The 114,206-nt window shown below is 56.4% G+C and carries 105 protein-coding genes, 4 tRNA genes and 1 riboswitch (2 of these 110 cut by a window edge); of the genes, 68 read left to right on the forward strand and 41 right to left on the reverse strand.

The window, feature by feature from the left end; all coding sequences use genetic code 11:
- Positions 1 to 347, reverse strand: the 5' portion of a protein-coding gene (locus H8K27_RS01425) for a hypothetical protein (RefSeq protein ID WP_186861454.1). It extends 256 nt beyond the left edge of the window; only the first 347 of its 603 coding nucleotides appear in the window; it begins with the start codon at positions 345 to 347; the stop codon falls past the left edge of the window.
- 431 nt (positions 348 to 778) lie between these two features.
- Here H8K27_RS01425 and H8K27_RS01430 point away from each other — a divergent pair, with 431 nt between their 5' ends.
- The 4 genes from H8K27_RS01430 to H8K27_RS01445 all read left to right on the forward strand — a co-directional run bounded on the left by H8K27_RS01430 (position 779) and on the right by H8K27_RS01445 (position 3,330).
- A complete protein-coding gene (locus H8K27_RS01430) occupies positions 779 to 1,618 on the forward strand; it encodes a DUF4062 domain-containing protein (protein ID WP_186861455.1) in 840 nt (279 codons plus the stop codon).
- Between the two features lie 94 nt (positions 1,619 to 1,712).
- Entirely contained in the window at positions 1,713 to 1,985 is a 273-nt protein-coding gene (locus tag H8K27_RS01435) for a DUF2164 domain-containing protein (protein ID WP_186861456.1), read from the forward strand.
- Positions 1,960 to 2,931, forward strand: a complete 972-nt coding sequence (locus H8K27_RS01440; protein ID WP_186861457.1) for a hypothetical protein — start codon at positions 1,960 to 1,962, stop codon at positions 2,929 to 2,931. Before H8K27_RS01435 ends, H8K27_RS01440 begins: the two co-directional genes overlap by 26 nt.
- Positions 2,932 to 2,988: 57 nt before the next feature.
- Positions 2,989 to 3,330, forward strand: coding sequence for a zinc ribbon domain-containing protein YjdM (locus tag H8K27_RS01445; protein WP_186861458.1), 342 nt, complete (start codon positions 2,989 to 2,991; stop codon positions 3,328 to 3,330).
- Between the two features lie 113 nt (positions 3,331 to 3,443).
- Here H8K27_RS01445 and H8K27_RS01450 read toward each other — a convergent pair whose 3' ends face one another.
- From H8K27_RS01450 to H8K27_RS01475, 6 genes are all read right to left on the reverse strand, one after another.
- Positions 3,444 to 4,868 (reverse strand): tetratricopeptide repeat protein, encoded by a 1,425-nt coding sequence (locus H8K27_RS01450; RefSeq protein WP_230418810.1) that lies wholly within the window; start codon positions 4,866 to 4,868, stop codon positions 3,444 to 3,446.
- A gap of 129 nt (positions 4,869 to 4,997) precedes the next feature.
- On the reverse strand, positions 4,998 to 6,485 hold the full coding sequence (locus H8K27_RS01455) for a sulfite reductase subunit alpha (RefSeq protein ID WP_186861460.1): 1,488 nt from the start codon (positions 6,483 to 6,485) through the stop codon (positions 4,998 to 5,000).
- 61 nt (positions 6,486 to 6,546) lie between these two features.
- Positions 6,547 to 7,581 (reverse strand): FAD:protein FMN transferase, encoded by a 1,035-nt coding sequence (locus H8K27_RS01460; protein WP_186861461.1) that lies wholly within the window; start codon positions 7,579 to 7,581, stop codon positions 6,547 to 6,549.
- A gap of 15 nt (positions 7,582 to 7,596) precedes the next feature.
- Positions 7,597 to 8,421, reverse strand: a complete 825-nt coding sequence (locus H8K27_RS01465; RefSeq protein WP_186861462.1) for a DUF4198 domain-containing protein — start codon at positions 8,419 to 8,421, stop codon at positions 7,597 to 7,599.
- Between the two features lie 11 nt (positions 8,422 to 8,432).
- The gene (locus H8K27_RS01470) at positions 8,433 to 8,951 is read right to left on the reverse strand and encodes a DUF2271 domain-containing protein (protein WP_186861463.1); all 519 of its coding nucleotides are present in this window, start codon (positions 8,949 to 8,951) and stop codon (positions 8,433 to 8,435) included.
- Between the two features lie 97 nt (positions 8,952 to 9,048).
- On the reverse strand, positions 9,049 to 9,690 hold the full coding sequence (locus H8K27_RS01475) for a PepSY-associated TM helix domain-containing protein (RefSeq protein WP_186861464.1): 642 nt from the start codon (positions 9,688 to 9,690) through the stop codon (positions 9,049 to 9,051).
- Positions 9,691 to 9,993: 303 nt separating this feature from the next.
- Here H8K27_RS01475 and glmU point away from each other — a divergent pair, with 303 nt between their 5' ends.
- The 3 genes from glmU to H8K27_RS01490 all read left to right on the forward strand — a co-directional run bounded on the left by glmU (position 9,994) and on the right by H8K27_RS01490 (position 12,714).
- Positions 9,994 to 11,352, forward strand: coding sequence for a bifunctional UDP-N-acetylglucosamine diphosphorylase/glucosamine-1-phosphate N-acetyltransferase GlmU (gene glmU / locus H8K27_RS01480; RefSeq protein WP_186861465.1), 1,359 nt, complete (start codon positions 9,994 to 9,996; stop codon positions 11,350 to 11,352).
- 286 nt (positions 11,353 to 11,638) lie between these two features.
- Positions 11,639 to 12,394 (forward strand): AzlC family ABC transporter permease, encoded by a 756-nt coding sequence (locus H8K27_RS01485; RefSeq protein WP_186861466.1) that lies wholly within the window; start codon positions 11,639 to 11,641, stop codon positions 12,392 to 12,394.
- A complete protein-coding gene (locus tag H8K27_RS01490; protein WP_186861467.1) occupies positions 12,391 to 12,714 on the forward strand; it encodes an AzlD domain-containing protein in 324 nt (107 codons plus the stop codon). Before H8K27_RS01485 ends, H8K27_RS01490 begins: the two co-directional genes overlap by 4 nt.
- Positions 12,715 to 12,836: 122 nt before the next feature.
- Here the strand turns inward: H8K27_RS01490 and H8K27_RS01495 are convergent, their stop codons facing one another.
- The 3 genes from H8K27_RS01495 to H8K27_RS01505 are packed head-to-tail and all read right to left on the reverse strand — an operon-like array spanning position 12,837 to position 15,046.
- Positions 12,837 to 13,655 (reverse strand): SDR family oxidoreductase, encoded by an 819-nt coding sequence (locus tag H8K27_RS01495; protein WP_186861468.1) that lies wholly within the window; start codon positions 13,653 to 13,655, stop codon positions 12,837 to 12,839.
- The gene (locus H8K27_RS01500) at positions 13,652 to 14,407 is read right to left on the reverse strand and encodes a class II aldolase/adducin family protein (RefSeq protein WP_186861469.1); all 756 of its coding nucleotides are present in this window, start codon (positions 14,405 to 14,407) and stop codon (positions 13,652 to 13,654) included. The genes H8K27_RS01495 and H8K27_RS01500 overlap by 4 nt, the downstream gene beginning before the upstream one ends.
- Before the next feature lie 54 nt (positions 14,408 to 14,461).
- Positions 14,462 to 15,046 (reverse strand): HD domain-containing protein, encoded by a 585-nt coding sequence (locus H8K27_RS01505; protein WP_186861470.1) that lies wholly within the window; start codon positions 15,044 to 15,046, stop codon positions 14,462 to 14,464.
- A gap of 133 nt (positions 15,047 to 15,179) precedes the next feature.
- Here H8K27_RS01505 and H8K27_RS01510 point away from each other — a divergent pair, with 133 nt between their 5' ends.
- Positions 15,180 to 15,869, forward strand: a complete 690-nt coding sequence (locus H8K27_RS01510) for a Crp/Fnr family transcriptional regulator (protein ID WP_186861471.1) — start codon at positions 15,180 to 15,182, stop codon at positions 15,867 to 15,869.
- Between the two features lie 182 nt (positions 15,870 to 16,051).
- Positions 16,052 to 16,864 (forward strand): substrate-binding periplasmic protein, encoded by an 813-nt coding sequence (locus tag H8K27_RS01515; RefSeq protein ID WP_186861472.1) that lies wholly within the window; start codon positions 16,052 to 16,054, stop codon positions 16,862 to 16,864.
- A 67-nt stretch (positions 16,865 to 16,931) separates the two neighbouring features.
- Here H8K27_RS01515 and H8K27_RS01520 read toward each other — a convergent pair whose 3' ends face one another.
- Positions 16,932 to 17,396, reverse strand: coding sequence for an Lrp/AsnC family transcriptional regulator (locus tag H8K27_RS01520; protein WP_186861473.1), 465 nt, complete (start codon positions 17,394 to 17,396; stop codon positions 16,932 to 16,934).
- Between the two features lie 169 nt (positions 17,397 to 17,565).
- Here H8K27_RS01520 and glmS point away from each other — a divergent pair, with 169 nt between their 5' ends.
- From glmS to H8K27_RS01535, 3 genes are all read left to right on the forward strand, one after another.
- Entirely contained in the window at positions 17,566 to 19,383 is a 1,818-nt protein-coding gene (glmS, locus tag H8K27_RS01525; RefSeq protein WP_186861474.1) for a glutamine--fructose-6-phosphate transaminase (isomerizing), read from the forward strand.
- A gap of 621 nt (positions 19,384 to 20,004) precedes the next feature.
- A complete protein-coding gene (locus H8K27_RS01530) occupies positions 20,005 to 20,430 on the forward strand; it encodes a hypothetical protein (protein ID WP_186861475.1) in 426 nt (141 codons plus the stop codon).
- 106 nt (positions 20,431 to 20,536) lie between these two features.
- Positions 20,537 to 20,767: a hypothetical protein gene (locus H8K27_RS01535; RefSeq protein ID WP_186861476.1), complete on the forward strand. Its 231-nt coding sequence runs from the start codon at positions 20,537 to 20,539 to the stop codon at positions 20,765 to 20,767.
- A 210-nt stretch (positions 20,768 to 20,977) separates the two neighbouring features.
- Here the strand turns inward: H8K27_RS01535 and H8K27_RS01540 are convergent, their stop codons facing one another.
- Positions 20,978 to 22,366, reverse strand: coding sequence for a flavin monoamine oxidase family protein (locus H8K27_RS01540; protein ID WP_186861477.1), 1,389 nt, complete (start codon positions 22,364 to 22,366; stop codon positions 20,978 to 20,980).
- Between the two features lie 401 nt (positions 22,367 to 22,767).
- Between H8K27_RS01540 and H8K27_RS01545 the strand changes: the two genes are divergently transcribed.
- The 7 genes from H8K27_RS01545 (at position 22,768) to H8K27_RS01575 (ending at position 29,271) form a co-directional block, all read left to right on the forward strand.
- Positions 22,768 to 23,124 carry a VOC family protein gene (locus H8K27_RS01545; protein ID WP_186861478.1) on the forward strand — a complete coding sequence of 119 codons (357 nt, stop codon included), beginning with the start codon at positions 22,768 to 22,770 and terminating at the stop codon, positions 23,122 to 23,124.
- A 248-nt stretch (positions 23,125 to 23,372) separates the two neighbouring features.
- Positions 23,373 to 23,693 (forward strand): BufA1 family periplasmic bufferin-type metallophore, encoded by a 321-nt coding sequence (locus tag H8K27_RS01550; protein ID WP_186861479.1) that lies wholly within the window; start codon positions 23,373 to 23,375, stop codon positions 23,691 to 23,693.
- A gap of 28 nt (positions 23,694 to 23,721) precedes the next feature.
- Positions 23,722 to 24,630, forward strand: a complete 909-nt coding sequence (bufB, locus tag H8K27_RS01555; RefSeq protein ID WP_222610560.1) for an MNIO family bufferin maturase — start codon at positions 23,722 to 23,724, stop codon at positions 24,628 to 24,630.
- Positions 24,627 to 25,403: an HvfC/BufC N-terminal domain-containing protein gene (locus H8K27_RS01560; RefSeq protein ID WP_186861480.1), complete on the forward strand. Its 777-nt coding sequence runs from the start codon at positions 24,627 to 24,629 to the stop codon at positions 25,401 to 25,403. Before bufB ends, H8K27_RS01560 begins: the two co-directional genes overlap by 4 nt.
- Complete coding sequence (locus H8K27_RS01565; protein ID WP_186861481.1) at positions 25,396 to 25,917, forward strand: DoxX family protein; 522 nt, start codon at positions 25,396 to 25,398, stop codon at positions 25,915 to 25,917. The genes H8K27_RS01560 and H8K27_RS01565 overlap by 8 nt, the downstream gene beginning before the upstream one ends.
- A 304-nt stretch (positions 25,918 to 26,221) precedes the next feature.
- Positions 26,222 to 27,880, forward strand: a complete 1,659-nt coding sequence (locus H8K27_RS01570; RefSeq protein ID WP_186861482.1) for a DUF1800 domain-containing protein — start codon at positions 26,222 to 26,224, stop codon at positions 27,878 to 27,880.
- Positions 27,881 to 27,888: 8 nt separating this feature from the next.
- Entirely contained in the window at positions 27,889 to 29,271 is a 1,383-nt protein-coding gene (locus H8K27_RS01575; protein ID WP_186861483.1) for a DUF1501 domain-containing protein, read from the forward strand.
- Between the two features lie 97 nt (positions 29,272 to 29,368).
- On the opposite strand, the gene H8K27_RS01580 is transcribed toward H8K27_RS01575, so the two are convergent.
- Genes H8K27_RS01580 through H8K27_RS01590 form a run of 3 tightly spaced genes read right to left on the reverse strand, consistent with a single transcriptional unit; the run spans position 29,369 to position 33,150 of the window.
- Entirely contained in the window at positions 29,369 to 30,415 is a 1,047-nt protein-coding gene (locus H8K27_RS01580; RefSeq protein WP_186861484.1) for an XdhC family protein, read from the reverse strand.
- A gap of 16 nt (positions 30,416 to 30,431) precedes the next feature.
- Positions 30,432 to 32,666, reverse strand: coding sequence for a xanthine dehydrogenase family protein molybdopterin-binding subunit (locus H8K27_RS01585; protein ID WP_186861485.1), 2,235 nt, complete (start codon positions 32,664 to 32,666; stop codon positions 30,432 to 30,434).
- Positions 32,667 to 32,676: 10 nt separating this feature from the next.
- Positions 32,677 to 33,150, reverse strand: a complete 474-nt coding sequence (locus H8K27_RS01590) for a (2Fe-2S)-binding protein (protein ID WP_186861486.1) — start codon at positions 33,148 to 33,150, stop codon at positions 32,677 to 32,679.
- A 259-nt stretch (positions 33,151 to 33,409) separates the two neighbouring features.
- Between H8K27_RS01590 and H8K27_RS01595 the strand changes: the two genes are divergently transcribed.
- Positions 33,410 to 34,321: an AraC family transcriptional regulator gene (locus tag H8K27_RS01595; protein ID WP_186861487.1), complete on the forward strand. Its 912-nt coding sequence runs from the start codon at positions 33,410 to 33,412 to the stop codon at positions 34,319 to 34,321.
- A gap of 12 nt (positions 34,322 to 34,333) precedes the next feature.
- On the opposite strand, the gene H8K27_RS01600 is transcribed toward H8K27_RS01595, so the two are convergent.
- On the reverse strand, positions 34,334 to 35,704 hold the full coding sequence (locus H8K27_RS01600) for a hypothetical protein (RefSeq protein WP_230418812.1): 1,371 nt from the start codon (positions 35,702 to 35,704) through the stop codon (positions 34,334 to 34,336).
- 197 nt (positions 35,705 to 35,901) lie between these two features.
- On the opposite strand from H8K27_RS01600, the gene H8K27_RS01605 reads away from it, so the two are divergent.
- The 6 genes from H8K27_RS01605 (at position 35,902) to H8K27_RS01630 (ending at position 40,714) form a co-directional block, all read left to right on the forward strand.
- On the forward strand, positions 35,902 to 36,246 hold the full coding sequence (locus H8K27_RS01605) for an ArsR/SmtB family transcription factor (protein WP_186861488.1): 345 nt from the start codon (positions 35,902 to 35,904) through the stop codon (positions 36,244 to 36,246).
- A gap of 40 nt (positions 36,247 to 36,286) precedes the next feature.
- Positions 36,287 to 36,769 (forward strand): arsenate reductase ArsC, encoded by a 483-nt coding sequence (locus H8K27_RS01610; RefSeq protein ID WP_186861489.1) that lies wholly within the window; start codon positions 36,287 to 36,289, stop codon positions 36,767 to 36,769.
- An 83-nt stretch (positions 36,770 to 36,852) separates the two neighbouring features.
- On the forward strand, positions 36,853 to 37,353 hold the full coding sequence (locus H8K27_RS01615; protein ID WP_186861490.1) for an arsenate reductase ArsC: 501 nt from the start codon (positions 36,853 to 36,855) through the stop codon (positions 37,351 to 37,353).
- The gene (locus tag H8K27_RS01620; RefSeq protein ID WP_186861491.1) at positions 37,350 to 38,036 is read left to right on the forward strand and encodes an MIP/aquaporin family protein; all 687 of its coding nucleotides are present in this window, start codon (positions 37,350 to 37,352) and stop codon (positions 38,034 to 38,036) included. The genes H8K27_RS01615 and H8K27_RS01620 overlap by 4 nt, the downstream gene beginning before the upstream one ends.
- A gap of 120 nt (positions 38,037 to 38,156) precedes the next feature.
- Complete coding sequence (gene leuE, locus H8K27_RS01625) at positions 38,157 to 38,834, forward strand: leucine efflux protein LeuE (protein ID WP_186861492.1); 678 nt, start codon at positions 38,157 to 38,159, stop codon at positions 38,832 to 38,834.
- Positions 38,835 to 39,154: 320 nt separating this feature from the next.
- Complete coding sequence (locus H8K27_RS01630) at positions 39,155 to 40,714, forward strand: DUF5666 domain-containing protein (RefSeq protein WP_186861493.1); 1,560 nt, start codon at positions 39,155 to 39,157, stop codon at positions 40,712 to 40,714.
- Between the two features lie 102 nt (positions 40,715 to 40,816).
- Here the strand turns inward: H8K27_RS01630 and H8K27_RS01635 are convergent, their stop codons facing one another.
- From H8K27_RS01635 to H8K27_RS01650, 4 genes are all read right to left on the reverse strand, one after another.
- Positions 40,817 to 41,716: a pirin family protein gene (locus H8K27_RS01635; protein ID WP_186861494.1), complete on the reverse strand. Its 900-nt coding sequence runs from the start codon at positions 41,714 to 41,716 to the stop codon at positions 40,817 to 40,819.
- 14 nt (positions 41,717 to 41,730) lie between these two features.
- Positions 41,731 to 42,138: an OsmC family protein gene (locus tag H8K27_RS01640; RefSeq protein WP_186861495.1), complete on the reverse strand. Its 408-nt coding sequence runs from the start codon at positions 42,136 to 42,138 to the stop codon at positions 41,731 to 41,733.
- 178 nt (positions 42,139 to 42,316) lie between these two features.
- A complete protein-coding gene (locus tag H8K27_RS01645; protein WP_186861496.1) occupies positions 42,317 to 43,261 on the reverse strand; it encodes a cation diffusion facilitator family transporter in 945 nt (314 codons plus the stop codon).
- A 151-nt stretch (positions 43,262 to 43,412) separates the two neighbouring features.
- Positions 43,413 to 46,067, reverse strand: coding sequence for a lamin tail domain-containing protein (locus tag H8K27_RS01650; protein ID WP_186861497.1), 2,655 nt, complete (start codon positions 46,065 to 46,067; stop codon positions 43,413 to 43,415).
- Between the two features lie 461 nt (positions 46,068 to 46,528).
- Between H8K27_RS01650 and H8K27_RS01655 the strand changes: the two genes are divergently transcribed.
- From H8K27_RS01655 to H8K27_RS01665, 3 genes are all read left to right on the forward strand, one after another.
- Positions 46,529 to 47,809: an alkaline phosphatase family protein gene (locus tag H8K27_RS01655; RefSeq protein ID WP_186861498.1), complete on the forward strand. Its 1,281-nt coding sequence runs from the start codon at positions 46,529 to 46,531 to the stop codon at positions 47,807 to 47,809.
- A 90-nt stretch (positions 47,810 to 47,899) separates the two neighbouring features.
- Complete coding sequence (locus tag H8K27_RS01660) at positions 47,900 to 48,955, forward strand: DUF2804 domain-containing protein (RefSeq protein ID WP_186861499.1); 1,056 nt, start codon at positions 47,900 to 47,902, stop codon at positions 48,953 to 48,955.
- Positions 48,956 to 49,119: 164 nt separating this feature from the next.
- Entirely contained in the window at positions 49,120 to 50,265 is a 1,146-nt protein-coding gene (locus H8K27_RS01665; protein WP_186861500.1) for a ribosomal protein uL16 3-hydroxylase, read from the forward strand.
- Here the strand turns inward: H8K27_RS01665 and H8K27_RS01670 are convergent.
- The 4 genes from H8K27_RS01670 to H8K27_RS01685 all read right to left on the reverse strand — a co-directional run bounded on the left by H8K27_RS01670 (position 50,238) and on the right by H8K27_RS01685 (position 55,895).
- The gene (locus tag H8K27_RS01670; RefSeq protein WP_186861501.1) at positions 50,238 to 50,381 is read right to left on the reverse strand and encodes a hypothetical protein; all 144 of its coding nucleotides are present in this window, start codon (positions 50,379 to 50,381) and stop codon (positions 50,238 to 50,240) included. The genes H8K27_RS01665 and H8K27_RS01670 overlap by 28 nt on opposite strands.
- A 16-nt stretch (positions 50,382 to 50,397) precedes the next feature.
- On the reverse strand, positions 50,398 to 51,651 hold the full coding sequence (locus H8K27_RS01675; RefSeq protein WP_186861502.1) for a nitronate monooxygenase: 1,254 nt from the start codon (positions 51,649 to 51,651) through the stop codon (positions 50,398 to 50,400).
- A gap of 659 nt (positions 51,652 to 52,310) precedes the next feature.
- Positions 52,311 to 54,857, reverse strand: coding sequence for an alkaline phosphatase D family protein (locus H8K27_RS01680; RefSeq protein ID WP_230418814.1), 2,547 nt, complete (start codon positions 54,855 to 54,857; stop codon positions 52,311 to 52,313).
- A 486-nt stretch (positions 54,858 to 55,343) separates the two neighbouring features.
- On the reverse strand, positions 55,344 to 55,895 hold the full coding sequence (locus H8K27_RS01685; RefSeq protein ID WP_186861504.1) for a thymidine kinase: 552 nt from the start codon (positions 55,893 to 55,895) through the stop codon (positions 55,344 to 55,346).
- A 223-nt stretch (positions 55,896 to 56,118) separates the two neighbouring features.
- On the opposite strand from H8K27_RS01685, the gene H8K27_RS01690 reads away from it, so the two are divergent.
- Entirely contained in the window at positions 56,119 to 56,583 is a 465-nt protein-coding gene (locus tag H8K27_RS01690; protein WP_186861505.1) for an Hsp20 family protein, read from the forward strand.
- Positions 56,584 to 56,761: 178 nt separating this feature from the next.
- Here H8K27_RS01690 and H8K27_RS01695 read toward each other — a convergent pair whose 3' ends face one another.
- Together H8K27_RS01695 and H8K27_RS01700 are read right to left on the reverse strand one after the other, a co-directional pair.
- Positions 56,762 to 57,898: an alpha-hydroxy acid oxidase gene (locus H8K27_RS01695; protein WP_186861506.1), complete on the reverse strand. Its 1,137-nt coding sequence runs from the start codon at positions 57,896 to 57,898 to the stop codon at positions 56,762 to 56,764.
- Between the two features lie 225 nt (positions 57,899 to 58,123).
- Positions 58,124 to 59,032 (reverse strand): LysR family transcriptional regulator, encoded by a 909-nt coding sequence (locus tag H8K27_RS01700; RefSeq protein WP_186861507.1) that lies wholly within the window; start codon positions 59,030 to 59,032, stop codon positions 58,124 to 58,126.
- Between the two features lie 113 nt (positions 59,033 to 59,145).
- On the opposite strand from H8K27_RS01700, the gene hmgA reads away from it, so the two are divergent.
- From hmgA to H8K27_RS01715, 3 genes are all read left to right on the forward strand, one after another.
- Positions 59,146 to 60,453 (forward strand): homogentisate 1,2-dioxygenase, encoded by a 1,308-nt coding sequence (gene hmgA, locus H8K27_RS01705; RefSeq protein ID WP_186861508.1) that lies wholly within the window; start codon positions 59,146 to 59,148, stop codon positions 60,451 to 60,453.
- Entirely contained in the window at positions 60,454 to 61,785 is a 1,332-nt protein-coding gene (gene fahA, locus H8K27_RS01710; protein ID WP_186861509.1) for a fumarylacetoacetase, read from the forward strand.
- 240 nt (positions 61,786 to 62,025) lie between these two features.
- A complete protein-coding gene (locus H8K27_RS01715; RefSeq protein WP_186861510.1) occupies positions 62,026 to 62,460 on the forward strand; it encodes a YidB family protein in 435 nt (144 codons plus the stop codon).
- 107 nt (positions 62,461 to 62,567) lie between these two features.
- Here the strand turns inward: H8K27_RS01715 and H8K27_RS01720 are convergent, their stop codons facing one another.
- Positions 62,568 to 63,479, reverse strand: a complete 912-nt coding sequence (locus tag H8K27_RS01720; RefSeq protein ID WP_186861511.1) for a LysR family transcriptional regulator — start codon at positions 63,477 to 63,479, stop codon at positions 62,568 to 62,570.
- 133 nt (positions 63,480 to 63,612) lie between these two features.
- Between H8K27_RS01720 and H8K27_RS01725 the strand changes: the two genes are divergently transcribed.
- From H8K27_RS01725 to H8K27_RS01735, 3 genes are all read left to right on the forward strand, one after another.
- Positions 63,613 to 64,215: an FMN-dependent NADH-azoreductase gene (locus H8K27_RS01725; RefSeq protein ID WP_186861512.1), complete on the forward strand. Its 603-nt coding sequence runs from the start codon at positions 63,613 to 63,615 to the stop codon at positions 64,213 to 64,215.
- Positions 64,216 to 64,274: 59 nt separating this feature from the next.
- Positions 64,275 to 65,150, forward strand: a complete 876-nt coding sequence (locus tag H8K27_RS01730) for a pirin family protein (protein ID WP_186861513.1) — start codon at positions 64,275 to 64,277, stop codon at positions 65,148 to 65,150.
- Between the two features lie 141 nt (positions 65,151 to 65,291).
- A complete protein-coding gene (locus H8K27_RS01735; protein WP_186861514.1) occupies positions 65,292 to 65,690 on the forward strand; it encodes a DoxX family protein in 399 nt (132 codons plus the stop codon).
- A gap of 82 nt (positions 65,691 to 65,772) precedes the next feature.
- Here H8K27_RS01735 and ttcA read toward each other — a convergent pair whose 3' ends face one another.
- From ttcA to H8K27_RS01750, 3 genes are read right to left on the reverse strand one after another with little or no spacing between them, the layout of a single operon-like run.
- Positions 65,773 to 66,741, reverse strand: a complete 969-nt coding sequence (gene ttcA, locus H8K27_RS01740) for a tRNA 2-thiocytidine(32) synthetase TtcA (protein ID WP_186861515.1) — start codon at positions 66,739 to 66,741, stop codon at positions 65,773 to 65,775.
- A gap of 8 nt (positions 66,742 to 66,749) precedes the next feature.
- The gene (locus H8K27_RS01745) at positions 66,750 to 67,148 is read right to left on the reverse strand and encodes a dihydroneopterin aldolase (protein ID WP_186861516.1); all 399 of its coding nucleotides are present in this window, start codon (positions 67,146 to 67,148) and stop codon (positions 66,750 to 66,752) included.
- A gap of 6 nt (positions 67,149 to 67,154) precedes the next feature.
- Positions 67,155 to 67,964, reverse strand: a complete 810-nt coding sequence (locus H8K27_RS01750; RefSeq protein WP_186861517.1) for an SDR family oxidoreductase — start codon at positions 67,962 to 67,964, stop codon at positions 67,155 to 67,157.
- A 45-nt stretch (positions 67,965 to 68,009) separates the two neighbouring features.
- Between H8K27_RS01750 and H8K27_RS01755 the strand changes: the two genes are divergently transcribed.
- From H8K27_RS01755 to H8K27_RS01775, 5 genes are all read left to right on the forward strand, one after another.
- Positions 68,010 to 69,194, forward strand: a complete 1,185-nt coding sequence (locus H8K27_RS01755) for a class I SAM-dependent methyltransferase (protein ID WP_186861518.1) — start codon at positions 68,010 to 68,012, stop codon at positions 69,192 to 69,194.
- Between the two features lie 91 nt (positions 69,195 to 69,285).
- Positions 69,286 to 69,483: a DUF2905 domain-containing protein gene (locus H8K27_RS01760; RefSeq protein ID WP_176803442.1), complete on the forward strand. Its 198-nt coding sequence runs from the start codon at positions 69,286 to 69,288 to the stop codon at positions 69,481 to 69,483.
- Between the two features lie 189 nt (positions 69,484 to 69,672).
- Positions 69,673 to 71,304 carry a response regulator gene (locus H8K27_RS01765; protein WP_186861519.1) on the forward strand — a complete coding sequence of 544 codons (1,632 nt, stop codon included), beginning with the start codon at positions 69,673 to 69,675 and terminating at the stop codon, positions 71,302 to 71,304.
- Positions 71,305 to 71,367: 63 nt separating this feature from the next.
- Positions 71,368 to 72,918 carry an HDOD domain-containing protein gene (locus tag H8K27_RS01770; RefSeq protein WP_186861520.1) on the forward strand — a complete coding sequence of 517 codons (1,551 nt, stop codon included), beginning with the start codon at positions 71,368 to 71,370 and terminating at the stop codon, positions 72,916 to 72,918.
- 64 nt (positions 72,919 to 72,982) lie between these two features.
- On the forward strand, positions 72,983 to 73,624 hold the full coding sequence (locus H8K27_RS01775) for a LysE family transporter (protein ID WP_186861521.1): 642 nt from the start codon (positions 72,983 to 72,985) through the stop codon (positions 73,622 to 73,624).
- A 73-nt stretch (positions 73,625 to 73,697) separates the two neighbouring features.
- Here the strand turns inward: H8K27_RS01775 and H8K27_RS01780 are convergent, their stop codons facing one another.
- From H8K27_RS01780 to H8K27_RS01790, 3 genes are read right to left on the reverse strand one after another with little or no spacing between them, the layout of a single operon-like run.
- Positions 73,698 to 74,501 carry a hypothetical protein gene (locus tag H8K27_RS01780; RefSeq protein WP_186861522.1) on the reverse strand — a complete coding sequence of 268 codons (804 nt, stop codon included), beginning with the start codon at positions 74,499 to 74,501 and terminating at the stop codon, positions 73,698 to 73,700.
- Complete coding sequence (locus H8K27_RS01785) at positions 74,494 to 74,862, reverse strand: ArsC/Spx/MgsR family protein (RefSeq protein ID WP_186861523.1); 369 nt, start codon at positions 74,860 to 74,862, stop codon at positions 74,494 to 74,496. The genes H8K27_RS01780 and H8K27_RS01785 overlap by 8 nt, the downstream gene beginning before the upstream one ends.
- An 8-nt stretch (positions 74,863 to 74,870) precedes the next feature.
- Positions 74,871 to 75,443 carry a TMEM165/GDT1 family protein gene (locus H8K27_RS01790; protein ID WP_186861524.1) on the reverse strand — a complete coding sequence of 191 codons (573 nt, stop codon included), beginning with the start codon at positions 75,441 to 75,443 and terminating at the stop codon, positions 74,871 to 74,873.
- Between the two features lie 93 nt (positions 75,444 to 75,536).
- Positions 75,537 to 75,643, reverse strand: a riboswitch (yybP-ykoY riboswitch).
- Between the two features lie 174 nt (positions 75,644 to 75,817).
- Between H8K27_RS01790 and H8K27_RS01795 the strand changes: the two genes are divergently transcribed.
- From H8K27_RS01795 to H8K27_RS01890, 20 genes are all read left to right on the forward strand, one after another.
- Positions 75,818 to 76,564, forward strand: coding sequence for an MgtC/SapB family protein (locus H8K27_RS01795; protein WP_186861525.1), 747 nt, complete (start codon positions 75,818 to 75,820; stop codon positions 76,562 to 76,564).
- A 71-nt stretch (positions 76,565 to 76,635) separates the two neighbouring features.
- A tRNA-Tyr gene (locus H8K27_RS01800) sits at positions 76,636 to 76,721 on the forward strand.
- Between the two features lie 38 nt (positions 76,722 to 76,759).
- Positions 76,760 to 76,833, forward strand: a tRNA-Gly gene (locus tag H8K27_RS01805).
- A 33-nt stretch (positions 76,834 to 76,866) separates the two neighbouring features.
- Positions 76,867 to 76,941: transfer RNA gene (locus tag H8K27_RS01810), tRNA-Thr, on the forward strand.
- A gap of 77 nt (positions 76,942 to 77,018) precedes the next feature.
- Entirely contained in the window at positions 77,019 to 78,209 is a 1,191-nt protein-coding gene (gene tuf / locus H8K27_RS01815) for an elongation factor Tu (RefSeq protein WP_176805263.1), read from the forward strand.
- Positions 78,210 to 78,287: 78 nt separating this feature from the next.
- Positions 78,288 to 78,363: transfer RNA gene (locus H8K27_RS01820), tRNA-Trp, on the forward strand.
- 35 nt (positions 78,364 to 78,398) lie between these two features.
- Positions 78,399 to 78,782 (forward strand): preprotein translocase subunit SecE, encoded by a 384-nt coding sequence (gene secE, locus H8K27_RS01825; RefSeq protein ID WP_186861526.1) that lies wholly within the window; start codon positions 78,399 to 78,401, stop codon positions 78,780 to 78,782.
- Positions 78,782 to 79,375 (forward strand): transcription termination/antitermination protein NusG, encoded by a 594-nt coding sequence (nusG, locus tag H8K27_RS01830; RefSeq protein WP_186861527.1) that lies wholly within the window; start codon positions 78,782 to 78,784, stop codon positions 79,373 to 79,375. The genes secE and nusG overlap by 1 nt, the downstream gene beginning before the upstream one ends.
- Before the next feature lie 127 nt (positions 79,376 to 79,502).
- On the forward strand, positions 79,503 to 79,934 hold the full coding sequence (rplK, locus tag H8K27_RS01835; RefSeq protein ID WP_186861528.1) for a 50S ribosomal protein L11: 432 nt from the start codon (positions 79,503 to 79,505) through the stop codon (positions 79,932 to 79,934).
- The gene (gene rplA / locus H8K27_RS01840) at positions 79,934 to 80,626 is read left to right on the forward strand and encodes a 50S ribosomal protein L1 (RefSeq protein ID WP_176804717.1); all 693 of its coding nucleotides are present in this window, start codon (positions 79,934 to 79,936) and stop codon (positions 80,624 to 80,626) included. The genes rplK and rplA overlap by 1 nt, the downstream gene beginning before the upstream one ends.
- Positions 80,627 to 80,920: 294 nt before the next feature.
- Positions 80,921 to 81,418: a 50S ribosomal protein L10 gene (rplJ, locus tag H8K27_RS01845; protein WP_186861529.1), complete on the forward strand. Its 498-nt coding sequence runs from the start codon at positions 80,921 to 80,923 to the stop codon at positions 81,416 to 81,418.
- 63 nt (positions 81,419 to 81,481) lie between these two features.
- A complete protein-coding gene (gene rplL, locus H8K27_RS01850; RefSeq protein WP_176804715.1) occupies positions 81,482 to 81,856 on the forward strand; it encodes a 50S ribosomal protein L7/L12 in 375 nt (124 codons plus the stop codon).
- Between the two features lie 214 nt (positions 81,857 to 82,070).
- On the forward strand, positions 82,071 to 86,177 hold the full coding sequence (gene rpoB / locus H8K27_RS01855) for a DNA-directed RNA polymerase subunit beta (RefSeq protein ID WP_176804714.1): 4,107 nt from the start codon (positions 82,071 to 82,073) through the stop codon (positions 86,175 to 86,177).
- A gap of 310 nt (positions 86,178 to 86,487) precedes the next feature.
- Positions 86,488 to 90,711 (forward strand): DNA-directed RNA polymerase subunit beta', encoded by a 4,224-nt coding sequence (rpoC, locus tag H8K27_RS01860; protein ID WP_186861530.1) that lies wholly within the window; start codon positions 86,488 to 86,490, stop codon positions 90,709 to 90,711.
- A 109-nt stretch (positions 90,712 to 90,820) separates the two neighbouring features.
- Entirely contained in the window at positions 90,821 to 91,654 is an 834-nt protein-coding gene (locus H8K27_RS01865; RefSeq protein ID WP_230418816.1) for a biotin--[acetyl-CoA-carboxylase] ligase, read from the forward strand.
- Positions 91,655 to 91,667: 13 nt separating this feature from the next.
- Positions 91,668 to 92,501, forward strand: a complete 834-nt coding sequence (locus H8K27_RS01870) for a type III pantothenate kinase (RefSeq protein ID WP_186861531.1) — start codon at positions 91,668 to 91,670, stop codon at positions 92,499 to 92,501.
- Between the two features lie 19 nt (positions 92,502 to 92,520).
- Positions 92,521 to 93,201, forward strand: a complete 681-nt coding sequence (locus tag H8K27_RS01875) for an SPOR domain-containing protein (RefSeq protein ID WP_186861532.1) — start codon at positions 92,521 to 92,523, stop codon at positions 93,199 to 93,201.
- A gap of 166 nt (positions 93,202 to 93,367) precedes the next feature.
- Positions 93,368 to 94,123, forward strand: coding sequence for an IclR family transcriptional regulator (locus H8K27_RS01880; protein ID WP_186861533.1), 756 nt, complete (start codon positions 93,368 to 93,370; stop codon positions 94,121 to 94,123).
- A gap of 19 nt (positions 94,124 to 94,142) precedes the next feature.
- Positions 94,143 to 94,976 carry an N-formylglutamate deformylase gene (hutG, locus tag H8K27_RS01885; protein WP_186861534.1) on the forward strand — a complete coding sequence of 278 codons (834 nt, stop codon included), beginning with the start codon at positions 94,143 to 94,145 and terminating at the stop codon, positions 94,974 to 94,976.
- A complete protein-coding gene (locus H8K27_RS01890; RefSeq protein ID WP_186861535.1) occupies positions 94,973 to 96,355 on the forward strand; it encodes a formimidoylglutamate deiminase in 1,383 nt (460 codons plus the stop codon). Before hutG ends, H8K27_RS01890 begins: the two co-directional genes overlap by 4 nt.
- A gap of 29 nt (positions 96,356 to 96,384) precedes the next feature.
- Here H8K27_RS01890 and H8K27_RS01895 read toward each other — a convergent pair whose 3' ends face one another.
- Complete coding sequence (locus H8K27_RS01895) at positions 96,385 to 96,891, reverse strand: hypothetical protein (RefSeq protein WP_186861536.1); 507 nt, start codon at positions 96,889 to 96,891, stop codon at positions 96,385 to 96,387.
- A 10-nt stretch (positions 96,892 to 96,901) separates the two neighbouring features.
- Positions 96,902 to 97,216, reverse strand: a complete 315-nt coding sequence (locus tag H8K27_RS01900; RefSeq protein WP_186861537.1) for an NIPSNAP family protein — start codon at positions 97,214 to 97,216, stop codon at positions 96,902 to 96,904.
- Positions 97,217 to 97,246: 30 nt separating this feature from the next.
- On the opposite strand from H8K27_RS01900, the gene H8K27_RS01905 reads away from it, so the two are divergent.
- Together H8K27_RS01905 and H8K27_RS01910 are read left to right on the forward strand one after the other, a co-directional pair.
- The gene (locus H8K27_RS01905; protein WP_222610564.1) at positions 97,247 to 97,810 is read left to right on the forward strand and encodes an Lrp/AsnC family transcriptional regulator; all 564 of its coding nucleotides are present in this window, start codon (positions 97,247 to 97,249) and stop codon (positions 97,808 to 97,810) included.
- Positions 97,811 to 98,039: 229 nt separating this feature from the next.
- Positions 98,040 to 100,820: a M16 family metallopeptidase gene (locus H8K27_RS01910; protein WP_186861538.1), complete on the forward strand. Its 2,781-nt coding sequence runs from the start codon at positions 98,040 to 98,042 to the stop codon at positions 100,818 to 100,820.
- Positions 100,821 to 100,928: 108 nt separating this feature from the next.
- Here H8K27_RS01910 and H8K27_RS01915 read toward each other — a convergent pair whose 3' ends face one another.
- Complete coding sequence (locus H8K27_RS01915) at positions 100,929 to 101,993, reverse strand: 3-deoxy-7-phosphoheptulonate synthase (RefSeq protein WP_186861539.1); 1,065 nt, start codon at positions 101,991 to 101,993, stop codon at positions 100,929 to 100,931.
- A gap of 208 nt (positions 101,994 to 102,201) precedes the next feature.
- On the opposite strand from H8K27_RS01915, the gene H8K27_RS01920 reads away from it, so the two are divergent.
- From H8K27_RS01920 to H8K27_RS01930, 3 genes are all read left to right on the forward strand, one after another.
- Entirely contained in the window at positions 102,202 to 102,954 is a 753-nt protein-coding gene (locus H8K27_RS01920) for a phytanoyl-CoA dioxygenase family protein (RefSeq protein WP_186861540.1), read from the forward strand.
- Between the two features lie 97 nt (positions 102,955 to 103,051).
- Positions 103,052 to 103,570, forward strand: a complete 519-nt coding sequence (sodC, locus tag H8K27_RS01925; RefSeq protein WP_186861541.1) for a superoxide dismutase family protein — start codon at positions 103,052 to 103,054, stop codon at positions 103,568 to 103,570.
- 104 nt (positions 103,571 to 103,674) lie between these two features.
- Positions 103,675 to 104,610: an alpha/beta hydrolase gene (locus H8K27_RS01930; RefSeq protein WP_186861542.1), complete on the forward strand. Its 936-nt coding sequence runs from the start codon at positions 103,675 to 103,677 to the stop codon at positions 104,608 to 104,610.
- 92 nt (positions 104,611 to 104,702) lie between these two features.
- On the opposite strand, the gene lysA is transcribed toward H8K27_RS01930, so the two are convergent.
- Positions 104,703 to 105,947, reverse strand: coding sequence for a diaminopimelate decarboxylase (gene lysA, locus H8K27_RS01935; RefSeq protein ID WP_186861543.1), 1,245 nt, complete (start codon positions 105,945 to 105,947; stop codon positions 104,703 to 104,705).
- 153 nt (positions 105,948 to 106,100) lie between these two features.
- On the opposite strand from lysA, the gene H8K27_RS01940 reads away from it, so the two are divergent.
- Complete coding sequence (locus H8K27_RS01940) at positions 106,101 to 106,562, forward strand: Lrp/AsnC family transcriptional regulator (protein ID WP_186861544.1); 462 nt, start codon at positions 106,101 to 106,103, stop codon at positions 106,560 to 106,562.
- Between the two features lie 87 nt (positions 106,563 to 106,649).
- Complete coding sequence (locus H8K27_RS01945; RefSeq protein WP_186861545.1) at positions 106,650 to 107,171, forward strand: TlpA family protein disulfide reductase; 522 nt, start codon at positions 106,650 to 106,652, stop codon at positions 107,169 to 107,171.
- 92 nt (positions 107,172 to 107,263) lie between these two features.
- On the opposite strand, the gene H8K27_RS01950 is transcribed toward H8K27_RS01945, so the two are convergent.
- The 4 genes from H8K27_RS01950 to H8K27_RS01965 form a co-directional block, all read right to left on the reverse strand.
- Entirely contained in the window at positions 107,264 to 109,852 is a 2,589-nt protein-coding gene (locus tag H8K27_RS01950) for a cation-translocating P-type ATPase (RefSeq protein WP_186861546.1), read from the reverse strand.
- A 242-nt stretch (positions 109,853 to 110,094) separates the two neighbouring features.
- A complete protein-coding gene (locus H8K27_RS01955) occupies positions 110,095 to 111,219 on the reverse strand; it encodes a beta-ketoacyl-ACP synthase III (RefSeq protein ID WP_186861547.1) in 1,125 nt (374 codons plus the stop codon).
- Positions 111,220 to 111,575: 356 nt separating this feature from the next.
- Positions 111,576 to 112,208 (reverse strand): YitT family protein, encoded by a 633-nt coding sequence (locus H8K27_RS01960; protein WP_186861548.1) that lies wholly within the window; start codon positions 112,206 to 112,208, stop codon positions 111,576 to 111,578.
- 123 nt (positions 112,209 to 112,331) lie between these two features.
- Positions 112,332 to 114,206, reverse strand: partial view of a site-specific recombinase gene (locus H8K27_RS01965; protein ID WP_329604325.1) — the 3' portion only. It continues 165 nt past the right edge of the window; 1,875 of the gene's 2,040 nt are visible here — the last part of the coding sequence; its start codon lies beyond the right edge, outside the window; the stop codon is at positions 112,332 to 112,334.

Below are 114,206 nucleotides of genomic sequence, written 5' to 3' on the forward strand. Positions count from 1 at the left end.
GCGGGTGCGCTGCCGCCATTCAGCAGGCCGGACAAGGCATTGCTGTTCTGGCTGGAGCCGGATAAGCCCGGCAGGGCAGAATACAGATTACTCAGGAAATCGGAAGACGATTGCTGGCCCGTGGCTGACAATAAACTGGACAGGTCCAGATTGGCATTGTACTGCGCCAGGCTTTGTGTAATGGCTGACGACAGGCTGCTGTTGTTTGAGTTGCCCGTGACGGCGGTACTGGTGCTGTCAGCGGTCGTGGTATCGCCTGAGTTGCTGGTCACAGCGCTGCTGGCGGCAGGGAACAACAGACCACCCACGGTCTGATAACTGCTGGTGCTGATCGGAGAAACCGACATGATGTGCTCCTGATATCTTCCGCACTGCAACGAGTGCCGTTTGCGGATGCGTCGTGAATGTCATGATTGTCGGCGGCTGCATCCGGAATTGAAATGACAGTTTGTTTATTTTTACAAATCTATACAAATCATTGATGGAGGATTTTTATATACTCCTCCCCAGTATATTTTTACGTCCTTTATATTCAAGGATGTTGTGACGTAAATATCAGATACTCCCCTTGATGATGATTTTTTTAATCGGCTAAGCAATTTTTTCGTACAACACGAATCAGCGGCACGGTCATGTGTAATCTGCGACAGACAGTCCAACATTGCCGCCAGTGGGGGAGGTTCATGCTAGTATGAAATATCGCGGTGCGGGTGGCAGCGTTGGGTAAAAGGCAGCGTCTGACCAGTGTCGTATTTATTTCATGGGGCAAAGGTTTGCTATGGCTCAGTCAGTGTTCATCAGTTCCACGCCATTTGATCTGGCGCTGCATCGTAAAACAATCATGGATATGCTGTCGCAGCCGCAATCCGGCCTGCCGCCGCTGAGCGTGACCATGGCTCTGCCGGAAACGGCGCTGGATGAACGTCTGCGGCTGGTGCGCAATGCGATGGTGTATGTCGTCGTGCTGGGCATGGTGCGCGGCAACACCGAAACCGCCGGCACCCGCTCGCTGGTGCAGCTGGAGTTTGAGGAAGCCCAGCAGTACAGCGTACCGACCCTGATCTATCTGATGGATGAAGACGAGCATCTGGTCTTGCCCAAGCACGTTGATACCGGTGCTGCCGCACAGCAGCTGGCCGACTGGAAAGCGGCTCTGAGCCAGAAGCAGCATGTCCGCTTTTTTCATTCCGCTGCTGATCTGGCGGCGCGTCTGCAGAATGATCTGCACCTGTTGCTGAAACCGGTGCTGACCGAAACCGCTCCTGCGCCATCTGCCACACCTGCCGCTCCGGCCAGCCAGGCTGCAACATCTGCTGCACCCGCACCCGCTGCATCTGCCCCGGCGTCGGGCATGAAGGCCCGGCGCTATACCCTGACGCCGCCGCGTTTTGCCTTTTTCAAGGAAAAAGTCAGCCCATTGCTGGAGCAGAAAGAAACACCGGTCAGTGACACCGTATTGCAGGAAGCACTGGAATTTATTTTGGCAGGAAACAGTATGGCTGCCGCATCCGGGCTGAACCGCGGCAGCACGCTTGGTCTGGAAGATGCAATTGAGCTGGTGCGCAAGATGGAGCTGGTCATTATCGATACAGTTCAGCGGCATCAGGTGAAAAAATAAACATCGGTCCGGCGCAGATTGCAGTTTCTTGCGCAGTCAGACCGGACAGCATGCAGCATCGCAACAGTTCTTAAAGACGCAACAGACAGACGATATGGGTATACAAATCAGTGAACCGGCACGCAAAGAAGCCGTGACTTCGGTACAGCGCTATTTTCGTGAACATTTTCCTGAACCGCTGGGCAATCTGGAAGCCGATGCGCTGCTGGCTTTTTTCCTGCAGGAGATCGGGCCGGTGGTCTATAACCAGGCCGTTGCCGATGTGCAGGAACGTCTGCAGGCCCGGGTGATGGAAGTCGATATCGAAGTGCACGAAGCTGAATTCACCTATTGGCGGCAACATGACAGCAAACGTAAAAAAGCCTGACACCGGAAGGCGTACCGGGCTGGCGGCCTCACTGCGACTGATGTTGCTGGCGCTGCCGGTATGGATGACGTCGCCCTTGCCGGTGCAGGCGGCGGGCAATGGCGCGCAGGTACCGTCGATCGCTGATCTTTTTGACGAAGACGGCGTGCAGATGATGTATCCCTCGGCGGCAGGGTCGCAGTTCCGGCTCGGCGCACGTGATCCGGCGCAGACGGCCGGATTTGAAATCGAACGCCACACCGCGGTGCGCGCAGGGAAAGAAGGCGGTCTGCCATTCTGGAATCTGCCGTCGTTTGCGCTGAACTATGCCAGCGGCGGTGCCGGTCTCAGCAGCCGCCTGCATGTGTATGCTTCGGCAGCCAGACAGCGTTATAGCTGGAAAACGCAGCACGGTTTTCTGGCCAGCCCGGCAGATTTCACCAATCAGGAAATGACGATTTACCTGCGGGTGCATCAGATCAGCGATCCTGCCAGAGCGCAGATTTCCCTCAAAATCCGCGGCGGCAGACACAGCGACAAAACGCCGGATGCCGCTTCCTGCGTGATGCTGACCCTGTCGCCGTCCGCACATGGCAGCGTGGCGCGCTTCGGCAAGGAATTGCAGCATCCGCTGTATGACTATGTGAAGCTGCGAGCGCTGAGTCAGGCAACGCTGCGGGAAAATGTCTGGATTGGCCTCAAGCTGGTCAGCTGGAACGATCTGCACGATGCCACGCGCGTGCTGCACCGGCTGTATCTCGACACCGACCCGTTTCAGGCCGATAGCGGCGTGCCGAACAATAACTGGCAGCTCTACAGCGAATACACCGATATCGCCGGCGTCAGCACCGGCCGTTACCGGACGCTGGTGAACTGGGGCGGTAATGTCGCCACGTTCCGCATGGACGGTTTTCACGACGTCGATTTTGCCTACCCGTCGGTACGCGAGATTGTGGTGCCGCAATAAGAGACCGCGGCAGGGCGGGTATACTGCCGGGTTTATGTCTGCTGAAAGTATTGAGTCATGTCTAAGATTCCCGCCTGCCCGCAATGCGGCATGGAAAACACCTATCCTGATGGCAGCCAGTTTGTGTGCGCCGATTGCGGCCACGAATGGTCTGCGCTGGCTGCTGCCAGCAGTGAGGACAATGCAGCGCGCATTGTCCGTGATGCCAATGGCAATCTGCTGTCCGATGGTGATGCCGTGGTGCTGGTCAAAGACCTGAAGGTCAAAGGTTCCTCCACCACCCTGAAACAGGGCACCAAGATCAAGAGCATCCGTATTGTCGATGGCGACCATGAGGTTGATTGCAAAATGGATGGCGGCAGCTTCATGCTGAAAGCCTGTTATCTGAAAAAAGCCTGAATATCTGAAAAAGGCCTGAATATCTGAAAAAGGCCTGAATATCTGGGTAGCGCCGGTTTCGGAAAACTTTGCCGTGTAAGCTTGTTCCGCAACAGTTTCCGGTATCGGAATGGTCAGGTTGCCGCATGGCCGGCAGCACGGGTCTGCGGCGCTCTGCGATGAAGAAATTCCTGCAGCGCCTGTTGCACTTCCCGGATCACACCGGCCCAGTCACCATCCTGCCGTTGCCGGAAAATGCGGACCGTGGGATACCAAGGCGATTCCTGCCCGCTGGCCAGCCAGCGCCAGTCCTGCCGGTAATAAGGCAGCAACAGAAAGGCGGGTTTGCCCAGTGCGCCTGCCAGATGCAATACCGCGCTGTCGATGCTGATGACCAGATCGAGCTGGCTGATCAGGGCGGCGGTATCGGCAAAATCATGCAATTCCTGATCTGCACAGAACAGCGGTGTGGCCTGCCAGTCGCGGGCCTGCTGCGCGGCAGGGCCTTTTTGCAGACTGACCCATTGCACGCCGGATTGCTGCAACAGGCTGTGCAGGGAACTGAGTCCGGGCAATGACCGGTCCTGATCGGTTTCAAATTGCGGGTTACCCTGCCATGCGATTCCGATGCGGCATGGCTGCTGGCCGAGCCGGACATGCCAGTGGGCAGCGGCTTGCGGCGTGGCCGACAAATAGGGAACCTGCGCCGGAATCGTGGCGCGCCGGGTGCCGCAGAGATGCGGCAGACTGAAGATGGGCACCCAGACATCCCAAAGCTCGTCCGGCAGGGTTTCATCATAGCCATAGACGGCATCCGCATCCGGTAAGGTCTGCAGCAGGCGCTTCAGCGGCGGATGACACAGCAGGCCAGTCTGCGCCACGCCGAGTTGCTTCAGCTGCCGGGCGTAGCGGCAGAATTGCAGCATGTCGCCGAAACCGCATTCAAACACGATCAAAATCCGCTTGCCGTGCAGAGACTCGCCCTGCCAGCGCGCAAAGGGCAGGGTTTTGGCCAGCGCGTCCTGCGAAGTGCGTGCTTCAAGCCGTTGCCAGCCTTCCTGCCAGCGTTCCTGACGCAGCAGCAGGTAGCTCAGGTTAAAGCTGGCGGTGCGGTAATCGGGCATCAGGCTGAGCGCTGTGCGGTAGGCGTCTTCAGCTTCTGTTTCGCGCCGCAGTCCCGCCAGCAGTACACCCAGATTCGACCAGCCGGCCGCGCTGCCCGGCACCTGTTGCAGCAAATCGCGGTAGATGTTTTCTGCCGCCGCAAATGCCTTGCACCGGGTCAGCAGTGCGCCGGCATTGATGTAAATCTGTTGTTGGCTGGGATGAGCCTGTGGGTCGGCGTGTTGCAGCGCCTGATGGTAATACTGGCTGGCGGCAGAAAAATCCTGTTGCTGTTCTTTCGCATACGCCAGATTGGCCAGTACTTCGGGGCAGACCGGGTCATACGCGAGTGCCTGCTGATAGCACTGGGCCGCAGCGGCATAATCCTGCGCGGCGAGATGTTGGTTGCCGAGGGTGAATAAGGCGTCAGGCGTTGGAGCAGCAGTGGCTGGCATGATGTCGGGCGGTCTCATGGGGAGCGGGAAATTGTACCGCCGTAACGCCTGCTGTGTCTTGTCCCTGTGATGTGCAACCGCGCAGGATGCCGTGCCGGCGCACCGCTTTGCTGTTCTGCTTGATTCTGCTTAATACACATCACGCCGGTAACGGCCCGTCTGCATCAGGGTGTCGAGCAGCGTTTCGCCCAGTATCGAGAGCAATGCCGCATGGACGCCGGCAGCCATGCCGTGCAGACTGCCGCACACCAGAATGGTCGCGCCCCGTTCCGCCCAGCGTTTTACTTCCGCAGCTTGCTCCTGCAGGGCGTGCTGCACATAACGCCGCTGTGCCTGATCGCGGGAAAAACACAAATCCAGGCGACTCAGCGTACCCTGCCGCAGCCACTCTTCCACTTCCATCTGAAAAAAATAATCGTGCGCACGCTGGCGCTCACCAAAGACCAGCCAGTGATCCGCCAGCCCTGCCGCAGCGCGCGCTTTCAGGTGTGCCCGCAGTCCGGCAATGCCGGTGCCGTTGCCGATCATCAGCAACGGGCCGGGTGACAGTGGCGTATGAAACGAGGGATTGCTGCGCACCCGCAAGGCAACGGCCTGCCCCGGCTGCACCTGTTCGGTCAGCCAGCCTGAGCCTGTGCCCAGACGACCATCCGGGCGCCGCATCTGGCGTACCACCAGTTCCAGCCCGCCGTCAGACGGCAGGGAAGCGATCGAATATTCGCGGCTGGGTAAATCCTGCGCAGTGCTGGTGACGCCTGAGCCAGGCAGTTCGCCAGGGCCGATTTCTGCAATGTCTCCGGCCTGCCAGCTGCTGCCCGCTGGTGGCATCAGACACAGATGAAACACAGGCTGGCCCAGACTGCCGGGGTTGAGCAGATGTCTGTCATGCAGTATCCATGCGCCGTAGGCTGGCGTGCTCCAGTCCGCCAGCCCGCTGTAGCCGCTGATGTGGCCCAGATGATGCTGCCAGTGCCGCAGTGCGGCTTCGTCGCCGTTATCGACCTGGACCAGATCAAACAGCGCTTGCGCCTGCTGATGCGCCAGCCAGTGCCGGAGCTGGTGTCCGAAAGCGCAGTAGCGGGTGTAATGACGGTCGCCCAGCGCCAGCACTGCATAGTGCAGATGGGATAAATCCCGGTGCTGCGGCAGTATGCGGCGGCAGAACAGGCTGGCCTGATCGGGGGCATCGCCTTCACCGGTGGTGCTGACCACAAACAGGATTTTGCCGTATTGCGTCAGGGTTTCCGCGGACAGCTGATTCAGCGTGCACAGTGCTACCGCTAATCCGGCCTGCTGCAGACTGGCGGCGGTCTGGTGCGCCAGCTGCTGCGCATAGCCGGTCTGGCTGGCGTAGGCGATCAGCACAGTGTCTGCTGCAGGCTGCCCAGTTGTGATGCTGGTCGCTTGCAGCAGACGCTGCTTTTCCTGATGCCGCTGCCAGTAACTGAGGCAGAAGATCAGATATGTCGCGCCGATCAGCAGGCAGCACAGCCAGGCCGGACAGGCGCCGGGGCCGGAACCCAGCCGGGTCAGGCTGACAATGCTGGCAATGGCGCCTGCGGCGCTCAGCAGGCGCAGACGGTGGGCGGTGAGGGCGGCATGCAGTGGTGAAGTCATCAAAGTCTTGGGAATAACGGTAGTCAGGCAATCGTCTGTGGCAGGTGCATTCCGGATGCGCCTATTCGAGCATGGCGGCCAGCGCCGCGCTCATGCTTTCCCGAAACAGGTCCGCAGCGTTGTCGCTTGCGCCGGCGACGGGGCAGCGTTCGGTAAATAAGGCTGCAATCCGGTGTGCATCGGCATAGTCTCTGGCTGCCTCGATCCCCATGACGGTGAATGCGGTGGCCAGCGCATCGGCCGTCATGCAGTCGGGATGGATCACGGAGACTGCCGCCAGCGTGTTCTGTACCGGATAACCGGTGCGCGGGTCGATGGTATGGGAATAGCGCCGGCCATCCTGTTCAAAATACTGGCGGTAATCGCCGGAGGTGGCCACCGACAGGCCGTGCAGCGCCAGCAGATGACTGCGTTTGTTGCCGGATGCGGCTGATTCCGCGGGCGATTCCAGCCTTACCCACCACGGAGAAAAATCCGGTTTCATGCCTTTACCGCGCAGCTCGCCGCCGACTTCGACGAGATAACTCGGCACACCTTGCTGATCCAGATAGCGTGCCAGCAGATCGACCGCATAGCCCTTGGCGATGGCGCACAGGTCGAGCCGGATGCCGCCAGCCTGCCATGCTTCGCGGCTGGCGCGGCGCAGCGTCAGATCACGCCAGCCGTGACCGGTCATCGTGTTTCCGATGGCTGCCGCATCCGGCACGCTGTCCCTGCGCGGCGCGGGGCCGAAACCCCATAAATCCACCAGCCTGCCCGCTGCCGGGTCAAAGCTGCCGCGGCTTTGCCGGGCGATATACAGTGCATAATCCAGCACTTCAAACAATGCGTCAGGCAGACGTTGCCAGCTTCCTGCTGCTGCCCGGTTGAACCGGCACAGATCCGACTCCGGCTCCCAGGTGCTCATCTGCATCACGACCTGATCCAGTAATGCCTGCAGGCCGGCCTGCCAGGCAGCCAGCTGTTCCGGATCACTTGCATACAGCTGCACCTGCCAGGTCGTGCCCATGCTGTGACCGGCACAACGCAACAGCCGTGCCGCTGCCGGCAGTTGCGCTGGCGGCGCGGCCTGCAGCGGGATGAACACATGCGGCATCGACAGCTCCGGCGCTTATTGCGGCAGCACTTCCAGCGTCAGCGCCAGGCTGGCGATGCGGCTGCTGGCTGGCGGCGTCACGCCTTGCTCCGTTTTCACTTCTGCTTCCAGCCAGTACAGGCCGGGTTGCGCCCAGGTCACGCTGAACAGGCCTTCTGCGTTGCTGACGACGGTCTGCTCATTGAGCGTCTGACGATAGCGGATGCCGCCCTGAATGATGTGTACCGTCACATTCGCCGCTGGCCTGCCGTCGATCAGCAGATGAAAGCTGGCCGGTTCACCGGCCACGAGGTCATTCGGATGGGTGACAGGGCTGAGCTCCAGTCCTTTGCCGCTGATCTTCAGCGCCTGGCCGCCCGGTTTGCCATTCGTGACAAAGGTTTCGATCCGGCTGCTTCTCTCCGCGACCTGCAGTTCGGTGGCATGGGCCGGTATTTCCTTGCTCAGGCTGGCCGCATTGCCGCGCCAGCGTTTCAGCGTGCCATTGTCCTTGTAACTGGCTGACAGGCCTTCGTTGAGGATTTCAATTTTGTAGCTGCCGGCCTGCTTCAGCGGCAGGTCAAACACGCTGCGGAAACGGCCGGTGCCGGCATTTTCGGGCGCCACCCGGCTGCCGTCAGGGGCGGTGACCTGCAGATTGTCGAGTTTCAGCGGCATGTGATCGAATTCAAACACATTGCTGGCGGCGGCTGCATCCAGCGTGACCCATGGCGCATTGCCGGACAGGACGGTGGATGAGGGTACCAGGAAAGTACGGTGCGCTTCAGCACTGAAACTGATGCCGGCCAGCAGGCTCAGCGCGGCCAGACGGCGCAGTGCAGGGCGGGAAAAACGGTGCATATCGATTCCTTTCACTTGACGGTCACGGTGATCTGACCCAGTTCGGTGTTGCCCTGTGCCTTGGCATTGATCTCATTTTTGGCCTGCCACTGGAACGGCACTTTGACGACTTCCCGTCCGCCGCCTTCACGGGCAGCTTCCACCAGCAACTGGTAGTCGCCGGCCGGTAGTTTTGCCAGCACGCCTTTGTCGCCGCTGAAGACCAGACTGTGTTCGCCGGTGGTGCGGGTCGCACCGCTGATGCCATCGACCGGCATCTGCAATTCGCGACCGCTGCGGCGCCACCACTGGCGCAGGTCTTTCAGCCATTTGCTGCCTTCGTTATCGCGTTTTTTCAGGTCGTACCAGACCGCCAGATTGCCGGCAAAAGTCTGGTCCGGCTTTTCAATCCAGATGGCGACATAGGGTTTGTGATATTCCGCCACATTCAGGCGCGGCACTTCCACCCGGACAGTGAGATCGGCCGCCAGCGTGTTCATTGCCGCTGTGCCAAGCAGGCCGGAGATGGCAAACGGGAGCAGGTTGCGCATAATGTAAAACCTCGTGATAAATAAAAATGAACAGATAAAACCGGAAAAAAGATCCATGCCCGGCGGCAGACAGCCGCGCCGTCCAGCCGCCGCATCATCAGTGCATGAAGATCACGATCAGCAATACCGGCAGCACCACGCCGTAGCCCAACAGCGGCCAGGTGGCAGACCGGCTGGCTGCATGCATTTTCAGTAGTAGCAAGCCAGTGACGCAGAAAATCAGGCAACCGGCGGCAAACGCATCGATAAACCAGTTCCATACGCTGCCGGTATTGCGGCCTTTGTGCAGGTCGTTCAGATAAGCAATCCAGCCGCGGTCGGTCAGTTCATATTCCAGCGCGCCGCTGTCGAGTTCAATTCTGAGCCAGGCATCGCCACCAGGGCGGGGCAGCGCCAGATAGGCTTCTTCCGGCGACCATTCCGGCGCCTGTTTTGTGGTGTCGATACCGAGCTCCTGAATCAGCCAGTCGCGCACCGTGTCGGGCAGCACCGCCGCATCGTCATTGCGTGCAACGATCACCTGATCCAGCAATGCTGACGGCAGCTTGCCGGTCTTGCTGCTGATTGCCGGATGCGCCTCAATCTGGGCAGCATGGTTCAGCGTGATACCGGTTGCGGCAAACAGCATCATCGCCACCAGACACATGGCAGCGCTGATCCAGTGCCACTGGTGCAGATGGCGCAGCCAGAATGCGCGCCGCTGCTGGCTGGCATGGGAGAGCTGTTGCGGTGCATTCATAATGAATGTTTTAAATGATAATGATTCTCAATTATATACGATGGGGTCGCGGTGAAAAGAATTTTTCTGCCGGTTTTCCGTGGTAACGCCCGGTTTCCGGTTAGGATTTGCGCTGGCGCAGCATGGCTCACTGCCCTGTGCATGTTAAGATTTTAAGTATTCTTTCCTTAGGACTTACGCAAAACCGCCCCAGCGGCGTTATGGCTCCTAGCCGTACTATTCGTACTGTCTTCGTCGCCATGCCTTGCCGGAGCAACTTTGCGTAAGTCCTATCCTATTTTTATTTAAAAAAAAACGGATATTATGAATGTTGTGATTCTCGCTGCCGGCATGGGCAAACGCATGCAATCTTCGCTGCCGAAAGTATTGCACCCGCTTGCCGGAAAAGCATTGCTGCAGCATGTGATCGATACTGCGCGCAGCCTGCAGGCGCATTCGATTTGCGTGATTTACGGTCATGGCGGCGATCAGGTGTTGTCGGCAGTGGCTGCGGAAGACCTGAAATTTGCGCGTCAGGAGCCGCAGCTCGGTACAGGCCATGCGGTGGCGCAGGCGATTCCGGTTCTGGATGATGCGGTGCCGACGCTGGTGCTGTACGGCGATGTGCCGCTGACCACAACGGCCAGCCTGCAACGCCTGATGGATGCGGCAGGCCGGGACAAGCTGGCGATCCTGACGGCAGTCATGGATGACCCGACCGGGCTGGGCCGCATCGTGCGTGACAACGGCCAGATCGTCCGGATTGTGGAACAGAAAGATGCCAGCGAGGCAGAGCGGGAGATCCGCGAAATCAATACCGGCATCATGATCGTGCCGACCCCGCAGCTTAAGCAGTGGCTGGGGCAATTATCGAACAACAATGCGCAGGGCGAATATTATCTGACCGATATCGTCGCCAGTGCCGTCGCAGCCGGCGTGCCGGTGGTGTCGGCGCAGCCCGGTGCGATCTGGGAAACGCTGGGTGTGAACAGCAAAGTCCAGCTGGCGGAACTGGAGCGCATTCATCAGGGTAATATTGCACGCCAGTTGCTGGAGCAGGGTGTGACGCTGATGGACCCGGCGCGTATCGATGTGCGCGGCAAGCTGGTATGCGGACGGGATGTGACGATTGATGTCGGCTGCGTGTTTGAAGGCACTGTCACGCTGGCAGACGGCGTCAGCATCGGCGCGCACAGCGTGCTGCGCAATGCGCATATTGACGCCGGTGCCAGCATTAAGCCATTTTGCCACATTGAAGATGCCACCGTCGGCGCGCAGGCCCAGATCGGCCCATACGCAAGACTGCGCCCCGGCACCACACTGGCCGAAGACGTGCATATCGGGAATTTCGTCGAAGTCAAAAACAGCCAGATTGCCGCCCATAGCAAGGCCAATCATCTGGCGTATATTGGCGACGCCACGGTCGGCAGCCGCGTTAATATCGGTGCCGGCACCATCACCTGTAATTACGATGGCGCCAATAAATTCCGTACCGTGATTGAAGACGATGCGTTTATCGGCAGCGACACCCAGCTGGTGGCGCCGGTACGGGTCGGCAAGGGTGCGACGCTGGGCGCGGGCACCACGCTGACGAAGGACGCGCCGGAAGGCAAACTGACGGTCTCCCGTGCGCGGCAGGTCACGATCGACAACTGGCAACGCCCGGTCAAACTCAAAAAATAATGAATAATACGCGGCGGCCGTACGCCCGGTACGCCGGGCATTGTTCCGCAAATCGGCCTGTACATTCTGTTGTGCAGGCCGGTTTTTTATTTTACGGGATGTCGCTGCCTGCGGCGTTTATCCATTGCAGGTCCTCCGCACTGTTTTGCCAGACACAATTCAAAATGCAGCGTTTTCCTGTTGACGTTATGACTATTGCTGTGGGCGTCTGCGCAAACTAATTTCACCATTCCGTCAGCACGGAAAACGGATGCGCCCATGTATACTCGGCGGCAAAGGAGTCTGTATGAAATCTGGAACCGTTTTATCTTCCCGCCAGCAAAAAACCGGGATGTTGCTGCGCGGCGCGCGTGACACGCTGCCGATGCTGGTCGGCGCTGCGCCGTTCGGCATGATCTTTGGCGCGCTGGTCGCGACCAGTCCGATGCTGCCGTGGCACGGGCAACTGATGTCGCTGACGGTATATGCCGGCTCCAGCCAGTTTATTGCCGCCGGTCTGGTCGCCAGCCATACCGGTATGCTGGTGATCTGGCTCACCACGCTGATCGTGAATCTGCGCCATATGCTGTATGCCGCCACCCTGCTGCCGCATGTAGCGCACCTGTCAGCGCGCTGGCGCTGGCTGCTCGGATTTTTACTGACCGATGAAACCTTTGCGGTCGTCGCCGGTTACCATCAGCGCGCCTTGTCAGCGGATGAACAACGCTATGCGCACTGGTATTTTCTGGGTTCGGGGCTGGCGATGTACGGTAACTGGCAGATCTGGACGCTGGTGGGCCTGCTGTTCGGCACCTTATTTCCGCAATTGCAGAATATGGGTCTGGACTACGCGATGGTGGCGACTTTTCTTGCCATTGTCGTGCCGCAACTGTCGCGCATACCGCAACTGGCAGCGGCGCTGGCAGCGGGCAGTTTTGCCTATCTGTTGCAGGGCATGCCTTACAAGCTGGGCTTGATGGCGGCGGTGCTGATCGGCGTCCTGACCGGCATGGCCTTGTCGAAGCGCGGCGCGCAAGACGACCAAGAGGAGCGCGCAGCATGAATTACGCACTGATGATTGGCGGCATGGCAGTGGTGACTGTGCTGGTGAAGGCGCTCTTTTTTATTCTCGGGGACCGGATTGTGTTTCCGCGCTGGCTCAGTCTGGCGCTGAGTTTCGTGCCGGTCACGGTGCTGACGGCAATCATCACGCCGATGATCCTGGCGCCGCATGACAAGGGCCTGGAACTCAATACCCATAATCCGCAGTTACTGGCATCGCTGGTGACGATCGTGGTCTGTGTGCTGAGCCGCCGCCAGATGCTGACGATTGTGGCAGGTCTGCTGAGTTTTTTCTTTTTCCAGTGGCAGCTGGCGCACTGACAAACTGAAGTATTTAAAATATTGAAACGTATCCAAAGATTTTCCGGTGCGGCTGTATGCAACAGCCACACCGGATGCCGGATGAATGCAACCCGGTTCATCCGGCTGCCGGCTTAACTCCGTTAATGCGGCCTGACTTCTTTTTTCAGTGCCGCCATCGCCATTTTGTCGACCAGTGCCGGCGCCAGAAGTTTCAGCCAGCGCCCCAGTTTTCCTTTGCCGGTCATCACCACATCGCGCTGCCGCTGTTCCATGCCATGCAGGATCAGCCGCGCGCATTCTTCCACCGGCATGGCATCGTCTTCTTTCAGACCGCTGCTGCCCGCGGCTTCACCGGCAGCGTTGTAGCCGTGATAGCGAATGCGCGTGGCGACCACGCCGGGATAAGCAAGCGTGACGCTGACGCCGGCTTCAGCAAGCTCGGTACGCAGGCTTTCAAAAAAACCGTTCATGGCAAATTTGCTGGCGCTGTACGCCGTGCGGCCCGGAACCCCGATCAGCCCTGCCAGGGATGACACGGCGACGATGCTGCCGCGCGACTGCTTCAGATACGGCAGCGCCGCGTGGGTACACCACAGGCTGCCCCAGAAATTAATCCGCATCAGTTCTTCGTACCAGCTGAGGTTTTCCACGTCGCTGAATAAGGCCTGCGCCGATTTACCGGCATTATTGATCAGCGCATCAATCCGGCCGTAGCTGGCGACGGCAGTCTGTATCAGGTGGCGGCAATCGGCTTCGATGCCGACATCCGTTTTCACGACCAGACAGCTGGCGCCTGACTGGCGGCATGCGCTGGCAACCTGCTGCAAGGCTTCGGCGTTGCGCGCCGCCAGCACCAGCGCCACGCTGCTGCCATGTCGCTGCGCCAGCTGGCGCGCCATTTCAGCGCCGATACCGTCTGAGCTGCCGGTAAGAATGACAACCTGCTGTGACTGGCTCATGATTTGTAGCTTTCATCCATGCGATCGAGCTTGCGGATCAGCGATGGCCAGACAAACGCGCCGCCGAGGCCGCCGGTCTGTACCCGCATCGATTCCGCCACCCCTGACACGATCGCCGGATTCACATGCACCAGCTCACCGCCGGCCTGCGCCGCCAGCTGGATCTGGCAGGTGGCTTCAAAGGTGTACATCGAGAGGAATGCATCCGCAATGCTCTTGCCGACAGTCAGCAAGCCGTGGTTGCGCAGCATGAGGAAATTGGCATGCCCCATATCGGCCTGCAGACGTGGCTTTTCTTCATCGCGGAAGGCGACACCTTCGTAATCGTGATAAGCGAGCGAGGCCAGCACAAACGTTGATTGCTGGGACAGCGGCAGCACCCCGCAACGCTGGGCGCTGACGGCAACACCGGCCCGGGTGTGGGTATGCAGCACGCACTGCACGTCTTCCCGCGCTGCATGTACGGCGCTGTGAATCACAAAGCCCGCCGGATTCACGGGAAAAGGTGAATCAATCACCTTGTTGCACTGCTGATCGACTTTCACCAGCGACGATGCGGTGATCTCATCAAACATCAGACCGTAGGGATTAATCAGGAAATGGTGTTCCGGTCCCGGCAGGCGGGCGCTGATATGGGTGAAAACCAGATCGCTCCAGCCATAGGCGGCAACCAGCCGGTAGCAGGCGGCCAGATCAACCCGTAATTGCCATTCTTCGGGGCTGACCTGATCTTTGAGGGAAGGGATATGCATGATGTCTCCGTTGGTTTGAATAGATGAAATTCTTGCTGGAAATCTGGCCGGAAATCAGGCCTGATCTTTCATCGCCGCCTTGTAAATCGTATTGCGCGGCTGTGCAAACAGGCGCCGCAGCATCGGCTCGAATTCAATCATGGGGAAAGTTTCGGCATGGGCGTCGAAGGCCGGATTGTCATACAGCGCGCAGAATTCGGCAGTACGCTCAAAATGCGGATGCCCGCGGAATTGCTCGCGCATATCGCGGTTCATGCCGATGTGATGGAAAAAATAATATCCCTGAAAAATACCGTGGTTCTGCACCATCCACAGGTTTTCCTCGCTGACAAAAGGTTTCAGGATAGCGGCAGCAATATCGGGATGATTGAAGCTGCCCAGCGTGTCGCCAATATCGTGTAGCAGTGCGCAGCACACATATTCCTCGTCCCGGCCGTCGCGCAGGGCCCGTGTCGCGGTCTGCAGCGAATGGGTGTAGCGATCGACCGGAAAGCCGCCGTAATCTCCTTCCAGTAATTGCAGGTGACGGATCACCCGGTCTGGCAAGCCCTGGGCAAACTGCCGGAATTCCGTACCGATGATCTGCCAGTCCTGAGGGGTGCTGTCTTCCATACGGGTGAAATGCGCGCGCTGATGCATGCTGGTCTCCTGTGTTTTTATAAAAATTGACTGGGGTTTTGCTGAAACAGCCGGATGGCACCACCTTAACGCGCTGACCAGCGACAAACTGTCAAATATTTTACAATTGAGCAGATTCTTCACGGAGCCCCGCATGCCGCCAGCCTTCAGCCTGCCTGTCCTGTTGCACAACCCGTGGTTTGCCGCGCTGTCAGCCGGATTGCGGCGTGACATGCTGGCGGCGACCGAACGCCGGCATTTGCAGCCGGGCGAGATGCTGTTCCGGCAAGGACATGCGCCGGACGGTTTTTATGCTCTGCTGCAGGGCAAACTCAAGATGTCGACCCTGAACCAGGACGGGCGCGAGGCGATCCTGACCATGCTCGATATCGGCACCTGGTTTGGCGAAATTTCCCTGATCGATGGCCAGCCGCGCACCCACGATGCCACGGCAGTCGGCCATGCAGAGATTCTGGTCATGCCGCCAGCGGTGTTCGGGCAGCTCATGGAGCAGGCCGAATTTGCCGGTGCTGTGGCGCGGATGCTGGCAGCACGCATCCGGCTGCTGTATGGGCTGGTGGAGGACGCCAGCCTGCGTTCGGTCCGGCACCGGGTGGCGCGGCGGCTGGTGCTGCTGGCCAACAGTCATGCGCCGGTGCCGCACGATAGTCCTGCAGCGATCCCGGTCACGCAGGAGTCGCTGGCAATGATGCTGGGAATCAGTCGCCAGAGCTTGTCGAAAGAGCTGAAATTTTTTGAACAGCACGGCGTGCTGACGCTGGGTTACGGTCAGATCAGCCTGCTGTCTGTCGCATTATTGACACGTCTCAGCGAGGCAGACTGATCGTTTGCCTGACAAGACATTCCCGGTCGCACAAGGTTTTGTTAAAGATTGCAAATACATTGTTTCTTACAGGTATTTTTTGCAAATTCCAGCTATGTTGCAATTCATGGGAGATCAATGCACGATGATAATATCTGCTGTGTGTACATAAGATGTGTGTACGTAACCGATTCATAATCGATATGTGGAATGTCTGGCGTGATTGCTTGCTGAGTCTGGCCCTGACCCTGAGCGCATCGACTGCCGGGGCATATTGTTCGCGTCCGATTACTGTGCCGGTTGCACCGACAGGCTTTAGCGTGATCATCAGCGGCGATATTATTTCCGGTATTTATCCAGAACTGCTCGCTTCCTTGAGCAGCAAAGAAAAATGTGAATTTGTTGTCACGACGGTGCCGCGCGCACGGCTGGAAATGATGTTTGACAACGGTCAGGCGGATATCCTGATTCCCGCTGCACGGACACCGAGGCGCGATCAGTCCGGTATTTTCATCCCCCTGATTTATTACCGCGCCATGCTGATTACTGCCCAGCCGCAGCATAATCCGCCCAGGAATTTTAAAGAACTGCTGGAACAGACGTCGGTTCGCCTGAGTGTCGTGCGGGGATTTGATTATGGAGAAGGCTACCAGAGCCTGATCAGTGAACTGCAAAAACAGGGGCGTCTGAGAATAGAAGCAGATCCGGTATCGGTGGCGCGTGTATTGAAATCCGGTGTTGCTGATTATGCATTGATGACACCATCGATACTTGCCGGTGCGGTGCTGTCAGACCCGCGCGTGGAAGATCTGATGCTCAAGCTGGAATACATGCCTCTGGCCGATCTGCCGTGGGGTGATTCCGGTGTTTATCTGTCACGCAAATCACTGGGAGCGGAAGATATGGCAGCGTTGACCGATATGTTTGAGCGCGTGGCAAATTCCGGTCTGGTCTGGAAAAGTTTTCAGCGTTATTACAAAAAAGAAGTGCTGAAAGAAAGCATCCGGCCGCGCTGAATGCGGATACGGCATCGCTGCAGCATGAGCCGGGATACAGACGTCCGGGCACTGGCGCATTAGTAGATCAGCTCAGGCCGATCCGGGTTTCAAATTTGCTGCGCAATACCGAGAAAAAACTGCGCACATTGCGGATATTGTGCTGCGTGGCAAACAGCCGGTGTGCCAGCGCGTGATAGGCATTCATATCTGCCACCTGAATGACCAGCACAAAATCCGGCCCCGGCGAGACCCGGTAGCACTGCTGTACTGCAGTCTCTCCGGCCACGGTCTGCTCAAACTCAATCAGTTTCTCCGTTGCCTGCTGATCCAGCGTGATTTCCACAATCGCCGTCAGCCCGGCACCGACCTTGTCTGGCGCCAGAATCGCCACCTGCCGGGCGATCACACCCTCATCCATCAGACGCCGCACCCGCCGCAGGCAGGTCGGCGCGGAGGCATGCACCCGTTCCGCCAGTGCATGATTGGTCAGCGTCGCATCGAGTTGCAGTTGCTGCAAAATCCGTTTGTCCAGCTCATCGAGAAGAATCATAAAAGGATAGAGTGAAATAATATTTCAAAATAAAATTATAAATGGAATTTATAGACATAACAAAAAATAGTGTTCGTTAAATTTCAAAAATAACTTTATTTTGAAAGAAAGTGTCGCGATAACTGTTTTAGCATCATCACATTCCTGATTCACCTGATAAGAGGTCATTATGTGCGGTATCGTCGGCGCAGTTGCACAACGTAATATCACCCCAGTATTGCTGGAAGGCTTAAAACGTCTTGAATACCGCGGCTATGATTCCTGCGGCGTCGCCCTGCATGTGGACGGCAGACTGCAGCGCTCGCGCAGCACCTCCCGCGTGGCAGAGCTGCAGGCGCAGGTGGAGCAAAGCGGTCTCGCAGGTTTTACCGGCATCGCCCACACCCGCTGGGCCACGCATGGCGTGCCATCCTCCGCCAATGCGCACCCGCATTTTTCCCGCGAACGGATTGCGCTGGTGCATAACGGCATCATTGAAAACCACGAAGAACTGCGTGCCGAGCTGACGGCCGCCGGCTATGTGTTTGAAAGTCAGACCGATACCGAAGTAATCGCACATCTGGTCGATCATCTGTATCAGGGCGATCTGTTTGAATGTGTGCAGCAGGCTGTCAAACGTCTGACAGGGGCTTACGCGATTGCTGTTTTTTGCCGTGATGAGCCGCACCGCGTAATCGGTGCGCGCCAGGGCTCGCCGCTGATCGTCGGCATCGGCCAGGGAGAAAATTTCCTCGCTTCCGACGCGATGGCGCTGGCAGGCACCACCGACCAGATCATTTATCTGGAAGAAGGCGACGTGGTTGACCTGCAATTGCAGCGTTGCTGGATCGTCGATGCTGGTGGCAAAGCCGTCCAGCGCGAAGTGCGCACCGTCCATGCGCACAGCGGCGCTGCCGAGCTCGGCCCTTACCGGCACTACATGCAGAAAGAAATTTTCGAGCAGCCGCGTGCCATCAGCGACACCCTGGAAGGTGTGAGCAGCATCATGCCGGAACTATTCGGTGATCAGGCATACGGCATTTTCAAACAGATCGACTCCGTATTGATTCTTGCCTGCGGCACCAGCTACTACGCAGGCCTGACCGCCAAATACTGGCTCGAATCCATCGCCAAAATTCCGGTCAATGTGGAAATCGCCAGCGAATACCGTTACCGCGAGAGCGTACCCAATCCGGCGACCCTGGTAGTCACCATTTCCCAGAGCGGCGAAACCGCCGATACGCTGGCCGCCCTGAAACACGCGCGCAGCCGCGGTATGCAACACACACTGACAATCTGTAATGTCGCCACCAGCGCCATGGTGCGCGAATGCGTGCTGTCCTACATCACCCACGCCGGTGTCGAAGTCGGGGTGGCGTCCACCAAGGCATTCACCACCCAGCTCGCCGCTTTATTCCTGCTGACGCTGACGCTGGCGCAAAGCAAAGGCCGCCTGAGTGATGCCGATGAAGCCAACCATATCAAAGCCCTGCGCCACCTGCCGCTTGCCATCAGCGCCGTGCTGGCGCTGGAACCGCAGATCATCGCCTGGGCAGAAGAATTTGCCGACAAGGAAAACGCCTTGTTTCTCGGTCGCGGTCTGCATTACCCGATCGCACTGGAAGGCGCGCTGAAGCTCAAAGAAATTTCCTACATCCACGCAGAAGCCTATCCCGCCGGCGAACTCAAGCACGGCCCGCTGGCGCTCGTGACCAAGGAAATGCCTGTTGTGACCGTGGCACCGAACGATGCCCTGATCGAAAAACTCAAATCCAACATGCAGGAAGTGCGCGCGCGCGGCGGCGAACTCTATGTCTTTGCTGACGCCGATTCACGCATCAGCTCAAGCGAAGGCGTCCACGTCATCCGCATGCCAGAACACTACGGCCAGCTCTCCGCCATCCTGCACGTGATCCCGCTGCAACTGCTCGCCTACCACACCGCCCTGGCCCGCGGCACCGACGTCGATAAGCCCCGTAATCTGGCCAAATCGGTAACGGTGGAGTAATACCGCTAGGTGGAGGGTGACTGTCCCGACAATTAAAGTCATAAACTAAAATCTTCAAGAAAATGCCCAAACCTGGAATATCAGGCTTGGGTATTTTGTATTTGAATCCAGTCAAAATTGAGCCCTTGATTTATCGTAACCTCGCTGTAGCGTATTTTGGTGTGATGCCAATATCAACGATGACATGGTGGAGATCCATAGAAAGTTGAATTATTTAACGTGTTAGGGAGTAGCCATGCCATTCTTCAACTCAGAACTGACACCGCTACTGACTCCGCTCCCGAATGAAACCTTATTCAGTATTTCGACCCGCCACCACGCATTTTGGGGACATTCTCTCGCCAGAAAAACGAGTTTGCTGCTGTATGGAAAGGCGCAAGGGGGCTATCACCACGATCTGCCAAATTGTCTTCATGCGTTTTGTGAATGTACAGAAAATCGCTATGGAAATATTACGGAAATTTGCTTAGAACGGACGCTACTACGGTTCTACCGCCGATTTATTTCTGCCAGCGAGACAGCAAATGCGATTACAGTCATGTCTGGGACGAACGTTCGCCATCTCAAACTCAGATTAGGTATCTTACAGACCAAGTATTCCCTGCCGCTAGGAGAATGTTGATGAATAACTTTCAAAGAATGACAAATCCCTTTATAGCATTTTTAATGTTTGGAGCGGTTTTAGTTTTGATGTCAATTTCTGAAATTTATGGGCGTGCAAGCATTGAAATTGATGGGGTGGTAATAAATCAAGAAGTAGTTTGTCAGCAACCTAGTAACAATCGCTGCGTTACCAACTATCTTATCAAAAAAAACTCAGTAGAGAGCCAAATCATTTATTCGGCTGGGCCTACGGATCAATCCTTGCCCCGAAATCTGCCTGTTGGAGCCGAATTGAAAAAGGAGAAATGGAAACTCAAATTTGAACTGAACGGAAAGATTATCAATGATTTTCCAATTGATTTTTATATAGGTTTATTTGTGATCGGTATGAGCGGAATTGTGACTTGGTTTGTAAAAACAAATAATGATAATAAGAAAATATAAGGTTTTTTAGATAAATTGTAATTATGAGTGTTGATTTGCATTAAAACTGCCCCATCCACAAACCGTATTTACACCGAATTTTGAACTACGGGCAGGTTTATGACCGATGTCAGTAGCAGCGTTTGCACTGGAGCTACTGGCCTATCTTGACCAAGCCAGCAAGATCGCTACCCGGGCGTATATCTACGAGCTGGCGGGCAATGTAGCGCTGAAGATGAACGACAAGCCGCAAGCGATCTCGGCATTTCAGTCTGCATTGAAAGTGACCCCGGGCCTCGCGCCCAAAGAAAGGCAGGCACTGGAGAAAAAGCTCCTTACGCTGAAGGCCATTAAATAACCCTGAAAAACAAAAGGAGAAAATATACGAAGTTTAACGGCTCTATCGTGCTGCTTCATGCCCTGCGCCCTTTATGCTGGACGGTGCGTCAGCTGTTGCTGCAGAGCGCTCCCCGACGGAAGCTTTTTCGGTGAAGTCGGATCGTAGACAGTGCAGAAAATTCATCACCAGCAAACTGCGAGAGGATTTGCCGCGTGCCGGTTTGCACAGTCAACGCGGGATGTTCAGTTTAAGAATTTCATCCGCAGCACGTAAGCCGGACTGATATGCGCCGTGTACAGTCTGATAATATTTTTTATCGGTTGCTTCACCGGCAAAAAACACTTTACCTGCAATACTTCTGGCCAGATCATCACGCTGCCCCGGCGTCGATCCGACTGCATTGAAAGAATAAGAGCCACGGGCGTATGGGTCAGATTTCCAGCGTGTGATCACCGCATCCACCGGCATCGGAATTGGTCTGCCGAACATCGTGCTCAGTATTGATACAGCGCTCTGGATGGCTTTTTCATCACTCCAGGCTTCGATTTTACTGCCAAATTCAGCAGCATTAAAACCCATCAGTATGGGTTTGCCGGTAGAGCGTGCAAAACTGACCCACTCTGCCCACTCACCGGCATGGCCGGTACGCGGTAAATGATTCAGCCAGTCCAGATTCGCATTCCAGAAAGTTTCCGGAAACAGCAGGCAATATTTATTCAGTACACCAAAACCCAGCTGACTGATTGCCGCCTGCTTTTGCGATGGCAAAGTTGGCGTAAATCTGATATTGCTGGCTTTCAAAACGCCCAGTGGAAGAGTGACTATTGCCATACCTGCGTTGAAAACACCCTGTGAGGTTTCCACCGTCACACCGTCTTTATCACCATAATGCACAGCACTGACTTCGTGGCGCAAGCGAATATCCAGACCGGCCGCCAGCGCATTGGTAATGACTTGATAGCCATCCAGAAAAATCGCTTCATCACCCGCATACGAACTGCCGTCATCAAACCACAAACGAGATAACTGATCCGCAGAACCACTGTATTCATGCTCAAAATTTGAATTCAGCGTGAAATCGATGATGCGCTGCTCCAGCGGCGGGCGGGTGTCGTAATCGGTTTCAGCGTAGACCAGTTTGCGCAGCGACGAGTCCGGCCCGCGACGACTTTGTTCAGCGATTACTTCGCTGATTTCTTTGCGTATGCTGTCGATTTTCTTTTCATCGCGAACACTCAGCATCGTGCTGTCACCATTATACAGTTCGGCCTTTTCAGCATCAGTGGTCACGGTTCGGGCACCGATTTTACGCGCCAGTCTTGCAACCGGATTCGACAGCCCGGCACCATGTATCCAGGACGCACCGATATCGACAGCAGGGCCGCGCCAGTTTGCATAGGTATGAATTCGCCCGCCGGTACGGTCACGGGCTTCCAGCACAATCACATCCAAGCCGATATCGTGCAATTTCCGGGTAGCTGCCAGACCAGCAATACCGGCACCAATCACTAACACCTGTGCTGTATTTTTTTGCGCACTTTGGCCAGCGGCAAGACTGCCCAGGGGTAATAATGGTGACCAGCCTAAACCAGCTTTTAAGATGGTTCTGCGTTTCATGCTGCCCTCCTGTTCAGGTTGTATATTGCTGACTCAACTCTTCATTCGCTGCACGAAATTTCGACAAATATACGCTGTGTACCGACTGAAAATATTTTATATCCGTTACCTCACCGGAAAAATACATGCGGCAGCCCAGCGGCGCTGCCCGTACGACCACAACCTGCCGGCACTAAGCTGCCTGTCATCGAAAAAAATCACGTCTGTTTATGCCCTGCTACTCTCAATCTGGTTACATTCACTCCGTACAACTTCAACGGATCTCATTTCAAACGCTGGATCTTGCGCGATACGTTTTGAGAAAAAAAAGAGAAAATCTGGAGATTTGATGGAAATATATCGAAAATGTATCCAACGTAAGAAAAAAACAAAGCAACCAATCCCAACCAGTGGAGAGTCTCATGAGTCTTAACCGTCTTGTGCCTATGCAGCCTGTCAAGAGTCTATCGGTCAGTGTGGCGTTTTACGAGAAGCTTGGTTTCCGGGTTGAAAGTCGGAATGATGAGTGGGGGTGGTCGATGTTGTCCTGTGGAAATTGTCAGATCATGCTCGATCAGTCTATTAATCTGCATCCGGACATTCCCCGCATTTCCGTTCTCTATCTTTATCCTGACGATCTCGTGGATTTTCGCCGTTGTGCGCAAGAAAATGGGCTCTGCCTTCCTGAGATCGGTGACACATTTTACGGAATGGCCGAATTTCGCATAGAAGACCCGGACGGTAATCGCCTCTGGATTGGTCAAGTCAGGGAGCAATAATCCATACTGTTGCAGCATCTGCCTTCTAGCCTGCTTATCTTGCCGGCGGCATGCGCTGAATGCGATGCATCCGGTGAAACACGCGATTGATCGACAGCAGAAAATATTTTGAAAATATGCTGTAAGAAATCCTCATGCAGCGACGACTACATCATCAATAGATCGGGCATGCTCTGCGAGACAGGGGCGTGCCGGGGTTTATTGTGAGTCATTTCAGAAATTTATTTCCACTGTAAAGGATCAACATCATGAGCAATTTCACTGCAACACAAAAAAATACCGCCGCCGCTCTCGCGATCGCATTGACAGCAGCCCTGACAACGATGTCGGCACCGGCATCGGCTGCCGACAAGATGGGCGGCGATACAGAAAAATGTTTTGGCGTGGCCCTGAAGGGTAAAAACGATTGCAAGGCTGGCGCCGGCACGACCTGCGCCGGCACTTCCAAGATCGACTATCAGGGCAATGCCTGGTCGACGGTACCTGCCGGAACCTGTGTAAAAACCGTGTCCAAGACTTCACCGACCGGTTTTGGACAGATGGAAGCTTTCAAGGAAAAGAAAGCCTGATGCGCTATTGAACATCACGGAGCGCTCTATGCTGAAACAATTCTCTGCATCGTTGCCGCATGGCGGCGCTCCGGCTGGCGCGACCATGCCTTGCCTGCCGGTACGCGCAGGCATAGGCCTGAAACCGGAGCATTTTCATGCGGTGCTGGAAATGCAGCCCGATGTCGGTTTCTTTGAAATCCACGCTGAAAATTACATGGTCGATGGCGGCCCATTACATCATTATCTGACCAGAATCCGCGAACAATATCCGCTCTCTTTGCATGGTGTCGGTTTGTCGATTGGCGGAGAGTCCGCACTGGATACCCGGCATCTGGATAAACTAGCCGCGTTAATCCGGCGCTATGCACCGCAATCATTTTCCGAACACCTGGCCTGGTCCAGTCACGGTGATGTATTTCTCAACGACTTGCTGCCGGTATCTTATGACGCGACCAGCTTGCAGCGCGTCTGCGACCATATCGATCAGGTGCAGTCGCACCTGCAATGCCGGATGCTGCTCGAAAATCCGGCAAGCTATGTGGAATTTTCTTCGTCAAACATGACGGAAGCGGAATTTATCCGCGAGGTGGTGCAACGCACCGGCTGCGGCCTGTTGCTGGATGTGAACAATGTTTATATCTCCAGCGTCAATCACCAGCGCGACGCCTGCGCCATGATCCGCGCCCTGAGCCTGTTACCGGTGGGGGAAGTACATCTGGCTGGATTTGCGCAGGAGACAGATGCTACCGGAGCGCCATTACTGATTGACAGCCACGGTGCCGCCGTTGCGCAGGAAGTCTGGGGACTATATCAGTACGCGCTGGAACGGTTGGGGCCGGTTGCCACGCTGATCGAGTGGGATAACGATGTTCCGGCGCTGGAGGTCTTATGCCAGGAGGCGATGCAGGCAGATTGCCTGTTGCAGGATGTTTCCGTATGGGAGCGCATCGCATGAGCCAGCAGCAGTTTGCCGATGCCCTGCTGAATCCGGCACTGCCCGCGCCGTCTGGGCTGAGCACATGGAATGGCTCTGATCCGGCAGCGCGTTTCGCGGTGTACCGCAACAATGTGACGGTGTCGCTGATCGATGCGCTGGCGGATACCTTCCCCGTCACGCAGCAATTGGTTGGAGAAGATTTTTTCCGTGCCGCTGCCCGGCTGTTTGTGGCGGGTGAGCCGCCGCGGTCGAAAGTCCTGGCCTTTTACGGTGCGGCATTTCCGGATTTTCTGGCGAATTTTCCACCGGCGGCAACGGTGCCTTATCTGGCAGACGTGGCCCGGCTGGAAATGCTGCGCGTGCATGCCTGCCATGCGGCAGATTATCCGCAGCCAGCGCCGGAAACGTTGATACACATTCTGGACAAGCCTGATTTGTTGCCTCACTGTCGCCTGCACCTGCATCCGTCGGTGCGGATTTTCCGGTCGGAATATGCGGCGGTATCGCTCTGGGCGGCGCATCATGGCCTGGGCGACATCGCCAACATAGACCCGGATATCCCTGAGTCGGCATATATCGTGCGGCCTGCGCTGGAGGTGGAGGTCATTCCGGTATCCGTTGCCGCCGCCGGTTTTCTTGCGCATCTGCTGGCAGGAGCCAGCTTGGGCGAAGCCGCGGAACTGAGCAGCAGCGCAGGCATGCAAGCAGAACTCGCAGACATTTTTCATCTGCTCATCAGGACCGGATCGGTCACCGGGATCAGCCATCTATCAGGAGAACAGCATGAATGAACACCACCACATCAGCCATATCCGCCGCAGTCAGCCATTGATTGCCCTGATTCAGCGGCTGATCACCTTATTCGGGCATATTCCGGATTCGCTGATCGCTGCCGTCGGGCGGTTTTCGATTGCGGCCGTATTCTGGAAATCGGGGCAGACAAAAATTCAGGGGCTGGCGATTGATCTGATCAGCGGTGAATTCACCCTCGGCTGGCCGCATTTGTCAGATAGCGCGACCGAATTGTTCCGCAGCGAATACCATCTGCCTTGGATCGCGCCGGAGCTGGCCGCACCGATGGCGGCAATGGCAGAGCATGTTTTTCCTGTGCTGCTCCTGCTGGGGCTGGCAACCCGCTTTTCTGCGCTGGCATTGTTCGGCATGACCATGGTGATCGAAATTTTCGTGTATCCGGATGCGTATCCCGTGCATGGAACCTGGGCGGCCATACTGCTGTATCTGATGGCCAAAGGACCGGGAAAAATTTCTGTCGATCACTGGATTGCGCGTTGTGTGCAGCGTTAGAGCAGATACGCCGTGTCCTGATCACATACGCTGACAAACGATTGTTCTGTGTTTCCGCCATTGCGCGCATCTTCACATATGCCTTCTCGTCAAAATCAACATGACGAATCAACCTGTCGCGGGGGGACATGATTCTTAGCCGATCAGGCCTGTGCTACACTCAGCCATCGTGCAAGATGCGCAGAAGTTGCCCTGGAAAACTGATGTTATCCGGTCTTCGGCTCTTCACCGATACCCTCCCGGCGACATATCCGGGCTAGGCTTCGCACAAGTTCTCCTACATTTTACTGAACAGGTCGCCTTCATGAAGTCTGCAAAAAATACATGGGTCTGGCGCGGCGCCAGCGGCTTGCTGATGTTTTTCCTGCTGACTTCCTGCGGTGGCGGCGGAAGCGGCTCCAGTCCGCCGGGGGCAGTCAATCCGCCGCCTCCAGTGGCGCAGATCACTGCCAGCCAGGCAGCACGCTTTCTGACCCAGGCCACGTTTGGTGCGCGCCAGACCGACATCGATCAACTCGTCTCCAGCAACAGTTACGATAACTGGATCAGCAGCCAGCAGAGCATGCCGGCCACTTTGCAGCTGCCGCAAATTCCTGCCAGCGGCACATCCACGGCGCTGCGCAATGCGCGTATAGAGGCATGGTGGAATACCGCAATCAATGCTCAGGATCAGTTACGGCAACGCGTGGCGTTCGCCCTGAGTGAAATTTTCGTGGTATCCGATCGTAGCGACGCGTTGTCCGAAGAAGTACGTGCCGTCGCCTATTACCACGACTTGCTGGCTAAAGATGCTTTCGGCAGCTTTCGCACGCTGCTGGAAGATGTAACTCTCAGTCCGGCGATGGGGCTGTATCTGAACATGCTCGGCAATCAAAAGCCGGACCCTGCCAATAATATTCATGCCGATGAAAACTATGCCCGCGAAGTGATGCAGTTATTCACGATTGGGTTAGTACAACTCAATGCCGATGGCACGGTAAAAACCAGTGGCAGCAATCCGATTCCCACTTACGGCCAGCCGGAAGTCAGCGGCCTTGCACGCGTGCTGACGGGGTGGAGCTGGAACAGTACCGATTTCTTCAACGGTCCGGCCAATAACCTTGCACAGATGGTTCCTTTTGCCAGCTTTCACGACACCACTGGCAAAACCATCGTCGGCGGCGTTGCCATCACCGGCAGCGACGCACGCACGGAACTGAAATCCGCACTCGATGCGTTGGCCAATCATCCCAATGTCGGCCCTTTCGTCTGCCGCCAACTCATTCAGCGGCTCGTCACCAGCAATCCGTCCCCGGCGTATGTGGCACGTATCGCGCAAGTATTTGCCGACAACGGTCGGGGCGTGCGTGGCGACCTGAGTGCCGTGGTGCGCGCTATGCTGCTGGATGCAGAAGCACGCAGTGACAGCAATATCAGCGGTGCGGCATACGGCAAACTGCGCGAGCCGCTGTTGATGGCAACCCATTTGTGGCGGGCTTTTGGCGCCAGCGCAGCCAATGGAAAATATCAGGAATGGAACCCCGAAGACAGTCTCGGCCAGGCACCGTTCAGCGCACCTTCCGTATTCAATTTCTTCAACCCGCGCTTCGCGCCGGCAGGGCCGATTCAACAGGCAGGGCTGGTTGCACCGGAATTCCAGCGCGTCAATGCGGCTTCGGTAGCATTGATCAACAACTTCCTGGCTGGCCACATCTTCGGTCACGATCAGGGCAACACCAGTGCGCAAGCCGGCGACATCCTGTTGAACCTCGATCCGCTGCGCTCACTGGTGACCGGCAGTGACAGCGGTCCGCTGGTGGACAAGCTGAATCTGTTGCTGATGAGCGGCCAGATGAATGCAGGCATGCGGCAATTACTGGTAACACGTTTGAACGGCATGGACGCCAGCGACCGCGGCACCGCCCGCATTCTGGAAGCCATTTTCCTGACGATGGGTTCGCCAGCCTATCAAGTACAGAAATGAGGACGTCGATGAAACAGACTTTACCCATCGCCCTGATGAACCGGCGCACCTTGCTCAAATGGGGCTGTGGCGCAGCCTTGGGCAGCTCTTCCCTGCTGGCCACGCTGGGCGGACTGGCCACGATGGGAAGCGCGGCGGCGGCCAGTGGCCCGGGCTATCGCGCCTTGGTATGCGTGTATCTCTACGGCGGCAATGATGCCTTCAACCTGATTGTGCCAACAGACAGTGCCGGTTATGCAGCGTATCAGAGCGCGCGCGTGAAGCTGGCCATCCCCCAGTCCAGCCTGTTGCCCATCACGCCTAAAACTCCGGATGGTCACCAATATGGCTTGCATCCTTCCGTACCAGAACTGCAATCCTTGTTCTCAAGCGGGCAGCTGGGCATAGTCGCCAATGTCGGTACCTTGCTCGCCCCTGTGACACGTACGGATTACCTGGCCGGAAATAACCTGCCGCCACAGTTGTTCTCGCATTACGATCAGACCAATCAATGGATGACCAGTCGTCCTGAAATTCCGGATCTCACCGGCTGGGGCGGGCGTATCGCTGATTTACTGCAATCGCAGAATCAGGCGAATGGCTTATCGATGAATATCTCGCTGGACGGTAACAACGTATTCCAAAGCGGAAACACCGTGTTGCCTTACGCCGTTGATCCACAAGCCGGTGCACAGGATTTTGATGGACTGACTGCCAGCGATCCGGCTGAACGCCTGAAGGCTTTTCAATCAATCATCGACCAAGGCGGTGCCAGCGCTAATCTGCTCGAACAACAACAAGCCGGCGCAGTCAGGCAAAGCCGCACACTGGGCAATACAGTACGCACTGCGCTTGGCCAGGCACCGGTTCTTAAAACCGCATTTCCCAATAGCGACCTGGGGCGGCAGTTGAAAATGGCAGCGCAACTGATCGCCGTACGCAGTCAGCTGGGAGCAACGCGGCAAGTGTTTTTCGTCTCCATGGGTGGCTTCGATACGCATGACAATCAGCCGATTGTGCAACCCAGATTGTTCAGTGTACTCAGTCAGGCACTCTCCGCTTTTTACAATGCCACGGTAGAGCTGGGCATTGCCAATTCGGTCACTACCTTTACGCAATCGGATTTTGGCCGCACGCTGACCAATAACGACAACGGCACCGATCACGGCTGGGGTTCGCACCATCTGGTGATGGGTGGCGGCGTCACCGGCGGCGATATCTACGGCAGCATGCCTGACCTGACCATAGGTGGTGCGAATGACGCTGATCTCGGCCGCATCATTCCTTCCACCTCGACCTATCAGTACGCCGCTACACTGGGGCAATGGCTGGGCGTTTCCAATAGCGATCTGGCGACCCTGTTTCCGAATTTAAATCGTTTCAACAAAGCCAATCTGGGATTTATGGCCTGAAGGCTTTCCGGTATGCAGCTGTGCTCAGAGTACCTATGAGCGAATCTGGATCAGCGTTATAAAGTGTTGGGTAGCGTGGCGTTATGCTGACGGATACTCAGACCATGCAGCCGGAGGCGCCGGAAGACAGGTCATGGACGGTTTCATGTCGCTGCTTGCCGGCTTCCACCGCCGTTGCGGCAGGGACGGCAACGCCGTTTTTGACGGCGACGATTTCAGCCATGATGGACAGTGCGATTTCTGCCGGCGTCTTGCTGCCGATATACAGGCCAGCCGGACCATGCAATCCTTGCAGGGTCTGGTCCGGGATATCGAAATGGGTGCGCAGCCGTTCGCGCCGGTGCTGGCTGTTTCTGCGCGAGCCGATTGCGCCGACGTAAAATGCCTGCGACTGCAGCGCATCGATCAGTGCCAGATCATCGAGTTTCGGGTCATGTGTCAGGGCAATGACGGCGGTGCGTGCATCGGGCTGCAAGCGCAGGATCAGGTCGTCCGGCATGTCTGGGCTCAGGCTGGTGCCGGGCAATTGCCAGCTGGCGCGGTATTCTTCGCGGGGCTCGCAGACGATGACTTCAAAGCCCAGGCTCAGGGCGATCTGGCACAGGAAACGGGACAGGTCGCTGGCGCCGATGACGATCAGCCTGACTTGCGGCCCCAGGTAAGTGGTGAGTTGCTGCTGATCCAGGTGCGGCACGCCGTCGCGCTGACCCGGCCGCAGCGTGACCTGACCGCTTGTCAGGTCCAGCACCCGTTCGGTACTGCGCCGCTGTTCGCAGGACGCCAGCAATTCATCCAGCCGGCTGTGCGCCGATACCGGTTCCAGCACCAGTTCGACCGTACCGCCGCAGGGCAGGCCGAAACGGTGCGCTTCGTCGGCGGAAATGCCGTAGCGCATCACGGCGGGCAGATGGTTGTTGCAGACGGTATGGATGCCTTGTTCCCGTATGCGTTGTATCAGTTCGTCTTCAATGCAGCCTCCTGACACCGAACCGGCGGTTTCGCCGCGGGCGTTGATCGCCATCAGCGAACCGGGCGGGCGCGGGGAGGAGCCCCAGGTTCTGGCTACCGTGACCAGCACGACGGGCAGGCCGACTGCCTGCCAGTGCAGTGCGGTGCGGAGCACGAAGGTGTCGAGATCTTCCATCTTGTCAGCCTGCTCCTCAGGTTGTGCTCAGCTTGAACGGCAGCTGGCGCACCGGCTTGCCGGTCAGCCGCGCCAGCGCGTTGGCAAAGGCCGGTGCCAGTGGCGGCAGGCCGGGTTCGCCCATGCCAGTCGGTGGTTCTGCGCTGGGCACCACATGGATGTCGAAAGCCGGCACATCCGTGATGCGGGCCACGGTGTAGTCGCTGAAGTTGCTCTGTTCGACGATACCGTCTTTCAGCGTGATGGCCGCACCCGGCAGACACATGGACAGCCCCATGACGGCGGCTCCCTGTACCTGCGCCTCGATGGTGCGCGGATTGACCGCCAGATTGCAATGCACACCGGCCGTCACGCGAATCAGCGCCGGTTGTCCTTTTTTGAGCGTGGCTTCCACCACATAGGCGACCACGGTTGAGAATGATTCATGCACGGCCACGCCCCAGGCATGACCGGCCGGCAGACGTTTTTTGCCATAGCCGCTCTTGTCCACTGCCAGCTGCAGCGCGGCGCGGTGACGCAGATGCTGCTCACCGAACAAGCTCATCCGGTAGGCTACCGGGTCCTGTTTTGTGGCGCGGGCGATCTCATCGATCAGTGTTTCCATCACAAATGCCGTATGGGTCGAGCCGACGCTGCGCCACCACAGCACCGGCACATTGTGCTTTGGATGATGTACTGTCAGACGCATCGGGAAAGGATAAGGATCGCGCATGCCTTCGGTGGCGGTGGCGTCGATGCCGTTTTTGACCTGGAATGATTCAAACAGCGTGCCTGCGGTGATGGACTGGCCGACGATCACATGATCCCAGGCCAGCACTTTACCTTTCTGGTCGAAACCGATACGGGCGCGGTGCAGGTGCATCGGGCGGTAATAGCCGCCGTGCATATCGTCTTCACGGCTCCAGACTGTGCGCACCGGCACATTCAGGCCTGCTGCACGGGTTGCCTTGGCAATTTCGCAGGCTTCAGTGACAAAATCGCTGCCGCTGGAAAAGCGCCGGCCAAATCCGCCGCCTGCCATCTGCACATGCATGGCAACCTGTTCCGGTTTCAGTCCCAGCACTTTCGCTGCCGCCGCCGCATCCATGCCGGGCCCCTGAGAGCCGGTCCAGACTTCGGCGCGTCCTTCTGACAATGCCACGGTGCAGTTCAGCGGCTCCATGGCGGCATGTGCCAGATAAGGGAAAATAAATTCGACATCGATTTTTCCGGTAGCGCTGGCGAGTGCGGAAACATCCGCCTCAAACAGCCGCGGGCCCGGCTGTGTGGCGAGCTGGCGGTATTCTGCCAGTTGCTTGATGCTGTCCACTTTTTCGACCGATCCGGTGTTCCATGTCAGTTTCAGCGCATCGCGCCCTTTTTTGGCAGACCAGTAGCCATCGGCCACCACAGCCACACCTTCGCCATGATGATCCAGCGGGATACGCACCACCGCCTTGACGCCTTTGACGGCCAGCGCCGCACTGTCGTCCACCGAAGACGGGCGGCCGCCAAAGACCGGCGGCCGGGCGACCACGGCAGTCAGCTGCCCCGGTAAATGCATATCGATACCGTAATCCTGTTTGCCGCTGCTTTTGGCGCGTGCATCCAGACGGTTGGTGGGCTGGCCGATGAGACGGAAGTCGGCAGGATTTTTCAGCGTCACATGCTCCGGCACCGGCATCGTCATGGCGGATTCTGCCAATTCGCCATAGCTGAGCTGGCGACCGTCGGGATGGATCACCTTGCTGGCCTGGGTGCGCAATTGCGCGGCAGGCGTATTCCAGCGCGCTGCGGCAGCGCTCAGCAGCATGGCACGGGAACGGGCGCCGAGTTCACGGTATTGCGTAAAACTGTTCTTGATGGAATTGGAGCCGCCGGTCAGGTGGATGCCAAACAGCGGATCGGCATAGGCCGCATCGCCCGACCCGTGCTGGCTGTGCACCATGCTCCAGTCGGCATCGAGCTCTTCTGCCAGGATCATTGGCAGCGCAGTCTGCACACCCTGACCGAATTCAAGCCGGTTGATGATGACCGTGATGTCACCGTCCGGCGCAATCCGGACAAATGCCGATGGCTGCTGGGTGGGTTTTAAGGCGTCCGCTGTCTGCCCGACTGCCAGATGAGGGAAAGCGCCGAGCGCGAATCCGCCGATGCCCGCAAGCTTCAGGAAACTGCGGCGCGTCAGTCCTGACGCGGGTTCCGGTTGATTCCGGCTCAGCAGGTGCTGCAGGGCGCGCGGCATGTCGATGTCTTGGATATTCGGTAACATGAGGATTCCTTCAGGTGAGGGATTTGGCAGCATCGGCCACGGCGGCGCGGATCCGGGGGTAAGTGCCGCAGCGGCAGATGTTGCCAGCCATCGCGGTATCGATTTCTGCCGCGCTTGGCTGTTTGCCCCGCGGCAGGGATTTCAGAAATGCCGTTGCACTCATGATCTGGCCGCTCTGGCAATAGCCGCACTGCGCCACGTCATGCCTTATCCAGGCCGCCTGCACCGCATTACCCACGCGGTCATCGCCGCCCGTGGCAGCTTCAATGGTGGTGATTTTCTTACCCTGCACGCTGGAAACCGGTGTCACGCACGAACGGATCGCCTGCCCGTCCAGATGCACGGTACAGGCGCCGCACAAGGCTGCGCCACAACCGAACTTGGTGCCGGTCAGCTGCAGGCTGTCGCGCAGCGTCCACAGCAGCGGGGTGTCTGGTTCAACGTCCACCAGCGTATCTTTACCGTTGATAGTGAGCTTGATCATAGAATTCTCCAGAGTGAGAAACAAAGGCCGGGCAGGTGTCGCAGTTAACACCGCCCTGACTGGTCCGGCGTTGTCATCCATCATAGAACAGTTGTCGCCGGAATGCCGGATGGCTGAAAGGGAAATCCCCTGTGAGGGCTATTGTGTCGCAAAAACAGTGTCGGAAGTTTGCCTGATCTGACGAATTCTTTGCAAAAATAAAAAACAAAACAGCGAACGGTGATAGCCTGCGTCTGCCTGAATCCTCTCCTGACTCCCTATGAAAGAACGATCTCAATCACCTGCTGCCAACAAGCAATTGCTGGCAGAACTGGCTGGGCAAATTGCCCAAACCGACGGGGTTTTTAACACCCTGATCCCCGAGCTGACCGTCTTTCGCCGCAGTACCGTGACCGCCCCGATTCCCTGCATTTACGGTCTGGGGCTGGGCTTGACGGTGCAGGGTGGAAAGCGTGTCATGCTGGGTGACGAGATGTTTGACTACGGCCCGGGCCAGTCGTTGCTGACTTCGGTGGATTTGCCGGTCATTTCCCATGTGACCCGCGCCAGCGCCGAAGCGCCGTATCTGGGACTGGGGATTGCGCTGGATGCGCGGCTGATTACCCAGATTGCCGCCGGCATGCCCGTTCCGGCCCCGTCCAGGATTCCGGTGGCACGCGCCATGTCGGTCGTCGATCTGGAAGACGGATTGCTGGGGGCGCTGGTACGTCTGGTGCAGTTGTTGCATGAGCCGGCAATGATCCCACTGATTGCACCGCTGATGTTGCAGGAAATTATCGTGCGCTTGTTGAGCGGCGGGCATGAGCGCGTGTTGCGCCATCTGGTGACGGTCGGCTCGCCGGGGCAGCAGATTGCCAAAGTCATGACCTGGCTGAAACAGCACTATATGGAAGACATTGCGATGGAAGACCTGTCGGTCAGGGCGCACATGAGCCCGTCGACCTTCCGGCAGCATTTCCGTCAGGTGGCCGGCATGAGTCCGCTGCAATACCTGAAATATTTACGTTTGCAGGAAGCACGGCAACTGATGCTGAATCAGGACCTGGACGCCAGCAGCGCGGCAATTCAGGTCGGGTATGAAAGCGCATCCCAGTTCAGCCGCGAATATACCCGGCTGTTTGGCGCGCCGCCTTTGCGTGACATCCGGCGGGTGCGCGCGTTGCCGGTGTAGGCAGGCGCGACATCAAGGATGGCAACAGGCATCCATGCTGCGCAGATCCAGCGTTCCGGCATCGGGCGGCAACACATAGACCGGCGCAAAACCGCCGCCCGGCGTGCGGAAGTTGGTGGTTTGCCCCTGATACAGGCGGGCCGCAGTCCACAACACCTGGCCCTCATAGACGTAGTCCCGCAAATCAAACTTGAGCGCCTGCGCCGCATCGGTACCGGCAATCATGCGTTCCCCCGGTTTCACCAGTGCCTGGGCGATGTACTGTCCGGCCAGAATTTCCTGCCACACCCGTTGCGTGATTTTGTCGCCGCGGTATGCGGCACGACTGCCAAAGCCGGCTGCAGGTTTGAAGAACAGACCGCGCCGTGCTTTCCAGAGCCGTTCGCTCTGGCCGGTGGTGACCAGTTCCGTCCGCGGAATGTTGTCGCACAAGATATCCTGAATAGCTGGCGCGACACCCCATGCGCTCAGTTGTTGCCGGTCCGTCCACAGTATCAGATTGCGCTTATCGGCATACAGGGCATGGGTCTGCGGATGCGGCGTCAGCGCCATCGCATCGCACAGATACGCGTCGCGCAGAACCTGATGTTCTGGCTGCTCGAGGTAAAAATCGGTGAGCCGGTTATACACCAGATCAATTGGTGTTTCACCGTACCATAACTGACCGTTTTCGAGCCGGAATGCCGCCGGGCCCGCAATCACGGCATGGATGCCATGACGTTCAAACAATTGCTGGAACAGCAGGAATTCCGGATAAAGATATTGCTGTTCCGGATTTTCGTCGATGATCGCGACGCTTGCCAGCGGACGCTGGCGATGACACAGCGCCCATTCCTGCTGAAACATATCAATGATGCGGGTTTCAAAAGCATCAACCGAGGAGCGGGACGGGACGTACATTTCAATTTCGGCGCAGCAGGCGCGCTGGGCGCGGGCGAGAATCGCATTGAGCATTGCGCCGCCCGCATTGGTATTGACTTCGATCAGACCGGAATGCTGTTCGTTGACGTGGAAGTCATAACCGAAAAAAACACCGCGCTGTCCCGGCGGCGTGTGACGGGCAATGTCCGGTGCCGTCGCCAGCACGAAGTTGCGGTAGGCGGGCAATGCCACCACGGCTTCTATGGCGTCAATCGTGTCCCGCATGCGCTGCGCCTGCCGGTGCGAGATGAACACCGGATGTTCGGCAAACAGATGCGGACAGCGTTGCTGAATCAGGGCCGACAGTTCATGCTGGCTGATCTCGGATTCCAGCGCCTGCTGCAATGCCTGCTGATTCAGGCTGATACAGAAGCATTCGCTGTTGAGCTGGTCGGCTGCAGCCGTTGTCGGCATCGTCGGGACAATCTCGCTGCGGAGCGCGGCGGTATTCATTTCAGGCATCGGGGGCACCTCATGGCATCAGATGATTGGCATTGATTTCAATATGAATCAGACCTGAAATGGCCGTATTTCGTTCACTCATGAATGAGCATAGCTGCGATCTTGGAGCAGATAATTTGATGTGAAACAAGAGATGTTTAAATAATTCTATATTTCGATTATTATGGAATAATAGATTGAAAATTCAAAGGATAAGCATGGAAACCCGACAAGCCATTTCTGCACTGGCTGCGATTGCACAGGAATCACGTCTCGCCATATTCCGGCTGCTGGTGCAGGCCGGACCTGCCGGATTAATCGCCAGCAAGATCAGCGAACAGCTCACGATCCCGCCGTCTTCCCTGTCTTTTCACCTGAAAGAGCTGAGTCATGCCGATCTGGTCAAAGCCAGACAGGACGGCCGTTTCATGATTTACACGGCCAATTTCGAGACCATGAACGGCCTGCTCGGTTTTCTCACTGAAAACTGCTGTGGCGGCAATCCCTGTTCCTCCGCATCGCCCTGCATGCCGGATACCTGCAGCAGTGCGGTCACAGCTTAAGGCATGTTTTTTCTTTTTATTGTTATTTTCTGATCAGGCTATGAACGTACTCTTTCTCTGTACCGGCAATTCCTGCCGTTCCATTCTGGGTGAAGCCACTTTCAATCATCTGGCACCGGCTGGCTGGCATGCCATGAGCGCAGGCAGCCAGCCGACAGGACAGGTGCACCCGCGCTCGCTGGCCCTGCTGGCAAAGGAAGGCATTGCTGCCGAGGGCTATTACAGCAAGTCCTGGGACAATCTGCCCGCCACACCCGATATCGTCATCACTGTCTGCGCCAGCGCTGCCGGTGAGACCTGCCCGGCATACCTGGGGCCGGTATTGCGCACGCACTGGGGAGTCGCGGACCCGGCGCATGCAACCGGCACCGATGCCCAGATAGACGCCGCATTCATGCAGGCATACCGGATTCTGCGCACCCGCATTGAGGCATTTCTGGTCTTGCCGCTGGAAACTCTGGTGCAGGACAAGAGCAGACTCAAAGCCGAGCTGGACCGGATTGGTACTTTACTACCGGCCTGATGCGGCGGACAGATCAGCAGACTGCAACGAAGGATTGCTGTAAACGATTTTTTGCGACTGACACTTCCACAACGGGAAAAATAATGAACGACAGAATTTATCACGTCTTATTTTTATGTACGGGTAACTCGGCACGCAGCATCATGGCCGAAGCGATGATGAATGCAATTGGCAAGGGCCGCTTCATGGCGTACAGCGGCGGCAGTTTTCCGGCAGGTGCGGTCAACCCGCTGGCGATTGAGCAACTGACGCAACTGGGTCTGGAGACGGCGGCGCTGCGAAGTAAAAGCTGGAGTGAGTTCGGCGCTCCGGATGCGCCGCACATGGATTTTGTGATTACGGTCTGTGACAATGCTGCTGGTGAGATCTGCCCGGTCTGGCCGGGCCAGCCAATGACCGCGCACTGGGGATTTCAGGACCCGGCGGCAATCACAGGGACAGAGGCGGAAAAACGTGCCGGTTTTGTACGGGTCTGTCGCGAAATCAAAACCCGTCTTGATTTATTCCAGAGCCTGCCGATCGGGAAGTTAGAAAAATTGGCCTTGCAGCGGGAGCTGGACCGGATCGGAAGTCAATCAGCATGAGTATGGCAAAACGTCTGGTGTCCGAAGGATTGGGCAGCGCCTTGCTGCTGGCGGTGGTGGTTGGCTCCGGGATCATGGCAGAGCGGCTGGCGGCAGGCAATACCGCGATTGCCTTGCTGGCAAACAGCATAGCCACAGGTGCCGGGCTGATTGCACTGATCCTGATGCTGGGCACCATTTCCGGCGCGCATTTCAATCCGGTCGTGACGCTGTCGGCTGCGTGGCAAAAAAACATACCGTGGCCGGAAGTGCTGCCGTATATCGTGGTACAGATCGCCGGAGCATTTGCCGGTGTGGCGATGGCGCATGGCATGTTCGGTGAGCCCTTATTTTTTGCATCAGCGCATGTCAGAACCGGCTGGGCGCAATGGTGGAGCGAATCCGTGGCGAGCTTCGGACTGATCGCCGTCATTATCAGCACTTCCAGAACCCGTCCCGGTGTGACGCCGTTTGCGGTGGCGGCCTACATCACGGCGGCCTACTGGTTTACGTCATCGACCTCGTTTGCAAATCCGGCAGTGACGCTGGCACGCGCCGCCAGCGATACGTTTGCCGGCATACGGCCAGCCGATGTGCCCGGCTTTATCATTGCCCAGCTGTGCGGCGCGGCGCTTGCCACCGGTTTATTTTCCTGGCTATATCCGGCACCGGCGGTGACGCACACGGAGCAGGCTGAGGGCTGAAAACCGGGAAAAAAACCGGGCAAAAATCCGGCTTCTCATGACGGCTGGATGGCAGCAGCCGGAGCGTGTCGCTGTTATGATAGATGCATTCCAAATTGTTGCTGTGGCCGGGAGTTTTCCATGAATGCATTCATCCATTCCAGTTTCGGTGTGACCGATTTCTGGACTTTTCTGATCGGTACCATTTTCATCGTGCTGCTGCCAGGACCGAATTCGCTGTACGTGCTGAGTGTTGCCGCGCAACGTGGCGTGCGGGTTGCCTATCGCGGCGCCTGCGGGATTTTTCTGGGCGACCTGATTCTGATGATTTTGTCTGCCGGTGGCATGGCGTCGCTGCTCAGAAGCAGTCCCGGTTTGTTTTATGTGGTGAAATATGCCGGTGCAGCTTATCTGGGGTGGATTGGCCTGCAGATGCTGCGCAATGGCTGGCGCGGATTCCGTCAACGCACACAGGCCGCTGCCGCGCCGGTTCCTGTTGCTGCGGCAGCAGTTCAGCCGGGCGAGCCATTTACCAAGGCGCTGGTGATCAGCCTGATGAATCCGAAGGCAATTCTGTTTTTTATTTCTTTCTTCATCCAGTTCGTCGATCCGGAATTTCACGCGCCGCTGTTGTCTTACGGTTTGCTGGCGCTGATTTGCCAGCTGGCGAGTTTTACTTACCTGACAATTATTATCCTGGTGGGGGCGCGGCTGGCCGAGGCATTCCGTCAGCGTCGCCGCCTGTCGGCCGGTATGTCGGGCGGTGTCGGTGCGATGTTCATCGGATTCGGTGTCAAACTGGCATCGGCAAGCTTGTAAGAAAATTATTCCTGAATATTTCTGAAGAAACACTGCGCATGAATGTTCAGACATTTACGCGGGATCGGACCGGGATGTCAGTGTTATAGAGTTATTTTCCATGCAAGTACCTGAAAAAAAATTGTAACCGTTAATCTCTATAATTTATGACAATTATGCAGAGGGAAGCACTGTTGCAGATGTGGATCAATGCGTTCCACAGTCACTTTCTTTAACAATTCATTTAAGGTGTCCTTAAGAATTATTACGCAAACTGTACTGAATCCGGATTGGCTGAATAGCCGGACTGTTGTTTGATGATATAACTCATGAGGTCTGAAATGAATTTCTCTGCAATGACAATTTCCCGGTTGCGCCGCGCAGCCGGTATCGGAGCGGCCAGTCTCGGCCTGATATCTTTGCTGACGGCTTGCGGTGGCGGCGGCAGTTCCGGCACCACCACATCTGCAACCACGACAACGCCGGTCAGTTCAGGAGGAAGCACAGTTACTTATACCGGGCCGGTTGCCGGTCTCGGTTCCATCGTGGTCAACGGGGTGCGTTTTGAGACCGTGGGCGCTAATGTGCACGATGCCGATGATCCTTATGGCAGCACTAAATTCCAGTCCGCCATCAAGCTCGGCACGACCGTTTCTGTGACTGGCACGGCAGACGACAGCACCAGTTCCGGTGCTGCAGCCGATATCCGCATCATCGGCGGCCTGCGCGGCAAGGTCACCGCGGTTGATACGCAGAAAAATACGCTGACGCTGAATGGTCAGGTGGTCAGCGTCACCAGCACCACGGTGTTTGAGGGCGCACTCAGCAGCCTGTCTGCATCCATGGTGAATATGTATGTCGAGGTATATGGTTATCCGCAGGCCAACGGCGCTTTCAACGCGACCCGGATTGAAGTGTCGGCTACAGCGCCGTCAGTGACTGGTGCCGTGGTCTTGCGCGGCATGGTCAGTGCGGTCGATATGACGGCAGGCACACTGAAACTTGCGAGTGGCCTCAGCGTCAGCTTCACGGCAAGCCAGGTGTTGCCGAAAGGTGCGCAGATTGCCGTGGGAACCGATGTCCGCGTCGTGGCGACTACCGTACCGGTCAATAACACGATTGTTGCCACAAAAGTCATCGTGGTCGGTGCCGGAACGCTGGTAACGGGCAACTCCAATTCGCCATCCGGACAATTCATCAAGATCAAGGGCATCGTTGATGCAGTCAGCGGCACAACCATCACCGTGGCCGGGACGAAGATTGATCTGGGTACCTTGCCTGTGCCGGCAGTCGGTGCTGTGGTGGAAATTAAAGGAACACTGTCTTCCAGCGGTACGATCACCGCCACCAAAATCGAGCTGGAGTCAAATGGTCACAGCGCTGATGTGCACAGCACTGACGGCAAGGTGACAGCAACCGCTAACTACCAGCATGAACTGTATGGTGTCGTGACGAATTTCGTCTCGCTGTCCAGCTTTAAGGTGCAGGGCGTACCGGTTGATGCGAGCAAGGCACGCTTTGAATTCGGACTGAGCAATCTGGCCAACAACGTGTATGTCGAAGTCAAAGGCACGTTGCAGAACGGCGTGCTGGTGGCAACGAAAATAGAGCTGAAAGGGGAAACGACAGCCGCTACCAATGGCAACGGCAATCCGTCCAGCGACCAGTCCAGTGGCAACCGCAGTTTTGAAATCTATGGCGTCCTGAGCTGCACCAGCTATCCCGCCAGCTGCACCCTGCAACATGGGCTGACTACATTGCAGGCGAATTTGTCTGCCGCTGTATGGGCAGACGGTGGTCAGTATCAGGCTGGTACGAAGATGTTTGTCGAAGTCAAAGGCTATCTGGATGCTAAAGGCGTGTTCCAGGTCAGCAAGATCGAAGCCAAATCGGACAGCTGAATCAGATAGTTGGAAACGGGATGACCGGCATCCGGATCATCCCGCCCCGTGACAACAGATTGGGAGAGCAGACTGATAACCTGTGGCGGCGCCAATCGGCGGTCACAGGTTTTTTTCATTGTGCGCATCGCTCCAGGGGAGGGCGGGCGCGACCAGACGTCGCTCCCCGGGATGGCTGACTGCCGGAAAACGTGGTGTGCCGTTTTCCCAGTCCTGCTGCGCCTGCGCAACGACGGCTTTACTGCTGCCGACAAAATTCCACCACATCACCACCGGTTCCGCAAACGGCAAGCCGCCGAGCAGCAGCGCGCGGCTGCCGGCCGCCAGCTGTATCTGCAGCGTTGTCGCACCGCTGGCGGAATAGGCCAGCTCATGCATGGCGATGGCTTCACCCTCTGCGGTGACGTCGCCTTCCAGCGGCAGGATGCCGTATTCAAACGACGGGTCCAGTGCCAGCGACAGGTTGGCGCCATCGTTGCTCGCGAGATCGATGCCGACCAAGGGGCTATGTACCTGCGCCGGTGCCGTGCGCCCGGCGTAGCTGCCCGCCAGCAGGGTAAAGCTGCAAGCCTGATCGTCCCAGCGCGGCAGCACCGGATAATGTTCAAACCGCGGTTCGCAGAATGCCATCTCGGGCGGCAGGGCGATCCACAGCTGCGCCAGATTCAGCTGCTGGCTGCCCGCCACCGAATCCTCGGTATGCACAATGCCCCGGCCCGCCGTCATCAGGTTCACCTGACCTGGCCGGATGACTTGCTCATTGCCGAGACTGTCGCGATGCAGGATTTCACCTTCAATCAGCCAGGTGAAAGTCTGCAGGCAGGTATGCGGATGAGCGGCGACATGCATGCCGGCGCCCGGGGCAAAGCTGACCGGTCCGGCGTGATCCAGGAAGCACCATGCGCCAATCATGCGCCGCTGGCGGGTCGGCAATGCACGCAGCACCTGCATGCCATCTCCCAGATCTGTGGCTCTGGCGCTCACGCGTTCTATATGGTTCATGGATCACCCCCTGTTCAGCGCAGATCGGAATGAATGCGGACTTCGCCGCTCAGCAGCTTGTGCATTGGGCAGGCATTGGCGATTTTGAGCAACTGCTCACGCTGCTCCTGACTCAGATCGCCGGTTAGTTCGATATGCCGCACGATATCGTTGCCCGTTTCCGGCTTGCCGTCCGGATTCAGCTGCAGTGCCACTCTGATGCCGGTCAGCGGCCATTGCCGGCGGTTGGCCACCATTTGTATGGTGATCGCTGTGCATGAACCCAGACTCGCCAGCATCAGCCGGTCTGGCGACGGACCGGCATTACCGCCGCCGAGCTCGGTGGGTTCATCAGCCAGCCATGTATGTCCCAGATCATCGGACAGGGTGACCTGATAAGGAATGCTTTGGAGACTGGCGGTGACAGCAGGTGTGGCAGACATGATGGCTCCTTGAAAGAATAGGGCAGGAAAGACAGCTTGTTCCCTGCAAAGGTAACTGAAAACTACCTGCCGTGTGTCGGTGTGGTATGACGGAAGGGATGCGAGGCAGGAGGACAGTGCTGCGCACTGATTGATATCGCAGAACGACAGCACGCAGGTCGGGTAAGCTGGCTGTCGTTCAGCTTTGTCCGGGATGGTCGCGGTCGGGCTTTTTCCAGGGGTCGAGATGGGTCATCAGGTTCAGTACACGGTGTCTCTGCATGACTCTCTGCCGTGCTTCGACGGCGATGTCGTGACCAGCTTCAACGGTGATGGCGGCATCGACTTCCAGATGTGCGTCGACGACGATCATGTCACCCATTTTCCGGGTGTGGACATCATGGACGCTGATGACGCCCGGAGTGCTTAACAGCGTCTCACGGATGGCCTGGACTTCCTGTTCGTCTGCCGCGCGGTCCGTCAGGTCATGCAGGGCGTCCCAGCTGAATTCCCAGCCCATCTTGGCGACCATGAAGCCAACGATGGAAGCGGCTATCGGGTCCAGAATCGGATAACCAGCCAGATTGCCGATGATGCCCAGTCCTACCACCAGCGATGAAGCCGCATCGGAGCGGGCATGCCAGGCATTGGCTACCAGCATGCTGGATTTGACCTTTTGCGCAATCGCCAGCATGTAACGGAACAGCAGTTCCTTGGCGACCAGCGCGGTGCCAGCCACCCACAAAGCCATGATGTGTACCTGCGGAACCAGCTCCGGCGCTTCCAGCTTTCTGAAGGCAGACCACAGCATTCCGAGACCCACTGCCAGCAGCAGGATGCCGAGGATGAACGATGCCGCAGTTTCAAAGCGCTGATGACCGTAGGGATGATCTTCGTCCGCATCTTTCTTGCTGTGATGGCTGGCGAACAGCACCACAAAGTCGGCGATCAGGTCGGACAGGGAGTGGATACCGTCGGCAATCAATGCCTGGGATTTCCCGACGATACCGATGGTGATTTGCAGGATGGTCAGTCCGAGATTCACCACCACGCTGGTCCAGGTGCTGCGGGATGCGGCGGCGGCGCGCTGTTCCGGAGTCTGGAACAGGTCTTCAGGATCGTCGTAAGAGTCGTTTTGTATCATGGTCGGGAATGGTTAAGGTCGGATGAAACGCGGTGAACCGCATTGTATCGTCCAATTTTAACAAGGATGTGTCCGTTTCGCGGCATACGGTTCCGGTTCGTACTTTTTTACGGTTATAAAAAAAGCCCGCATTTCAGTGCGGGCTTTGGTGTTACTGATGGGCTCTGCGTATGGACTCCAGATGGCGTAAGAATATCGCCGGGTCTTCACTGATCAATGTTCCGGGGCCGTCGTGCATCGGGTTTTTACGCGGCACCAGATTGCGTGTGACGGCCGTCGGCACCACGGCACCGGATTCGGCACCCTGATAGCTGCGCGTAAATGCCAGCACCAGATTGTCCCAGTCGTTATAGTCCTTCAGCACGCCGAGCGTCGCGGTGCTGTCCGGCTTGTGGATATTGTAGGCAAACGTGCCGCTGGTCTGGCTGTTGCTGTTATCCCAGTCGGCATAAGCGCCTGCCACTGCACCACGGCCAATATTCTTGGACTCATCCAGATTGTTTTCATCCAGATCGATGCTGGAACCATTGGAGTAATCCATGATGAAGCTGGTTCCGCAAGGCGAGTTATCGATATTGCAGATATTGATGCCGCTGGCCTTGGTGTAGGTGCTGTTGTTCAGATAGAACCGGTTGGCTGCCTGGGGACCGCTCGGGTTGGCGCTCAGCCCCGGGAAGCTGTAGGTATAGTTCATGATGCTGTAGTAATTCGGCTTGTAATTGTTCGCTTCAAATCCGCCATGGTTCAGACCGAGATTGTGCCCGAGCTCATGCATGATCGTGGCAGCTTGCCCATTCACCGTGTAATTGATGTTGGTGGCAGACGTGACTTTGAAACCGCAGTTGCCCATGGTGATGATGAAATCATTGCCGTTCAGCTCACCCAGCCCGCTGGAGCCGCAGCTGCCATCGGTTTTTTGCGAACTGCCCATAACCGCGTAATGGAAGATCAGTTTGCGCCGCACATCCATATTATCGCGTTTGAAGTCGTACAGATTGGCGCAGCCGGTTGGCACGGTATTCGTGCTTTCCATCGCCAGGCAGGAGGCGTAGGCGAGCATTTTCCCACCGCCCAGATTGAAGGCTGCCGTATTGATGGTCGGCGAATACAGCGTGCCGGCATCCACATGGACGGCAATCTTTTTATTACCGTTGGTAAAGGTGTGATTGGCGAAAGTATCGACCAGTTTCTGTACCGCTTCCTGGCGCAGGATAATGCCGGGGTCGGTGCTGCTCATGCTGTCGATCTGGATAAACAGGTCACGCTGACCGGGGCGCGCACCGAGCGAGTAGAGATCAAGACCGGCAAAGGTTTTTCCGCTCACCTTGGCGCTGTCGGGAATGCCGTCGCCGTCAGAGTCGAGCACGCCGACGCCGACGTCATTCGGTCCGCCCGGGGTGGAGAAATTCACGGATGACCAGTCGCTGCCGGTGAAATTGTTCACCATGCCAGAGGACGCGAGCCGGACGATGGAGTAGCCGTAATTGGCCGTATTCGGTAATGCCGGCGCATTCGCGCCGCTCCAGGCGCTGGCAGTCGTCGGTGCGCTTGCAGAGTTGCCGAAGCGCACGAAATCAGCTGTCACACCGCCTTTGACCAGTTCGATATTACCGGAGGCTCCCCAGAATGGGATGCTGCTGCCATTGCTGACGTAGACCATTTGTGCGTTATTGGTCAGATTGGCCTTAGTTTTGCTGGCGATGACCAGATAGCCTTTCGGCGGAATCGTGACCGATGGCAGGGTGAAGCTGGCTGGTGCGTAATAGTAGGATGTGCCGCCGTCGAAGTGACTGCTGTTGAGCGTGTAATCGGACAGGTTGATGCTGATCGTGGCATTCGGGTTGTACACCTCAAACCAGACAGCGCTGTTGGTGTAATAAGCCGATGCAACTTCCGAAATCATCAGTGGTTTTGCTGTTTCAGCCGTAACCGGATCGTTGTTGAAGATAAAACGCTGCAGATTGACTTTGCTGCCATTCGGCAGGGTCATTACACCGGTATTATTGCTGGTCATCTCAAAGCTCATGACCCCGGCACTGGTACCAGACAGGGTGGCGCTCTGGTACGCGCCGTACATAGTCTGGCCGCTGGTATAACTCAGCAGGGAACCGCTGATCCGGCTTGGAGTCAGCAGATTGGCAGCGCTGGCATACCAGGTAGGCTGGCCATTGCCCGAATACATAAAGGCAGCGATGAATGCCTGCGCACCTTGCGCCTCGATGAAGTAACCGCGGCCCCCTTCCGCCGGATTCCACCACCAGCCGCTCTGGAACGCATCGGTAGATGGTGCAAAAGCGGTCGGGGTGGAGATCGGGAAGGCATCCAGAGAAATCGTGATGCTGGCGCTGGAATTGACATCCTTGATCTGCAGCGTGCCTTTGGTGGCGGAGCTGAAGGCGGCGGTAATCGTCGCATATTTGGAGGAAGTCGCGGACTGATAGCTGCCCAGCAAGGTCTGGCCACCGGTGTAACGCAGCAGATCACCCTGGTAACTGCCGTCTGCCTGCACATTCATGGTGGTGGCATACCAGGTGGATTCACCGGTGGTTTCATACATAAAACCTGCAAGGAAAATCTGGCTGCCCTGGCGTTCGATAGCGAAGCCTCTGCCGCTTTCTGCGGCATTCCAGAACCATCCGGTTCTCGGTGCGACATAGAGTGAGGAAGTGCCGGCTGCGGCTAGTGTAGCTCCCGCAGCCTGGTTACTGTTGGCGGTGCTTGCAGTATCTGAACTGCCGCCGCAGGCGGCGAGCAGCGTCAGCAGCAGGCTGGAAAACAGGAGTTTAAGCAAATAGCTACGCATCATGATTTTGGGTGAAAAATTATCCAGATTTAAAAAAGGAAACAAGCGGTTCATCGTAAAGACTATAAGTGAAATCTCAGAATATGAAATTATTATCGGACAATTCTTTGGTGTAATTGTCAGCGTATCAGATCCATAGCCATAGTCAGGATGATTTACCGTATAAAAAATTGTTTCAAAGCTATCACTATTTTAACCGTTAATTTATCTTTTTATTAATCTTGTGCTGATTTTTTAACATGACCCTGCGATTGACGCGCAACGCGTGCCGGGGAGGCAACCGGCTGTGCGGACAGGCGGTACTTGTCTTCAGGGGAACGAAGATGTCATCTGCTGGTCATGTCATGCGGCGAAGATGCCGGTCAGCTCCATGAGTTCAGTCGGCCGATCAGCATTTGCCCGATACCCTGTACCGGAGCATGCTGCGGTTTTCTATTGTCATTTCTTCAGATCAGGAAATTTTTATGTTTTGGGTGATTCGCCGGTTGTTGCCGGTGTTGTTGTTACTGCTGAATGCCGCGTGCGTTCAGCAGCCGCTGTCTTCCGCGGGGCAGCCGGGTTCGCCGGCGTCGCAGCCAATGTTGGCGGAACACCGGCCGCCGGTGATTCTGATTTCCATTGACGGTTTCAGGCCGGATTATCTGCAACGTCATGTCACGCCGCAGCTCAATGCGCTTGCAGCGCAGGGTGCTCGGGCTGCTTTCATGCGTCCTTCTTTTCCGTCGATCACTTTTCCTAACCATTACACACTGGTTACCGGGCTGCGTCCCGATCATCACGGGCTGGTCGGCAACACCATGGCCGACTCCGCCATTCCCGGTGTGCGCTTTACTCTTGGTAACCGTGATGCGGTGACTGACCGCCGCTGGTGGGATCAGGCTGAGCCGGTCTGGGTGACTGCTGAGAAGCAGGGCGTGCGGACGGCAACCATGTTCTGGCCGGGATCGGAGGCGGACATCCACGGTGTCCGCCCGTCGGAGTGGCGGGTATTTGACGGCAAAGTGCCGCCTGCAGCGCGGGTCGATACGGTATTGCAATGGCTGGACCGGCCTGCCGGAAAGCGGCCGGATTTTCTGACCCTGTATTTTGACGATGTGGACCATGCCGGTCACGAATTTGGCCCGGATGCGGCGCAGACCACCGAGGCCGTGGCTGCCGTCGATCAGGCGGTCGGTCGCCTGGTCAGCGGTCTGCAGGCGCGCCGTATTGCCGCCAATCTGGTCATCGTGTCTGATCATGGCATGGCCGCCACCAGCGAACAGCGCGTGATTTACCTGGATAAAATCCTGCCGCCCGACAGTATCCAAGTGCTTACTGTCGGTGCCTATGCCGGTCTGGAACCTGCGGCCGGACAGCAGGCCATCGTTCAAAACAGTTTGCTGCAACCGCATCCGCACATGACATGCTGGGAGAAGCAGCATATTCCGGCGCGCTATGCCTATGGCAGCAATGCCCGGGTACCGGCGATAATCTGTCTGGCGGAAAGCGGCTGGCTGATCCTGGCGGATGACAAGATGAAATTTTCCAGAAATGGCGGTACACATGGCTATGATCCTGACACGCCGGAGATGGCGGCGCTGTTCATTGCCAATGGACCGGCATTTCAGGCCGGTGTCGTACTGCCAGCCATCGACAATGTCGATGTATATCCTTTGCTGATGCGGCTGACAGGGATACCCGCACTGCCATCGGATGGCGATATCAGGGCGACTGCGGCGGCGCTGCGACCATTGCCGCAGCACTGACGGTGACAGAAACAGCAGGCAGATTTTGGATGCCGCTTTCTAGTCCTTTGCGGCACAATGGTTGCCCCACTGATCTGAAGCGATCCTCCGATGCGTGCTGCCTTCCAGAATTCACCTGCTCATCTGTCTGCCGGTACGCCGGTCAACGCACCATTGCCGCCGGCCCCCGCCACTTTGCTGGATGAGGCCGGACTGCCGCATTTCGGACAGTTTGCCGGCAGCATTGCCAGTCTTGACTGGTCCGGTCTGGCGCAGCCATATCGCCGCTCCGCCTGGTGGCAGCGCCTGCATCACAAACGCTGGCAATATGTGGCGCTGGCCACAGAGCAGATATTCTGCGGCGTCGCGATCGTGGATGTCGGCTGGACCAATACCGCTTTTGCCTATGTGTTTGACCGTCAGCAGCGGCGGCTGCTGGGCAGTTTTTCACAGGATGGACTGCCGGGGCTGACGGCGCACCTGAATCATTGCCCGGCTGACGGTGCGGCCAGTCGTTTCCGGTTGTTAGGAAACAGCATCCGCTTCTGGCATGACGCGCAGCAACAGTGTTATCAGCTGATTGTGGATGCCGGCGGCTGCCAGATTCAGGCGCAGCTGCTGCCTGCCACGGCTGCACCCAGTCTGCTGGCGATCGGTACCGTGGCAGACAGCGTGCACGCCACCTGCAAATCTGCCGGAATGCCGCTGCGCGGTGAAGTCCGCGTTGGCCAGCACAGTTTTAGTCTGGATCAGGGCTGCGGCAGCTACGATTACAGTAATGGTTTTCTGGAGCGTGAAACTTCCTGGCGTTGGGCTTCTGCGCATGATGCAGCAATCGGTTTTAATCTGCAGTCAGGCTATTTTGGCGATCAGGAAAATGCGCTGTGGCTGGATGGGCAGCTGATTCCGCTGGCGCGGGCTGATTTTGATTACGATGCCGGTCAGCCAATGCGTCCCTGGCATATCACCACCGCCGACGGCTTGCTGGATTTACATTTTCATCCGGAAGGCATGCGCGCCGAAAATAAAAATCTCCTGATTGCCGCCAGCCGCTATGTGCAGCCGATCGGCACCTTTGAGGGCTGGGTCCGCGCCAGTCCGGAAGCGGCACCGCGCCGCATCAGCCAACTGGCCGGTGTCACGGAAGACCATTTTTCGCGCTGGTAAGTGGTCATCGGTATCCGCCGTTCGCAATTACGGTGATGCAGACCTGATCCAGATCAGGAAAAATATCGCACAGGCAGCCAATCTGCAGCAGGTTTGATCTGGTCGGTGTCGGCGCTTTGCGCGTCATGCTACAAGACAGTTTTTTCTCTGTCCGGTGCATCATCATGCTGACATTGCAACTGAATGAATTTTCCCTTGAAGACTTTCTGGCAAATTACTGGCAGCAAAAGCCGGTGCTGATCCGGCAGGGTTTTCCCGGCTGGCAGGATCTGATCAGTCCGGATGAGCTGGCCGGACTGGCGTGTGAACCCCAGATTGAGTCGCGTCTGATCTGCCAGAGAGCCGGGCAATGGCAGGCGCAGAACGGACCGTTTGAGCAATACGCTCATCTGGGCGAACGTGACTGGACGCTGGTGGTGCAGGCGGTCGACCACTGGTCGCCGGAAGTGGCGGCGCTGGTGCAGGCGTTTGCGTTTATTCCGCAATGGCGTTTTGACGATGTGATGATCAGTTATGCCGTTCCCGGCGGCGGCGTCGGTCCGCACATTGATCTGTACGATGTGTTTATCTGCCAGGGTTCGGGCAGGCGGCGCTGGCGGGTCGGTGAACGCGGTCCGCACCGGCAGTTTGTCGCGCATGCCTGTCTGCTGCATACCGATCCGTTTGAGCCGGTGATCGATGCCGAACTGACAGCGGGCGATATTTTGTATATCCCGCCCGGTTTTCCGCATGATGGTGTGACGCTGGAGCATTCCATGAGCTTTTCGGTCGGCTTTCGCAGTAAGTCCGCCCGCGATATGGTCAGCGGACTGGCGGATTACCTGATTGATCATGAACTGGGTACCGGGCTGATCCACGATCCGGGGCGCCCGCGTCAGCCGCATCCGGGACAGATCAATGCCAGCGATTTTGGACTGATCCGGCAGCAGATGCAGGCAGTTCTGAGTGATGCTGCGCTGATGGCGGACTTTACCGGCACCATGCTGTCGGTCACTAAATGCGAACTGGATCTGCAGGCGCTGGAATGGCCCTTAAACAGCGCGGAATTGTTGTCCCGCCTGCAGCAGGCGGCGCTGGTGCGCACCGGCGGCCTGCGTTGCCTGTACCTGCAGGAAAATATTGCGCAGGGCATCTGTTATATCGACGGTGAAAAATACGTTTTCTCAGCCGGATGTGTTCCTGCACTGATGAATCTGTGCGACCAGAACCGGATTGACGCTGTCCTGCTGGGTGAGGCGTTACAGGACATGGACTTTGTGGAAGCGCTGCTGGGCTGGGTGAATCAGGGGTATTGGTATTTTGATGAGTAGATCGATAGCAAGGTGATGCGCCCATTAATGCGCTGACCGGTGGCCAGCCAGTCAATAAAGCGGGAACAGACGTAAAAAACGCTGCCGGGCAGGGCAGCGTTTTTGTTGATCGACATGGTCATTTCTGCCGGGTCAGCTTGCCTGCTCTGGCAGGGCGATCTGGTTGTCCGTGCTGAACTGGTAATCATGGAACACGTGTTCGGCGGTCAGAATCTGGTAGCTGCCGTCGGCCAGCTTGCGGGTCGTGTCTTTCAGACGATAAGTGGTCTGACCGCAGGTCCAGCAGTTGAAGTTACGCATGTGGGTGCAGAGACAGGTTTTGTCCATGACCGAGATTTTCTTGGCATCCGGATGCAGCGCCACTTCGCGGTTATACGAGGTGATGTAGGCGCAGTTGCCGTTGCCATCCAGCAGATAGCCATAGGATTCGCAACCCGGACGGATGCCGTCGCCGATCGCCGGCGTGTTTTTCAGCATGCGCATCGGATAGCCGGTCGGGGAAATATGATTGACTTCGATATCGTCTTCGCTGGCTTTGAAATATTCCTGTTTGACATCGTCGGGCAGGCCGCATTCTTTGGTCACTGTAAAACGGGTCGCAACCTGCACGCCGGATGCGCCGTGTTCCAGGAAGGAAACGGCATCGCTGCCGGTGAAAATGCCGCCCGCTGCAATGAGCGGGATGTCCAGATTTTCTGCCTGCAGCCATTGATGGATTTCTGTGATGATGGTCTGCAGATCGTATTCCGCCCAGTCGTCGCCGAAGCCGAGGTGACCGCCAGCCAGCGGGCCTTCCACCACGACATAATCGGGCAGCCGGTCGAGTTTCGCATTTTTGCGCAGGAACAGCTGCAGCGCGCGCAAGGACGAGACAATGATGCCCAGCTTGGCTTCGCGGAAGCGCGGATGCCCGGCCATCAGTCCGAATGAGCCGAGATGCAGGCCGGCGCTCAGGGTGATGCCATCAATGCCGGCGTCGAGCGCTGCCTCGAGACGCACTTTCAGGGTTTCCTTCGGCGCGTTCATGGTCAGCTTTTCCATGCAGTTCACGAAGATCATGCCCTTGCCCTGTTTGGCTTCCATGGTCTTGCCGACGTGCATACGGGTGGCTTCGGCCAGATGTTCAAGGTTGAATTTGATATCGGTCTTGTCGGAATTGTTGATGTTGTACTTGTAGAATCTGGTTTTTTCCTTGACGAAGCTGGTATCGAAACGGCGGTCGGAAACATCGTGCACCATCGCATCGGAAATATGGCCGATGCCACCCAGACGTGCTGCTTCCAGTGCCAGCTCGGCAGTGGAGATATCGACACCCATCCCACCAATCATGATAGGAACCAGTTCATCTTTGCCTAACTTCAGGCGGAAATCATCTACTCGTTTCATTGCTATCCTTGACACATTGATAAGGTCACACCCGCATGCCGCTGAAAATTGGAGTGAAGCCACCACTCGAATGGATGGCGCCCCAGATTGTAAGCCAGCCTCGGTTTATGCTGTAAATAAATTTAATCGCTGTAAAACGGGTATTGCTGCATCCAAAAACCGGATTTTCCGGGCAAAAAAATGCGGGGAATCTGAATTTGGATGATGTTGCTGAAAACTGGGCGAAGAAGCATGAATAATGATGGTCGTTAGACTCCGTTGTCGGTGATAAGGTTCATCTCTGTCGCTCCGTCAGCTGCCACTGCTGCTGCCGGTCAGGTTTTCTTTCTGTGAGAAGCTTGATATCGCGCAAACCGGCCTGTGGGGATTTTGTCGCTCCTGCCTCTGCCGCCGCCTTGTGTCGGCCGGCCTGTTATCCGCGCCGCTTGTTCTGGCAGGCTTTCCCTGTTGCAGGTGGTGCCGTAGCAGGCATAACACAAGTCTTGCCGGGCGTAATTTTGCTGTTTAGCATACTCCCTGGAGTATATTTAAACCCCCTTTGTTTATCAGGAGGACAGGACATATTTTCTACATACTCCCCTGATTTTGGTCATAAAAAAACCGCACCACACACCGGTTGGTGGATGATGCGGTTGGCTGCGCCGGCGGAAGCGAAGCAATCAGCTAATGCTGACAGCTGCCTTGCCGCTGGTGACGGTTGCTGTCGTCACGCGTGCCACGACATTGCCTGGCGCGGTCATGCTGCCGGTATTCACCAGCTTATTGACCTGCTTGAACTGCACCACGAAGCTGCCCGGTGTGACGGTTGCCACGGCGTAACCCTGGGCATCGGCATTGATATGCGCCAGCCACGGGTTGCTGTTCAATGCCGACAACTGCTGCGCCAGTCCCAGCAGGTTGGTGTTGAACGCGCTGTTGGTTTTCAGGCTCGCCAGGATCGCAGCCACGGTGCCGCTCAGTACCGCGCCTTCCGGCACGCCCTGGGCAGCGAGTGCGCCGGTCAGCTGAACGCGGATCTGTTCCAGCAGACCATCCACGGTCGGCGCTGCTTTGCCCATGGTGTAGTCCAGCAGGTTGACGTTGATGCTGACGGTGCCGACATTCGGTACCGGAATGCTGAGCGGGTAGGACACGATGGTCGCCAGACCGGTCGAACCTGCGCCGGCTTTCATGTAGCTGAAGAAGGAATCCGAACTGATCCCCGCTGTCACCAGATCGACCATCGCCGGAGTGCCGCCGCCAGCCGCATCGAAGTCGCTGTTGACAGTACCGGCGAAGAAGCCGTGGATATCGCCGGTGACGGCAACGACGTTGGAAATCTTGTTGTTCAGCAGGTGCGCCATCAGGTTTTTGCGTTCGGCGTTATAGCCGTCCCACTGATCGCAGTTCAGCAGGAATTTGGTGAAAAACGCGGACAGTGCAGCCTGTTGCCCGGAAGCGATGACGAACTGGGAATTTTGCTTGTTGGCCTGCACATCCGGTTTGATGTAGCCAAACGCAATCACCTGCGCGGCAGCGCCAACCTGGGTGGCGGTTCCGGCGGCGGCAGCCGATTTCGCGGCGTTATAGGCAGCAACCGCAATCCCTGCCTGCGTGGTGCTGAGTCCGGCGGCGACGGCAGCGGCCAGCGTGTTGCCGCCCTGCGCATCGGCAGTGGCGATCGCCACTCCTGCGCCGGCGGCAGTAGCCTGGCTGGCGCCGGCAGTGACAGCAGCCACCAGTGCGGCGGCGACCAGCACATTACCGCCCAGCGCCGGGTTGCTCAGTGCTGTGGTGATGCTGCCTGCGACAGTGGAGATGGCATTCAGCGCGATCAGTGTGGCAATCGCATCCGTGCCGTTCAGACCCATGCGCATCAGGCAGACTTCATTGCCCCAGACCTTCCAGGTATTGGAGGAATTCTGCATCTTGCCCTTCCACCAGTCGCGCTGGGTTTGGCCCAGCATGGTGTTGTAGGCCAGCGGATCGGAAGTCATGGCGGTGGCCGTGGTGATTTCCTGCGCTTCGAGCATGTTGTACACATTCTGCGGCACGATGTAGCGTGAACCGATGCTGTTGTTCAGCGGCTTGCCGGTTGCCGGATTGTAGATCGACTCCGGCACCACATGGTCGGAACGGTACAGGCGCTCATCCGTCATGATCAGCTGCATCAGGTTGCCGAACTGGAAGTCGCGGTAAATCTGGATATTCTGGAATCCGGTGCTGGTGGAATCGAAATTCACATCAGCCGGCATGAATTCAAACCATGCCTGATTCGCGGAACGGCGGCGGGTTGGCTGGTGGATATTCTGACCTTGCGCATCGAGGCTGTTGTTGTCATAAGTGATCGCATCCTGCCAGCCATCGTCAGAAAACTCATGATCATCCCAGATCGCGATATAGGCAAAGCGCTCATGCACGGCCTGCTGGCGCGGGTCGCTGCGGTACATTTTGTACAGATAGCGGTAATCGGCCAGCGTGGTTGCGTATTTGGCCTTGGTCGGATTACCGTTGATATCCTTCATGACGGTACCGTCCGGCAGCTGCAAACTGATATGGCTGCTTTCCACGGGAGCCGTCTGGAAAGAAGCACCGACGGTTTCGTAAATGTAATCGCCCAGATGGACGATGAAATCCAGATTTTCGTTCTGCGCAATATTCGAGAACGCGCCCCAGTGGTTCACGCTCCAGTCCTGGCAGGTGATGTACGCAAACTGTACCTGCGATACATTGCTGCCCGCTGCTGGCGCAGTCTTGAAACGGCCGACGTTGGAACGCACGTCGCCGGCGATGAACTGGTAGAAGTAAGTCTGGCCCGGCGTCAGGCCGGTGACTTTATTGCGCACCGTATTGTCGTAAGCAGCAAGCACGGACAAGCGGGTATCGACAATGGTGCTGCCGGTCAGCGCGGTATTGCTGCCGAGCAGGGCGCTGTTATCGGCGGCGGTGACGATCAGACGGATAGAGACATCGTTGCCACTTGGCGCAGGTGCGGCCACATCCACGCTGGATGGCACCACACGCGTCCACAGCACGGCGCTGTCAGGACGCGGATCGCCGGAGGCAACGCTTTGCGGGAATTTCCAGCTGCCGCCACTGGCTGCAGGCAGGTCAGAACCGCTGCTGGCCTGGCTGGCTGCTGTGCCACCGCCGCATGCAGTCAGGCCGCCGCTGGCAACGCTGACCGAGAAAAAACCGCTGTATTTCAAAAACTGTCTTCTATCCAATTTGATCTCCTTGGTGTCAGGACAAATTCCTGCCATGCCGCTGTCTTTGTCCCGGCTCCTCAAAGCAGGAAGCCGATGACCGGAAAGCCGTGGGGCAGGTCTGTCTGGTATTGTTATCTGGCTAAGTCGCCAGATGCTAACAATATGCTAAAACTTCATAGCCTAGTCGGCAGATGTTTCATCCTGATGACAAGTCGGGTAGTGGTTTTGCTCTATGTAAGCGCTTGCTTTTGATTTGATTTTGAATTCTCGCCCAACAGAAAACCATGTCATAAAGACCAGTACAACGTGTCAGGGTGGTCGCTGGCGCGTGGCTGCGCAGGCTTAAGGAAGATCGGGCATGGCCGGATTCGTGCCCGGTTCCGTGATTGTTGCCTTTTTGAAACCGGTCTGCACCCGCTGCGCAGAGCGGGCAACGGAGCAATCGGCGGAGCGAGGGGATGGATGCGGTTGGCTGGAAGCGTGCCGGGACAGATCAGTCAGCCATCAGTCGGCGTAAAAACAGCGGCCGCAGACGTGGTGATAACGTTCGTTGCCGCCGATATCGATCTGGGCGCCGCTTTTCATGCGCTTGCCGCTGGCATCAACACGGATATTCATCGTGGCTTTTTTTCCGCAGGTACAGATATTTTTGAGTTCTTCTATCGTATCGGCCAGTGCCAGCAGATAAGTGGAACCCTGAAACGGCTCGCCGAGAAAATCACTGCGCAGACCGTAACAGATCACCGGCACACCGCGCACATGCGCCAGCCGGTGCAGTTGCCGGACCTGTTGCGGAGATAAAAACTGCGCTTCATCGACCAGCACGCAATTCACTTGCGGCGCATCCCGGAAAAAATCAAACTCCGCATCAAACACCGCTGCTGCGCGTTGCGGACCGAGCCGCGAGGTGACTTTGCCGATGCCGTAACGGTGATCGATGGCAGCGGTGTACACGCAGACCTGCTGGCCCTGCTCTTCGTAATTGTGGGCGACTTGCAGCAAGGCAGTGGATTTGCCTGCATTCATCGCGGAGTATCGGAAATAAAGCTTTGCCACAGTGTTCTTTCAGAATGAATTGCCCCAGATGGGAGCGCCTGTATGAATTTCAAGTGATCCGGGGGACGCACATTGTAATCATTGTTGCGCCCGCGGTCACGCTGCAAAAATCCGCCATGCCTGCTCTTGAAATGGCTGACAGACGCCATATCTCTGAGCCACAGATGCTCAACGGAGGTCTGTGGAAACCATTTATATCGCTTCTATTTAAAAGGATATCACCATGCGTAATTTTGACTTTGCTCCCCTGTACCGTTCCGCAATCGGCTTTGACCGTCTGGCGCAATTATTTGACGATGCCCAGCGCAACGAGGCCACACCGAGCTATCCGCCTTACAACATCGAACTGATTGCAGAAGACAAATACGCGATCACGATGGCCGTCGCCGGTTTTGAACGCAGTGAACTGGAGATCGAAACTGAACGCGACATGCTGAAGGTCGCCGGTCGCCGCCAGAAAGAAGAAGGTCAGCGCAATTACCTGCACCGTGGCATTGCCTCACGCGATTTTGAACACCGCTTCCGTCTCGCCGATCATGTGCGGGTCATGGCGGCGCGCCTCGGCAATGGCTTGCTGACGATAGAGCTGGTACGCGAAATCCCTGAAGCCTACAAACCACGCCGCATTCTGATTGACGGCGAAAATCTGCAACTGGTGCAGCAGGCTGAGCAGCAACAGGCAGCATAACCGGGCTGCCGCACAGGCTGGCTGCTGTTGACCTGTCTTCAGACTGAGTTTCAGGCCGGGCGGCAGTTTGCAAGCTTGAGGCGGCAAACTGCCGAAACCTGTGAAAATGCCCGCATGACAGCGGGCATTTTTGCTGGAAGCGCCGGGCAGTATCGTCCGGCATTTACAGTCATGCGTTTTACTTGCGGATGATATTGCTCAGATTGACGTCACGGATATCTTTGGTGCCGGTCAGCGCCATGCTGACATCGAGTTCTTTCTGCAAAATTTCCAGCATCGTGGTCACACCTTTTTCTCCCATGGCACCCAGGCCGTACAGGAAAGCGCGGCCAATCATGCTGCCTTTGGCGCCGAGCGCTGTGGCTTTCAGAATATCCTGACCGGTGCGGATGCCGCCGTCAAACCAGACTTCGGTCTGATGACCGACTGCATCGACGATCATCGGCAAGGCTTCAATCGACGACATGGCGCCGTCCAGCTGGCGGCCGCCGTGATTGCTGACAACGATGGCATCGGCACCGGCAGCCACTGCCAGTTTCGCATCCTCGACATCCAGAATCCCTTTCAGGATCAGCTTGCCGCCCCATTCTTTTTTAATCCATGCGACATCATCCCAGTTCAGGGTCGGATCAAACTGGCTGGCAGTCCACTGGCTCAGCGTCAGGATGCCATCGCCGCCTTTGACATGGCCGACCAGATTGCCGAAAGTCTTGCGGCCGCCCAGCGCGCGCAGCGCCCAGCCCGGCTTGGTGGCCAGATCGATGATATTGGCGAGCGTCAGCCTCGGCGGCACGGACATGCCGTTTTTCAGATCCTTGTGCCGCTGTCCCAGAATCTGCAAGTCCAGCGTCAGCACCAGAGCCGAGCATTTGCAGGCCTTGGCGCGCTGGATCATTTCTTTCACAAAACCGCGGTCGCGCATCACATACAGCTGAAACCAGAATGGCTTGGTCGTGACACTGGCAACGTCTTCGATGGAGCAGATGCTCATGGTGGAGAGCGTGAACGGGATGCCGAATTTTTCGGCGGCAATTGCGCCCAGCATTTCGCCATTCGCCCATTGCATGCCGGTCAGCCCCGTGGGAGCGATCGCAACAGGCATCGTCACATCCTGGCCGACCATGGTGGTGCGGGTATTGCGCTGGTCGACATTGATGGCCACGCGCTGACGCAGCCGGATCGCAGCCAGATCGTCGCTGTTTGCGCGATACGTGCTTTCGGTATAAGAGCCGCTGTCGGCGTAGTCGTAAAACGCCTTGGGAACGCGCTTTTTCGCAATCAAACGTAAATCTTCGACACAGGTAATGACAGGCATGCTGGTTCTCCGCTTCTGCAATCAGTAAATACAAACAATGTAGACAATGAACAGCCAGAAGTGTAGGGGATATCCCGGCGGCGATGGGGGAAAACGTTTCAGTGCTTGAATGAAGTATTTTCAGCTGTTGAATACTTGCCGCTGGCAGTCAGGGGTTTTCAGCGGGGTCTGGCCGGGTATCGCACTGATCGTACGGTGTAAGGTGGGCAGGGTGAGCTGGCTGGGTCAGGTTTCTGAAAACCGCCGGAAAATGAATTCGCGCAGCCATTGATTGCCCGCATCCTGATGATAACGGCGATGCCAGAAAATATGCGTTTGCAGCGAAGGCAGCCGCAGCGGCGGCTTGCGAAACAAGAGGCCGAACGGCGAGGCGGCGCGTTCAGCCAGTTTTTGCGGCACGGTGACCAGCAGATCGCTGGTGCTGACAATGTAGGGAACCGCCACAAAATGCGGTACCTGGAAATGCGCGTTGCCATGGATTCCTGCCTTTGCCAGCGCCTGATTGATTTTCAGATAAGGCTCTTCCTGCGACATCACCAGCAGATGACGGGCGGACAGGAATTCCCGCGGCTCCAGTTTCTCTGCTGCCAGCGGATGTTCGCGGCGCATCATGCAGACATATTGCTGGCGGAACAGGCGGCGCTGATACCAGGCGTCCGATAAATCATCGAAAGCCCCGATCGCCAGATCAATCCGGCCAGACTCCATCTCGCTTTTCAGGTCCACACTGCTGGCGCGGACGGTACTGACCTGCAGACCGGGAGCCTGCAACCCCAGCTCCGCCGTCAGCACCGGCATGAAGTACACCTCGCCGACATCGGTCATCGCAATCGTGAACTGACGCTTGCTCTGCGCCGCGTCGAAATCGTCCTGGCTGTTCAGTGCCTGACTGATTTGTTGTAACGCCAGATTCACCGGATCAGCCAGCTGGCGCGCCCGCGGCGTCGGCTGCATGCCGCTCGCCGTTCGCACAAACAATTCGTCGTCCAGCGTGCGGCGCAGGCGCGACAGCGCATTGCTCACCGCAGGCTGCGACAGGCCGAGTTGCCGTGCGACGACGGAAATCTGGTGTTCTTCATAAATCCGCTGAAACACGACCAGCAGATTCAGGTCGATCTGGTGAATATCGCGCATTATTAATTTTATGAATGATCTGTATTTTTGTATTTATATAGTAAAACGAAAAAGCTTGCAGTAAAGTGACCCGGCTAACTTTTTTCCACTTTCTTCCTGCGGAGAAGCTTTTCATGGAAACAACATCATCCCGCCGGTACCAGACCGGCTTTGCCAATGAGTGGGCGACCGAGGCTTTGCCGGACGCTTTACCGAAAAATCAGAATTCTCCCCAGCAATGCGCTTATGGTTTGTATGCTGAACAGGTGTCCGGCACGGCCTTTACCGCGCCGCGCCATGCGAACCGCCGTTCCTGGCTGTATCGCATCCGCCCGGCAGCGATGCACCAGCCATTCGTGCAAATCAGCAATGGCGGCATGACCAATGATTTCAGCCAGATGCCCTCAACGCCGAACCAGTTGCGCTGGGATCCGCTGCCGATGCCCGCCGTGGCGCAGGATTTCATCGACGGCTGGCTGACCATGGCCGGCAATGGTTCGGCCGATGCGCAAAGCGGCTGTGCGATCCACCTGTATGCTGCCAACCGCAGCATGGAAAACCGGTTTTACTACAACGCCGATGCCGAGTTGCTCATCATTCCGCAGCAGGGGCGGCTGCATCTGCGCACCGAACTCGGGCTGATCGATATCGAACCGCAGGAAATCGCGGTGGTACCGCGCGGCATCCGTTTTCAGGTGCAACTGCCGGACGGCGAAGCGCGTGGCTATGTCTGCGAAAATTTCGGTGCCATGCTGAAGCTGCCCGATCTGGGCGTGATTGGTTCCAACGGACTGGCAAATCCGCGCGATTTCCAGACGCCGGTCGCCTGGTATGAAGATAAAGAGGGCGACTTTGAGCTGGTCGCCAAATTCAGCGGTCACCTGTGGTCGGCGAAGACAGGCCATTCGCCGCTGGATGTCGTGGCGTGGCATGGCAACTTCGCCCCGTACAAATACGATCTGCGCCATTTCAATACCATCGGCTCGATCAGCTACGACCATCCCGATCCGTCGATTTTTCTGGTGCTGCAGTCGCCCAGTGACACGCCGGGCGTGGACACCATCGACTTTGTGATTTTCCCGCCGCGCTGGCTGGCGGCCGAAAATACTTTTCGCCCGCCCTGGTTCCACCGTAATATCGCCAGTGAATTCATGGGGCTGATCCACGGTCAGTACGATGCCAAATCGGCCGGCTTCCGCCCCGGCGGCGCGAGCCTGCACAATTGCATGAGCGGCCACGGACCGGATGCGCCGACTTTTGAAAAAGCCAGCAGCACCGACACCAGCACACCGCAGAAGGTTGTGGATACCATGGCATTCATGATCGAGACACGCAATATCATCAAGCCGACCCGCGCCGCCATGGAATCGCCGCAATTGCAGCGCGATTACTACCAGTGCTGGCAGGGCATTAAAAAAAATTTCAACCCGGAGCAGCGATAAATGACGATGCAACTCAATGAAACCCACGACGTGAATCTGCGCAGCTGGGTGGTGACTGCGAACCAGCCGGGCAGTGATTTTCCTGTGCAGAATCTGCCGTTTGGCGTATTCCGCCGTGCTGGCAGCAACCAGCCTTTTCGTATTGGCGTGGCGATCGGCGACCAGATTCTTGATCTGGCTGCGGCGCATGCAGTTCATGCGTTTGCGGGATATACCGAATTGCAGGGCGGGTATTTCACTGCCGCCATGCATGCGCCGGATCTGAACGCACTGATGGCGCTGGGTGCGCCGGTGTGGTCGGCGCTGCGGCTGGCGCTGTCACGGGTATTGCGCGAAGGCGCCAGTCAGCAGGGCATGCTGCAGGCATGTCTGCTGCCACAGAGCGCCGCCGAATTCACGGTGCCGGCGCGGATCGGCGATTACACCGATTTCTATACCTCGGTACATCACGCCACCGCAGTCGGAAAATTATTCCGCCCGGATAATCCTTTGCTGCCAAATTACAAGTGGATACCGATCGGTTATCACGGCAGGGCTTCTTCTGTCGGCGTGTCGGGACAGTCTTTCCGTCGCCCGCTGGGACAAACCAAGCCGCCCGCTGCAGACAATCCGGTGTTCGGTCCGGCCAGGCGCATGGACTATGAACTGGAAGTCGGTATCTTCATCGGCAGCGGCAATACCCTGGGCGAGAACATTACCGTGCAGGATGCCGAGAGTCACGTGTTCGGACTGTGCCTGCTGAACGACTGGTCGGCACGTGATCTGCAAGCCTGGGAATACCAGCCGCTGGGACCGTTTCTCGCGAAGAATTTTGCCACCACCATTTCACCGTGGATCGTGACGCTGGAAGCGCTGGCGCCCTACCGTCAGGCGTGGACGCGCGATGCTGCCGACCCGCAGCCGATGGCCTATCTCGACGATGCGCAGCTGCGCGCCAGCGGTGCATTTGATATCCAGCTCGAAGTCTTGCTGCAGACCGCGAAAATGCGCGAGGAAGGTGTACCTGCGCAACGCCTGTCGCTGTCGAATTTCTGTCATTCTTACTGGACCGTATCGCAGCTGGTGGCACACCATACTGTCAACGGCTGTAACCTGAATCCGGGCGATCTGCTTGGTTCCGGCACCCAGTCTGGCCCGGTCCCGGAAGAGGCAGGTTCGCTGCTGGAACTGACTGAAGGCGGCAAGAAACCACTGACGCTGCAAAATGGCGAACAGCGTACTTTTATGGAAGACGGCGACACCGTCATCCTGCGCGGCTGGGCCCAGCGGGAAGGCTTGCCGCGCATCGGTTTTGGCGAAGTTGCAGGGACATTATTACCCGCCCGGACTTGATCCAATGACCGGGGAGCATCAGAAAAAAGGAAGCCTTAAGGCTTCCTTTTTTGTTGGTTGTGCCGGAGCAGTCTTCGCACCGGCATCATCAGACTGTCATGCAGATGGTGTAATCTGACAATGTGACGGTGGATCGTCATGAACACGGTGCAGGAATCATCTGGGTAAGGTGCGACGGGCAGCGGTTTGCTGCCAGTTCCTGAGCAGAGAGACAGCAGTATATTTTTCAGGGAGAATGCAATGGGATTGTTCGATTCAATAGCAGGACAGGTTCTGGGATCATTGACACAAACGGCGCAAGCCGGCGGTGAACAGCATGCGGGCTTGCTGGAAGCGGTTGGCGGGCTGATCAATAACCCGCAGACAGGTGGCCTGACCGGGCTGATCAGCGCTTTTGAAGAAAAGGGGCTGGGCGGCTTGGTGGCATCATGGGTCGGAACCGGCGAGAACCTGCCGATCTCCGCCGAACAGCTGCAGTCGGTTCTCGGGAACGAGCAAGTGCAGGAGATTGCGCAGAAACTGGGATTTTCGCCGGAACAGCTGTCCGGTCATCTGACACAGCTGCTGCCGCAGGTGATCGATCACCTGACACCGGGCGGCGTGGTGCCCGAAGGCGGCGTAGCGGGTGGTGTGCTGGGAAATGTGCTGGGCCTGCTGCAAGGCGGCGCGCGCTGATTGCAGCTTTCCTTGAAGGCATGGTAAACGGGTATCCGGCCTGTCCTGCGGCGCGATGTTTTCCGACCGGCATGGTCGGAAAGCTGTGTGGCAGGCAGGCGGTTTCTTTATAAAATCCGGCAGCGGCTGGCGATGAAATCTTCCTGCAACGCATCCAGAAACACACGGGTGCGCGCCGGCATCAGCCGTCTTCCGGGGAACACCGCCCAGACATTGATGTCCGGCAGTTTCCAGTCTCCCAGCACCGTCAGCAATTCACCGCTCTGGACAAAACGGTGGGCGAAGTGATGCGCTAGCATGATGATGCCTTCCCCATTCAGCGCCAGCCGGGTCAGCAGTTCCGGCGAATTGGCGGTGGCTTTGCCGGGCGGTATGCCTTCCCATTTTTCACTATCGCGCTGCAGACGCCAGATGGCCGGTTCGCCATTGCGCCCCGCCAGACGCAGCGTGTCATGCTCCATCAGCGCCTCGGGTTCGGCGGGCGTGCCGTGCTGTTGCAGATAGGCCGGGGAAGCAAACAGGCCGCTCTGGAAAACGGCCAGCCCGCGCGCCGCGAGCGAGGCATCATCCGGCAGGTCGCCGACCCGGATGGCGACGTCGAAATTTTCCCCGATCAGATCGACCCGTCGCGGTGACAGATCAATTTCCAGCGCTATCTGAGGATAACGGCGGCAGAGCTTGGACAGCAGCAGGCTCATTTCCTGATTCGCAAAATCCGCCGGCATCGAAATCCGCAGACGTCCGGATGGCTCGGCCTGACGATGCTGGGTCAGCGCCAGCGTGGCGGCGACTTCCTCCTGTACCTGTTGCGCATGCTGCAGCACGCTTTGTCCGAAATCGGTGACGCTGAGTTTGCGGGTGGTGCGCAGCAGCAGGCGTTCTCCCAGATGGGATTCCAGTGCCGTGATCCGGCGCGACAAGGTGGATTTCGGCACTGTCAGCCGGATGGCGGCTTTGCTGAAACTGCCTTCCTCGACGATGCGGGCAAACAGCAGTAAATCATTGGCTTCGAGTTCCATGAGCGGCTTCGGTGGTGTTGATGATGGGATTATTATTCCATATTTGGAACAATAATATCCATAATAAGGTCTTCTGGTTTGAATGTGGAACGACTAAAGTGAGGTCATCGCAAATCACTGAAAAGGACACATCATGAACATTCTTCAAATTAACTCCAGCGCCCGTTCCCAGGGTTCCCATTCCAATCGTCTCGGCAATTTGCTGAGCGAGCGTTTGCTGGCGGCAAATCCCGGTGCCAGCCTGACCTTGCGTGACCTGGGCAGCCAGCCGCATCCGGTGCTGGACGAAGCCACCCTGCAGGCACTGTTTACGCCGGCAGAACAGCGCAGTGCGCAGCAGCAGGCGCGGGTTGCGCTGGATGATGCGCTGATCGCTGAGATTCAGGCCGCCGATATCGTGGTGCTGGGTGCGCCGATGTACAACTTCGGTATCTCCGCCCAGCTGAAAAACTGGATTGATGCGATTTCCCGCGCTCAGGTGACTTTCCGTTACACCGCGAATGGTCCGGAAGGTCTGCTGACCGGCAAAAAGGTCTACGTGGTGCTGACCCGCGGCGGACTGTACCGGAATACTCCGAACGATACCCAGATGCCTTACCTGAAAACCTTTTTCAGTTTTCTCGGTATGACCGACGTGGAATTCGTGTATGCGGAAGGATTGGCCATGGGCCCGGACAGCGAGGCGGCAGCACTGGCTTCTGCGACGCAGCAAATTGAAGAATTGACCGGCGCTTAAAAACACCATGTAATGCAGACTGGCCCGGAAACAGGGCTGGCAGAAAGGCAGGAAGCAAAATGAGCAGCGATCAACGGACAACACAACAGGTACGGCATTCACGGCTGATTGAGCAGATCGTGACAGGGCAGGAAACATCGGATGGTGCGGGCGTGCGCCTGACGCGGGTACTGACCCAGCCGTTCCAGTACCGGCTCGACCCGTATCTGATGCTGGATGCGTTTGGCAGCGACAATCCGGATGACTATATTGCCGGGTTTCCGGACCATCCGCACCGTGGTTTTGAAACGATCACTTATATGCTGACCGGCCGGATGCGGCACCGCGACAGCGCCGGACATGAGGGATTGCTGCAGACCGGCGGCGTGCAGTGGATGACGGCCGGGCGTGGTGTGATCCATTCCGAACTGCCGGAACAGCAGGACGGTCGCATGGCAGGTTTTCAGCTGTGGCTGAATCTGCCTGCGAAGGACAAGCTGTGTGAACCGTGGTACCGCGACATTCAGAGTGAGCAGATTCCTGAGTTGGTGACGGATGCCGGTGTGACCGTGCGGGTGATTGCCGGGCACAGTCACGGTGTGGCTGGTGCCGTTCAGCGCGAAGTGACCCAGCCGCTGTATCTGGATATCCATCTGCCTGCCGGTGCGGTGTTTGAGCAAGCGCTGAGTCCGACTGCGAATGCTTTTCTGTACGTGTATGAGGGCGGACTGGAAGTGGAAGACAAGCCGGTGCCGCCGCAGCGGATGGCGATCCTGAAAAAGGCGCCAGAGGCTGATGGCGTGGTGCTGCGCGCTGCCGGCGCGAGCCGTGCATTGCTGATTGCCGGTGAACCGCTGGGTGAGCCGATTGTGCAGTACGGCCCGTTTGTGATGAACAGCCAGGAGGAAATTTTCCGGGCGATCAGCGATTTCCGTGAAGGCCGGCTGGGAGCCTGAGCCTTATTGGAAAAACTGGAAATTCAGCGGCGGCAGCGCCGCTGATGTGGTGGTGCAGTCGTGGCTTGCAGTGGCGTTACGCCAGCATGTCTGGCGGTAGTGACAGAAATTCAATCACATTTTAAAAAAAAGGGAATCATCATGAAAGCACTGGAAAATTACGGGCCGTTGGTGGCCCGGGTTCTGATGGCATTGATATTTGTGATGTCTGGCGTGGGCAAGATCACCGGTTTCGACGGGACGGTCGGGTACATCGCCAGCAAGGGGTTGCCGTTGCCTGCACTGGCAGCGGTGGCGGCAATCATCGTTGAGCTGGGCGGCGGCCTGATGCTGATCGCAGGCTGGAAGGCGCGCTGGGCAGCGCTGGTGATGATGCTGTTTACGCTCGCGGCAGCAGCGATTTTCCATGATTTCTGGCATGCTGCAGCCGATGCCGCACAAAACCAGACGATTCATTTCATGAAAAATCTTGCCATAGCGGGCGGTCTGCTGATGATCGGCGTGCATGGCAGCGGTGCCTGCAGCGTGGAGAAAGCCTGAGCGTTGCTCCGGATCATGCGGATAAAAAAACGGATGCCGCCGGCATCCGTTTTTTATTTCACGACAGGCAATACCGTCAAACTCAGTCCTGATCCAGATGCAGCTGGATCACACCGCCGGATGGCGTTGCGCAAGGCTCGTCATCGAAGGCAATATCGCCGTCAGGATTGGCTTCGCCGTTGATTTTCAGATCGGTGAAGTTGAACAGATTTTTATCCATCAGATGCGATGGAGCGACGGTGGATAAGGCAGAGAAAATATTCTCAACGCGGCCCGGATGTTTCTTATCCCATTCCCGCATCAGGTTTTTGATCTGCTTGCGCTGCAGGTTTTCCTGCGAGCCGCACAGGTCGCAAGGAATGATGGGGAATTGTTTGACCTGCGCATAGCGCTCGGTATCGGCTTCCTTCACATACGCCATCGGGCGGATCACGATGTGCTTGCCGTCATCGGACTGCAGTTTGGCCGGCATGCCTTTGAGTTTGCCGCCGAAAAACATATTCAGGAAAAAGGTTTCCAGAATATCGTCGCGGTGATGACCGAGCGCGATCTTGTTGGCGCCGAGTTCGTCGGCGACGCGATACAGGATGCCGCGGCGCAGGCGCGAGCACAGCGAGCAGGTAGTCTTGCCTTCCGGGATCAGGCGTTTGACGATGCTGTAGGTATCCTGATTTTCGATATGGTAAGGAATGCCGATTTTATCCAGATATGCCGGCAGCACATCCGCTGGAAAGTTCGGCTGCTTCTGATCGAGATTGACGGCGACGATATCGAAATGAATCGGCGCGCGTTCGCGCAGCGTCATCAGGATGTCGAGCAGCGCATAACTGTCCTTGCCACCGGACAGGCAGACCATGACTTTGTCGCCGTCTTCGATCATGTTGAAGTCGCCGATCGCCTGACCGACCAGGCGGCACAGGCGCTTATGGAGTTTATTGTTTTCGTAAGTGATTTTTTCCTGCGATTTGGCGGACGGTGCGGCGGTGCCGGATTCTGCCGGGCGTGCGGTGTCAGGAGAAAGGCCGGTCTGGGATTCGTGTAGAGCTTGCATGGCGGGACTTAAATAGCGTTTTTAATCTGGAAAACTTCGACCCCGACGCCTTCGCAGTCGGGATAGACATCGGGTTTCATGGTCGATACGCAGACCGCGCGGACCTGAGGATGGGCGAGCATGATGCTGGCAACGTCGTCGCACAGGGTTTCCTGCAGATGGACGTGGCCCTGTGCAACGCGTTTCGCAATCGACGCGCGCATGAAGTCGTAATCGACGACTTCATGCAGCTGATCTTCTTTCGGCGTCGAGGTTGCCAGCGGGATGTACAGATCGACATTGATGAGCACGCGCTGTTCGCCCTTTTTCTCAAACTCATGCACGCCGATGTTGATATTGACTTCGTAATTGCGCAGAAACAGGCGGCGGCAGTCAGTGAGTTGCGGATGGTGTAGAACGGATAACATAAAAGCTCATTCTGAGGAAAGTGAAGTGGGGTGGGCAGTCGCTAAAAACATCACGTCGCGCTGCAAAGGGATTAAATGCTGACCGCCATCAACGAGGATGGTGGTGCCGGTGATGGCCGGACTGTCGGCTACAAAGCAGACGGTGCGGGCGATGTCTTCCGGGGTGCTGGAACGGCCCAGCGGTGTGATCTGATGCGCCTGCTGAAAGTCGGCTTCGCTCTGGTCGCCGGACATCATGGTGATGCCGGGGGCGACGCCGGCGACGCGCACCTTCGGCGCCAGTGCCTGCGCCAGCGTGGTGGTGGCGCATTGCAGTGCCGCTTTCGACAGGGTGTAGGATAAAAAATCGGGATTCAGGTTAAACAGTTTCTGGTCCAGCAGGTTGATCACGCAGGTTTGCCGGCCTTCCGGCGTGGCGGCATGCAGCGCCTGCGCCAGCAGGACGGGGGCCGCCAGATTGGCATGCATGTGGCGGTTTAAGCTGGCGTGGCTGAAGCTGCGGGCATCGTCTTCGGCAAACAGCGAGGCATTGTTGACCACGCAATGCACCGCTCCCATGGCCGCGACCGCCTGCGGCAGCAATTGCCGTGTCGCGGCTTCATCGGCCAGATCGCATTGCAGGGCGACGGCACGCCGCCCGATTGCCCGGATGTCATGGACGACTGCCGCCGCTTCGTCGGCGGACGTGCCGAAATGCACGACGATATCCCAGCCCTGCTGCGCCATGTGCAGGGCAATCTGCTGGCCGATACGCCGCGCTGCCCCGGTAACGAGGGCGACACGGGGAATCACATTGCTGAGCTTGGTTTGGGTCATGGAAATTCTCTAACGTGACTACGGGGTTTTTACTACAATGCCGGTATGCAAAAATTATCTCTTCCTATTCCGGCGCCAGAGGCGCTGGCCGCATCACAAGCGTTGCAACAACAGATCGCCGCCGACATTCGCCGGCATCAGGGCTGGATTCCATTTTCGCGTTATATGGAGCTGGCGCTTTATACACCTCAGACCGGTTACTACAGCGGCGGTGCCGCAAAATTAGGCAAAGACGGCGATTTTACAACGGCACCGGAAATGTCGCCTTTATTTGGCGCAAGCCTGGCAACGCTGGCGGGAACCTTGTTCGCACAAACTCTGCCACAGGTGATGGAGTTCGGCGCGGGCACCGGCAAGCTCGCCAGAGATTTTTTAACGGAATGTCAATTTTCAGGAATAACGGTAGAACGCTATTTTATCGTGGAATTGTCCGGTGAACTGCGGGCCCGGCAAGAAGAATTGCTCAGGAATTTTCCGCAAGTGGTCTGGCTGCAGGAAATGCCGGCTGCTTTTTCCGGTCTGGTGCTCGGCAATGAAGTGCTGGACGCGATGCCGGTTGACTTGCTGATAAAGACTGAGCAGGGGTGGGCCGAGCTGGGCGTGACGCTGGCAGCGCAGCAGGCTGATGCGACGGAACCTGTGCTGGCATGGCAGGAACGTGCCTGCGAGGCATCCCGCGCTGCGCAGATTCCGCAGGCAGAGGCACTGCCGTCCGGATATGTGACTGAGATTCACACGGTGGCAAGCGGCTTCATGCGCAGCCTGGGGGCGATGTTGCAGGCTGGCTATGCCGACAGCGGCAAAGGCAGTGCCGCCATCCTGATCGACTACGGTTTTCCTGCTGCCGAGTACTATCATCCGCAACGCAGCAGCGGCACGCTGATGTGCCATTACCGCCATCATGCGCATCCCGATCCGTTTTATTTGCCTGGATTGCAAGATATTACGGCGCACGTCGATTTCACCGCCATGGCGCAGGCGGCGCTGGAGAGCGGACTGTCTTTATTGAGCTACACCAGCCAGGCCGGTTTTCTGCTGGAATCCGGCATCACGGATCTGCTCAGCCGCAGCGCGCCGGAACAGGTCATGCAGTATCTGCCGCAGGCGAATGCGTTGCAAAAACTGGTGTCGCCAGCCGAAATGGGGGAGCTGTTTAAAGTGCTGATGGTGGGAACCGGGATGACGCTGCCGGAACGTCTGCTGCGCCATGACCGTTGTCACCGGCTGTAAATAAAAAATATACTGGGAGGGAGTATATAAAATACCCCTTGTTTTTCCTTGAGAGCAGGCTGGTTTTGATAAAAAATAGGGGGAGTATCCGATGATGCGCTGGTTTTTGACGATTTTTCTGGTCGTCGTCGTGTTTTCCAGCCTGCTGCCGTGGCTGGAAAAACTGGGCATCGGACGTCTGCCCGGAGACCTGCGGTTCCGCCTGTTCGGACGGGATTTTTCGTTCCCGTTTGCTTCCACGATTCTGATTTCCCTGTTCGTCCTGTTGCTGGCCCGCCTGTTCAAGTGAGCCGCGCATGGCCGCCGGACGCCGCAGAGCGCGGCGGGCAGACAGCGGCTGGGCTAAAGTTTTTACGCCATTGCGCCGACACTTCAATATAATGAATTTGCGCCTGACATAGCTACTGCCCGGTTTTTCCATCGTACGAAAATGATGCGGGGCTGGCTGGGGCATATAAAAATTATTCAAAAGGTTGAAATGAGCGAACTCAGCGATATCAGGGCATTGCTCATTGAGCCGCATCAGGGGATGCGGGTCAGTTTGCACAATATGCTGAATCTGTGCGGCATCACCAAGGTGGAGCATGCCATCTCGGCGGGGACGGCTGTCCGCGCAATTCAGGCCAAGATGTTTGATCTGATCCTGTGTGAATACGATCTTGGCGTCGGTCAGGACGGGCAGCAACTGCTCGAAGACATCCGGCATCACAAACTCGCCCCGCTGTCGACCATTTTCATCATGGTTACCGCCGAACGCTCCTACGGCAAAGTCATCAGCGCCGCAGAACTGGCACCTTCTGATTACCTGCTGAAACCCTTCACTGCCGATATGCTGCTGGAACGGGTGGTGCGCGCCATTGAAAAACGCAAAGCCTTCGTCGAAGTCTATAACCTGATGGAACAGGGTGCCGTCAGCGAAGCCATCACGGCTTGTCATCATGGCGAACGTGAATTTCCCAAATATGCGATTGACTTCATGCGTTTGCGCGCCGAGCTGCACGTGGTGCAGGGCGAAGCCGCTGAAGCCGAGGCGCTCTACACCCAGCTGTTTGAATTGAAAGCTGTGGCGTGGGCAAGGCTGGGGCTGGCAAAAACGCTGTACATGCAGGGACGCTACGAAGAGGCGGAAAATATTTTGCGTGATCTGGTGACGGAAAACAGCAAATACATGGATGCCTACGACTGGCTGGCGAAGACTCATGAAATGATCGGACAATTACCGGAAGCCAAAGAGGTGCTCGATACTGCTGTTAATGTGTCGCCCCATGCGGTGCGCCGTTTGCGCAACCTGGGGCGGATTGCGATGGAAACCGGCGATGTTGAAACGGCTGAAAATGTGTTTAAGAAAGTCGTTAACAAAGCCAAATTCTCCGAATTCCGCGATCCGGAAGATCACATGAATCTGGTCGATGCGCTGGTCAAAAAAGGCGATACCGATCAGGCTAAATCTGTGATCCGCGATATGGAACGCAACATGGCCGGGCTGAAAAAGACCGCCGCCTGCCGCGCGATTTCGAATGCGATCGTGCATGCCAAAACGGGTGATGCCCGTCTGAATGAGGAACTTGGCGCTGCCGTCGAAGCCTCGAAGGAAGATGTCGGTTTATCAACCGGTGCCAAGATCGGGCTGGCGAAACAATGCCTGGACAATGATAACGAAGATGCCGCTTCCGAGATCATTCTCGACGTCATGAAAAATGCCAGCAACCAGCAGATCATGAAAAAGGCGATGGGCGTATTTGAAAGCGCTGGCAAAGGGCATATTGCTAAAGAACTTGCACAGCGCAGTCAGAAGGAAGTCATGGATCTGGTGGCACTGGGAGTGCAGAAGGCCAAGCAAGGTGATTTCCGGGGATCGGTTGATCTGATGGTTACGGCAGCCAGAAAATCGCCGGATAATCCGCAGGTGGTGATGAATGCGGCGCTGGCTTCCCTGAAGTGCCTGGAAAATCTCGGATGGGATAACGTCACCGGCGAACAGGCGCGGCTGCTGATTGAGGCAGGACGCCGTCTTGATCCGATGAATCCCCGCCTCAAGGCATTGCGCGGGCTGTACGACGAATTGCAGAAAAAATACGGTATGAGCGTGGGTCGTATCGCCAAAAGCTGATCCGCAGCCGGTCAGACACCGTGCCAGATGAATCCGTGCGGACAATCCGCAGAATTGATAGTCATGAAATATCCAAACCCCGCTTACTCAGCAGCGCAGCTGGAATCCCCGCGCGAGCGTCTGCTGAAATTCATCAATGACGAAAGCGATCTGCCGACGCTGGGCGTGGCGATTGCCAAAGTCGTTGAAATCACTTCCTCCGGCGAAGACTCGGTGGCGCGTCTTGCGCATTTCATTTTGTCCGATGTCGGTCTGACGCAAAAAATCCTGCGTCTGTCCAATACGGTGCAGTACCGCACCAGCGCCGGTGCCGCGGTGACCACGATTTCACGGGCAATTTTCCTGCTCGGTTTTAATATGGTGAAAGACAGTGCGCTGGCGATGCTGCTGGTGGATTGTTTTAAGGATATGGCGCAGGTCAGCAGCGTGCGCAAGGAACTGGTGCGTTCTTTGTGCGCCAGCATGATCGGTCGTGAAATGGCACAGCGCGGACGTTTTCAGGACAGCGAGGAAGCTGCCGTCGTATCCCTGTTTAAAAATGTTGGCAGGGTACTGGTGGCGTCCTTCGACCATGATTTGTACATGCGCATCCAGCAGATCACAGAGACAGCGGACAGCCGACCGGAAGAAGCCGCCACGGTGCTGCTTGGCTGCAGTTTTGAACGTTTTGGCGAGATGGCGCTGCAGAGCTGGAAAATTCCGGACACCATCATCCAGTCGCTGACGCCGCTGCCAGTCGGCGAGCTGCGCAAACCGGTACTGCGGCATGACTGGCTGAAGCAGGTTGCCAGTTTCAGCGACACGCTGGCGGGGATCACCATGTCTGCACATGCTGATCGCAAGGAACAGTACGAAAAACTGTTGCGGCGTTTCGGCAATGTGCTGGAACTGGATCGCAACATACTGAGTGAAATCATTCAGAAAGTAGAGGAAGAAACCCGGCAGCTGGCCAAGAGCATGGATTTGTCCTTGCATGATCTGGCAGGTGTGCCGGCCGAACAGGCGCCGTTGCTGGAAGTACCGCTGGAATTTTTATTGCAAACCCATGATGTGGTGCCGGCGCAGCAGGCAGCGCGGTATGCCAGCGGCAAACCGGTCAATGCCCGTGACTTGCTGCTGGCCGGTGTGCAGGACGTGACGCAAATGCTGGCCGCCGAAGACTATCGCCTGAATGACCTGATCCTGCTGGTGCTGGAAACCCTGTACACCAGCCTGGGCTTTCGTTTTGCCACCATTTGTCTGCGTGACCGCAGCAGCGAGCGCTTTGTGTCCCGGGTTGCCGTTGGCGAACAGTATGCGGAGCGGCAGCGCGGATTTCATTTTCCGGTCAAAGGCGAGGCCGATCTGTTTCAGCTTTCCCTGAGCAACAACGCCGACGTGATGATCGCCGATCTGAGCGCCCCGAAAATCCGTCACTTATTACCTCCCTGGTATCTGCAGTTACTGCCGGATGCCCGCAGCTGCATTGTATTGCCGCTGGTCATACAGAAAAAGCCGATCGGCCTGTTTTATGCAGACCGCATTAATACAGCGGAAGAAGGTGTACCACAGGATGAAACTGCGCTGATCAAGACGCTCAAAAGCCAGTTGCTGGCGGCCATCATGCGGGGATGAGCGGCGACGCAATGCGGCGGAAAAGCATACAATCCTGCTCGGGACTTTTTTTAAGTGATACATCATGACTTTTTCGACCTGGTTCACATTCCTGATCGCCGCTTGTGTGATCGCCATTTCTCCCGGTTCCGGCGCCGTGCTGTCGATGTCGCACGGCCTGAATTACGGCGTCAAGAAAGCCAGCGGCACCATTCTGGGCTTGCAGGCAGGTCTGCTGCTGATTCTGGCGGTTGCCGGGGCGGGCGTCGGCTCGATACTGATGGCTTCGGAACTGGCGTTCAGCGTGATTAAAACCGTCGGCGCGCTGTACCTGATTTATCTCGGTTTCAATCAGTGGCGGGCGCGGGTGGAACTGGTCAAAACCGAGCAGGCACCGGCAAATACGCAGACTCCGGACTGGTCGCGCCGTTTCCTGACCGGCTTTCTGACCAATGCGACGAATCCCAAAGGCATCATTTTCATGGTCGCGGTGCTGCCGCAATTTATCTCGCACGATGCGCCATTGCTGCCGCAATTGCTGATACTCGGCATCACCATGTGTTCGGTCGATCTGATCGTGATGCACAGCTATGCGCTGGCAGCATCCAGCATGCAGCGTTATTTCAGCAATCCGCGCTGGCTGAAAGGGCAGAACCGGTTTTTCGGTGGTGTACTGATGGCGATCGGCACCGCGCTGTTTTTTGTGAAGCGCAATCCGGCAAGCTGAAGCACCGGATTGGCAGCGCCCGTGCAGGCAGCCGGAATGACGTTATAAAAAAATCCGCCGTGGGCGGATTTTTTTATGCCAGGGGAATATTCTGCTTTTTCGCCAGCGCGTCAATGTCCTGCCACAGCGTCATCTGGTTCAGCAGGCGGGTGGCCGGATCAAGCATCGCATGCAGATTGAAGAAACGCTCCAGTGCGGTTTCATTGAACGGGCTGCGTTGGGAAAAATTGACGCGGCCATATTGCTTCTGAAACGCATTCAGCAAATCGGCCGGCGTATCCTTGTGCCAGGATTGCATCAGGCCGCCCACCATCAGCGCTGCATCGGTGGTTTGCTCCAGCATCCTCGGATTTCTGGCAGTGCCGATGTCGCGATAATCCAGCAAGCGGGGAAAGTAAAAATGCCGTATCCACGCCGCAGGAATGCCATCAGTTGTTTGCAATGCCCCGCTGCGCCACAGTTTCCAGCTTTTTTCCGCTGCACCCTCTGCGACAAAATGCGGGTCGGCCAGTAACACGCAATCTTGTTCCAGCGTGATTTCCAGTACAACCGGCAACCCCGCCTGATGCGCAATCGCTTCCAGCTCGGGCATCTCCGGCTTGCGGCCGTGCTGTTCCTGCAGCGCCTGTACAAACGCAGACAGCACTTCCTGATGTGCATGATGCAACTGGCTGGTGGCATTGCAGAAACCGGCACAGGCGGCAAAATACGCCATCAGTTCACCGACCATCACGCCTGGCGGCGACTGGTTGCCGGTATCGGAAAAACCTTGAGCCGGGATCTCTTTTGCAAGGCCATGGCGTAATGCAGGATAAAGCTGGCTGGTGGTGCAGCCAAATTTGACCGTGCTGCCGGCAGCCAGTCGGAATTCACTCATGATGCGCTTTCTGAAACAAGATGGACACGTTTCCGGGTGGACGGCCAATGACCGCCCGTCCATCCAGCAAAACGATGGGGCGCTGCAATAATTTCGGACAACGCGCGATGGCCTGCAACGCAGTGTCCATATCCGCGTCCTGCAGATTGGCAGCGGCATATTCCGGTTCGTTGGCGCGCAGCATTTGCTGCACGTCACCACCCAGCGCCGTCAGTATCTGATGCAGCGTATGCAGGTCCGGAGCCTGTTTCAGATAGTCAATCACCGTCACAGGCCAGCCGCGCCGGCCCGCTTCCGTATTGACCAGCTCCAACGTTTCGCGTGATTTTGAGCAGCGCGGATTATGATAAATTGTCAGCATTATCTGTCTTATAAAAAACGTTCACCGATCCCCAGCAGGACCAGCAGGCCGAGCACCGCAAAAACAGCGGACGCGATCCAGCGTACCAGGCGGAACGGGAAATTGGGGGCGGCAATTTTTCCGAGAAAAACAGCTGGTACGTCAGCAATCAGCATACCGAGCGTGGTGCCGGCGATGACCATGCCGAGATTGCTGTACTTGGCTGCCAGCGCAACGGTTGCCAGCTGGGTCTTGTCGCCGATTTCCGCGATGAAGAAAGTCACGCAGGTCAGCGCAAAGACGCCGTAATGGCTGTCGTTCAGACCCTCATCTTCCATTTCATCCGGCTTCAGCGTCCAGGCGGCAATCGCCAGAAATGACAGACCCAGCGCCCAGCGCAGAATGTCTGCCGGAATGTGGTGCGCCACCCATTGTCCGAGCAGTCCGGCCAGCGCATGATTGGCCAGCGTCGCGCACAGGATTCCGAGAATGATCGGGGCGGGTTTTTTGTAACGTGCTGCCAGCAGCAATGCCAGCAATTGTGTTTTATCACCGATTTCGCCAATAGTGATAGCCAGGGCAGAGACGAGGAAAGCTTCCATAATGATGTGTGCGGGATCGGACGGTATTAACCAATGACAGTGACATTCCGTCCGATCCCTCGTAACAGAAATGGCACTATCAAAGGTCTTGCCAGACTCTGCACATGCATGCACAGCCAATCGCACCATGACCTGCGGTCAAGTATGTTGATGCGATTTCCCCGGATAGCCAGGGCAGGCTACTCCCCAATGAAAGTGAGCGCGAATTATACTGCATCCCTGCAAGCGGTAAAGAAATTGTTTTCCGGCATGTGTTCTGACGCCGCAAAGTCCAATGACGGAATGTCCGCACAAACCGGGGTGGAGTTGTTACACTCGGCATCGATGAGGGTGTCAAAATTATTTAAACCATAAAAATAGAGATACGGAGCACTATGAGCGAATATCTGGGCCACTTCATGCTGTTCTGGTCGCCAGCGGAACTGAACGCCAATATCATCATTTTCCTGAATCTGGCCGGCGCCATGCTGCTCGGATTTGTGGTTGGTTATGAGCGCTCCTACCATGGCCGGGCCGCCGGTATGCGGACTTATGGCCTGGTTTGCATGGCTTCCGCCGCGCTGGTGGTGATTGCCGGGTATCCGGATTTCTGGTTTGGCGGCAGGGCATTGTCACCGGTGAGTCTTGATCCTTCCCGTACGATCCAGGGCATCGTCACCGGCATCGGCTTTCTGGGCGCCGGTGTGATTATGAAGGAAGGTTTTACCATCAGCGGCCTGACAACGGCGGCGTCGGTCTGGGCGTCTTCAGCGATCGGTGTGCTGGTGGGCGTCGGTTTTTATGCTTCCGCTATTTTGCTGGCGTTGCTGTCCGCTGCCTGCATGATCTGGGTACACCGGCTTGAAGCATGGCTGCCTTCGCAGGCGGCGCTCGTGATCGTGGTCCGCTTCCGGACCGGCGTGCGGCCGGAGCAGGCGGAGATAGAATCCATGCTGGCTGCGCGCGGTTATGAACTGGCTGCCGGGACGCTAACCATTGCAGTCAATAATGGCATGTCAGAATGGCATTTTATTGCGATTGCCCTCGACAAAAAAAATGCTGTTTCGCTCAGCGTGTTGTCGCATGATCTGGAAAAAATTCAGGACATTGATTCTTTCCAGCTGACGCACGCCAAAAACTGACCGGAAGGGTGGGTTTTTAAAATATCCCTTGACATTGGGTGATTCTATCTCTATAGTTCGGGGTTCCCTGCGGAGAGGTGGCCGAGTGGTTAATGGCAGCAGACTGTAAATCTGCCCTCTTACGAGTACGCTGGTTCGAATCCAGCCCTCTCCACCAGGTAAGAATTTAGTAATGCGGCTGAAGTGGTGGCCCTTGCGGGTGTAGCTCAATGGTAGAGCCGAAGCCTTCCAAGCTTAAGACGAGGGTTCGATTCCCTTCACCCGCTCCAGTATTTGCGTGGCTTTTTTTGTGCAAACAAGCTGCCCTTGTAGCTCAGTGGTAGAGCACTCCCTTGGTAAGGGAGAGGCCACGTGTTCAATCCACGTCAAGGGCACCATGTGAATCTGGTGTTTCAAGTCTGAAGTCGTCGGGCGTGTGCCTGAGTATTCTCATCAAAATCGTTAGGAGTTCAAAATGGCAAAAGGTAAGTTCGAGCGCACCAAGCCGCACGTCAACGTCGGAACAATTGGTCACGTTGATCACGGCAAAACGACACTGACAGCAGCGATTGCAACAGTCTTGTCCGCAAAATTCGGCGGCGAAGCGAAGAAATACGACGAAATCGACGCAGCACCAGAAGAAAAAGCACGTGGTATCACCATTAACACAGCCCACGTCGAATATGAAACAGCAAGCCGCCACTACGCCCACGTTGACTGCCCAGGCCACGCCGACTATGTGAAAAACATGATCACTGGTGCAGCGCAGATGGACGGCGCGATCCTGGTTTGCTCCGCAGCAGACGGCCCAATGCCACAAACACGCGAGCACATCCTGCTGGCGCGTCAGGTTGGCGTTCCATACATCATCGTCTTCCTGAACAAATGCGACATGGTTGACGACGCAGAATTGCTGGAACTGGTCGAAATGGAAGTGCGCGAATTACTGTCCAAATACGAATTCCCAGGCGACGACCTGCCAATCATCCAGGGTTCCGCCAAACTGGCGCTGGAAGGCGACAAAGGCCCGCTGGGCGAAGAAGCCATCATGAAACTGGCCGACGCACTCGACAACTACATCCCGACACCAGAGCGTGCAGTTGACGGCACATTCCTGCTGCCAGTGGAAGACGTCTTCTCCATCTCCGGTCGCGGTACAGTCGTTACCGGTCGTGTAGAGCGCGGCATCATCAAAGTCGGCGAAGAAATCGAAATCGTTGGTATCAAAGACACAGTCAAAACAACCTGTACCGGCGTTGAAATGTTCCGCAAACTGCTGGACCAGGGGCAGGCAGGCGACAACGTCGGCGTTCTGCTGCGCGGTACCAAGCGCGAAGACATCCAGCGTGGTCAGGTGCTGGCAAAACCAGGTTCGATCAAACCGCACGCCCATTTCACAGGCGAAATCTACGTCCTGTCGAAAGACGAAGGCGGTCGTCACACACCATTCTTCAACAACTACCGTCCACAATTCTACTTCCGTACCACGGACGTGACTGGTTCGATCGAGTTGCCGAAGGATAAAGAAATGGTGATGCCAGGCGACAACGTCTCGATCACAGTAAAGCTGATCAACCCGATCGCGATGGAAGAAGGTCTGCGCTTCGCGATTCGTGAAGGTGGCCGTACTGTTGGTGCGGGTGTGGTTGCTAAAATTATCGAGTAATAGAAGTTTGTAAGCTGCCATTCAAATACGGCGATCTGTTCTGGATCGCCGTGATAATTTGAGTAGTTTCAAAGATGTAGGGGTGTAGCTCAATTGGCAGAGCGACGGTCTCCAAAACCGTAGGCTGGGGGTTCGATTCCCTCCGCCCCTGCCACCATCAAAGCCGCAGGGCACCGAAAGTAAATGAGTATGTCTAATCATTCCGTACAAACAGTTAATACCTCCGGTGACAAATATAAAGTCATTCTGGCGGCTATTGCGATCGTTGCTGGAATTGCTGCTTTTTATGTTCTTGCTGGTCAGTCCTCATGGGTTAGAGCGATTGCACTGTTGGCTGGTTTGGTGATTGCTGTCGGTCTGGTTTCTGTTTCCCAAATGGGACGTGACTTCGTTGAGTTCGCGAAAGAAGCTGTCCGTGAAACAAAAAAAGTTGTATGGCCAACGCGTAAGGAAGCCGGGCAGATTACTGCTGTGGTTTTTGGTTTTGTATTGATTATGGCGATCTTTCTCTGGGGAACGGATAAGTTTCTGGAGTTTATGTTGTATGACGTAATCCTTGGATGGAAAAAATAATGAGCGATAACATTCAGGAAAACGAACAGGGTGCAGCGCCAGTGGTGTCTGTGCCCAAAAGTGCTAAAAGATGGTATGCAGTTCATGCTTACTCAGGCATGGAAAAAAGTGTTCAGCGTGCACTGGTTGAGCGTATCGACCGAGCCGGTATGCAAGAGCTGTTTGGCCGGATTCTGGTGCCAACTGAAGAAGTGATTGAAGTGCGTAACGGCCGCAAGGCTGTGACTGAGCGCCGCCTGTTTCCCAGCTATGTTTTCGTCGAAATGGAAATGACTGACGATACATGGCATCTGGTGAAAAATACCAGCAAGGTGACTGGTTTTATCGGTGGTAAATCCAATAAGCCATCTCCTATCCCTCAACATGAGGTCGATAAGATTTTGCAGCAGATGCAGGATGGTGTTGAGAAGCCACGGCCAAAAGTGTTGTATGAAGTTGGCGAGGTTGTCCGGATTAAAGAAGGTCCATTCACTGATTTCAATGGCAATGTTGAAGAAGTGAATTACGAGAAATCTAAAGTGCGTGTGACGGTCACTATTTTTGGTCGTGCGACGCCGGTTGAGCTGGAATTTGCCCAGGTCGAAAAGGTTTAAAGGTAAAAACGCTGATTGGTGCGTAACAGAAGTTTGTTGAAACTGATCAAAATAAGCAGGCAGAGGAGCCTGTCAGTGTGTGGTAGGCATTGGCGGGCGCTATTACTCATTTAATGAAGGAGCCATCATGGCAAAGAAAATTATCGGTTTTATCAAGCTGCAAGTGCCAGCTGGTAAAGCAAATCCATCCCCACCTATCGGTCCAGCTCTGGGTCAACGTGGTCTGAATATCATGGAATTCTGCAAGGCGTTCAACGCGCAGACCCAAGGTATGGAGCCAGGTATGCCGATCCCTGTTGTGATCACTGCATTTGCTGACAAGTCTTTCACTTTCGTGATGAAGACGCCTCCGGCAACTTACATGATCAAAAAGGCAGCGGGTATCACTAAAGGCTCTTCCAAGCCACATACTGATAAAGTTGGTTCTATCACCCGTAAGCAGGCAGAAGAAATCGCAACAGTCAAAGCAAAAGACTTGACTGCTGCTGACATGGAAGCAGCTGTGCGCACTATCGCCGGTTCTGCTCGTTCCATGGGTATCACGGTGGAGGGTCTGTAATGGCTAAGTTATCTAAAAAAGCAAAGTTGCTCGCGACTAAAGTTGACCGTCTGAAAGTCTATCCGTTTGATAACGCTATCGCGTTGATCAAGGAATGCGCAACAGCGAAATTCAATGAGTCTATCGACGTTTCCGTACAGCTCGGCGTTGATCCTAAGAAATCTGATCAGGTTGTCCGCGGCGCGGTTGTTCTGCCTGCCGGTACTGGTAAATCTGTACGCGTAGCGGTATTCGCACAAGGTGCAAAAGCTGAAGAAGCAAAAGCAGCGGGTGCGGATATCGTCGGTATGGAAGATCTGGCAGAGCGCGTTAAAGCTGGCGACATGCCTTTCGACGTGGTGATTGCTTCTCCTGACACGATGCGTATCGTTGGTACTCTGGGTCAGGTTCTGGGCCCACGTGGTCTGATGCCTAACCCAAAAGTTGGCACAGTGACTCCGGACGTAGCAACAGCAGTTAAAAATGCAAAAGCCGGTCAGGTTCAGTATCGTACAGATAAAGCAGGGATTATCCATGCAACTATCGGTCGCAAATCTTTTGCTGACGGCGACCTGAGAGCTAACCTGGTTGCGCTGATTGATGCCCTGAACAAGGCAAAGCCAGCATCCAGCAAAGGTGTGTATCTGCGTAAAGTCTCCATCTCATCCACGATGGGTGCAGGCGTTCGCGTTGATCACGCTAATCTGGCTTAAGTAAAAAATGAAGTCCCTGCGCTTTTGGCGCAGGGCGATTCTTTGGGCTGAATGTGCCATCGGTACATTCAGAGTGTCAAAGACCGTTGGGCTTGATGTGTATCTCTGATACCTGTCAAGTTAAATATCTGAAGCATCGTCGACAGAGCCCAGCGCAGATGGTGTACCCGAACAAGTTTTGTAGTGGACTGGTCCGCCAGTGAAGCTCCTAACTTCGGACGCCGTGTTCGAAACGATATGAAGGAAGCTCATCATCCTGATGTGCCGAATGAGTATCACTAATGGAGGTTGACCGTGAGTCTCAATCTGAATGACAAAAAGGCTGTCGTCGCTGAAGTCTCTGCAAAAGTAGCAACTGCACAGACTATCGTCGTAGCTGAATATCGTGGCATCCAGGTCGGTCATTTGACGCAATTGCGTGCATCCGCACGTGCTCAGGGCGTTTACATGCGCGTGTTAAAAAACACACTCGCACGTCGCGCTGTTGAGGGAACTGCATTTGCCAGCCTCGCTTCTGAAATGACCGGTCCGCTGATCTATGCGATCTCGGATGATGCTGTTGCTGCTGCTAAAGTCGTTAATGACTTCGCAAAAGGCAATGACAAACTGGTTGTTAAAGCAGGTAACTATGCAGGCAAATCGCTGGATAAAGCTGGTGTTGTTGCACTGGCAAGCATCCCAAGCCGTGAAGTTCTGTTGGCACAATTGTTGGGCATGATGCAGGCACCTGTATCCGGCTTCGCACGTGGCCTGGCAGCTCTGGCAGCGAAAAAAGAAGCCGAAGCTGCTTAATTGCAGCCTCGCTTTTTCGTCAAATACCGAATCGATGTGATTTAAAAATATTAGGAGTTTCAAATGGCAATTAGCAAAGACGATATCCTGGAAGCCGTAGGCGCGATGTCCGTAATGGATCTGAACGACCTGGTTAAGGCATTCGAAGAAAAATTCGGCGTATCCGCAGCTGCAATGGCAGTTGCTGGTCCAGCAGCAGGCGGCGCAGCTGCTGCAGCTGAAGAGCAAACAGAGTTCACAGTTATTCTGGCTGAAGCTGGCGCGAACAAAGTTGGCGTGATTAAAGCAGTTCGTGAACTGACAGGCCTAGGCTTGAAAGAAGCGAAAGACGTTGTTGATGGCGCACCTAAAGCAGTTAAAGAAGGTGTTTCCAAAGCTGACGCTGAAGCTGCTAAGAAGAAGCTGGAAGAAGCTGGCGCGAAAGTCGAAGTCAAGTAATTCAGCATCAAGGCAAATCTCCGGATTTGCCGAAGTCAAAGGAAGGAATCCTCTTGCAAGAGAGGATTCCTCTTTGGCTTCTTTGTCGTTTCGGGTTGTTTAGTTGTTTATTAAGGCTGAGGGTTGAGACTTGAGGCTTTTTGTCGCAAGGTGTTTGTAATGTGCGTCAGGAATCCTGAATTCTCCTTCCTTCCCTGTCACTCACGGAGTGTCCATGCACTACTCATTTACTGAGAAGAAGCGTATTCGTAAATCTTTTGCGAAGCGCGCCAACGTCCACAACGTTCCGTTCTTATTGGCGACTCAAATCGAGTCGTATCAAAGTTTTTTACAAGAAGACAGAACTGCTGCAAACCGCAAAAATGAGGGCTTGCAATCTGCCTTCACTTCGATTTTTCCTATTGTTTCGCACAATGGGTTTGCTCGTCTTGAGTTTTTATCCTATGTATTAGGCGATCCCGCTTTTGACGTCAAGGAATGTCAGTTGCGCGGACTGACTTATGCGTCTCCGCTACGCGCGAAGGTGCGTCTGGTGATTCTGGATAAAGAGTCGCCGACCAAACCGGTCGTGAAGGAAATGAAAGAGCAGGAAGTCTACATGGGCGAATTGCCTCTGATGACCACTACCGGCTCGTTTGTGATCAATGGTACCGAGCGTGTGATTGTGTCCCAGTTGCACCGTTCGCCGGGCGTGTTCTTTGAACATGACCGTGGCAAGACGCATTCTTCCGGTAAATTGCTGTTCTCGGCACGGATTATTCCTTACCGTGGTTCATGGCTGGATTTTGAATTCGATCCGAAAGATATCCTGTTCTTCCGTATTGACCGCCGTCGTAAGATGCCGGTCACGATTCTGCTGCGTGCAATTGGCATGACCAATGAGCAGATTCTGGCTAATTTCTTCGTTTTCGATAATTTCACGCTGCATAACGATGGCGCTGAAATGGAATTTGTTTCCGAGCGTCTGCGTGGTGAAGTGGCGCGTTTCGACATTACCGATAAGTCCGGTAAAGTGATTGTCGCCAAAGACAAGCGTATCAACGCGAAACATGTCCGCGAAATCGATGCCGGCGGTATCAAGCATATTTCGGTTCCAGAAGATTATCTGATCGGCCGCGTGCTGGCGAAAAACATCATCGACGCCGATACTGGCGAAGTGATTGCGAATGCCAACGACGAGTTGACAGAAGAATTACTGGGTCGTCTGCGCGATGCACGCGTCACTGATATTCAGACCTTGTATACCAACGATCTGGACCAGGGTGCCTACATCTCCCAGACTTTGCGTACCGATGACACCGCTGACCAGATGGCAGCACGCGTGGCGATCTACCGCATGATGCGCCCTGGCGAACCGCCGACAGAAGATTCTGTTGAAGCGCTGTTCAATGGCTTGTTCTACAGCGAAGAGCGTTACGACCTGTCGGCTGTTGGCCGTATGAAGTTCAACCGCCGTATCGGCCGCGACGAGCTGACCGGCGCCATGACTTTGTCTAATGAAGACATCCTCGCCGTGATCAAGATTCTGGTTGAGCTGCGCAATGGCCGCGGCGAAGTCGACGATATCGATCACCTGGGTAACCGTCGCGTACGCTGCGTCGGTGAACTGGCTGAGAACCAGTTCCGTGCCGGTCTGGTGCGTGTCGAACGTGCCGTCAAAGAGCGTTTGGGTCAGGCCGAAGCCGATAACCTGATGCCGCATGACCTGATTAACTCCAAACCGATTTCTGCAGCGATCCGTGAATTCTTCGGCTCCTCCCAGTTGTCGCAGTTTATGGATCAGACTAACCCGCTGTCCGAAATCACGCACAAGCGTCGTATTTCCGCACTGGGACCTGGTGGTCTGACCCGCGAGCGCGCCGGCTTTGAAGTCCGCGACGTGCATCCAACCCACTACGGCCGCGTTTGCCCGATCGAAACACCGGAAGGTCCGAACATCGGTCTGATCAACTCGCTGGCGCTGTACGCGCGTCTGAACGAATACGGCTTCCTCGAAACGCCTTACCGCAAAGTGGTTGACAGCAAAATCACTAACCAGATCGATTATCTGTCTGCGATCGAAGAAGGCCGCTACATCATCGCTCAGGCGAATGCGACCATTGACGGCACTGGCACGCTGGTCGACGAACTGGTGTCCGCCCGTGAAGCTGGCGAAACCATCCTGGTATCGCCGGAGCGCATTCAGTACATGGACGTGGCGACCGGTCAGGTGGTTTCTGTTGCCGCATCGCTGATCCCGTTCCTCGAACACGATGATGCGAACCGTGCGCTGATGGGTGCCAACATGCAACGTCAGGCTGTTCCTTGCCTGCGTCCTGAAAAAGCTTTCGTCGGTACCGGCATCGAACGTACTGTGGCAGTCGACTCCGGCACCACAGTGCAGGCGCTGCGCGGCGGTAAAGTTGATTACATCGATGCGGGCCGTATCGTGATTCGCGTGAATGACGCGGAAGCACAGGCAGGCGAAGTCGGTGTTGATATCTACAACCTGATCAAGTACACCCGTTCCAACCAGAACACCAACATCAACCAGCGTCCTATCGTCAAAGTCGGCGACGTGGTTGCCAAAGGTGACGTACTGGCCGACGGCGCATCGACTGACATGGGCGAACTGGCTCTGGGTCAGAACATGCTGGTCGCGTTCATGCCGTGGAACGGTTATAACTTCGAAGATTCGATTCTGATCTCCGAAAAAGTCGTCGCTGACGACCGCTACACATCGATTCATATCGAAGAGTTGTCCGTTGTGGCACGTGACACCAAACTGGGTGCGGAAGAAATCACACGTGATATCTCCAACCTGGCGGAAAATCAGTTAGCCCGTCTGGATGAATCCGGTATCGTCTACATCGGTGCAGAAGTGACCGCTGGCGACACACTGGTTGGTAAAGTCACACCAAAAGGCGAAACTCAGCTGACACCGGAAGAAAAACTGCTGCGCGCCATCTTCGGTGAAAAAGCGTCCGATGTTAAAGATACATCCCTGCGCGTGCCATCCGGCATGGTCGGCACCGTTATCGACGTTCAGGTGTTCACCCGCGAAGGCATCCAGCGCGACAAACGTGCTCAGCAGATTATCGACGACGAACTGAAACGCTACCGCCTGGATCTGAACGACCAGCTGCGTATCGTGGAAGGCGATGCGTTCGAGCGTCTGGAGCGTATGCTGGACGGTAAGATCGCTGACGGCGGTCCGGCCAAGCTGGCAAAAGGCAGCAAGATCACTAAGGAATATCTGGCCAGCATCGATAAGTATCACTGGTTCGATATCCGCCTGGCATCCGACGATGCGGCGAATGCACTGGTTGCGATGAAAGATTCCATCGCCGAAAAACGCCATCAGTTCGATCTGGCGTTCGAAGAAAAACGCACCAAGCTGACCCAGGGCGACGAATTGCCGCCAGGCGTACAGAAAATGGTCAAGGTGTACCTCGCGGTCAAACGTCGCCTGCAGCCTGGTGACAAGATGGCGGGTCGTCACGGTAACAAGGGTGTGGTTTCCCGTATCGTGCCGATTGAAGATATGCCGTACATGGCGGATGGTACGCCGGCAGACATCGTGCTGAACCCACTGGGTGTTCCGTCCCGTATGAACGTGGGTCAGGTTCTGGAAGTGCATCTGGGCTGGGCGGCAAAAGGTCTGGGTCTGCGTATCGGCGAAATGCTGAAAGCTAAGGCTAAGGTAGAAGAGCTGCGCGAATTCCTGAAAAAGATTTATAACGAATCCGGCAAGAAGGAAGATATCGACGGTTTCAGCGATGCAGAAATTTTGGAACTGACGAATAACCTGAAAAACGGTGTGCCGTTTGCGACACCGGTGTTTGACGGTGCGCATGAATCTGAAATCCGCCGCATGCTGGATCTGGCTTTCCCTGACCATATTGCAGAGCAGCTTGGCATGACGCCATCCAAAAATCAGGTTACCCTGTACGATGGCCGGACTGGTGAAGCGTTCGAGCGCAAAGTGACTCTTGGCTACATGCATATGCTGAAACTGCACCATCTGGTTGATGATAAAATGCATGCCCGCTCGACCGGACCATACTCTCTGGTCACGCAGCAGCCATTGGGCGGTAAAGCCCAGTTCGGTGGCCAGCGTTTCGGTGAGATGGAGGTTTGGGCACTGGAAGCTTACGGCGCGTCTTACGTCTTGCAAGAGATGCTGACCGTCAAGTCCGATGACGTGAATGGCCGTACCAAAGTGTATGAAAACCTGGTCAAGGGCGATCACGTGATTGATGCAGGTATGCCAGAGTCGTTCAACGTTCTGGTCAAGGAAATTCGCTCTCTCGGTATCGATATCGATCTCGAGCGCGATTAATCCGGATCACTGCAAAGCGCTTCCGGCTCGCTGGAAACTGCTTTGCAGCAGATGGAAAAAAATTAGTAATTTGCAGTATGTGTACTACCGCCGCCGCCCGGACGAGATCCGGGCGATGGTCATTCAGTCAGCCAGCAGTTTGGAAGTGAATTCGTTCCCGGTATCTGATGGAACCAGTCCCAGCAAGGGATTCCGGCTCTCCCGTCGATGCGAACAGGGTCAGATGACGAAATTGCTTCTGTTGCAGCACTATTCAGCCAACTAGCGTGAATTTCAAAGTAAATTCGCACGCTTCACTGGAGTGATATACATGAAAGCCCTGCTCGATCTATTCAAGCAAGTCCAGCCAAACGAACAATTCGACGCGATCAAAATTGGTCTGGCGTCTCCGGAAAAAATCCGCTCCTGGTCCTACGGCGAAGTCAAAAAGCCGGAAACCATCAACTACCGTACCTTTAAGCCAGAACGCGATGGCCTGTTCTGCGCCAAGATTTTTGGACCGATCAAAGATTACGAATGCCTGTGCGGTAAGTACAAGCGTCTGAAACACCGTGGTGTCATTTGCGAAAAGTGCGGCGTTGAAGTGACTCTGGCTAAAGTACGCCGTGAGCGCATGGGCCATATTGAACTGGCTTCCCCGACAGCGCATATCTGGTTCCTGAAATCCCTGCCATCCCGTCTGGGTATGGTGCTGGACATGACACTGCGCGATATCGAGCGCGTGCTGTATTTTGAAGCATATGTTGTGACCGATCCCGGCATGACGCCGCTGAAAAAATGCCAGATCATGTCGGAAGACGACTACGCTGCCAAATACGAAGAATACGGTGACGAATTCACCGCATTCATGGGTGCGGAAGGTATCCGTGAACTGCTGCGTTCCATCGATATCGACCGTGATGCGGAAACCCTGCGCACCGAGCTGAAAGAATCCAAATCCGAAGCCAAGATCAAGAAGTACGCGAAGCGTCTGAAAGTGCTGGAAGCGTTCCAGCGTTCCGGCATCAAGCCGGACTGGATGATCATGGAAGTGCTGCCGGTGCTGCCGCCTGAACTGCGTCCGCTGGTACCGCTGGATGGTGGCCGTTTTGCGACCTCCGATCTGAACGATCTGTACCGCCGCGTCATTAACCGTAACAACCGTCTGAAGCGCCTGATGGAATTGCGCGCTCCGGAAATCATCACCCGCAACGAAAAACGCATGCTGCAGGAAGCGGTTGATTCCCTGCTCGATAACGGCCGTCGCGGTAAAGCGATGACTGGCGCGAACAAGCGTCCGCTGAAATCGCTGGCTGAAATGATCAAAGGCAAGGGCGGCCGTTTCCGTCAGAACTTGCTGGGTAAGCGCGTCGACTACTCTGGTCGTTCCGTTATCGTGGTCGGTCCGCAGCTGAAACTGCATCAGTGCGGTCTGCCGAAACTGATGGCGCTGGAACTGTTCAAACCGTTCATTTTCAATAAACTGGAATTGATGGGTCTGGCGACCACGATCAAGGCTGCGAAGAAACTGGTCGAGATTCAGGAACCGGTCGTCTGGGATATTCTTGAAGAAGTCATTCGCGAACATCCTATCATGCTGAACCGTGCGCCTACGCTGCACCGTCTGGGTATCCAGGCGTTTGAGCCAGTGCTGATCGAAGGCAAAGCGATCCAGCTGCATCCGCTCGTCTGCGCGGCGTTCAACGCCGACTTCGACGGTGACCAGATGGCGGTGCACGTTCCTCTGTCGATCGAAGCGCAGATGGAAGCACGCACACTGATGCTGGCGTCTAACAATATTCTGTTCCCGTCCAACGGCGAACCATCGATCGTTCCTTCTCAGGATATCGTTCTGGGTCTGTACTACGCTTCCCGTGAAAAAATCAACGGCAAGGGCGAAGGTATGATGTTCCCGGATGTCTCCGAAGCGATCCGCGCCTGGGACAACAAGGAAGTCGAACTCAGCACCCGTATCACCGTGCGTATCACCGAGTACCCGAAAGATGCGGCAACCGGCGAATTCACCAAGACGATCAAGCGTTACGAAACCACAGTCGGTCGTGCGATTCTGTCTGAAATCCTGCCAAAGGGCTTGCCATTCAGCGTTCTGAACCGTCCGTTGAAGAAAAAAGAAATTTCCCGCCTGATCGATACTTCTTTCCGTAAGTGCGGTCTGCGTGCGACAGTGGTATTTGCCGATCAGCTGATGCAGATGGGTTTCCGCCTCGCGACACGTGCCGGTATCTCGATCTGTATCGACGATATGCTGGTACCACCGCAAAAAGTGACCTTGCTGGCTGCAGCAGAGCATGAAGTCAAGCAGATCGAACAGCAATACGCTTCCGGTCTGGTGACTGCGGGCGAACGCTACAACAAAGTGGTCGATATCTGGGGCAAGACCGGTGATGAAGTCGGCAAGGCGATGATGGAACAGCTCAAAGTTGAACCTGTCACCAAGCGCGACGGCACCGTCGGCACGCAAGAGTCTTTCAATGCGATTTACATGATGGCTGACTCCGGTGCGCGTGGTTCTGCTGCACAGATCCGTCAGCTGGCCGGTATGCGTGGTCTGATGGCGAAACCGGATGGTTCGATTATCGAAACACCGATTACCGCGAACTTCCGCGAAGGTCTGAACGTTCTGCAGTACTTCATTTCCACACACGGTGCGCGTAAAGGTCTGGCCGATACGGCGCTGAAGACAGCGAACTCCGGTTACCTGACACGCCGTCTGGTCGACGTGACGCAGGATCTGGTGGTGGTGGAAGACGATTGCGGTACATCGAACGGTTCTTCGATGAAGGCGATCGTTGAAGGCGGTGAAGTTAACGTACCTTTGCGCGATCTGATTCTGGGCCGTGTTTCTGCCAACGATATCGTGAATCCGGAAACACAGGAAACCCTGTACGCCGCAGGCAGCCTGCTGGATGAAGTGGCTGTAGAGCGTATCGAAGCGCTGGGCATCGACGAAGTCAAAGTCCGCACACCGCTGACCTGCGACACCCGTTATGGTCTGTGCGCGATGTGCTATGGCCGCGATCTGGGCCGCGGCAATCTGGTCAATGCCGGTGAGGCAGTCGGTGTGATTGCTGCGCAGTCCATCGGTGAACCGGGTACACAGCTGACAATGCGTACCTTCCACATCGGTGGTGCGGCGTCCCGTGCAGCAGTGGCCTCTTCCGTGGAAGCGAAATCCAACGGTACGATCCGTTTCACTGCGACGATGCGTTATGTCACGAACGGCAAAGGCGATCAGATCGTCATTTCCCGTTCCGGCGAAGTGCTGATCACTGACGACCACGGACGTGAGCGCGAGCGTCATAAAGTGCCTTACGGTGCGACACTGATCGTCAAAGACGGCATGGTCATCAGAGCCGGTACTGCACTGGCGACATGGGATCCGCTGACCCGTCCTATCATTACCGAATACACCGGTACGGTGAAGTTCGAGAATGTCGAGGAAGGCGTGACCGTTGCGAAGCAGGTTGACGAAGTGACCGGTTTGTCCACGCTGGTGGCGATCGATCCTAAGCGTCGTGGCGCAGCAGGCAAGTCGGTACGTCCGCAGGTCAAGCTGCTGAATGAAAACGGCGAAGAAGTCAAAATCGCCGGTACCGAACACGCTGTGACGATCGGTTTCCAGGTTGGCGCGCTGATTACCGTGAAAGACGGTCAGCACGTGACCGTTGGTGAAGTGCTGGCGCGTATCCCGACCGAATCGCAGAAAACCCGTGATATTACCGGTGGTCTGCCGCGCGTTGCCGAACTGTTCGAAGCCCGTTCCCCGAAAGATGCCGGTATGCTGGCAGAGGTAACCGGTACAGTGGCGTTCGGTAAGGAAACCAAAGGTAAGCAACGTCTGGAAATCACCGACATGGACGGTGAAAAGCACGAATTCCTGATTGCCAAAGACAAGCAGGTGCTGGTGCATGACGGTCAGGTGGTCAACAAGGGTGAAATGATTGTGGACGGCCCGGCCGATCCGCAAGACATCCTGCGCCTCTTGGGTATCGAAGCGCTGGCCCGCTACATCGTTGACGAAGTGCAGGACGTGTACCGCTTGCAGGGTGTGAAGATCAATGACAAGCACATTGAAGTGATCGTGCGTCAGATGCTGCGCCGTGTCGTCGTCGTCAATCCGGGTGATGCCAACTACATCACCGGTGAGCAGGTCGAACGTTCTGAACTGCTGGATGAAAACGATCGCGTGATTGCTGCTGGCGGTATTCCGGCAACTTATGAAAATATCCTGCTGGGTATTACCAAGGCATCGTTGTCGACCGACTCCTTCATCTCCGCGGCGTCGTTCCAGGAAACCACACGGGTTCTGACAGAAGCAGCGATCATGGGCAAGAAAGACGGCCTGCGCGGTCTGAAAGAAAACGTGATTGTTGGTCGCCTGATTCCTGCCGGTACCGGTCTGGCGTTCCACCGCGCACGCAAGATGAAAGAAACCTGGGAAGCCGATGAACGTCAGGCTTTGCTGGATGCAGAGAAAGTCACTTTTGCACCGGCTCCTGAGGTCGCAAACAACCTGACAGACAGCGACGCCTGATCTGCCAGTCAGTATCAGAACGGCACCGCAGCAATGTCTACGGTGCCGTTTTTTTATCTGCTTTCTGAGCAACCGGGACAGCTATTTTCCGAACCATCAAACAACACACATGCAGAATGAATCAAGCACCGCTGCGGCAGCGGACAGACAGTCACGGCACCACAGCACGCTGGCGGCCGATGCAATCCGGCAACGGCGTGATGCCTTCGGTATGCTGGCCGAAGTGGAAGTCGTTGAGACCACGGGTTCCACCAATACCGACCTGATGAACCGGCTACCGGGTCTGGAACGCGCAGTCATGCGGATCGCGTTGCATCAGACCGCGGGCCGCGGGCGCGCTGGCCGCAGCTGGAGTTCGGTGCCGGATGGCATGCTGATGTTTTCACTGGCATGGCCGATGAAGCAGGCCAGTCACCAGTTAATGGGATTGCCGCTGGCTGTGGGGGTGATGATTGCCGAGGTGCTCAACAGCCTGGATGTGAATGTCCGCCTGAAATGGCCGAACGATGTGCTGCGCAATGGCAATAAACTGGCCGGGATTCTGATTGAAAGCGCCGCGCAGCCGGAGCAGGGCAGCTGGATTGTGGTCGGCATAGGATTGAATCTGCTGATTCCCGATACGCTGGAATCCGAGCTGGGACGCACGGTAGCGGACGCGCCCTGGCTGGCGAGAATGGACAGAAATCAGCTGGCAGCGATGCTGTTGAATGCGCTGGCGCGCGGGCTGGATCAATTTGAGCGGGAAGGATTTAGCGGCTTCCTGCAACGCTGGAACGCGCTGCATGCGTATGCCGGCCAGGCGGTGCTGATTCTGGATCAGGGTCAGGTCGTCCGGCAGGGTATCGCGCTGTGCGTTGATACGACGGGTTGCCTGTTATTACAGACGGAACAGGGGCAGGTCAGTATACTGGCCGGGGATGTCTCATTGCGTCCGGCTGACTGAACACGGAAAAACTATGCAACACACCAGCACACCGACAACCGCACACAGCACCGGGCCCAGTCATGCGCAGCAGGCCGGTACGCTGTTGCTGATTGATGCCGGAAATACCCGCATCAAATGGGCGATGGCAGACCGCAGCATGCAGCCTGAAACCGGCATGACCTGGCGCCGCATGGACTCTGTCCCGCATCCGGAGCTGCCTGCGCTGGAAACAGACTGGCAGGCAGATGCGGTGCAGGATATCTGGATTTCCAACGTCGCAGGTCCGGCTGTCCGCGCCCGGCTGGAACAGTTGTGCGCCAGGGTTTTTCCGCAAGCCAGCTGTCACTGGCTGACTTCGCAGGCGGAACTTGCCGGCCTGCGCAACGCTTACCGGCAGCCAGCCCAACTAGGGGTGGACCGTTTTGTTTCCGCTATTGGCGCGCATGCGCTCTTTCCTCAGCAGGATCTGATCGTCGCCACCTGCGGCACCGCTACCACGGTCGATGCTGTGAGTGCCGCCGGTACGTTCAGTGGCGGCATGATCCTGCCCGGCCTGCAACTGATGGCCGGCTCGCTGGCCAGAAACACGGCGCAACTGCCGCAAGTCGCCGGACATACCGGCATGGCGCAGATATTTGCAGACAATACCGATGAAGCGATTGTCAGCGGTTGCATCCATGCCCAGACCGGCGCGATTACCCTGGCCTGTGAGTCGTGGACGCGGCAGACGGGAAAGCCGGTGTTGTGCCTGATTTCCGGCGGTGCAGCGCCCTATCTGGTCCCGCATCTGACAGTGAGGCATCAACATATTCCGAATCTGGTCTTGACGGGCTTGCTGGTCGTGGCACAATCCAGACCGGACTGATTTCTTATCTGACTTGATCATGCTGCGATTTTTCTTCTGGAGTCTGCTGGTGTTGAATGCCTTGCTGCTCGCATTGAATGTGGGCTGGCTGGGTAACTGGTCGCTGGAATCCCATGAGCCGGAACGTCTGAAAATGCAGCATCACGCAGATCAGCTGTTGCAGATTTCCGCCAGCGCTGCGCAGTCCAGAGTCGAACCGGTTCCGGAAGTCAAAGCAGAAATTACCGCCTGTCTGGAAATCGGAAATTTCCTGCAGAACGACGCGCCCAAGATCGAGGAAAAACTCAAAACACTCGCGCTCGGCGATCGCCAGTCGCGTTTGAATGTGAATGAATCTGCCAGCCACATGGTGTTTATCCCTTCGCAGGGAAGTAAAGACGGTGCCGATAAAAAGGTGAGCGAGCTGCGCCGCATTGGTGTGACCGATTTTTTCGTGATTCAGGAACAGGGACCTTTGCACTGGGGCATTTCACTCGGGGTATTCAAAACCGAAGAAGCAGCGAAACAGCATCTCGCCAATCTGAATAACAAAGGCGTGCGTACAGCGCGCATCATGCCGCGAACCGTGACCACCAGCAAATTCGCCTACCAGCTACGCGCACTGAGCGCCGACGAAAAGGCCAAATTTGATCTGATCAAAGCCGGCTTTCCGGCGCAGGAAGTCAGAAATTGTCAGAACACGGCATACAGCAAAAGCTAGGCTGCGTATCTCCCCTTAAAAAAACCGCATGGATATTGGGCTTCGGAGTAGCCTTGGTTTATCGTTTTCCAAGATTAATTTGAAATAAATTCTCATTGAGTGAGAATTTTTGCTTGAGATTTCATTCCGGAGTGCTAGCATCGGCAACATTCAGTGAAAGGTTCCGATGACGACCGACAGCGCCAGATTAAATGCCACCAGCGAACGGGTTTTGCAGCTGCTGGCCTGCATTGCCCGTCAGGGACAGGCCATGTCGGCGCGGGAGCTGGCGCAGCAGACCGCATTGCCGGTCAGCACCGTTTACCGCCATCTGCAGGCCTTAAAAAAATGGGGCTGGGTACAGGAACATGCGCACAGCGGCTTGTATGAGCCGGGACCACTGGCTGTTCAGCTCGCGCATGGTTTCGATCAGCATTCCTGGCTGATGCAGGCTGCGCGCAGCGAGATTGAGCAACTGACCAGCCGCTCCGGCGAAAGCGTTGGCTTGCTGTGTTATCTGCACGGGCAGGTAATTTGTCTGGATATGCAGGACAGTCAGCAGGCGCTGCGTTGCTCGTTTGCCAAAGGGCGTGCCAACTCTGTCGTGCGCGGCGCTTCTGCCAAAGCCCTGCTGGCATTTTTACCTGCGCCGCTACAGCGGCAGATACTGGAGCAGAATTTTCCCGATGCAAACGCCTTCGCCGAACGTGCGACACTCGAACAGGAACTGCAGCACATCCGTCAACAACGCTATGCCGTCAGCGAGAATGAAGTCGATCTCGGTGTCTGGGGTGTGAGCGCACCGGTTTTCTCCGGCAAGGAGCAAGCTATTGCCACCTTGTCGCTGATGGCGCCGGTACAACGCAGCGCATTGCGCCAGACAGATTTCATCAGCATGACCCGCGCCGCTGCAGACCGCATTGGCCTTGCCTTACAACTCTGAGACAGAACAGGAGCACCGCATGACTTCCGTATTCCATTTCCAGGCGGGCAGCGCCCCGCTGCTGATTTCGATGCCGCACGTGGGAACGACGATTGCGCCCGAAGTGGCGGCGCAGATGCTGTCGGTAGCCGCAGAAAAAGCCGACACCGACTGGCATTTGCCGGTGCTCTACAACATGGCGCAGGCGCTTGGCGCTTCAACGATTGCAGCGGAATATTCGCGCTATGTCATTGATCTCAACCGTGCGCCGGATAATGCCAACCTGTATCCGGGGCAGGATACGACGGGTTTGTGTCCGGTCGATACCTTCAGCAAACAGCCTTTATATGCACCAGATCGCCTGCCTTCTGAGGCTGAGGTGCAACGTCGCATAGCGACCTACTGGCAGCCTTATCATCAGCAATTGCAGGCTGAGCTGGAGCGTTTGCTGAGCATGCACGGCCATGTCGTGCTGTGGGATGCGCATTCGATCGCTTCGGTGGTGCCACGGTTTTTTGAAGGCAGATTGCCGGACCTGAATTTTGGCACTGCTGATCAGCATTCCTGCGCTCCCGGCCTGCAGAATACGCTCGCAGCCTGTTTGCAACATTCAGCGGTTGCGCAGAGATACAGCCATGTATTCAATGGCCGTTTTAAAGGCGGCTACATCACGCGTCATTACGGCCAGCCTGCACGCCATATCCATGCCATCCAGCTCGAAATGAGCCAGTGCATTTATATGAATGAAACAGCGCCGTACGCATATCGCCCGGATCTGGCTGCGCAGGTGCAGCCGTTGCTCAAGGAATTGCTGCAAAGCTGTCTGGACTGGCAGCATGCCACAGCCAGCAAAGCGACGGGAGCTTCAGCATGAATCTGCACCAGCATTCAGATCAGCGCGTATTTGCGCAGCACGCCTATTTGCCGCAAGGCTGGACTCAAAATGTGCGGCTGCACTGGAACGCTGCCGGCGACCTGAGCCACATTGAGGAAAATGCCGTGTTGCTGCCCGGTGAGCCACAGGCAGCGCTGCTGTTGCCGGGCATGACGAATCTGCACTCTCATGCCTTTCAGCGCGCCATGGCAGGTATGACGGAGAGCGCCGGAAACAGTCAGGACAGCTTCTGGACCTGGCGCGACCTGATGTACCGCTATGCCTTGCACATCACACCGGCGCAGATACAGGCGATTGCCGCGCAGCTGTATGCAGAATGTCTGCGCCACGGTTATACGGGCGTCTGTGAATTTCATTATCTGCACCGCGATCCGGCGGGTGCCATGTATGCCAGTCCGGCGGAAATGGCGCAGCGGGTGATTGCGGCAGCCAGCCAGACCGGTATCGGTATGACGATGCTGCCGGTGTTGTACAGCTACGCCGATTTCAATGAAAAGCCGCTGCGCGACGATCAGCGTCGCTTTGCTAGCGGCGTTGATGACATTCTGCTGCTGGTGCAAGAACTGGAAACAATGCGCAGCCGTCAGCTTGAAGTCGGCGCCGCACCGCATTCCCTGCGCGCTGCCAGCCTGACGCAGATCCGCGATCTGGTACAGGCGTTGCCGGCTGGCCGGCCATTGCATATGCATATCGCTGAGCAGATAAAGGAAGTCGATGCCTGCATCGCGGCACATGGCCGGCGTCCGGTTGAGTTGCTGCTCGACAGCGGTCTGGTTGATCAGCGCTGGTGTCTGGTGCATGCGACCCACATGACGCCACAGGAAGTCAGAGACGTGGCTGCCAGCAGCGCCGTTGCCGGCATCTGCACCACCACCGAGGGCAATCTGGGCGACGGATTTTTCGATTTGCCAGACTATCTGGCAGCCGGTGGCCGCTTTGGCATTGGCAGCGACAGCCATGCGTCGCACAGTCCGGTTGAAGAATTACGCTGGCTGGAATACGGTCAGCGCCTGCGTCTGCAGGGGCGAAACATTGCCACCTCCGCGCAGCAGAAGCAGGTTGGCGATTTCCTGTGGCAGGCGGCGCTGCAGGGTGGTGCGCAGGCCAGCGGACGGGCTGTCGGCCAGCTGGCAACAGGCTATCGTGCTGACTTCGTGATTCTCGATGATGCCCATCCTAATCTCGCCGGACTGCCGGTGCAGCACGTATTGAACAGCTGGATTTTCGCGGGCAACGACAATCTGGTGCGCGATGTGTATGTCGGCGGACAGCAAGTGGTCAGCAATGGCCGCCATCTGGCGCAAACTGAGATTCAGCAGGCATATGCTGACTGCATGCGCAGTTTGCGGGCCCTGTAACGGGCCGGTGCGATTCGGCTATGCCGGCTTTACTTTATTCTGCGCATTTGCATACGCCAGTTGGTCTCCCAGTTTGCACCGCCGTCATCGGACATTGCCTGTTCCCATTTTGCTGAATCGGCGGTGATGTCTGACCAGGTGTAGCGCACGCGTACCGGCTTGCCGTCCAGCATGTCGTCGCCTTCAAAGATCCCTGTACCCTGATGAAAGCGGCCGACGACCGGCGGCGTCAGTATGCCTGCGCCGTCCAGCCCGCCGCTTTGATTATCCAGCCAGTAAATACTCCAGCATGCAGTGACTGGATTGAATATACGCAGCGACATCCCGACAAATCCGGGACGCCAGTCTGGTGCTGAAAAATCGTCGTAATTACCAATTCCGCCGGGCAGCTGGCATACGGTTTGTGTGGCTGAAAAATGTTCCCATTCAGTAGCGCTTTGCAAGCGCCGGGTCAGACGTTGATTCTCGATGTGCCAGTGGCCGATAAAAAAATCGAAAGCCTGTTGCGCTGGTTGAATGTTGTCTGAGTGATTCATTGTTCATCCTTTAGTTTTGAAATGACTGACGTGCAATCGCGACGTTCTGGTAGCTGACGATGAGTGCGACGATGGCGTTGCGCGGACCATTCCGCCAGGCTTCGCTTTCATAAAACTGCGCCTGACTGCGCTGCAAATGACCGACATCGCGGTACGCCCGGATCAGACAATACGCATCGTCCTGTTGCAGGCTGGGGCCGTAAAAAACCACTTCCATTCCGGCTGCCTGCAACAGCGGGAGTGCGGCTTCCTCCATCAGTTGATGAAAGCGTGCGGTGCTTGCGGGCAGTAATTGATAGTTCCGGATTTCCAGTAATTGATTCATCTTTTTCCTCGGTTGATCAGGGAGAAACCGATGGCTATGTTAAAGTTTATGCACGTACAGGCACAGACAGAAACGAAAGTCTTCACAGGCTGTCAGGCACAGATTAAACAGATTTTTTGGGGGCAGACTTTGGATTTGGAACTGGATAACTACAACAGAAAAATTCTGGCTTTATTACAAACGAATGCGCGCCTCAGCTGGACAGAAATTGGCCGGCAAGTGCATCTGACTGCTCCCGCTGTTGCCGAACGGGTCAGGCAAATGGAAGAGGCCGGCGTGATAGGCGGATACCGCGCCGTAATCGATTTGCGCAAGATCGGCTACAGCTTTGAAGTCTTCGTTCAGGTAATCGTCGATTCGCACAAGGCGCTCGATGCCTGGGCGGCACAGCATCAGGAAGTGCTCGCTTTGCATGCGACCACCGGCGAGCATTGCGCTATCCTGCGGCTGGGCTTGCGCAGCCCTGCGCATTTGCAGCAAATACTGGAATCGCTGGGCTGTCTGGGTAAAACCTCGACGGCGATGGTGTTATCGACGCAAATGGAACAGCGGCTGCGGGTACCGGCCGATCAGCTCGAAAATGCTGCCAGATAAGCGCCGGCAGTCGCAGTGAAGTCACAATATTCATCCTGAAAAAACAGAGTTCTGGCATTTCGTCCGCAGATTGAGCGCTTTCATCGCTGTTTTCCCAGCTTCATCAAAAAATTTACATAATAAATACTAAATTTGTTATGCTGGCGCTCTCGTTTTTTACTAAAACGATAATATTTATCCGACATAATTTGTGCAGCTGATAACGCGTTTAACTTTGGATGACATCACAATGAAATTAAAACCCATTTGCTTTGCATTTGCGCTCGCCTTTAGTGCCGCAGGCGCGCTGCCTGTGTTGGCCGCGGCTCCGAAAACGGCGGTTGCTCCGGCCGCTGCGTATACATCGGTAGAAGGCATTACCGAATACCGTCTGCCGAACGGCCTGCGCGTATTGCTGGCGCCGGATGCGTCCAAGCCGACGACGACTGTGAATGTGACCTATCTGGTTGGTTCGCGCTATGAAAGCTACGGCGAAACCGGCATGGCGCACTTGCTGGAACATATGGTATTCAAAGGCACCAAAGCACGCGGCAACATCATGCAGGAACTGAGCAAGCGCGGCATGCAGTTTAACGGCACCACTTTTTACGATCGCACTAATTACTTTGAAACTTTCCCCGCCAGCGAAGACAATCTGAAATGGGCGCTGGAAATGGAAGCCGACCGCATGGTGAATTCCAAGGTCGCGCGGGTTGATCTGGATACCGAATTCTCCGTCGTGCGCAATGAAATGGAAATCGGTGAAAACCGTCCTTTCAGCGTTCTGTGGAAGCAGCTCAGCGCCGTCACCTTTGACTGGCACAATTACGGCCACAGCACCATTGGCGCGCGTTCCGACGTGGAGGGCGTGAAGATCGACAATTTGCAGGCGTTTTATCACAAATACTATCAGCCGGATAACGCGGTCCTGATGGTGGCAGGCAAATTTGATGTGCAGAAAACACTGGCGCTGATCGAAAAATCATTCGGTGCCGTTGCCCGCCCAGCGCGTACCCTGAGCAATACCTGGACCCGCGAGGCCACCCGCGACGGCACACGTGAAGTCACCGTGCGCCGGGTTGGTGACCAGCAGCTGGCAGCAGTGCTGTATCCGACAGCGGCCGGCAGCCATAACGATGCGGCTGCTGTGGCTGTTCTCAGCGATATTCTCGGTTCATCACCGAATGGCCGCCTGTACAAGAAACTGGTGGAAAATAAACAGGCGGTGAATGTCAATGAAATGGCGTTCCAGCTGGCCGAGCCAGGTTATGTGATGTTTCTGGCGGTGCTGAACAAGGAACAGAAAATCGAACAGGCCAAATCGACACTGATTGAGACCGTCGAAGGACTGGCGAAAGAACCTGTGACCGAAGCGGAATTAAAGCGCGCCAAAACCAGCTTGCTCAACGACATTGAAAAGACCATTAATGATCCGCAGCGCCTGTGCGTGGCAATGTCAGAATCGATTGCGCTGGGTGACTGGCGTCTGTTCTTCATCGAACGTGACCGGATTGAGGCGCTGACGGTGGCGGATGTGCAGCGCGTGGCGCAGCATTACCTGAAGCAGGATAACCGCAGCTACGGACAATATCTGCCGGTTGAAAATCCTGACCGTGCTGAAATTCCTGCCACGCCGGATGTGGCGAAACTGGTGGATGGGTACAAAGGCCGTGCCAGCGTGAGCACCGGTGAAACCTTCGATACTTCCACCGTGAATATTGATAAGCGGACTGAAAAACTGACGCTCGCCAATGGCGCGAAAGTCGCCCTGCTGAGTAAAAAGACCCGTGGCGAAACCGTCAATGGCCGCATTACCCTGCACATGGGCGATGAGCAATCTCTGTTCGGCAAAATCACGGCTTCTGATCTGACTGCCGACATGCTGATGCGCGGCTCATCCAAATTCAGCCGTTCGGAGCTCGATACCCGCCTGGGTGAACTGAAAGCCAAGATCAACATCTCGGGTAAAGGACAGACACTGTCCGTCAGTTTTGAAACAGTACGCAGCAATCTGCCGGCTGTGCTCGACCTGCTGCGCGATGTGTTGCGGACGCCGGCATTCCCGCAGAGCGAATTTGATCTGCTGGTGAAGGAAAATCTGGCGGCGATCGAGGCATCCCGGAATGAACCGCAGTCGGTCGCAACCCGGGCACTGAGCGCATTGAGAAATGCACCTTACAAAAATGGCGACGTGCGCTATACCAAATCGTTTGATGAATCTGCCGCAGAATACGGCGCCGCCAAGCTCGACGCGGTGAAGGATTTCTATAAAACTTTCTATGGCGCCAATCATGCGGAATTCAGTCTGGTCGGCGATTTTGATGCGGCAGACGTGAAAACCAGACTGGCTTCATTGCTGGGCGACTGGAATGCGGCAACCGCGTTTAAGCGCGCTCCGGATCTGAATCTCTCGGCAGAATCCCAGTCGAAATTGATGGAAACACCGGACAAGGCAAATGCTTTCTATCTGGGCTTTTTACCATTCCAGTTAAACGATCAGGCTCCTGAATATCCGGCCTTGCTGGTGGCTAACAATATTCTCGGCGGCGGCATCAAATCCCGTCTGTTCAACCGTCTGCGCCAGAAAGAAGGCATCAGTTACGGTGCCGGTGCTTCGTTGAGCGTGCCGTCTGAAGATCAGAGTGCAGCAGTGATTTTGTATGCGATGTATGCGCCGCAAAATCTGGAAAAGCTGCGTAACGGTGTAAAGGAAGAACTGGCGCTGCTGGTGAAGGATGGCGTGACGGCAGCGGAACTGGCCGATTCCAAGCAGTCTCTGGCGCAGGAAATGCAGATTCGCCGTGCGCAGGATCCGGCCTTGTCGGCGCAGTTGCGCAATCAGCTGTACCTGAACCGCACGATGGCGTTTGATGCTGCCATTGAAGCAAAAATTGCGGCATTAACGCTGGATGATGTGAATGCCGCGATTCGCAAATATGTGAAGCCTGACAGCTTTGCCCATTTCTATGCCGGTGATTTTGCCGGTGCGGCGAAGAAGGCAACGGCTGCAGCTGCCGCTGCCGCGAAGTAAGGGATCAGGGAGCCGGTATGCTGCGGCAGACAGACGCAGCAACATACCGCTCTCTTCACCGGAAAAACCGCCAGTCTGACTGGCGGTTTTTTTTATGGCGGAGACAGTTTATTGTGCGCTACGGGTTCTGAGTCGCGTTGCTGCTTCGCGCAGCATGCTGGCCGTGGTGTCCCAGTCCACACAGGCATCCGTGACCGAGCAGCCGTATTTCAGCTGACTCAGGTCTTCCGGTATCGGCTGGTTGCCGGCAACGATGTTCGATTCAATCATGACGCCGACGATCGAGGTATTGCCATTGGCAATCTGATTCACCACATCGGCCATCACCAGCGGTTGCAGTTCCGGTTTTTTGTAACTGTTGGCATGCGAGCAGTCGACCACGATATTCGGCCGCAGCTTGGCCTTGACCAGCGCTTGCTGCGCCATCGCGACCGAGACTGTGTCGTAGTTGGGGCGGTCGCCGCCGCCGCGCAGGACGACGTGGCCATACTGATTACCGCTGGTTCTGACAATCGCCACCCGGCCCTGGCTGTTCAGTCCGAGGAAGGAATGCGGGTGCGATGCCGATAAAATCGCGTTGATCGCAATGCTGATATCGCCATCCGTACCGTTTTTGAAACCCACCGGCGTTGACAGCCCGGAAGACATTTCACGGTGGGTCTGCGATTCTGTTGTGCGTGCGCCGATGGCGGTCCATGCAATCAGGTCACCCAGATACTGCGGCGAGATCGGGTCCAGTGCTTCCGTCCCCGTCGGCAGACCGAGTTCGCAGACATCCAGCAGAAAGCGGCGCGCTTTTTCCATGCCCTCATCGACCCGGAAAGAGTCATCCATATACGGGTCGTTGATGTAGCCTTTCCAGCCGGTCGTGGTCCGCGGTTTTTCAAAGTACACCCGCATCACCAGCAGCATCACGTCCTTGACCTCTTCCTGCAATGCCTTCAGACGGCGCGCATAATCCAGACCGGCAACCGGATCATGGATCGAGCAGGGGCCGACCACCACGAACAGGCGCGGGTCTTTGCGTTCCAGAATACGGCGCAGTGTCTCGCGGCTCTGTTCGACCACATCGCCAGCCAGGTCGCTGAGCGGCAGGCGGGCATGCAGTTCTTCCGGCGTCGGCATGTTGTCAAAAGAGGTGACATTGATATTTTCAAGTGCGGTGTGTGTCATGGCTGATCAGTAAGTGGAAAGGTTTGTCTGCCATTATGAACCAATTTGCTGCTTTGCCGCAAAAGCAGTTAAAAATGGCTATTCCCCGTCAAAATTGGCATCGCCTATACAGACGGCTTCCTGAATTCCCGCATTCTGTTACCGGCAATGATTGTTTTCGCGTGGCACAATCAGTCTTTACATCAGAACAAATCAAATGGAAATTGCCATGTTAACGACCGCCCAGCTTCAGGCGTTTGATACCGGAGGCTTTTTGGTATTGCCGAAACTCGCCACGCCGGAATTTTGCGAATCTCTCATCTGCTTAGCAAAGCAGCAGCTGGAGGCGCATGCCGCGCCGATTGAATACGAAGCCGATACCCGCTATCCGGGAGCGCCGGTTTCGCGCGAAGCGGAGGGCGGACAGACGGCACGCCGTCTGCTGCAGGCGTATGCGCGCGACCCGGCAATCGCTGCCTGGGCCACCGGTTCCGCACTGGCGACGCCGCTCAAACAGCTGCTCGGGCCGCATGTGCTGCTGTCACAGGCGCATCACAACTGCATCATGACCAAACAGCCCCGCTATTCCACCGCTACCGGCTGGCATCGCGACAGCCGTTACTGGCATTTTCAGCGCGCCGAGCTGGTGTCGGCGTGGCTCGCATTGCGGCAGGAAACGGTGGAAAACGGCTGCCTGCTGGTGATTCCAGGTTCGCACCGGCGTGTGATTGATGCAGCGCAGCTGGATGATGCCCAGTTTTTGCGGACGGATTTGCCGCAAAACCAGGATTTGCTCGCGCAGGCAGTGACGGTGCCGCTGGCGCAGGGCGATGTGTTGTTGTTCCACAGTAATCTGTTTCATGCCGCTGGGCGCAACCAGACCGGGGACACGAAATTTTCCATGGTATTCACTTACCGTGCAGCAGATAACCCACCCGCACCCGGCTCCCGTTCGGCCAGCCTGCCGGAAAAGAGTTTGTGAAAAAAACAGGTATAGTGTGATCTCGCTGTCGCCGGATCAAGCCCCGGGCGGCGCAATTCCGGATGTACGGGAAATGATTTCACAGTTAAGGAGAAACATGATGGCAATCTTCAGATGGAGTATAGCGGCTGCCTTGTTGGTGAGTGGTATGGTGCAGGCACAGACGGTCGAATTGCAATTTGTGGACGCGAACGGCAATACCGGACCGGCAGGAAAGGTGATGCTGGAAGATACCGCGTATGGTTTGCTGATTACGCCGGAATTAAGCGGCTTGCCCGCCGGTCTGCACGGCTTCCATGTGCATGCCAATCCGTCCTGTGCGCCGGGTATGAGTAATGGTGTCGCCGCTGCTGCCATTGCCGCTGGCGGGCACTGGGATCCGGAAAAAAGCAATGCGCATCAGGGGCCGTATGGCAAGGGACATAAAGGCGACCTGCCTGCCCTGTATGTGAACGCCGAAGGAAAAGCCAATTATCCGGTGCTGGCGCCGCGTCTGAAAGCGGCCGACCTGAGCGGCCATGCACTCATGATCCATGCCGGCAGCGATAATCACAGCGACCATCCGGCTGCGCTGGGCGGCGGCGGTGCCCGCATGGTCTGCGGTGTTGTTTCCTGACGCACTGACCGATTCTGTCGTGAGCAAAAAACCTCGCGTCTGACGTGAGGTTTTTTTATGGATTCAACAAATTTAGATCAGGTTTTTTTGCGGGAGAGAAGCAAATGCGGATTGCTGTTAAAACAGGTTTGCCGGGCATCTTATGCTGCATGCTGCTGTTCGCCGCAATCGTAACCGGGAAGGCCGGAACTGCGGTTGCCGGAACGGTGCTGACAGAACCCAGACCCGTTCTGCAGACCGTGACAGCTTGCGGTACGGATACGCCGGTCAATCTCGATATGCTGACTCCGGCGCAGGGGACGGGGCCGTATCCAGCGGTGCTGGTGGTGCATGGGGGCGGCTGGCTCAGCGGCTCGCGCACTGATCTGCGTGGCTTGCTGCTGCAACTCAGCCGCTGGGGTATGCTGGGTGTCAGTGTCGATTACCGGCTGGCGCCTGCGGCCCGCTTTCCGGCGCAGATTGAAGATGTGAAATGCGCAGTACGCTGGCTGCGCGCGCATGCTGCGGAGTATGGCATTCAGGCCGACCGGATCGGGGCGCTGGGTATTTCTGCCGGAGCGCATCTGGTAGCGCTGACGGCGCTGACCGCCGGACAATGGGAACAGTATGGCGGCAATCCGCAAGTCAGCAGTGCGTTACGCTGTGCGGTGATGCACGCGCCGCCGCTGAATTTACCTGCCTGGTGGGAAGACGCTGATCCGGCCATGCGCGGCCCGATGTCGCCACGGGTGATGCTCAACACCTTGTTCGGCGCGGATTACGCCGGGGCGAAGCAGGCATACCGCATGGCAAGTCCGGCAAGCTATACGCACTTTGACAGGCAGCAGAAGCAGACTATTCCTGCCATGCTGCTGATTCAGGGAGAAAAAGATGTGACGGTACCGGTCAGCCAGTCGCGTCAGTTTGCCGCGCAGTTGCGGCAGGCAGGCGTTGCGCTGGAACTGATGACGCTGGCCGATGGCGACCATTTCACCTTCGGTTCGCAGGGAGCGCAGGTCGGCGAAAAAATTCGTGCCTTCCTGACCGGCTGCCTTCAATGAAACAGCGCAGGGCTGCCCTCTCTGTTTCCTTGCCTGCGCTGCTCTGAACAGAGAGCGGGGTGGGCTCCGCTGTTTCTCTGGCAATCAGATAGTCAGATTTCCAGTGCCAGCAATTCCTGTATGGTCTGGCGACGGCGAATCTGGCGGATGGTATCGCCATCGACCAGCACCTCAGGAATCAGCGGACGCGAATTGTAATTCGATGACATGCTGGCACCGTAAGCACCGGCATCGTGAAACACAAACAGATCGCCGATTTCGCAGGCAGGCAGATTCTGGGTGGTGACAACGCCGCCATCTTCCTGCGTGAACACGTCGCCGGATTCGCACAACGGCCCGGCCACCACCGTCGGCTGCAAGGCTGTCTGGCGCTCTCTGCCATCCGGAGCATGGGCACTGATCCTGTGATAACTGCCGTACATCGCCGGACGTGCCAGATCGTTAAAGCCGGCATCGACCAGCGCAAAGAAATTATTTCCGACTTTTTTCTGCGCACGCAGTTCCGAAATCAGGATGCCGGACTGCGCCACCAGAAAACGCCCCGGCTCGATTTCCATGCTGATGCGATGACCGAGATGCGCTTCAATCGCTTGCCGCGCCTTGTTCCAGATCTGGAAATAATGGTCGGTATCTACCGTTGCCTCACCCGTGCGGTAAGGAATCGAGAGGCCGCCGCCAATCGAGATCGCAGGCAGATCGCGGTTCAGCGTCTTGACCTGCGCAATCATTGCATCGCACACGCTTTGCAGGTGATCGTAATCGACACCGGAACCGATATGCATGTGCAGGCCGGCCAGTTGCAGACCATACTGGTCAATGATTCGCAAAGCCTGCGGCAATTCTTCAAACCAGATGCCGTGTTTGCTCTGTTCGCCGCCGGTGTTGGTCTTGCGGCTGTGGCCGTGCCCAAAACCGGGATTGATACGCAGCCAGACGGCATGTTCGCGATGCGCCTGGCCGAGTTGCTCCAGCATTTGCGGAGAGCCGCAGTTGACCGGGATATTCAGTTCCACCACGCGTTTGAGGGCATGGCGGTCCAGCAGATCGGCGGTGAAAACGATGGGAGCATGCTGCTGGCCGGCAGCCTGAGGGTCATAACCGGCAGCCAGTGCGCGTTCAACTTCGCCCAGCGAAACCGAATCCACCAGCACACCTTCGGCGCGCATCAGGCGCAGCAGATGCACATTGCTGGAGGCTTTTTGCGCAAAGCGGATGACATCAAACTGTTTCAGGCGCGCGATCTGCTGCCGGATGATGCTGGCGTCGTAAGCCCAGCAAGGTGTCTGGAAGTCCCGCGCGATCTGCGCGATCTGGGTGTTGCTGATAGAAGTCGTCATGATGATTTCTCAAAAAAGGCGGCGCTGTTGCGGTGGCGCGGCTGGTTAAGCATGACCCAGACTTTAACAAGTGTTTCGCCCGGGATGAATACGATATGATTGGTAAATCAATTCAGATTCAATGAATTCATCGGAAAATAACGGATATTGCTTATGAACCTGAAAATCGACAGCTTTGATCAGAAAATTTTAATGTTATTGCAACAGGATGCCCGTATGTCGCATGCAGAAATCGGGCGGCAGGTGCACCTGAGCCAGCCTGCGGTGTCTGAACGCATCAAACGGCTGGAAGCTGCCGAAGTGATACGCGCTTATCGCGCAGAAATCAACCCGAAGGCACTGGGTTATCAGATCACCGCCATGATACGGCTGTCAACCCAGCAGGGGCGGCCGTATGCGCAATATGTGGCTGCCTGCCCGGAAATCATCGACTGCTATACGGTGACCGGGGAAGATGGCGCCGTGATGCGGGTGCTGGCGACGGATGTGGAACATCTGCAGCGGATTATCAATGCACTCAATGCGTTCGGATCAACTTCCACAGCGATTGTGCTGACCACGCATGTCGCTGGGAAAACCATGACTGTGCCGGCGCCGGATCAGAACGAAGCTTGATCGGGCTCAGGTGCCGGGCCGGAACGGTCGCCCATAAAAACGTATAATGTCCGCTTGTGATCGAAGACCGCGTCCGAAGGAAAGTCCATGTTAGCGCCATCCTCACCCCGTAAATTTACCCTGTTCAGCGTGATCGCCGGGCTGGCCCTGCTGATTCTGGGCGGCTTATTCTGGCAATCCCTGCACGCCAGGCCGCTGATGCCGGACGTCATCTTCACCAACCTCAAGGGTGAGCGGATGAGCAGCCAGCAGTTGCGTGGCAAGGTGCTGATGGTGAATTTCTGGGCCACATCCTGTTCGACCTGCATCGCTGAAATGCCACGCATGGTTGAAACCTACAATAAATACCATGCGCAAGGGCTGGAATACATTGGTGTGGCCATGAGCTACGACCCGCCGAACTATGTGCTGAATTACACCGAAACACGGCAATTACCGTTTCATGTCGCGCTTGATCCCCAGGGGAAGCTGGCGCAGGCTTTCGGTGAAGTCAAATTAACCCCGACAACGTATGTGATCGATAAGCAGGGGCAAATCCTGAAGCGCTATGTTGGCGAACCCTCGTTTTCCGAGCTGCATGCTTTGCTGGAAAATGCGCTGAAAGCCTGAACACAGCTTCAATACAGCTGGAATGCAGCTGGAATACAGCGACGGTCTGCCTGCGGAACGCTAGCAGCCTGACCGGTTTCCGAAGACGGCTGTTATCTGACCGAAGACCGTGCCGTCAGCCTGTCACGCAGCGTTTTGCTCAATGCCAGCAGCACAATGCAGGCAAGCGCTGCCGCCGCGCCGGACAACACATTGTGCCATTGCGGCCGGCCAAAATAGAATAACTGGCTGAGCCCCGGCACTGTCAGCGCCAGCAGCAATACCGCCATACCAGTGCCGACCACCCACCATAAAGCCGGATTTGGCAGGCGCAGGCTGTGCCAGAGGCTGGCCGACTGGCTGCGGTGAATAAAAATCAGCCCCAGGTTGCCCAGCACCATCGTCGTGAATGCCAGTGCCCGCGCTTCCCCGGCATCAAACTGTTGCAAGGCCATCCAGTACACCGCCAGCACCGTCAACAGCAATGCGCTGCCACGGAACAGCCCCGTCAGCAGAACCGCGCGCTCAAACAGACTGGCACCGGATGCGCGCGGCGGCTTTTGCATCACGTCCGGCTCTTCCGGTTCTGCCTCAAACACCAGCGAGCAGGTCGGGTCGATCACCAGTTGCAACACCATGATGTGCACCGGCATCAGCACCAGCGGCCAGCCTGCAATGACCGGAATCAGCGACATGCCGATGACCGGAATGTGGACGGCGATAATGAAGCTGATGGTTTTTCGCAGATTGTCGAAAATGCGGCGGCCTGCGCGAATCGTGGTGACGATGGAATTGAAATCGTCTTCCAGCAGCACCAGCGCGGCGGATTCACGCGCCACATCAGTGCCGCGCTTGCCCATGGCGATACCGATATGGGCCGCCTGCAATGCCGGCGCATCATTGACACCATCGCCGGTCATGGCAACCGTTTCACCGGCCTGTTGCAGCACTTGCACCAGGCGCAGTTTCTGCTCCGGCGAGACACGACAGAAAATATGGGTATCCTGCAAGCGCTGCAGCAGTTCGGCATCGTCCATCTGCGTCAGCGCATGGCCGGTCAGGGTGCCGCCGGGACTGTCGATACCGCATTGCGCCGCAATATGGCGCGCGGTGGCCGGATAGTCGCCGGTAATCATGATGACGCGGATTCCGGCGCTGCGGCAGTCGCGAATAGCGGCAGGCACACCGGCCCGCACCGGGTCGGCAAATGCAATCAGTCCGACCAGTTCAAACACAAAATCATGCTGGATTGGCGGCAGATCGTGATTGTTTTCACCGGACGGATGGCTGCTTTCCGGCATAAAGAGCGCTCTGGCTACGCCAAGCACCCGCAGGCCTTGTCCGGCCATCCGGTTGACTTCCGTCATCAGCGCCGCAGTCTGCCCAACACTCAGGTGGCACAGGTCGGCGATCGCTTCCGGCGCGCCTTTGCTGGCGATGACGAAATGGGCATGGTCGGTGGATTGCCATACCCGCGACATGGCCAGCAATTCTTTCGACAATGGGTATTCCTCGACCAGCTCCCAGCTGTCATGCCAGTGTTCCTTCTGCGTCAGGCAGGCGTGGCTGTATTCCTGAATCGCCAGCTCCATCGGGTCGAAAGGCTTGCGCTGGCTGGCAAGAATGGCGTATTCCAGCACCTCGTGAAATGTTTCCGGCAGTTCGGCACAGGGATCGCCACAGGTGTGGCTGGCGTCATCGGCAAACAGCTGTGCGACTGCCATTTTGTTCTGCGTTAGGGTGCCGGTTTTATCGGTGCACAATACAGTGGTTTCCCCCAGCATTTCGATCGCCGGAATCCGCCGTGTCAGCACATGCTGCCGTGCAATCCGCCATGCGCCGATGCCGAGAAACAGCGTCAGGATGACGGGCAGTTCTTCCGGTATCAGAGCCATCGCAAACGTAATGCCAGCCAGAATGCCATTCAGCCAGTCATGGCGGCTGACGCCATAGCCGAGCGCCAGCAGGCAGGCAACCGACAGGCTGGCAATGGCGATCATTTTGACGACATGCTGCATCTCCGATTGCACCCGTGTCGGCTCGGAATGCGTTGCCGCCAGCGCCTGCCCGATTTGGCCGATGGCGGTACGGTTGCCGGTGGCGAGCACACGGGCAAGACCTGTTCCCTGCACGATGAGAGCGCCGGAAAACACGAATGGCGTTCCCTCGCCACCCGCAGCACCCATTTGTTGCGGTACCGGGTCAGCCGGGATTTTGGTGACAGCGAGGGATTCTCCGGTCAGCAAAGATTCATCTGCGCTCAGGTTGATACCAGTCAGCAATACCCCGTCAGCGGGTATCCGTATGCCTTCCGTCAGCAGCATCAGGTCACCCTGCACAATATCCCGTCCCGCAATACTGATCTGCTGCCCGTTGCGGATCACGCTGGCACGCGGGCTCGACAGATCCCGCAATGCGTCGAGCGCCCTCTCGGTCTTGTGTTCCTGAATGATGCTGATGATGACGATAATCAGTACAAAGCACAGCAACACGATGGCTTCATGGGGGTCGCCCAGCAGCAGATACACAGCGCCACAGGCGAACAGCAACAGCAGCATCGGTTCCGTCAGCACCTTCCAGATCATGCTGCCCAGCCTGCGCGATTGTGCCGCTGCCAGTTCATTGGGACCATCCGCCGCCAGCCGTTCGGCGGCTGCCTGCGTCGTCAGGCCGGTAGTCAGCAGATCGTGTTCAGGAGGCATGTCTGTTCAGTCGTCCATCGGTGTGGAAAATCGGAAAATCTGTCGGCACAGTGTAGCAGTCACGCCTGTCAGCGTGCAAAGAAGCGGGATGTGGTCAGGCGTTGCTGCCCAGATGGTGCCGCGTGGCGATGACACCTGCATGACAGTGACATCCAAGGCGGCGTGAAGCAGAGAGCAAAAAAATGGCTGCCGTATTTCAGCGGCAGCCATGATGAGTCTGTTGAGTAACTGGTGATGTGCGGTCAGGCCAGTTTTTTGACGACCACGCAGCCGATTGAGTAGCCGGCGCCGAATGAGCAGATCACACCGATGGTTCCTGCCGGCAGATCGTCCTGATACTGATGGAAGGCGATGATGGAACCGGCAGAGGAGGTGTTGGCATACGTATCGAGAATCGTCGGTGATTCTTCCGGGGTGGCATCACGGCCCAGAATCATGCGGGCGATCAGCAGGTTCATGTTCAGATTTGCCTGATGCAGCCAGAAGCGCTTGACATCGGGGATGGCGATGCCAGAGGTTTCGACCGTCGACGTGATAACGGCAGCCGCCATTGGGCAGACATCCTTGAATACTTTGCGGCCCTGCTGGCGGAACAGTTTATCCGGTTTGCCGATACCGGATTCATCGGCACGGTTCAGGAAGCCGAAATTGTTGCGGATATTGTTGGAGAACTGGGTCTTGAGTTTCAGGCCGACGATTTCAAACTGATGCGCAGAGGTCGCCAGATCAGCACGTTCCACCAGAATTGCGGTGCAGGCGTCACCGAAAATAAAGTGGCTGTCGCGGTCGCGCCAGTTCAGGTGGCCGCTGGTGATTTCCGGATTCACCACCAGTACTGCCCGCGCCTGCCCTGACTGGATGGCGCTGACTGCTGCCTGAATACCGAAAGTAGCGGACGAGCAGGCGACGTTGATGTCGTAGCCGTAGCCATCAATCCCGAGTGCATTCTGGATTTCCACGGCCATCGCCGGATAGGCGCGCTGCATATTGCTGGCGGCGCAGATCACGGCATCGACATCGGCAGCGGTACGGCCGGCGCGTTGCAGCGCCTGGTTTGCCGCAGCGACAGCCATTTCGCACATCACCGACGGCTCGTCGTCGCTGCGTTCCGGAATCCGGGGCACCATGCGCTGCACATCGAGTACGCCTTCTTTGTTCATCACATAGCGCGATTTGATGCCGGATGCTTTTTCGATGAAGGCGACGCTGGATTCTTCCAGCGCAGTCACTTCTCCGGTTGCGATGGCGGCGGCATGCTCGGCATTGAACTGCTGCACATAGGCATTGAAACAGGCAATCAGCTCTTCGTTAGAGATCGATTCGGAAGGGGTAAACAGGCCAGTACCGCTGATGACTACTTTGTTCATCGTTTGCTTTCTGTGGATGGGCATCCTGATTTTCTGTCACGTTCCTGTTGTTTTTGTCAAAACCTGCTGGGACGACAGACGGAAGAACCAATGCCCGGTCTGATTGGGTTGAATGAGATATCTGAGTCATCGTCGACGCACCGTTTCAGGCAAACTTTGCACAAAAATTGCGCGACGTTGTCGCTCGATTCTACACAAAATTCAAGACGCGATTATCAAAAACGGGCAGAAATAGAGTGCTTGTTCCAGAATAATATTGGCTAAATTTCAATGCCGGATATCAATTCTGTTATCACACCTGCATATGGGCATGTGTTGCCACATTGGTTTGTGTCCGATTTTCATACCGGAATTTTTCATACCGCCATGTAGCGGCCCGGACGATGATTCAGGCTGATGGCGAGATTCAGCGCAAAGGCGCCGAGGATGGAGGCCAGCAACGACAGTGGCGACACCACTGCCAGCGAAGCCAGCACGATCAGAAAATCGAGCCCCATCTGTAATTTTCCGGCACGGATTCCTTTGCTTTGCTGCAGATACAGCGCGAGGATATTGATGCCGCCGAGACTGGCCTGATGGCGGAACAGGACAATAAAGCCGACACCCATCAGCAGTCCGCCGATCAGTGCCACGTAAAAGGATTCCAGCAGTCCGCCACCGGTCAGCTGCAGCAGTCGCGGATGCAGACTGGAGAACAGCGATACCAGCGCCACGGAACAGAAGGTTTTGAGTGTGAAGCGCCAGCCCATGCGCTTCCACGCGAGCCAGTAAAAAGGCAGGTTGATGAGAAAAAAGACCAGCCCGAACGTCAGTCCGGTACGGTAGTGAATCAGAAACGCCAGTCCGGCAGTGCCGCCGGTCAGCAGGCCAGCCTGATTAAACAGCGCGACGCCCAGCGACACAAACAGTGTGCCTGTCAGTATGGCCAGAATATCTTCCAGCAGACTGTGCGGTACAAATCGCCTTGATGGCGGAGCAGGGGCAGACATAGCGATGAACCAGGGGAAAAAAGAATGTCCATTGTACGCGCGCCCTGCACGCCGGCAGCAGGCAGCCGGCGCGGCTTCACGATTCATTGACATGCGTCAAACGATCGCGGCTGATACGGACTGTCAGTGTCGCGTATCAGACGACGGATGCCTGTCATCGTCTGTTTGCTGAGGCGACACAGCATCCGGCGGCGGCAGGAAAAATGCCCGGCTGTCAGAACGAAAACGTTGCCATAACAGCCCCAGTAATGTGCCGCCCTGGCCGAAGCTGACCCGGCGTGAGCGCAGCGCCACCAGCAACGCCAGACTGAAGCTGACGCCCAGATTCACCAGACCGATCAGCAGGATGCCTGACAGCGAATACAGCGCCAGTTGCCAGCTGATCTGATGCTCCAGACCGACCAGCGCAAATGCGAAATTGGCGCTGGAAAAAGTGATGTGCCGGATATCTACCGGCAGGCCGAAAAAGACGCCGAGCTGGCCGATTGTTCCCAGCATGATGCCGAAGAAAAAATTACCCGCCAGTGCCCCCAGATTATTGCCGATGTAATGCGTGACCGCATGCAGACGGGCTTCGCCCAGACATTTCCTGAGCCACGGTAGCTGGCGCAAACGTGCCGGAATATGCGCATAACTGGCCTTGTTGTCGTAGTAACCGGAAATCAGTCCCGACACAAACAGACAGACTCCGGCAATGGCCGCGTGGGGCAGGGCAAGACTGCCAAACGGATCGAGATCATGCAGCAGATGCTGGGCTTTTTCCGGAGGCGCCAGATGACTGCCGGTGATGCCGTACCAGGCCCAGGCAATCGCATAAGCCGTCGGCAGGGCGAGTGCGATATTGCCAATGATCGCGATCAGCTGCGAGCGGAAAACGGCAACGATCAGATCCGCCAGTTCATCCAGTTTCTGTTTGCCCTGATCGATCGCGCGGGCAATCAGGGCGGCAGTCATGGCAGGTTGTTTGGTCGCAATCGTGAAATGCAGCACGTGCACCAACATGAAGCCCGACGAGTAATTCAGGCTGTAGAGGACGGCATAGCCGAACGGTGCCAGTGCCATCTTGCTCATCAGCACTTTGATCATTGCCATGAATCCGACAATGAACCCGGCACCCATCGCTGATCTGAACATACCCAGCCATTCACCGCGGTTGCCGGTGACGTAATGTTCACCGCTTTTACCGGCGCGTTCCGTGACTTGCAGCGACAATAATTCCGTATTGGTCTGGATCAGGTCGCGCAGGCTGTGGCGTCTGTTTTCTGCAGTGACCAGTTCTTTAAACAGCTGAATCGCCGTGCGGCTGATCCGGTCGCGTTGTCCGGCATCCAGCAGGGCCAGCAGCTTGCGCAGTCTGGACATGCTTTGCGTCAGCCTCAGCAGCAGCCGGGTCAGGCTGACGGATACGCCATTGGCGGCAGCGGTCTTGCGGATTTTACTGACGATCTCATCGCACTGCGAGAGCAGCACGTCGATATGCAGGCTGTCATCACGCCTGAGCTGGCGGTCATTCAGCCATGCGCGGTAGCGTAAAACATAATCATTGATCTCGTCGTTCTGCCGCAAAAAGGGAGATTCGAATTTTTCGATATCCGGATAATTTCTGACCAGCTCCGCTTCCAGCCCGATCGTGGTGATCCGGTACGACAGCACCTGTATCGCGCTCAGTACTTCGTTGCTCAGGGCGTGATGGGTCTGGCGCGCAGTGACGGTGCGCAAACCGATATTGGCCAGTAAATCCATCCAGACATGGTCTGACACGCCATTGATCCAGACATGGTCGTCCGCCTTGTTGAAAATCTGACCGAAAATATCTTTGACGTAATCGTCATTGACCAGTGGCGGTAAGCATTGACTCAACAGGCGCTGGGTGGCTGCGCCCCAGAAGCCATTGTTCAGGGTGATGCCGGTATCGGTCAGCAGGTGCAGTAATTTACGGCTGGTCAGTACCTGCACCAGATATTGCAGCAAGGCGCGACGCCAGACCGGATGCTGCTG

Source organism: Cognatundibacterium griseum, assembly GCF_014284195.1.
In the GTDB taxonomy this organism is placed as follows: Bacteria; Pseudomonadota; Gammaproteobacteria; order Burkholderiales; family Burkholderiaceae_D; genus Undibacterium; species Undibacterium griseum.

Bases quoted from the DNA above. Each gene is read 5' to 3' on its own strand.
- H8K27_RS01430 (WP_186861455.1), top strand. From the start codon at position 779: ATGGCTCAGTCAGTGTTCATCAGTTCCACGCCATTTGATCTGGCGCTG.
- H8K27_RS01435 (WP_186861456.1), top strand. From the start codon at position 1,713: ATGGGTATACAAATCAGTGAACCGGCACGCAAAGAAGCCGTGACTTCG.
- H8K27_RS01440 (WP_186861457.1), top strand. From the start codon at position 1,960: ATGACAGCAAACGTAAAAAAGCCTGACACCGGAAGGCGTACCGGGCTG.
- H8K27_RS01445 (WP_186861458.1), top strand. From the start codon at position 2,989: ATGTCTAAGATTCCCGCCTGCCCGCAATGCGGCATGGAAAACACCTAT.
- H8K27_RS01450 (WP_230418810.1), bottom strand. From the start codon at position 4,868: ATGCCAGCCACTGCTGCTCCAACGCCTGACGCCTTATTCACCCTCGGC.
- H8K27_RS01455 (WP_186861460.1), bottom strand. From the start codon at position 6,485: ATGACTTCACCACTGCATGCCGCCCTCACCGCCCACCGTCTGCGCCTG.
- H8K27_RS01460 (WP_186861461.1), bottom strand. From the start codon at position 7,581: ATGCCGCATGTGTTCATCCCGCTGCAGGCCGCGCCGCCAGCGCAACTG.
- H8K27_RS01465 (WP_186861462.1), bottom strand. From the start codon at position 8,421: ATGCACCGTTTTTCCCGCCCTGCACTGCGCCGTCTGGCCGCGCTGAGC.
- H8K27_RS01470 (WP_186861463.1), bottom strand. From the start codon at position 8,951: ATGCGCAACCTGCTCCCGTTTGCCATCTCCGGCCTGCTTGGCACAGCG.
- H8K27_RS01475 (WP_186861464.1), bottom strand. From the start codon at position 9,690: ATGAATGCACCGCAACAGCTCTCCCATGCCAGCCAGCAGCGGCGCGCA.
- glmU (WP_186861465.1), top strand. From the start codon at position 9,994: ATGAATGTTGTGATTCTCGCTGCCGGCATGGGCAAACGCATGCAATCT.
- H8K27_RS01485 (WP_186861466.1), top strand. From the start codon at position 11,639: ATGAAATCTGGAACCGTTTTATCTTCCCGCCAGCAAAAAACCGGGATG.
- H8K27_RS01490 (WP_186861467.1), top strand. From the start codon at position 12,391: ATGAATTACGCACTGATGATTGGCGGCATGGCAGTGGTGACTGTGCTG.
- H8K27_RS01495 (WP_186861468.1), bottom strand. From the start codon at position 13,655: ATGAGCCAGTCACAGCAGGTTGTCATTCTTACCGGCAGCTCAGACGGT.
- H8K27_RS01500 (WP_186861469.1), bottom strand. From the start codon at position 14,407: ATGCATATCCCTTCCCTCAAAGATCAGGTCAGCCCCGAAGAATGGCAA.
- H8K27_RS01505 (WP_186861470.1), bottom strand. From the start codon at position 15,046: ATGCATCAGCGCGCGCATTTCACCCGTATGGAAGACAGCACCCCTCAG.
- H8K27_RS01510 (WP_186861471.1), top strand. From the start codon at position 15,180: ATGCCGCCAGCCTTCAGCCTGCCTGTCCTGTTGCACAACCCGTGGTTT.
- H8K27_RS01515 (WP_186861472.1), top strand. From the start codon at position 16,052: ATGTGGAATGTCTGGCGTGATTGCTTGCTGAGTCTGGCCCTGACCCTG.
- H8K27_RS01520 (WP_186861473.1), bottom strand. From the start codon at position 17,396: ATGATTCTTCTCGATGAGCTGGACAAACGGATTTTGCAGCAACTGCAA.
- glmS (WP_186861474.1), top strand. From the start codon at position 17,566: ATGTGCGGTATCGTCGGCGCAGTTGCACAACGTAATATCACCCCAGTA.
- H8K27_RS01530 (WP_186861475.1), top strand. From the start codon at position 20,005: ATGAATAACTTTCAAAGAATGACAAATCCCTTTATAGCATTTTTAATG.
- H8K27_RS01535 (WP_186861476.1), top strand. From the start codon at position 20,537: ATGTCAGTAGCAGCGTTTGCACTGGAGCTACTGGCCTATCTTGACCAA.
- H8K27_RS01540 (WP_186861477.1), bottom strand. From the start codon at position 22,366: ATGAAACGCAGAACCATCTTAAAAGCTGGTTTAGGCTGGTCACCATTA.
- H8K27_RS01545 (WP_186861478.1), top strand. From the start codon at position 22,768: ATGAGTCTTAACCGTCTTGTGCCTATGCAGCCTGTCAAGAGTCTATCG.
- H8K27_RS01550 (WP_186861479.1), top strand. From the start codon at position 23,373: ATGAGCAATTTCACTGCAACACAAAAAAATACCGCCGCCGCTCTCGCG.
- bufB (WP_222610560.1), top strand. From the start codon at position 23,722: ATGCTGAAACAATTCTCTGCATCGTTGCCGCATGGCGGCGCTCCGGCT.
- H8K27_RS01560 (WP_186861480.1), top strand. From the start codon at position 24,627: ATGAGCCAGCAGCAGTTTGCCGATGCCCTGCTGAATCCGGCACTGCCC.
- H8K27_RS01565 (WP_186861481.1), top strand. From the start codon at position 25,396: ATGAATGAACACCACCACATCAGCCATATCCGCCGCAGTCAGCCATTG.
- H8K27_RS01570 (WP_186861482.1), top strand. From the start codon at position 26,222: ATGAAGTCTGCAAAAAATACATGGGTCTGGCGCGGCGCCAGCGGCTTG.
- H8K27_RS01575 (WP_186861483.1), top strand. From the start codon at position 27,889: ATGAAACAGACTTTACCCATCGCCCTGATGAACCGGCGCACCTTGCTC.
- H8K27_RS01580 (WP_186861484.1), bottom strand. From the start codon at position 30,415: ATGGAAGATCTCGACACCTTCGTGCTCCGCACCGCACTGCACTGGCAG.
- H8K27_RS01585 (WP_186861485.1), bottom strand. From the start codon at position 32,666: ATGTTACCGAATATCCAAGACATCGACATGCCGCGCGCCCTGCAGCAC.
- H8K27_RS01590 (WP_186861486.1), bottom strand. From the start codon at position 33,150: ATGATCAAGCTCACTATCAACGGTAAAGATACGCTGGTGGACGTTGAA.
- H8K27_RS01595 (WP_186861487.1), top strand. From the start codon at position 33,410: ATGAAAGAACGATCTCAATCACCTGCTGCCAACAAGCAATTGCTGGCA.
- H8K27_RS01600 (WP_230418812.1), bottom strand. From the start codon at position 35,704: ATGCCTGAAATGAATACCGCCGCGCTCCGCAGCGAGATTGTCCCGACG.
- H8K27_RS01605 (WP_186861488.1), top strand. From the start codon at position 35,902: ATGGAAACCCGACAAGCCATTTCTGCACTGGCTGCGATTGCACAGGAA.
- H8K27_RS01610 (WP_186861489.1), top strand. From the start codon at position 36,287: ATGAACGTACTCTTTCTCTGTACCGGCAATTCCTGCCGTTCCATTCTG.
- H8K27_RS01615 (WP_186861490.1), top strand. From the start codon at position 36,853: ATGAACGACAGAATTTATCACGTCTTATTTTTATGTACGGGTAACTCG.
- H8K27_RS01620 (WP_186861491.1), top strand. From the start codon at position 37,350: ATGAGTATGGCAAAACGTCTGGTGTCCGAAGGATTGGGCAGCGCCTTG.
- leuE (WP_186861492.1), top strand. From the start codon at position 38,157: ATGAATGCATTCATCCATTCCAGTTTCGGTGTGACCGATTTCTGGACT.
- H8K27_RS01630 (WP_186861493.1), top strand. From the start codon at position 39,155: ATGAATTTCTCTGCAATGACAATTTCCCGGTTGCGCCGCGCAGCCGGT.
- H8K27_RS01635 (WP_186861494.1), bottom strand. From the start codon at position 41,716: ATGAACCATATAGAACGCGTGAGCGCCAGAGCCACAGATCTGGGAGAT.
- H8K27_RS01640 (WP_186861495.1), bottom strand. From the start codon at position 42,138: ATGTCTGCCACACCTGCTGTCACCGCCAGTCTCCAAAGCATTCCTTAT.
- H8K27_RS01645 (WP_186861496.1), bottom strand. From the start codon at position 43,261: ATGATACAAAACGACTCTTACGACGATCCTGAAGACCTGTTCCAGACT.
- H8K27_RS01650 (WP_186861497.1), bottom strand. From the start codon at position 46,067: ATGATGCGTAGCTATTTGCTTAAACTCCTGTTTTCCAGCCTGCTGCTG.
- H8K27_RS01655 (WP_186861498.1), top strand. From the start codon at position 46,529: ATGTTTTGGGTGATTCGCCGGTTGTTGCCGGTGTTGTTGTTACTGCTG.
- H8K27_RS01660 (WP_186861499.1), top strand. From the start codon at position 47,900: ATGCGTGCTGCCTTCCAGAATTCACCTGCTCATCTGTCTGCCGGTACG.
- H8K27_RS01665 (WP_186861500.1), top strand. From the start codon at position 49,120: ATGCTGACATTGCAACTGAATGAATTTTCCCTTGAAGACTTTCTGGCA.
- H8K27_RS01670 (WP_186861501.1), bottom strand. From the start codon at position 50,381: ATGTCGATCAACAAAAACGCTGCCCTGCCCGGCAGCGTTTTTTACGTC.
- H8K27_RS01675 (WP_186861502.1), bottom strand. From the start codon at position 51,651: ATGAAACGAGTAGATGATTTCCGCCTGAAGTTAGGCAAAGATGAACTG.
- H8K27_RS01690 (WP_186861505.1), top strand. From the start codon at position 56,119: ATGCGTAATTTTGACTTTGCTCCCCTGTACCGTTCCGCAATCGGCTTT.
- H8K27_RS01695 (WP_186861506.1), bottom strand. From the start codon at position 57,898: ATGCCTGTCATTACCTGTGTCGAAGATTTACGTTTGATTGCGAAAAAG.
- H8K27_RS01700 (WP_186861507.1), bottom strand. From the start codon at position 59,032: ATGCGCGATATTCACCAGATCGACCTGAATCTGCTGGTCGTGTTTCAG.
- hmgA (WP_186861508.1), top strand. From the start codon at position 59,146: ATGGAAACAACATCATCCCGCCGGTACCAGACCGGCTTTGCCAATGAG.
- fahA (WP_186861509.1), top strand. From the start codon at position 60,454: ATGACGATGCAACTCAATGAAACCCACGACGTGAATCTGCGCAGCTGG.
- H8K27_RS01715 (WP_186861510.1), top strand. From the start codon at position 62,026: ATGGGATTGTTCGATTCAATAGCAGGACAGGTTCTGGGATCATTGACA.
- H8K27_RS01720 (WP_186861511.1), bottom strand. From the start codon at position 63,479: ATGGAACTCGAAGCCAATGATTTACTGCTGTTTGCCCGCATCGTCGAG.
- H8K27_RS01725 (WP_186861512.1), top strand. From the start codon at position 63,613: ATGAACATTCTTCAAATTAACTCCAGCGCCCGTTCCCAGGGTTCCCAT.
- H8K27_RS01730 (WP_186861513.1), top strand. From the start codon at position 64,275: ATGAGCAGCGATCAACGGACAACACAACAGGTACGGCATTCACGGCTG.
- H8K27_RS01735 (WP_186861514.1), top strand. From the start codon at position 65,292: ATGAAAGCACTGGAAAATTACGGGCCGTTGGTGGCCCGGGTTCTGATG.
- ttcA (WP_186861515.1), bottom strand. From the start codon at position 66,741: ATGCAAGCTCTACACGAATCCCAGACCGGCCTTTCTCCTGACACCGCA.
- H8K27_RS01745 (WP_186861516.1), bottom strand. From the start codon at position 67,148: ATGTTATCCGTTCTACACCATCCGCAACTCACTGACTGCCGCCGCCTG.
- H8K27_RS01750 (WP_186861517.1), bottom strand. From the start codon at position 67,964: ATGACCCAAACCAAGCTCAGCAATGTGATTCCCCGTGTCGCCCTCGTT.
- H8K27_RS01755 (WP_186861518.1), top strand. From the start codon at position 68,010: ATGCAAAAATTATCTCTTCCTATTCCGGCGCCAGAGGCGCTGGCCGCA.
- H8K27_RS01760 (WP_176803442.1), top strand. From the start codon at position 69,286: ATGATGCGCTGGTTTTTGACGATTTTTCTGGTCGTCGTCGTGTTTTCC.
- H8K27_RS01765 (WP_186861519.1), top strand. From the start codon at position 69,673: ATGAGCGAACTCAGCGATATCAGGGCATTGCTCATTGAGCCGCATCAG.
- H8K27_RS01770 (WP_186861520.1), top strand. From the start codon at position 71,368: ATGAAATATCCAAACCCCGCTTACTCAGCAGCGCAGCTGGAATCCCCG.
- H8K27_RS01775 (WP_186861521.1), top strand. From the start codon at position 72,983: ATGACTTTTTCGACCTGGTTCACATTCCTGATCGCCGCTTGTGTGATC.
- H8K27_RS01780 (WP_186861522.1), bottom strand. From the start codon at position 74,501: ATGAGTGAATTCCGACTGGCTGCCGGCAGCACGGTCAAATTTGGCTGC.
- H8K27_RS01785 (WP_186861523.1), bottom strand. From the start codon at position 74,862: ATGCTGACAATTTATCATAATCCGCGCTGCTCAAAATCACGCGAAACG.
- H8K27_RS01790 (WP_186861524.1), bottom strand. From the start codon at position 75,443: ATGGAAGCTTTCCTCGTCTCTGCCCTGGCTATCACTATTGGCGAAATC.
- H8K27_RS01795 (WP_186861525.1), top strand. From the start codon at position 75,818: ATGAGCGAATATCTGGGCCACTTCATGCTGTTCTGGTCGCCAGCGGAA.
- tuf (WP_176805263.1), top strand. From the start codon at position 77,019: ATGGCAAAAGGTAAGTTCGAGCGCACCAAGCCGCACGTCAACGTCGGA.
- secE (WP_186861526.1), top strand. From the start codon at position 78,399: ATGTCTAATCATTCCGTACAAACAGTTAATACCTCCGGTGACAAATAT.
- nusG (WP_186861527.1), top strand. From the start codon at position 78,782: ATGAGCGATAACATTCAGGAAAACGAACAGGGTGCAGCGCCAGTGGTG.
- rplK (WP_186861528.1), top strand. From the start codon at position 79,503: ATGGCAAAGAAAATTATCGGTTTTATCAAGCTGCAAGTGCCAGCTGGT.
- rplA (WP_176804717.1), top strand. From the start codon at position 79,934: ATGGCTAAGTTATCTAAAAAAGCAAAGTTGCTCGCGACTAAAGTTGAC.
- rplL (WP_176804715.1), top strand. From the start codon at position 81,482: ATGGCAATTAGCAAAGACGATATCCTGGAAGCCGTAGGCGCGATGTCC.
- rpoB (WP_176804714.1), top strand. From the start codon at position 82,071: ATGCACTACTCATTTACTGAGAAGAAGCGTATTCGTAAATCTTTTGCG.
- rpoC (WP_186861530.1), top strand. From the start codon at position 86,488: ATGAAAGCCCTGCTCGATCTATTCAAGCAAGTCCAGCCAAACGAACAA.
- H8K27_RS01865 (WP_230418816.1), top strand. From the start codon at position 90,821: ATGCAGAATGAATCAAGCACCGCTGCGGCAGCGGACAGACAGTCACGG.
- H8K27_RS01870 (WP_186861531.1), top strand. From the start codon at position 91,668: ATGCAACACACCAGCACACCGACAACCGCACACAGCACCGGGCCCAGT.
- H8K27_RS01875 (WP_186861532.1), top strand. From the start codon at position 92,521: ATGCTGCGATTTTTCTTCTGGAGTCTGCTGGTGTTGAATGCCTTGCTG.
- H8K27_RS01880 (WP_186861533.1), top strand. From the start codon at position 93,368: ATGACGACCGACAGCGCCAGATTAAATGCCACCAGCGAACGGGTTTTG.
- hutG (WP_186861534.1), top strand. From the start codon at position 94,143: ATGACTTCCGTATTCCATTTCCAGGCGGGCAGCGCCCCGCTGCTGATT.
- H8K27_RS01890 (WP_186861535.1), top strand. From the start codon at position 94,973: ATGAATCTGCACCAGCATTCAGATCAGCGCGTATTTGCGCAGCACGCC.
- H8K27_RS01895 (WP_186861536.1), bottom strand. From the start codon at position 96,891: ATGAATCACTCAGACAACATTCAACCAGCGCAACAGGCTTTCGATTTT.
- H8K27_RS01900 (WP_186861537.1), bottom strand. From the start codon at position 97,216: ATGAATCAATTACTGGAAATCCGGAACTATCAATTACTGCCCGCAAGC.
- H8K27_RS01905 (WP_222610564.1), top strand. From the start codon at position 97,247: ATGGCTATGTTAAAGTTTATGCACGTACAGGCACAGACAGAAACGAAA.
- H8K27_RS01910 (WP_186861538.1), top strand. From the start codon at position 98,040: ATGAAATTAAAACCCATTTGCTTTGCATTTGCGCTCGCCTTTAGTGCC.
- H8K27_RS01915 (WP_186861539.1), bottom strand. From the start codon at position 101,993: ATGACACACACCGCACTTGAAAATATCAATGTCACCTCTTTTGACAAC.
- H8K27_RS01920 (WP_186861540.1), top strand. From the start codon at position 102,202: ATGTTAACGACCGCCCAGCTTCAGGCGTTTGATACCGGAGGCTTTTTG.
- sodC (WP_186861541.1), top strand. From the start codon at position 103,052: ATGATGGCAATCTTCAGATGGAGTATAGCGGCTGCCTTGTTGGTGAGT.
- H8K27_RS01930 (WP_186861542.1), top strand. From the start codon at position 103,675: ATGCGGATTGCTGTTAAAACAGGTTTGCCGGGCATCTTATGCTGCATG.
- lysA (WP_186861543.1), bottom strand. From the start codon at position 105,947: ATGACGACTTCTATCAGCAACACCCAGATCGCGCAGATCGCGCGGGAC.
- H8K27_RS01940 (WP_186861544.1), top strand. From the start codon at position 106,101: ATGAACCTGAAAATCGACAGCTTTGATCAGAAAATTTTAATGTTATTG.
- H8K27_RS01945 (WP_186861545.1), top strand. From the start codon at position 106,650: ATGTTAGCGCCATCCTCACCCCGTAAATTTACCCTGTTCAGCGTGATC.
- H8K27_RS01950 (WP_186861546.1), bottom strand. From the start codon at position 109,852: ATGCCTCCTGAACACGATCTGCTGACTACCGGCCTGACGACGCAGGCA.
- H8K27_RS01955 (WP_186861547.1), bottom strand. From the start codon at position 111,219: ATGAACAAAGTAGTCATCAGCGGTACTGGCCTGTTTACCCCTTCCGAA.
- H8K27_RS01960 (WP_186861548.1), bottom strand. From the start codon at position 112,208: ATGTCTGCCCCTGCTCCGCCATCAAGGCGATTTGTACCGCACAGTCTG.